This window comes from Candidatus Marivariicella sp. (assembly GCF_983056325.1).
Genome location: NZ_CEZOWA010000003.1, coordinates 1 through 112,998 on the forward strand (window position 1 = coordinate 1; position 112,998 = coordinate 112,998).

General features: G+C 30.6%; 107 protein-coding genes and 1 tRNA gene. 62 read left to right on the forward strand and 46 right to left on the reverse strand.

The features are described from left to right. From AC3ATN_RS01310 to rpmA, 8 genes are all read left to right on the forward strand, one after another. Positions 1-361: glycosyltransferase family protein (locus AC3ATN_RS01310; protein ID WP_487531404.1), on the forward strand; the 361-nt coding region annotated here is incomplete at its 5' end. 31 nt (positions 362-392) lie between these two features. Then, positions 393-1,277: a glucose-1-phosphate thymidylyltransferase RfbA gene (rfbA, locus tag AC3ATN_RS01315; protein WP_487531405.1), complete on the forward strand. Its 885-nt coding sequence runs from the start codon at positions 393-395 to the stop codon at positions 1,275-1,277. Beyond that, the gene (rfbC, locus tag AC3ATN_RS01320) at positions 1,267-1,839 is read left to right on the forward strand and encodes a dTDP-4-dehydrorhamnose 3,5-epimerase (protein WP_487531406.1); all 573 of its coding nucleotides are present in this window, start codon (positions 1,267-1,269) and stop codon (positions 1,837-1,839) included. The genes rfbA and rfbC overlap by 11 nt, the downstream gene beginning before the upstream one ends. Next, on the forward strand, positions 1,832-2,692 hold the full coding sequence (rfbD, locus tag AC3ATN_RS01325; protein ID WP_487531407.1) for a dTDP-4-dehydrorhamnose reductase: 861 nt from the start codon (positions 1,832-1,834) through the stop codon (positions 2,690-2,692). Before rfbC ends, rfbD begins: the two co-directional genes overlap by 8 nt. After that, a complete protein-coding gene (gene rfbB / locus AC3ATN_RS01330) occupies positions 2,685-3,689 on the forward strand; it encodes a dTDP-glucose 4,6-dehydratase (protein WP_487531408.1) in 1,005 nt (334 codons plus the stop codon). The genes rfbD and rfbB overlap by 8 nt, the downstream gene beginning before the upstream one ends. Before the next feature lie 25 nt (positions 3,690-3,714). Beyond that, the gene (locus tag AC3ATN_RS01335) at positions 3,715-4,086 is read left to right on the forward strand and encodes a DoxX family protein (RefSeq protein ID WP_487531409.1); all 372 of its coding nucleotides are present in this window, start codon (positions 3,715-3,717) and stop codon (positions 4,084-4,086) included. A gap of 60 nt (positions 4,087-4,146) precedes the next feature. Then, positions 4,147-4,692: a 50S ribosomal protein L21 gene (rplU, locus tag AC3ATN_RS01340; RefSeq protein ID WP_487531410.1), complete on the forward strand. Its 546-nt coding sequence runs from the start codon at positions 4,147-4,149 to the stop codon at positions 4,690-4,692. 22 nt (positions 4,693-4,714) lie between these two features. Beyond that, on the forward strand, positions 4,715-4,975 hold the full coding sequence (gene rpmA, locus AC3ATN_RS01345) for a 50S ribosomal protein L27 (RefSeq protein WP_487531411.1): 261 nt from the start codon (positions 4,715-4,717) through the stop codon (positions 4,973-4,975). A gap of 56 nt (positions 4,976-5,031) precedes the next feature. Here the strand turns inward: rpmA and ahcY are convergent, their stop codons facing one another. Beyond that, the gene (gene ahcY / locus AC3ATN_RS01350) at positions 5,032-6,354 is read right to left on the reverse strand and encodes an adenosylhomocysteinase (protein WP_487531412.1); all 1,323 of its coding nucleotides are present in this window, start codon (positions 6,352-6,354) and stop codon (positions 5,032-5,034) included. Between the two features lie 55 nt (positions 6,355-6,409). Between ahcY and AC3ATN_RS01355 the strand changes: the two genes are divergently transcribed. The 4 genes from AC3ATN_RS01355 to AC3ATN_RS01370 all read left to right on the forward strand — a co-directional run bounded on the left by AC3ATN_RS01355 (position 6,410) and on the right by AC3ATN_RS01370 (position 10,555). Beyond that, on the forward strand, positions 6,410-7,027 hold the full coding sequence (locus tag AC3ATN_RS01355) for a 4'-phosphopantetheinyl transferase family protein (protein WP_487531413.1): 618 nt from the start codon (positions 6,410-6,412) through the stop codon (positions 7,025-7,027). Between the two features lie 32 nt (positions 7,028-7,059). Next, a complete protein-coding gene (gene pnuC / locus AC3ATN_RS01360) occupies positions 7,060-7,686 on the forward strand; it encodes a nicotinamide riboside transporter PnuC (RefSeq protein WP_487531414.1) in 627 nt (208 codons plus the stop codon). Then, positions 7,673-8,218, forward strand: a complete 546-nt coding sequence (locus AC3ATN_RS01365; RefSeq protein WP_487531415.1) for an AAA family ATPase — start codon at positions 7,673-7,675, stop codon at positions 8,216-8,218. Before pnuC ends, AC3ATN_RS01365 begins: the two co-directional genes overlap by 14 nt. Before the next feature lie 153 nt (positions 8,219-8,371). Next, entirely contained in the window at positions 8,372-10,555 is a 2,184-nt protein-coding gene (locus AC3ATN_RS01370; RefSeq protein WP_487531416.1) for a TonB-dependent receptor, read from the forward strand. Here the strand turns inward: AC3ATN_RS01370 and AC3ATN_RS01375 are convergent. Beyond that, a complete protein-coding gene (locus AC3ATN_RS01375) occupies positions 10,552-11,016 on the reverse strand; it encodes a Rieske (2Fe-2S) protein (protein ID WP_487531417.1) in 465 nt (154 codons plus the stop codon). The genes AC3ATN_RS01370 and AC3ATN_RS01375 overlap by 4 nt on opposite strands. 42 nt (positions 11,017-11,058) lie before the next feature. Here AC3ATN_RS01375 and greA point away from each other — a divergent pair, with 42 nt between their 5' ends. Further along, a complete protein-coding gene (greA, locus tag AC3ATN_RS01380) occupies positions 11,059-11,535 on the forward strand; it encodes a transcription elongation factor GreA (protein ID WP_487531418.1) in 477 nt (158 codons plus the stop codon). Then, positions 11,535-11,933, forward strand: a complete 399-nt coding sequence (locus tag AC3ATN_RS01385; RefSeq protein WP_487531420.1) for an HIT family protein — start codon at positions 11,535-11,537, stop codon at positions 11,931-11,933. Before greA ends, AC3ATN_RS01385 begins: the two co-directional genes overlap by 1 nt. Here the strand turns inward: AC3ATN_RS01385 and AC3ATN_RS01390 are convergent. After that, positions 11,920-13,071 (reverse strand): ATP-binding protein, encoded by a 1,152-nt coding sequence (locus tag AC3ATN_RS01390; RefSeq protein ID WP_487531421.1) that lies wholly within the window; start codon positions 13,069-13,071, stop codon positions 11,920-11,922. The genes AC3ATN_RS01385 and AC3ATN_RS01390 overlap by 14 nt on opposite strands. 94 nt (positions 13,072-13,165) lie before the next feature. Here AC3ATN_RS01390 and AC3ATN_RS01395 point away from each other — a divergent pair, with 94 nt between their 5' ends. Then, on the forward strand, positions 13,166-13,540 hold the full coding sequence (locus tag AC3ATN_RS01395) for a DUF3127 domain-containing protein (RefSeq protein ID WP_487531422.1): 375 nt from the start codon (positions 13,166-13,168) through the stop codon (positions 13,538-13,540). Here AC3ATN_RS01395 and AC3ATN_RS01400 read toward each other — a convergent pair. The 5 genes from AC3ATN_RS01400 to rplM form a co-directional block, all read right to left on the reverse strand. Further along, complete coding sequence (locus AC3ATN_RS01400; protein WP_487531423.1) at positions 13,537-14,094, reverse strand: DNA-3-methyladenine glycosylase I; 558 nt, start codon at positions 14,092-14,094, stop codon at positions 13,537-13,539. The genes AC3ATN_RS01395 and AC3ATN_RS01400 overlap by 4 nt on opposite strands. Before the next feature lie 70 nt (positions 14,095-14,164). Further along, the gene (gene tsf, locus AC3ATN_RS01405) at positions 14,165-14,989 is read right to left on the reverse strand and encodes a translation elongation factor Ts (protein ID WP_487531514.1); all 825 of its coding nucleotides are present in this window, start codon (positions 14,987-14,989) and stop codon (positions 14,165-14,167) included. 30 nt (positions 14,990-15,019) lie between these two features. Next, complete coding sequence (rpsB, locus tag AC3ATN_RS01410) at positions 15,020-15,949, reverse strand: 30S ribosomal protein S2 (RefSeq protein WP_487531424.1); 930 nt, start codon at positions 15,947-15,949, stop codon at positions 15,020-15,022. A 131-nt stretch (positions 15,950-16,080) separates the two neighbouring features. After that, positions 16,081-16,467 carry a 30S ribosomal protein S9 gene (rpsI, locus tag AC3ATN_RS01415; RefSeq protein WP_487531425.1) on the reverse strand — a complete coding sequence of 129 codons (387 nt, stop codon included), beginning with the start codon at positions 16,465-16,467 and terminating at the stop codon, positions 16,081-16,083. Further along, positions 16,467-16,922: a 50S ribosomal protein L13 gene (gene rplM / locus AC3ATN_RS01420; protein ID WP_487531426.1), complete on the reverse strand. Its 456-nt coding sequence runs from the start codon at positions 16,920-16,922 to the stop codon at positions 16,467-16,469. The genes rpsI and rplM overlap by 1 nt, the downstream gene beginning before the upstream one ends. A 244-nt stretch (positions 16,923-17,166) precedes the next feature. On the opposite strand from rplM, the gene AC3ATN_RS01425 reads away from it, so the two are divergent. After that, positions 17,167-19,302 (forward strand): glycoside hydrolase family 97 protein, encoded by a 2,136-nt coding sequence (locus AC3ATN_RS01425; protein ID WP_487531427.1) that lies wholly within the window; start codon positions 17,167-17,169, stop codon positions 19,300-19,302. Here AC3ATN_RS01425 and polA read toward each other — a convergent pair. Both polA and AC3ATN_RS01435 read right to left on the reverse strand, forming a co-directional pair. Then, complete coding sequence (gene polA / locus AC3ATN_RS01430; protein ID WP_487531428.1) at positions 19,299-22,112, reverse strand: DNA polymerase I; 2,814 nt, start codon at positions 22,110-22,112, stop codon at positions 19,299-19,301. The two genes, AC3ATN_RS01425 and polA, sit on opposite strands and share 4 nt — an antisense overlap. Further along, a complete protein-coding gene (locus AC3ATN_RS01435; RefSeq protein WP_487531429.1) occupies positions 22,109-23,887 on the reverse strand; it encodes a 1-deoxy-D-xylulose-5-phosphate synthase in 1,779 nt (592 codons plus the stop codon). The genes polA and AC3ATN_RS01435 overlap by 4 nt, the downstream gene beginning before the upstream one ends. A gap of 53 nt (positions 23,888-23,940) precedes the next feature. Here AC3ATN_RS01435 and AC3ATN_RS01440 point away from each other — a divergent pair, with 53 nt between their 5' ends. After that, on the forward strand, positions 23,941-24,384 hold the full coding sequence (locus AC3ATN_RS01440; protein WP_487531430.1) for a nucleoside deaminase: 444 nt from the start codon (positions 23,941-23,943) through the stop codon (positions 24,382-24,384). A 44-nt stretch (positions 24,385-24,428) separates the two neighbouring features. On the opposite strand, the gene AC3ATN_RS01445 is transcribed toward AC3ATN_RS01440, so the two are convergent. The 7 genes from AC3ATN_RS01445 to AC3ATN_RS01475 all read right to left on the reverse strand — a co-directional run bounded on the left by AC3ATN_RS01445 (position 24,429) and on the right by AC3ATN_RS01475 (position 33,317). Beyond that, entirely contained in the window at positions 24,429-24,620 is a 192-nt protein-coding gene (locus tag AC3ATN_RS01445) for a cold-shock protein (protein WP_487531431.1), read from the reverse strand. A 65-nt stretch (positions 24,621-24,685) separates the two neighbouring features. Continuing rightward, positions 24,686-24,952, reverse strand: a complete 267-nt coding sequence (locus tag AC3ATN_RS01450) for a hypothetical protein (protein ID WP_487531432.1) — start codon at positions 24,950-24,952, stop codon at positions 24,686-24,688. Beyond that, positions 24,949-26,700, reverse strand: a complete 1,752-nt coding sequence (aspS, locus tag AC3ATN_RS01455; protein ID WP_487531433.1) for an aspartate--tRNA ligase — start codon at positions 26,698-26,700, stop codon at positions 24,949-24,951. The genes AC3ATN_RS01450 and aspS overlap by 4 nt, the downstream gene beginning before the upstream one ends. A 33-nt stretch (positions 26,701-26,733) precedes the next feature. Then, the gene (locus tag AC3ATN_RS01460; protein ID WP_487531434.1) at positions 26,734-30,186 is read right to left on the reverse strand and encodes an efflux RND transporter permease subunit; all 3,453 of its coding nucleotides are present in this window, start codon (positions 30,184-30,186) and stop codon (positions 26,734-26,736) included. A gap of 13 nt (positions 30,187-30,199) precedes the next feature. Beyond that, positions 30,200-31,375: an efflux RND transporter periplasmic adaptor subunit gene (locus AC3ATN_RS01465; RefSeq protein WP_487531435.1), complete on the reverse strand. Its 1,176-nt coding sequence runs from the start codon at positions 31,373-31,375 to the stop codon at positions 30,200-30,202. Between the two features lie 2 nt (positions 31,376-31,377). Then, on the reverse strand, positions 31,378-32,715 hold the full coding sequence (locus AC3ATN_RS01470; protein WP_487531436.1) for a TolC family protein: 1,338 nt from the start codon (positions 32,713-32,715) through the stop codon (positions 31,378-31,380). Then, on the reverse strand, positions 32,712-33,317 hold the full coding sequence (locus tag AC3ATN_RS01475) for a TetR/AcrR family transcriptional regulator (protein ID WP_487531437.1): 606 nt from the start codon (positions 33,315-33,317) through the stop codon (positions 32,712-32,714). Before AC3ATN_RS01475 ends, AC3ATN_RS01470 begins: the two co-directional genes overlap by 4 nt. Positions 33,318-33,421: 104 nt before the next feature. On the opposite strand from AC3ATN_RS01475, the gene AC3ATN_RS01480 reads away from it, so the two are divergent. Continuing rightward, entirely contained in the window at positions 33,422-34,396 is a 975-nt protein-coding gene (locus AC3ATN_RS01480) for a polyprenyl synthetase family protein (protein WP_487531438.1), read from the forward strand. Here the strand turns inward: AC3ATN_RS01480 and AC3ATN_RS01485 are convergent. Further along, on the reverse strand, positions 34,393-35,532 hold the full coding sequence (locus AC3ATN_RS01485) for a lycopene cyclase family protein (RefSeq protein WP_487531440.1): 1,140 nt from the start codon (positions 35,530-35,532) through the stop codon (positions 34,393-34,395). The two genes, AC3ATN_RS01480 and AC3ATN_RS01485, sit on opposite strands and share 4 nt — an antisense overlap. A gap of 117 nt (positions 35,533-35,649) precedes the next feature. Here AC3ATN_RS01485 and AC3ATN_RS01490 point away from each other — a divergent pair, with 117 nt between their 5' ends. After that, positions 35,650-36,465 (forward strand): ZIP family metal transporter, encoded by an 816-nt coding sequence (locus AC3ATN_RS01490; protein ID WP_487531441.1) that lies wholly within the window; start codon positions 35,650-35,652, stop codon positions 36,463-36,465. Between the two features lie 8 nt (positions 36,466-36,473). Here the strand turns inward: AC3ATN_RS01490 and thiL are convergent, their stop codons facing one another. After that, entirely contained in the window at positions 36,474-37,514 is a 1,041-nt protein-coding gene (thiL, locus tag AC3ATN_RS01495) for a thiamine-phosphate kinase (protein WP_487531442.1), read from the reverse strand. Between the two features lie 72 nt (positions 37,515-37,586). Between thiL and AC3ATN_RS01500 the strand changes: the two genes are divergently transcribed. The 11 genes from AC3ATN_RS01500 to AC3ATN_RS01550 all read left to right on the forward strand — a co-directional run bounded on the left by AC3ATN_RS01500 (position 37,587) and on the right by AC3ATN_RS01550 (position 47,947). Then, positions 37,587-38,849, forward strand: a complete 1,263-nt coding sequence (locus AC3ATN_RS01500) for a choice-of-anchor B family protein (RefSeq protein ID WP_487531443.1) — start codon at positions 37,587-37,589, stop codon at positions 38,847-38,849. Beyond that, positions 38,850-40,175, forward strand: coding sequence for a hypothetical protein (locus AC3ATN_RS01505; RefSeq protein ID WP_487531444.1), 1,326 nt, complete (start codon positions 38,850-38,852; stop codon positions 40,173-40,175). Positions 40,176-40,269: 94 nt separating this feature from the next. After that, on the forward strand, positions 40,270-40,599 hold the full coding sequence (locus AC3ATN_RS01510) for a HesB/IscA family protein (protein WP_487531445.1): 330 nt from the start codon (positions 40,270-40,272) through the stop codon (positions 40,597-40,599). 13 nt (positions 40,600-40,612) lie between these two features. Then, complete coding sequence (gene sufB / locus AC3ATN_RS01515) at positions 40,613-42,058, forward strand: Fe-S cluster assembly protein SufB (RefSeq protein WP_487531446.1); 1,446 nt, start codon at positions 40,613-40,615, stop codon at positions 42,056-42,058. 13 nt (positions 42,059-42,071) lie between these two features. Beyond that, positions 42,072-42,821, forward strand: coding sequence for a Fe-S cluster assembly ATPase SufC (gene sufC / locus AC3ATN_RS01520; protein ID WP_487531447.1), 750 nt, complete (start codon positions 42,072-42,074; stop codon positions 42,819-42,821). Continuing rightward, positions 42,821-44,137 carry a Fe-S cluster assembly protein SufD gene (gene sufD / locus AC3ATN_RS01525; protein ID WP_487531448.1) on the forward strand — a complete coding sequence of 439 codons (1,317 nt, stop codon included), beginning with the start codon at positions 42,821-42,823 and terminating at the stop codon, positions 44,135-44,137. Before sufC ends, sufD begins: the two co-directional genes overlap by 1 nt. Next, positions 44,137-45,351, forward strand: a complete 1,215-nt coding sequence (locus AC3ATN_RS01530) for an aminotransferase class V-fold PLP-dependent enzyme (RefSeq protein WP_487531449.1) — start codon at positions 44,137-44,139, stop codon at positions 45,349-45,351. The genes sufD and AC3ATN_RS01530 overlap by 1 nt, the downstream gene beginning before the upstream one ends. Positions 45,352-45,366: 15 nt before the next feature. Beyond that, positions 45,367-45,792, forward strand: a complete 426-nt coding sequence (locus AC3ATN_RS01535) for a SufE family protein (protein ID WP_487531450.1) — start codon at positions 45,367-45,369, stop codon at positions 45,790-45,792. Position 45,793: 1 nt separating this feature from the next. Further along, positions 45,794-46,117, forward strand: a complete 324-nt coding sequence (locus AC3ATN_RS01540) for an iron-sulfur cluster assembly protein (protein ID WP_487531451.1) — start codon at positions 45,794-45,796, stop codon at positions 46,115-46,117. A 4-nt stretch (positions 46,118-46,121) separates the two neighbouring features. Then, the gene (locus AC3ATN_RS01545; protein ID WP_487531452.1) at positions 46,122-46,631 is read left to right on the forward strand and encodes a DUF2480 family protein; all 510 of its coding nucleotides are present in this window, start codon (positions 46,122-46,124) and stop codon (positions 46,629-46,631) included. 23 nt (positions 46,632-46,654) lie between these two features. After that, the gene (locus AC3ATN_RS01550) at positions 46,655-47,947 is read left to right on the forward strand and encodes a glycosyltransferase (RefSeq protein WP_487531453.1); all 1,293 of its coding nucleotides are present in this window, start codon (positions 46,655-46,657) and stop codon (positions 47,945-47,947) included. Here the strand turns inward: AC3ATN_RS01550 and nadD are convergent. The 8 genes from nadD to AC3ATN_RS01590 are packed head-to-tail and all read right to left on the reverse strand — an operon-like array spanning position 47,944 to position 55,090. Further along, positions 47,944-48,525 (reverse strand): nicotinate (nicotinamide) nucleotide adenylyltransferase, encoded by a 582-nt coding sequence (gene nadD / locus AC3ATN_RS01555; RefSeq protein WP_487531454.1) that lies wholly within the window; start codon positions 48,523-48,525, stop codon positions 47,944-47,946. The genes AC3ATN_RS01550 and nadD overlap by 4 nt on opposite strands. Beyond that, a complete protein-coding gene (gene gmk / locus AC3ATN_RS01560) occupies positions 48,522-49,097 on the reverse strand; it encodes a guanylate kinase (protein WP_487531455.1) in 576 nt (191 codons plus the stop codon). The genes nadD and gmk overlap by 4 nt, the downstream gene beginning before the upstream one ends. Then, the gene (locus AC3ATN_RS01565) at positions 49,097-49,954 is read right to left on the reverse strand and encodes a YicC/YloC family endoribonuclease (RefSeq protein ID WP_487531456.1); all 858 of its coding nucleotides are present in this window, start codon (positions 49,952-49,954) and stop codon (positions 49,097-49,099) included. The genes gmk and AC3ATN_RS01565 overlap by 1 nt, the downstream gene beginning before the upstream one ends. Before the next feature lie 3 nt (positions 49,955-49,957). Then, entirely contained in the window at positions 49,958-50,710 is a 753-nt protein-coding gene (locus AC3ATN_RS01570; protein WP_487531457.1) for a 3-keto-disaccharide hydrolase, read from the reverse strand. 1 nt (position 50,711) lies between these two features. Further along, positions 50,712-51,764: a sugar phosphate isomerase/epimerase family protein gene (locus AC3ATN_RS01575; RefSeq protein ID WP_487531458.1), complete on the reverse strand. Its 1,053-nt coding sequence runs from the start codon at positions 51,762-51,764 to the stop codon at positions 50,712-50,714. Positions 51,765-51,775: 11 nt separating this feature from the next. Beyond that, entirely contained in the window at positions 51,776-52,906 is a 1,131-nt protein-coding gene (locus AC3ATN_RS01580) for a Gfo/Idh/MocA family protein (protein ID WP_487531459.1), read from the reverse strand. Continuing rightward, positions 52,899-54,104 (reverse strand): nucleoside permease, encoded by a 1,206-nt coding sequence (locus AC3ATN_RS01585; protein ID WP_487531461.1) that lies wholly within the window; start codon positions 54,102-54,104, stop codon positions 52,899-52,901. The genes AC3ATN_RS01580 and AC3ATN_RS01585 overlap by 8 nt, the downstream gene beginning before the upstream one ends. A 17-nt stretch (positions 54,105-54,121) precedes the next feature. Then, the gene (locus AC3ATN_RS01590; RefSeq protein ID WP_487531462.1) at positions 54,122-55,090 is read right to left on the reverse strand and encodes a sugar phosphate isomerase/epimerase family protein; all 969 of its coding nucleotides are present in this window, start codon (positions 55,088-55,090) and stop codon (positions 54,122-54,124) included. A gap of 173 nt (positions 55,091-55,263) precedes the next feature. Here AC3ATN_RS01590 and AC3ATN_RS01595 point away from each other — a divergent pair, with 173 nt between their 5' ends. Next, positions 55,264-56,955 carry a GMC oxidoreductase gene (locus tag AC3ATN_RS01595; RefSeq protein WP_487531463.1) on the forward strand — a complete coding sequence of 564 codons (1,692 nt, stop codon included), beginning with the start codon at positions 55,264-55,266 and terminating at the stop codon, positions 56,953-56,955. Between the two features lie 4 nt (positions 56,956-56,959). Continuing rightward, on the forward strand, positions 56,960-57,601 hold the full coding sequence (locus AC3ATN_RS01600) for a gluconate 2-dehydrogenase subunit 3 family protein (RefSeq protein WP_487531464.1): 642 nt from the start codon (positions 56,960-56,962) through the stop codon (positions 57,599-57,601). 2 nt (positions 57,602-57,603) lie between these two features. Here the strand turns inward: AC3ATN_RS01600 and AC3ATN_RS01605 are convergent, their stop codons facing one another. Both AC3ATN_RS01605 and AC3ATN_RS01610 read right to left on the reverse strand, forming a co-directional pair. Then, positions 57,604-58,506 (reverse strand): DMT family transporter, encoded by a 903-nt coding sequence (locus AC3ATN_RS01605; protein WP_487531465.1) that lies wholly within the window; start codon positions 58,504-58,506, stop codon positions 57,604-57,606. Beyond that, complete coding sequence (locus tag AC3ATN_RS01610) at positions 58,499-58,852, reverse strand: arsenate reductase family protein (protein ID WP_487531466.1); 354 nt, start codon at positions 58,850-58,852, stop codon at positions 58,499-58,501. Before AC3ATN_RS01610 ends, AC3ATN_RS01605 begins: the two co-directional genes overlap by 8 nt. 93 nt (positions 58,853-58,945) lie before the next feature. Here AC3ATN_RS01610 and AC3ATN_RS01615 point away from each other — a divergent pair, with 93 nt between their 5' ends. Genes AC3ATN_RS01615 through hflX form a run of 3 tightly spaced genes read left to right on the forward strand, consistent with a single transcriptional unit; the run spans position 58,946 to position 62,099 of the window. After that, entirely contained in the window at positions 58,946-60,100 is a 1,155-nt protein-coding gene (locus AC3ATN_RS01615) for a cystathionine gamma-synthase (RefSeq protein WP_487531467.1), read from the forward strand. A gap of 21 nt (positions 60,101-60,121) precedes the next feature. Continuing rightward, positions 60,122-60,895, forward strand: coding sequence for a UDP-2,3-diacylglucosamine diphosphatase (locus AC3ATN_RS01620; protein ID WP_487531468.1), 774 nt, complete (start codon positions 60,122-60,124; stop codon positions 60,893-60,895). Then, a complete protein-coding gene (hflX, locus tag AC3ATN_RS01625; RefSeq protein WP_487531469.1) occupies positions 60,888-62,099 on the forward strand; it encodes a GTPase HflX in 1,212 nt (403 codons plus the stop codon). Before AC3ATN_RS01620 ends, hflX begins: the two co-directional genes overlap by 8 nt. Here the strand turns inward: hflX and AC3ATN_RS01630 are convergent. After that, on the reverse strand, positions 62,096-62,848 hold the full coding sequence (locus AC3ATN_RS01630; protein ID WP_487531470.1) for an SDR family NAD(P)-dependent oxidoreductase: 753 nt from the start codon (positions 62,846-62,848) through the stop codon (positions 62,096-62,098). The two genes, hflX and AC3ATN_RS01630, sit on opposite strands and share 4 nt — an antisense overlap. 280 nt (positions 62,849-63,128) lie before the next feature. Here AC3ATN_RS01630 and AC3ATN_RS01635 point away from each other — a divergent pair, with 280 nt between their 5' ends. From AC3ATN_RS01635 to AC3ATN_RS01670, 8 genes are all read left to right on the forward strand, one after another. Further along, on the forward strand, positions 63,129-64,127 hold the full coding sequence (locus tag AC3ATN_RS01635; protein ID WP_487531471.1) for an AAA family ATPase: 999 nt from the start codon (positions 63,129-63,131) through the stop codon (positions 64,125-64,127). Positions 64,128-64,143: 16 nt separating this feature from the next. Continuing rightward, the gene (locus tag AC3ATN_RS01640) at positions 64,144-65,013 is read left to right on the forward strand and encodes a DUF58 domain-containing protein (RefSeq protein ID WP_487531473.1); all 870 of its coding nucleotides are present in this window, start codon (positions 64,144-64,146) and stop codon (positions 65,011-65,013) included. Then, positions 65,014-66,636, forward strand: a complete 1,623-nt coding sequence (locus AC3ATN_RS01645; protein ID WP_487531474.1) for a hypothetical protein — start codon at positions 65,014-65,016, stop codon at positions 66,634-66,636. It abuts the gene before it with no gap. A gap of 4 nt (positions 66,637-66,640) precedes the next feature. Further along, the gene (locus tag AC3ATN_RS01650; RefSeq protein ID WP_487531475.1) at positions 66,641-67,642 is read left to right on the forward strand and encodes a vWA domain-containing protein; all 1,002 of its coding nucleotides are present in this window, start codon (positions 66,641-66,643) and stop codon (positions 67,640-67,642) included. A gap of 234 nt (positions 67,643-67,876) precedes the next feature. Then, positions 67,877-68,683, forward strand: a complete 807-nt coding sequence (locus AC3ATN_RS01655; RefSeq protein ID WP_487531476.1) for a VWA domain-containing protein — start codon at positions 67,877-67,879, stop codon at positions 68,681-68,683. Next, positions 68,670-69,470, forward strand: a complete 801-nt coding sequence (locus AC3ATN_RS01660) for a tetratricopeptide repeat protein (protein ID WP_487531477.1) — start codon at positions 68,670-68,672, stop codon at positions 69,468-69,470. The genes AC3ATN_RS01655 and AC3ATN_RS01660 overlap by 14 nt, the downstream gene beginning before the upstream one ends. A gap of 4 nt (positions 69,471-69,474) precedes the next feature. Then, a complete protein-coding gene (locus tag AC3ATN_RS01665; RefSeq protein WP_487531478.1) occupies positions 69,475-71,229 on the forward strand; it encodes a BatD family protein in 1,755 nt (584 codons plus the stop codon). After that, a complete protein-coding gene (locus AC3ATN_RS01670; RefSeq protein ID WP_487531479.1) occupies positions 71,219-71,980 on the forward strand; it encodes a tetratricopeptide repeat protein in 762 nt (253 codons plus the stop codon). Before AC3ATN_RS01665 ends, AC3ATN_RS01670 begins: the two co-directional genes overlap by 11 nt. Here AC3ATN_RS01670 and AC3ATN_RS01675 read toward each other — a convergent pair. Beyond that, a complete protein-coding gene (locus tag AC3ATN_RS01675) occupies positions 71,975-72,499 on the reverse strand; it encodes a CvpA family protein (protein WP_487531480.1) in 525 nt (174 codons plus the stop codon). The two genes, AC3ATN_RS01670 and AC3ATN_RS01675, sit on opposite strands and share 6 nt — an antisense overlap. 133 nt (positions 72,500-72,632) lie before the next feature. Here AC3ATN_RS01675 and pheS point away from each other — a divergent pair, with 133 nt between their 5' ends. Then, positions 72,633-73,649, forward strand: coding sequence for a phenylalanine--tRNA ligase subunit alpha (pheS, locus tag AC3ATN_RS01680; protein ID WP_487531481.1), 1,017 nt, complete (start codon positions 72,633-72,635; stop codon positions 73,647-73,649). On the opposite strand, the gene AC3ATN_RS01685 is transcribed toward pheS, so the two are convergent. Both AC3ATN_RS01685 and amaB read right to left on the reverse strand, forming a co-directional pair. Further along, a complete protein-coding gene (locus tag AC3ATN_RS01685; protein ID WP_487531482.1) occupies positions 73,646-74,680 on the reverse strand; it encodes an NAD(P)H-dependent glycerol-3-phosphate dehydrogenase in 1,035 nt (344 codons plus the stop codon). The two genes, pheS and AC3ATN_RS01685, sit on opposite strands and share 4 nt — an antisense overlap. A 393-nt stretch (positions 74,681-75,073) precedes the next feature. Next, positions 75,074-76,612 (reverse strand): L-piperidine-6-carboxylate dehydrogenase, encoded by a 1,539-nt coding sequence (gene amaB / locus AC3ATN_RS01690; RefSeq protein WP_487531483.1) that lies wholly within the window; start codon positions 76,610-76,612, stop codon positions 75,074-75,076. A 98-nt stretch (positions 76,613-76,710) separates the two neighbouring features. On the opposite strand from amaB, the gene AC3ATN_RS01695 reads away from it, so the two are divergent. Then, complete coding sequence (locus AC3ATN_RS01695; RefSeq protein ID WP_487531484.1) at positions 76,711-77,721, forward strand: isoaspartyl peptidase/L-asparaginase family protein; 1,011 nt, start codon at positions 76,711-76,713, stop codon at positions 77,719-77,721. 2 nt (positions 77,722-77,723) lie between these two features. Here the strand turns inward: AC3ATN_RS01695 and AC3ATN_RS01700 are convergent, their stop codons facing one another. The 6 genes from AC3ATN_RS01700 to AC3ATN_RS01725 are packed head-to-tail and all read right to left on the reverse strand — an operon-like array spanning position 77,724 to position 82,301. Continuing rightward, the gene (locus AC3ATN_RS01700; protein ID WP_487531485.1) at positions 77,724-78,170 is read right to left on the reverse strand and encodes a CYTH domain-containing protein; all 447 of its coding nucleotides are present in this window, start codon (positions 78,168-78,170) and stop codon (positions 77,724-77,726) included. A gap of 10 nt (positions 78,171-78,180) precedes the next feature. Then, positions 78,181-79,608 carry a pyruvate kinase gene (pyk, locus tag AC3ATN_RS01705; RefSeq protein ID WP_487531486.1) on the reverse strand — a complete coding sequence of 476 codons (1,428 nt, stop codon included), beginning with the start codon at positions 79,606-79,608 and terminating at the stop codon, positions 78,181-78,183. Beyond that, positions 79,608-80,066 (reverse strand): IPExxxVDY family protein, encoded by a 459-nt coding sequence (locus tag AC3ATN_RS01710; protein ID WP_487531487.1) that lies wholly within the window; start codon positions 80,064-80,066, stop codon positions 79,608-79,610. Before AC3ATN_RS01710 ends, pyk begins: the two co-directional genes overlap by 1 nt. Next, entirely contained in the window at positions 80,059-80,799 is a 741-nt protein-coding gene (gene rnc / locus AC3ATN_RS01715; RefSeq protein WP_487531488.1) for a ribonuclease III, read from the reverse strand. The genes AC3ATN_RS01710 and rnc overlap by 8 nt, the downstream gene beginning before the upstream one ends. A gap of 2 nt (positions 80,800-80,801) precedes the next feature. After that, positions 80,802-82,055, reverse strand: coding sequence for a beta-ketoacyl-ACP synthase II (gene fabF / locus AC3ATN_RS01720; RefSeq protein WP_487531489.1), 1,254 nt, complete (start codon positions 82,053-82,055; stop codon positions 80,802-80,804). A gap of 12 nt (positions 82,056-82,067) precedes the next feature. Next, on the reverse strand, positions 82,068-82,301 hold the full coding sequence (locus AC3ATN_RS01725; protein WP_487531490.1) for an acyl carrier protein: 234 nt from the start codon (positions 82,299-82,301) through the stop codon (positions 82,068-82,070). Positions 82,302-82,435: 134 nt separating this feature from the next. Between AC3ATN_RS01725 and purN the strand changes: the two genes are divergently transcribed. From purN to AC3ATN_RS01745, 4 genes are read left to right on the forward strand one after another with little or no spacing between them, the layout of a single operon-like run. Further along, on the forward strand, positions 82,436-83,014 hold the full coding sequence (purN, locus tag AC3ATN_RS01730) for a phosphoribosylglycinamide formyltransferase (protein ID WP_487531491.1): 579 nt from the start codon (positions 82,436-82,438) through the stop codon (positions 83,012-83,014). Then, the gene (gene rnhA / locus AC3ATN_RS01735; RefSeq protein WP_487531492.1) at positions 83,011-83,478 is read left to right on the forward strand and encodes a ribonuclease HI; all 468 of its coding nucleotides are present in this window, start codon (positions 83,011-83,013) and stop codon (positions 83,476-83,478) included. Before purN ends, rnhA begins: the two co-directional genes overlap by 4 nt. Before the next feature lie 40 nt (positions 83,479-83,518). Next, on the forward strand, positions 83,519-84,457 hold the full coding sequence (locus AC3ATN_RS01740; RefSeq protein ID WP_487531493.1) for a PfkB family carbohydrate kinase: 939 nt from the start codon (positions 83,519-83,521) through the stop codon (positions 84,455-84,457). Between the two features lie 3 nt (positions 84,458-84,460). Beyond that, positions 84,461-86,359, forward strand: a complete 1,899-nt coding sequence (locus AC3ATN_RS01745) for an amidophosphoribosyltransferase (protein WP_487531494.1) — start codon at positions 84,461-84,463, stop codon at positions 86,357-86,359. Between the two features lie 10 nt (positions 86,360-86,369). On the opposite strand, the gene AC3ATN_RS01750 is transcribed toward AC3ATN_RS01745, so the two are convergent. Continuing rightward, a complete protein-coding gene (locus AC3ATN_RS01750) occupies positions 86,370-86,978 on the reverse strand; it encodes a superoxide dismutase (protein WP_487531495.1) in 609 nt (202 codons plus the stop codon). Positions 86,979-87,079: 101 nt separating this feature from the next. Between AC3ATN_RS01750 and AC3ATN_RS01755 the strand changes: the two genes are divergently transcribed. From AC3ATN_RS01755 to AC3ATN_RS01765, 3 genes are read left to right on the forward strand one after another with little or no spacing between them, the layout of a single operon-like run. Further along, on the forward strand, positions 87,080-90,193 hold the full coding sequence (locus tag AC3ATN_RS01755; protein WP_487531496.1) for a UvrD-helicase domain-containing protein: 3,114 nt from the start codon (positions 87,080-87,082) through the stop codon (positions 90,191-90,193). A gap of 14 nt (positions 90,194-90,207) precedes the next feature. Next, entirely contained in the window at positions 90,208-92,940 is a 2,733-nt protein-coding gene (locus AC3ATN_RS01760) for a PD-(D/E)XK nuclease family protein (RefSeq protein WP_487531497.1), read from the forward strand. 31 nt (positions 92,941-92,971) lie between these two features. Further along, on the forward strand, positions 92,972-93,877 hold the full coding sequence (locus tag AC3ATN_RS01765; protein WP_487531498.1) for a hypothetical protein: 906 nt from the start codon (positions 92,972-92,974) through the stop codon (positions 93,875-93,877). 12 nt (positions 93,878-93,889) lie between these two features. Here AC3ATN_RS01765 and AC3ATN_RS01770 read toward each other — a convergent pair whose 3' ends face one another. Together AC3ATN_RS01770 and AC3ATN_RS01775 are read right to left on the reverse strand one after the other, a co-directional pair. Continuing rightward, positions 93,890-95,362, reverse strand: a complete 1,473-nt coding sequence (locus AC3ATN_RS01770) for a phytoene desaturase family protein (RefSeq protein WP_487531499.1) — start codon at positions 95,360-95,362, stop codon at positions 93,890-93,892. Positions 95,363-95,411: 49 nt separating this feature from the next. Next, positions 95,412-96,116, reverse strand: a complete 705-nt coding sequence (locus tag AC3ATN_RS01775) for an ion transporter (protein WP_487531500.1) — start codon at positions 96,114-96,116, stop codon at positions 95,412-95,414. Between the two features lie 237 nt (positions 96,117-96,353). Between AC3ATN_RS01775 and AC3ATN_RS01780 the strand changes: the two genes are divergently transcribed. Genes AC3ATN_RS01780 through AC3ATN_RS01795 form a run of 4 tightly spaced genes read left to right on the forward strand, consistent with a single transcriptional unit; the run spans position 96,354 to position 99,705 of the window. After that, positions 96,354-97,085 (forward strand): DUF3291 domain-containing protein, encoded by a 732-nt coding sequence (locus tag AC3ATN_RS01780; RefSeq protein ID WP_487531501.1) that lies wholly within the window; start codon positions 96,354-96,356, stop codon positions 97,083-97,085. Continuing rightward, entirely contained in the window at positions 97,078-98,544 is a 1,467-nt protein-coding gene (crtD, locus tag AC3ATN_RS01785) for a 1-hydroxycarotenoid 3,4-desaturase CrtD (RefSeq protein WP_487531502.1), read from the forward strand. The genes AC3ATN_RS01780 and crtD overlap by 8 nt, the downstream gene beginning before the upstream one ends. 1 nt (position 98,545) lies before the next feature. Beyond that, complete coding sequence (locus AC3ATN_RS01790; protein WP_487531503.1) at positions 98,546-99,193, forward strand: carotenoid biosynthesis protein; 648 nt, start codon at positions 98,546-98,548, stop codon at positions 99,191-99,193. 8 nt (positions 99,194-99,201) lie between these two features. Then, positions 99,202-99,705: a hypothetical protein gene (locus AC3ATN_RS01795; protein WP_487531504.1), complete on the forward strand. Its 504-nt coding sequence runs from the start codon at positions 99,202-99,204 to the stop codon at positions 99,703-99,705. Positions 99,706-99,713: 8 nt separating this feature from the next. On the opposite strand, the gene AC3ATN_RS01800 is transcribed toward AC3ATN_RS01795, so the two are convergent. Then, entirely contained in the window at positions 99,714-100,514 is an 801-nt protein-coding gene (locus tag AC3ATN_RS01800; protein WP_487531505.1) for a Rossmann-fold NAD(P)-binding domain-containing protein, read from the reverse strand. 99 nt (positions 100,515-100,613) lie between these two features. Here AC3ATN_RS01800 and AC3ATN_RS01805 point away from each other — a divergent pair, with 99 nt between their 5' ends. Beyond that, positions 100,614-101,078 (forward strand): CBS domain-containing protein, encoded by a 465-nt coding sequence (locus AC3ATN_RS01805; RefSeq protein WP_487531506.1) that lies wholly within the window; start codon positions 100,614-100,616, stop codon positions 101,076-101,078. Here the strand turns inward: AC3ATN_RS01805 and metG are convergent, their stop codons facing one another. After that, a complete protein-coding gene (metG, locus tag AC3ATN_RS01810; RefSeq protein ID WP_487531507.1) occupies positions 101,079-103,121 on the reverse strand; it encodes a methionine--tRNA ligase in 2,043 nt (680 codons plus the stop codon). 134 nt (positions 103,122-103,255) lie between these two features. Here metG and AC3ATN_RS01815 point away from each other — a divergent pair, with 134 nt between their 5' ends. Beyond that, positions 103,256-103,915 (forward strand): aspartate kinase, encoded by a 660-nt coding sequence (locus tag AC3ATN_RS01815; RefSeq protein WP_487531508.1) that lies wholly within the window; start codon positions 103,256-103,258, stop codon positions 103,913-103,915. Here the strand turns inward: AC3ATN_RS01815 and mfd are convergent. Next, complete coding sequence (mfd, locus tag AC3ATN_RS01820; protein ID WP_487531509.1) at positions 103,890-107,225, reverse strand: transcription-repair coupling factor; 3,336 nt, start codon at positions 107,223-107,225, stop codon at positions 103,890-103,892. The genes AC3ATN_RS01815 and mfd overlap by 26 nt on opposite strands. Positions 107,226-107,386: 161 nt before the next feature. On the opposite strand from mfd, the gene dnaE reads away from it, so the two are divergent. From dnaE to AC3ATN_RS01840, 4 genes are all read left to right on the forward strand, one after another. Continuing rightward, entirely contained in the window at positions 107,387-111,706 is a 4,320-nt protein-coding gene (gene dnaE / locus AC3ATN_RS01825; RefSeq protein ID WP_487531510.1) for a DNA polymerase III subunit alpha, read from the forward strand. Between the two features lie 80 nt (positions 111,707-111,786). Continuing rightward, positions 111,787-111,957 (forward strand): hypothetical protein, encoded by a 171-nt coding sequence (locus tag AC3ATN_RS01830; RefSeq protein ID WP_487531511.1) that lies wholly within the window; start codon positions 111,787-111,789, stop codon positions 111,955-111,957. 23 nt (positions 111,958-111,980) lie between these two features. Then, a complete protein-coding gene (gene trxA / locus AC3ATN_RS01835; RefSeq protein WP_487531512.1) occupies positions 111,981-112,298 on the forward strand; it encodes a thioredoxin in 318 nt (105 codons plus the stop codon). Positions 112,299-112,374: 76 nt separating this feature from the next. Further along, positions 112,375-112,448: transfer RNA gene (locus AC3ATN_RS01840), tRNA-Asp, on the forward strand. 174 nt (positions 112,449-112,622) lie between these two features. On the opposite strand, the gene AC3ATN_RS01845 is transcribed toward AC3ATN_RS01840, so the two are convergent. Continuing rightward, the gene (locus AC3ATN_RS01845; protein WP_487531513.1) at positions 112,623-112,937 is read right to left on the reverse strand and encodes a hypothetical protein; all 315 of its coding nucleotides are present in this window, start codon (positions 112,935-112,937) and stop codon (positions 112,623-112,625) included. Positions 112,938-112,998: the final 61 nt, after the last annotated feature.

Consider the following 112,998-nt stretch of genomic DNA (forward strand, 5'->3'; position numbering starts at 1 on the left):
GAGGAAATGGAGGTCAAAACCCTATGAAAAAGGCGCATTTAAAAATTCATGGATGCCGCCTCACCCAACTTTTTATTGTAAGAAAAAAATTTTTGATCATTATGGGAACTTCAACGATTCATTCAAAATTGCAGGAGATTTTGAACTAATGTTAAGATTTATTCATTGTAATGGAATTAAAACTAAGTTTTTGGATCAAAATTTAATTAAAATGAAGGCTGGAGGGTTAAGTAATTCCGGATTTCGAAGTAAAATAGAGATTTTAAAAGAAGAATTTTATGCTTTCGAGATAAATAAAATTAAATTTAACAAGTTCACTTACATATTAAATAAGGCAGCTAAAATAAAAGAGTTTTTATGATTACGTTATATTTACATAAATATAAACTATAGTGAAAGGTATAATATTAGCAGGAGGAACAGGCTCTAGATTGTTTCCAGTAACAATGGGAGTTTCAAAGCAGTTATTACCTGTATTTGACAAGCCAATGGTTTACTACCCTCTTTCAGTACTTATGCAGGCTGAAATCAAAGAAATATTATTAATAAGTACTCCTCATGATTTAGATCAATATCAGAGATTACTTGGAGATGGAACTCAGTGGGGAATTAATTTAAGTTATTTAAAACAGGAAAAACCAAATGGTTTGGCAGAAGCATTTATTTTAGGAGAGTCTTTCATTATGAATGATCCTGTATGTCTTGTGCTTGGGGATAATATTTTTTATGGATCAAACTTATCTAGTCATTTAAAATCAGCAATTGATCAAACTATCAAATTTAATAATGCTTCAGTATTTGGAGTTAAAGTTAATGACCCTCAAAGATACGGTGTGGTAAGCTTTGACAATAACGGAAACCCAGTTGAAATAATTGAAAAACCAAAGAACCCCAAAAGTGATTATGCTGTTGCTGGGTTGTATTTTTTCCCTAATACAGTAATTAATATTGCTAAAACTATAAAGCCTTCAAACAGAGGGGAGTTAGAAATCACTTCAATTAATCAAATTTATTTAAATGAAAAGAAACTTCATTTAGAAAAACTATGTAGAGGATTTACATGGCTGGATACTGGAACTCATGAATCATTATTGGAAGCGAGTCAATTTATTCAGACAATTGAAAAAAGACAAGGTATAAAAGTTGGTTGTTTGGAAGAAATAGCCCTACAAAAAGGTTGGACCACTGAAGAGAGTGTTGTTAAATATGCTATGACATTAAAGCATACTGGGTACGGAAAATATTTGTTAAAAAAATATAACAAATATGAAAATTGATTTAGGAGAATTTAAAGAAGTTATTATATTCAATAACCACCCCTATAAAGATTTGAGAGGCTCTTTTGAAGAAAGTTTTCGTTTGGATAAAATTAGACAAGCCATAAATAGAGATATATTTTTTTGTCAAGACAATTTAGCACGATCAAAAAAGGGAGTCATAAGAGGAATGCATTATCAAATGCCAGCGTATAGCCAATCAAAATTGGTTTCTGTGATTAGCGGGAGTGTTCTTGATGTAATTCTAGATATTAGAAAAGGTTCTCCAAACTTTGGAAAACATATTTCAATTCAATTGAGTGAGGCTGATAATAAAAGTGTTTTTATTCCTAGAGGATTTGCCCACGGATACATCACACTCAGTGAAAATTCAATTTTTCATTATAAGGTTGATAGCTACTTCGACAAATCAAGTGAGGGAAGTATAGCTTTTGATGATCCAAAACTAGAGATTGACTGGATGTTACCTCAGGCTGAATGGATAGTTTCTGAAAAAGATAAAAAGCATCCGTTATTAGAAGATGCTCTTTTGTTTAATTATAACACCGATCTATATGACTAAGGTTTTAGTTACAGGAGGAAGTGGCCAATTGGCAAAGTGTTTTAATTACATCAAGGCAGAATATCCTGAAATACTTTTTCATTTTTTGGACAGAGATGCATTAGACATTACCGACTATGAATCGACATGGAATTATATTAAAAATAACAGTTTAAATTATATTATTAATTGTGCTGCTTTCACTTTAGTTGATAAAGCAGAAGATGAGCCTGATAAAGCAAAAGCAATTAATGTTTTAGGACTAGGTAACCTGATTAAAATATCAGAATTACAAAAAATTAAACTTATCCACATTTCAACAGACTATGTTTTTAATGGATTGGGTCAAGAAGAATTAAAAGAAGATCATAAACCCGATCCACTAGGAGTTTATGGAAAAACGAAGCTCCAGGGAGAGAATTTGATCATGAATTCAAAAGGGCAAGCAATAGTAATAAGAACTTCATGGCTATTTAGTCCATTTGGAAATAATTTTGTTAAGACAATCTTAAGCCTATCCCGTTCCAACCAAAAAATATCAGTAATAAATGATCAATATGGAAAGCCAACTTATGGTTTAGATTTGGCCGAAGTCATCATTAAATTAATTAATTCTTCAAAGTCATTTAATAATAAAATTTATCATTTTTCAAATGAAGGGGTTACTTCTTGGTATTATTTTGCAAAATCAATAATTGAATTAAGTGATTCTAAAAGTATTTTAGTTCCAATTAAAAGTTTTGAATATTCTTCAAAAGCAATAAGACCAAAAAATTCCGTATTGAATACTGAACTTATTCAAACTACTCTTAACTTAGAAATCTCTGACTGGAAAGATTCTTTAAAGAAGTGCTTAAATATTATAAATGGGTAATTATAAAAACATACTTGTTACCGGAGGAGCTGGATTCATTGGTTCTCACCTAGTGATTCAATTAATAAAAAAATATCCCAACTATAAAATAATTAATGCAGATTCATTAACATATGCCTCCAATCTCAAAAATTTGCAGGAAGTTGAAAACGCATCAAATTACATTTTTGAAAAAATCGACGTTAGAAACAAAAATTCAGTTAATAAAATTTTAATTAAGCATGAGATTGATAACATTATCCATTTAGCTGCTGAATCTCATGTAGACAATTCAATTAATAATCCGCTAGAGTTTGCTGAGACAAATGTATTGGGCACCTTAAATTTGTTGGATTCTGCAAGGAATTATTGGAAAAATAACCTTGAAAATAAATGTTTTTATCATGTATCTACAGATGAAGTTTATGGAAGCTTAGGGGTGGTCGGATCATTTCTTGAAAGCACTCCTTATGATCCCAGATCCCCTTACTCAGCCTCTAAGGCATCCTCAGATCATTTCGTTAAAGCCTATTATCACACATATAAAATGCCAATAGTTATCTCAAATTGCTCAAATAATTATGGTCCTCATCAATTTACTGAAAAACTTATACCATTAATGATAAGTAATATTGTTAATAATCAAAGTTTACCTATTTATGGTGATGGAAAGAACATCAGAGATTGGCTATTTGTAAAAGATCATATCGAAGCAATTGATTTGATTTTTCACAAGGGTAAAAAAGGAGAGACTTATAATATTGGAGGAGACAACGAATTAACTAATATTGATTTAATCAGCCACTTAATTTTAGAAATAGATAAATTGCTTATGAGACCCAGTGGATATTCAAACAAATTAATATCATATGTTACTGACAGAAAAGGTCACGATTTCAGATATTCAATTGACTCCTCAAAATTAAAAAATAATTTAGGCTGGTTTCCAAAAACATCCTTTGACAAAGGGATAAAATTGACTATTGATTGGTATTTGAATAAATTCAAGGAGAAATAATCCATACATTTGTTAAAAAAATGATATGAATAACTTATCTGATTTAGGAAAACTTTTTCTTAGAGTTTCATTTTCGGTTCTAATGTTACCACATGGATGGAGTAAAGTTAATAGACTGTTTGAAGATGATATCAAATTTTCAGATCCAATAGGTATCGGTATAATTCCTTCTCTTATTCTCGTTGCTATTGCAGAATTTGTTGCCCCAATTTTAATTATTTTAGGTTTTAAGACCAGATGGATAGCTTTATTTCCGATAACAGCAATGACAGTTGCCACTTTTGTTTCTAATTTGAATAAGCCTTTTGGGCAGATGGAGAAAGGACTTTTATTTTTAGCAGCATTTGTAGCAATTGCTCTAATTGGACCCGGAAAATATTCTATAGACAAAAGATAGTTGTTTTTGTTTTGATTAATTCTTAAAAAACATATCTTTGCCCTCCGAAATAATATATAAATGTACGCAATAGTAGAGATAGCAGGGCAGCAATTTAAAGTTGCAAAAGACCAAAAGGTTTTCGTACATCGTCTACAAGAAAAAGAAGGTTCAAAAATATCTTTTGATAAAGTTTTACTCTTGGATGATGGTACAGAAATTAAAGTTGGCGCCCCGACTATAGAAGGAGCATCCATTGATGCCAAAATCATAAGTCACTTAAAAGGTGATAAAGTAATTGTATTTAAGAAAAAAAGAAGAAAAGGTTATCGTGTTAAAAATGGACATCGACAATATTTGTCTGAAATACAGATTTCAAACATTCTTTCTTCTGGAAGCAAAGCTCCTAAAAAAGCAGACGACACTAAATCTGTTATAAAAGAAAAATCGGGAACAAAGTCCAAACCTGTTATAAAATCTAAACCAAGTAAAGTCTCTGAAACAAAAAGTAAGGATAAAGATTTATCATCTATGAGTTTGGTAGATCTCAAATCTCTTGCAAAAACAAAGGGAATAGCTGGTATTTCTAAAATGAAAAAAGCCGATTTAATTAAGGTTTTAAGTTAAAATTGTTAAATAATATATAATCATGGCACACAAAAAAGGAGTTGGTAGTTCAAAAAATGGTAGAGAGTCAGAATCAAAACGTCTTGGTGTTAAAATTTTTGGAGGTCAGGCAGCAAGGGCAGGTAATATTATAGTTCGTCAACGAGGAACTGGTCATAATCCTGGAGAAAATGTTTACTTGGGAAAAGATCACACTCTGCATGCACAAGTTGATGGAGTGGTTGAATTTTCTAAGAAAAGAAATAATAAATCGTATGTTTCTATTGTACCTTTCGAGGCATAGAATAACTTAATAGAATAAAAAAACCCCTTCAAACATTTGAAGGGGTTTTTTTATAACTAATATCTATAATAATCTGGCTTGTAAGGTCCTTTTACGGTAACACCTATATATTTAGCTTGATCCTCAGATAAAGACTCTAATTCAACACCTAAATGCTCAAGGTGTAGTTCTGCAACTTTTTCATCTAAGTGTTTAGGGAGCATGTAAACTTTGTTTTCATATTTTTCAGGATTCTGCCATAATTCTAATTGAGCCAATACTTGATTTGTAAATGAATTACTCATCACAAAACTTGGATGTCCGGTTGCACAACCTAAATTAACAAGACGACCCTCAGCAAGAATAATTAACTCATTTCCGTTATCAAGTGTGTAAAGATCAACTTGAGGCTTAATTTCCGTTTTGGTATGCCCATATTCTGCGTTTAACCAATTCATATCAATTTCGTTATCAAAATGCCCAATGTTACAAATTATAGATTTATCCTTCATTCTAAGAAAGGCTTCTTTTCCAATGATGTCTTTGTTTCCTGTTGCAGTAACAAGTATATCAACATTATCAATAACAGACATAATTTTTTTAACTTCAAAGCCGTCCATTGCAGCTTGTAATGCACATATTGGATCAATTTCACTAATTGTCACTATAGATCCAGCACCAGCAAAAGATGCTGCTGTTCCTTTACCTACATCTCCGTAACCAGCTACTAAAACTCTCTTACCTGCCAGCATTATATCTGTAGCTCTTCTAACCGCATCTACTGCACTTTCTTTACACCCATATTTGTTATCAAATTTTGATTTAGTTACAGAATCATTAACGTTAATTGCTGGAAGGGGTAGAGTTCCATTTTTCATTCTTTCATACAAACGATGAACCCCAGTTGTGGTTTCCTCCGAGAGACCTTTTATAGAACTAATTAATTCTGGGTAGTTATCCAAAACCAAATTTGTAAGATCACCACCATCATCTAGGATAAGATTAAGTGGATCCTGATTTTTCCCAAAAAATAATGTTTGTTCAATACACCAATTAAATTCTTCTTCACTCATTCCTTTCCATGCATATACTTGAATTCCAGCAGCAGCAATAGCAGCAGCAGCGTGGTCTTGGGTGGAAAATATGTTACAAGAACTCCAAGTAACTTCAGCTCCCATTTCAACTAATGTTTCAATTAAAACTGCGGTTTGAATTGTCATATGAAGACATCCAGCTATTCTTGCTCCTTTAAGAGGTTTTTCTTTTTTATATTGCTCTCTAAGTGACATAAGGCCGGGCATTTCAGCCTCAGCCAATGTTATTTCTTTTCTTCCCCATTCTGCCAAACTCATATCTTTAACTTTATAAGGAGAATAGTTAACTTTTGCTTTAAATTCCATAGTATATTTGAATAAATATTTTTTGTAAAAGTACATAGAAAACTATCTAAAAACAATGCAATTTCTTTCAAAAATAAATTCAAAAAAATTCAAACTCTACTTATGGAAAATTGAGGAAAGTGAAAGTGAATTAAAGAAGGAAATTATTATAAATGACTCTCTAAGAAAAAGACTTAATAGTTTGAAAAGTTTGGATCACAGAAAGGGGGTTTTATCTATTCAACAGTTAATCAGAATTGCAAATATTAAAGAAAACGAATTGAACTATGATTTGCATGGAGCTCCAATCTTAAAATCTGGAAAACACATATCAATATCTCATTCAAAATACTTTTCAGGAATAATTATAAGTGACTTTAATATTGGCATTGATATTGAATTTTTTCGAGATAAAATATTAAAAATCGGACCCAAGTTCACTAATGAAGATGAGAATTATGCATTAGGAAAAATAGAAGATTTGACTTTTATTTGGACAGCAAAAGAAGCTATTTATAAGGCGTTTAGAACTCCTGGAATTAGTTTTTCTGATCAAATACATGTTGGTCAGTTAAAAAAATATGAAAAAAAACAATTAGCTAGAGTTGATTTCAATAATCAATTTAAATTGTACGATTTGACATCTTTTAAATTAAACTCTAGCATTATAACAATTGCACTTGAAAAAATTTAAAATTTGACAAATCTTATAAAAAATTGGATACTATGATTTCTTTTTTAGATTTTTTATTTGAACCATACAAGGAATATTCAATATTAAATATTTCACTTGAAATTACAGCTACTATATTTGGTTTTTTAAGTGTTTGGTTTTCAAAAAAAAATAGTGTTTTGGTCTATCCAACAGGCATAATTTCATCCGTTATATATATATATCTACTTTTTTACTGGGGATTAATTGGTGATATGCTTATTTACGTATATTTTTTCTCTATGAGTTTTTATGGATGGTATTTTTGGACGCGGTCTAAAAATGGGATAACTATAAATGTAATTTCAAGAACGAATAAAAATGAGAATAAAATCTCTATTATATTATTTATTTTTTCGATAGTTTTTGTCTTTATGATATATAACATTTTTAATATGTGGAATAACATCATTGCCTATGTCGATACATTTACAACAGCAATATTTTTTGTTGGAATGTGGTTGATGGCAAAAAGAAAAATAGAAAATTGGCTGTTCTGGATTCTTGGAGATATCATTTCAATTCCGTTATACCTATACAAGGGCCTAGCTATAACTAGTTTTCAGTATTTTATATTCACTTTTATCGCCTTAGCTGGATATTTTGCTTGGAAAAAAGAAATCACATATGATAAAAAATAAATGTCTTAAAGTTGTTTTGTTTGGTCCCGAATCTACTGGTAAAACCACCCTTGGAAATCAATTAGCACTTCATTATAAAACTAATTTGGTACCTGAGTTTGCAAGAAGCTATCTCCAAGAAAAATGGGATAAAAAAAATGAAATATGCTCTCTAAAAGATTTACCAACTATAGTTAATGGCCAAAAAAATCTAGAGGGTAAAATTTTTAAAAAACTCAATAAAGTTATTTTTTGTGACACCAACGTATTGGTAACTCAAATCTGGTCTCAAACCCATTTTAATGGTTTCTGTTCCCCGGAAATACTGAAAGCAGTTAAGGAATCAAATTATGACTTTTATTTACTTACTGATATTGATGTTCCATGGCAAGCTGATGATTTAAGAGATAGACCAAATGACAGAGAAAAAATGTTAAATACCTTCAAAGAATCACTTGAGTATTATGGATTTCCTTACAAACTAATTTCAGGAGATATTTCAACTCGAATGAAAAGTTCGATTAAAATAATAGACAAACTTCTTTTGGTATAACATCTTTCATTAGTATATTTGCTTTATCTCAAAGGGGTGCCAAATAGGCTGAGATTATACCCATAGAACCTGGGCAGGTAATGCTGCCAAGGAAGTGATATTTAACTTTAATCCATAAATAATTCCCCCTTTTATTTAAATAAATATATTTAAATGAAAACAATAATTAGAGGATTTATATTTTTAACTTTTTTGAATGGTTTTTCACAAAAACTTGAAGACCCAATCGACTCATTGAAAATTTTCATATTAGAGGAAGTAGAAGTTTCTTCAATCAGAGCAAAAGCTTCTGACCCAGTAACACATACTAATATTGACAAAGAGTATCTTAAGTCCAGAAATTTAGGTCAGGATATACCTGTTTTGTTAAATTATTTACCCGGTGTTGTAACAACTAGTGATGCAGGAGCTGGAATCGGTTATACTGGAATACGCGTAAGAGGTAGTGACGCTTCAAGGGTAAATGTAACATTAAACGGCATACCTTTTAATGACTCCGAGTCACAAGGAACCTTCTGGGTAAATCTTCCAGATTTTGCCAGTTCCATTGAAAGCATTCAGCTTCAAAGGGGGGTTGGAACATCTACAAATGGATCAGGCGCCTTTGGAGCAAGTTTAAACATACTAACTGATGCTATGCAAGATAAACCTTCATCATCGTTAAGTACTGGTGTTGGAAGCTTTAATACGGTAAGAAACACACTAAAATTTTCGACAGGACTTTTAAATAATCATTTTGAATTATCTGGACGGTTATCTAAAATCACATCCGATGGATATATTGACAGGGCTACTTCTAATTTAAAATCATATTTTTTGCAAGGAGCTTATAAGGATGATAAAAGGTTAATTAAAGCTATAGTTTTTGGTGGTCATGAGATAACTTATCAATCCTGGTACGGTATTGAAGATTTAACTAATAGAACGTATAATCCTGCCGGAGAAATTTATGATGAAAATGGAATATTAAGTAGTTTTTATGATTCACAAGAAGATAATTATAGACAGGATCATTACCAATTTCATTGGAATGAAAGAATCAATTCAAATTGGAGAGGCTCATTGGGATTAAATTACACACACGGAAGGGGTTATTATGAAGAATATAATGACTCGGGTTCAGATACAAATTTTTCATATTTACAATTAGACACCTTTGAGATTGGTGGTGAAACTATTTCAGAAACAGAAAATGTTACAAGAAAATGGTTAGATAATGATTACTTTGTCTTAACAGCAAGTGCAAATTATAGTAAAGGTAGAACCCTTATAACCACGGGTGTGATGATAAGTAGGTATATAGGAGATCATTTTGGAACAATCTTATGGGCTCAAAATTCCGGTGACGTACTTCCAAGAAAAAGGTTTTATGAAAATCAAGGGGATAAAAAAGAAACAAATATTTATGCTAAAATAGAACAACCCTTAACTAATCAAATAACAGGGTTTATTGATTTACAATATCGAAATGTGAATTACGAAATTGATGGTGTTCTGGCAGGTCCAAACTTGTTTAATGTTGATAGTAACTATAACTTTTTTAATCCAAAAGCAGGTTTAACATTTCAAATCTCAAATAATCAACAGCTTTATTTTTCATATTCAAAAGCCCAAAGAGAGCCAACTAGATCTGATTTTGAAAATGGAAATCCAAAACCAGAAATATTAAATGACTTCGAGTTAGGTTGGAGAATTACTCAAAATTCATTTCAAGTGTATTCTAATATATATTTAATGGCATATAAAGATCAATTAGCATTAACTGGTGCATTGGATGATGTTGGAACTCCCATTAGAGAAAATATCGGAGAAAGTAGTAGGTTAGGTCTAGAAATCGAGGCTAAGATTGATTTATCAGAGAAATGGTTACTTCAGCCAAATATTGCTATTAGTAAAAACACTAATAAAGATTTCTATTTTAAAAGAGATGGAATTTTAAACTCCTTAGGAAACACTCGCTTATCATATTCTCCAGAACTAGTTTTCGGAAATATTTTAACATTTAACCCTAAAAATGATTTCAATATTTCATTATTAACAAAATTTGTAGGAGAACAGTTTATGAGTAATATTGAAGCTGAAGGTTCGAGGTTGGATTCATATTTGGTAAATGATATTAATGTAAGTTATCAATGGAGACCTAAATATGCGATAAGTAATATGCGGTTTAATTTATTAATCAATAATATTCTTGACAAAAAGTATATTTCAAATGGATATTTTTATACATACGATGATAATTGGTCTTCACAAAATCAAATAACAACAATTGAAGGGGCTGGGTATTATCCTCAAGCTGGAGTAAATTTTCTTGCAGGATTAACAATTAGTTTTTAATTAGAAATAATAATTATTTTTCCTGATTTCTGTGCTTTATAGTTTAAAAGGGGGTATTGTGAAGAACTTGTAATATCTCCTTCTAACAATTGTCCGGTTGCAAGACTATATTTAAAACCATCACAACCACAATTTGCGAGAAGACCTTCTATTTCTAGCTTAGAACAAGTTTCTAAGCTATGGTTTGAACAACTTGCTTCCCAAGCAAAAATATCATTTCCGTTTAAGTTAAAGATTAAAAGACCATTTATTCCTCCATAATCAACAAACATACTGCCACCTGCAAAATTTAGATTATCATACTGAGGTAAATTTAAATTAATAGAATGATTAAAGGAAATCTCATACAAAAAAGGGTTTCTTTTAATATTATCAGTAGTGCATGAAAGAAGAGTAAACAAAATAAATAGAAATGAAATTATTTTAAAATTGTGTAAACCTGAAAAGGTGTCAATTTTCATATATTTGTAGTATATCTTAGGTTAAATATTAAGTACAAAGTTATGAGTAAGGTTTCATATTACACAGAAGAAGGTCTAAAAAAACTTAGAGCTGAGTTAAATCAACTTAAAGACAAGGAGAGACCAAAAGCATCTCAGGCAATTGCAGATGCTAGAGACAAAGGAGACTTGAGTGAAAATGCTGAATATGATGCTGCAAAAGAGGCTCAAGGAATGTTGGAGTTACAAATATCAAAAATGGAAGAAATACTTTCTAATGCTCGAATCATAGATGAATCACAATTAGACACGTCAAAAGCTCTTATTTTATCAACTGTTGAGGTGAAAAATAGGAGTACAGGTCAATTAATGAAATTTACTTTAGTTGCTCAGACAGAAGCAGATCTAAAAACCGGTAAAATTTCTGTTGAATCTCCAATAGGAAGAGGATTATTAGGTAAAAGTGCTGGAGAAATTGCACATATTTTAATTCCAAATGGAAAAATAGAATTTGAGATAATTAAAATTAATCGTGATTGATGAAAAGTATCTTTTCAAAGTTAATTTCTGGAGAGTTGCCATGTTATAAAATAGCTGAATCTGATGAGTTTTTAGCATTTTTAGATATAAATCCAAACACTTTAGGTCACACTCTTTGTATTCCTAAAAAAACAGAAGACAAAGTCTTTGATCTTTCTGAACAAGAATACCTTAGGTTAATGAATTTTAGCAGAAAAGTAGCTTTGGCAATAAGAAAGTCAGTTAAATGCAAGAGGGTAGGTATAAGCGTTATTGGATTAGAAGTTCCCCACGTTCACGTTCATTTAATTCCGTTAAATGAAATGGATGATATTACCTTTCAAAAAAAGACAAAAGTTGACTCAAAAATAATGACTCAGTTATCAAAAAGAATAGCTTCTAACTTTAATCTGATCTAAGTAATTCAATTGAAATAGTTGTTCCTTTTTTTGGAATTGTAGTTTTTACAAATATCTTCCCTTTATGATAGTCTACAATTATTCTCTTTGCTAAAGATAGCCCTAAACCCCATCCTCTTTTTTTTGTAGTAAAACCGGGTGAAAATATTTTATTTATATTTTCTGATTTGATACCTTCCCCAGAGTCTTTAAAAAGAAGTATTAGTCTATTATTGCTAAGATAAGAAGTAACAGAAATATCACCTTTACCCCTCATTGAATCTATACTGTTCTTAATCAAATTTTCAATTGTCCAACTTAAGAGTTGAGTATTTATTGGAGCTATTGAAGACTCATTGGTTAAATCTGTTTTTATGTTTATTAAACTGGAGCTTCTTTTTTTAATATACGTAACTGTTTGCTCAATTATTACATTAACATCGTGAAAATCAAGTATAGGATCAGATCCAATATTAGAAAATCTCTCAGTTATTATTTTTAGTCGATCAATATCTTTTTCCATTTCTAAGATACTAACTTCTGGTTTTTGACCTTCTTTGATTAAAGTAGTCCATCCTATAAGGGATGACAGAGGAGTTCCAATTTGGTGCGCAGTTTCTTTTGCCATAGCAGCCCATAGACTGTTTTGTTCGGATATTTTATTTGTTTTGAAAATAAAATATAGTAATAGCCCAAAAAGTATTACAATTAGAAATAGTATTATTGGATAATATTGAAGTTTTTTTAGCAAACTAGAATCACCATAATATAATTTTTGATTCACCAAAAGTTTACCAGAAAGAGAATCGGAGTATTTAATAATTATTGGCTTGTTCTCCTTTTTTATTTTTTCTAAAACATCGTATAAATGAACTGAGTCTGATACTTTAATATTTTTGAAATCAATTATTCTATCATCAGAATTGGTTTGAATAATAGGATTAGCTCCAGCTTGTTGTAAAATTTGAAATGTTAGATTATTGGGTTTTTCATTCTCAATAAAATCTTTTTGAGCCATTGCCCATAATTCCATTTTAAACCTTTCTTCTTTTTTTAATTTTTGAAAAAGAAAATTAGTATTCCAAGCGATGAGAATTATAATTATAAAAGCCAACAAAGGCCATATTTTCTTTAGTGATAAAGATATTTTTCTAACCACGAAAATTATTTATTGCAATATAATTGAATTTAAATAATCTATCACTTTGAGTTTGAAAGGAAGAAAGTTTTATTATTTTTGAAAAAAACCCCTTATGGAAATTATTGGTAAAATTAAATGGATTGATGAAACTAAGGAATATGGCACAAATGGATTCAGAAAGAGAGAAGTTGTCATAACTACTGAAGAGCAATATCCACAAAACATTCTAATAGAATTTGTTCAAGACAAATGTGACCTATTAAATGCCTTTCAAATAGGTAAACAGGCAAAAGTTAGTATCAACCTAAGAGGGAGAGAGTGGACTAACCCTGAAGGTCAAGTTAAGTATTTCAATTCTATTCAAGGATGGAGAATAGAGGAGCTTAGTGAAGATTCAAATAATGAGATGCCCCCCATGCCTCCTCCAACTTCTTTTGAAAGTGCTGAAGGTGAAGATAAAGATGTTGAGGATGACTTACCATTTTAAGAACTAAGTTGTAAATACCTAAAACAATTCTTTTGGTGTCCATTAATTACACCAATAGCCATTAAAAATGAATTAATTATTGTAGGTCCTATAAATTTAAAACCCTTTTGCTTTAAGTCCTTACTTAGTTCAAGTGCTAATTCATAACTACCACTTGCAGATTTTTTGGTAATCGAATATTTTTTTTTATAATTGGATAAATATTTATTAAAACTACCTTGGTTTTTTTGAACCTCCATAAACTTTTTGGCATTTATAATTGTTGAATTAATTTTTAATTTATTTCTAATGATACACTTGTCTATCATCAATTTTTCAATTTTTTTTGAGTCATAAGTAGATATTTTTTCGAAATCAAATTTATCAAAAGCACTTATAAAACTCTCTCTCTTTTTTAGAACAGTATACCAACTCAAGCCAGCTTGAAAAATTTCTAATGTTAAAAATTCAAATAGCTTATATTCGTCAGAGATGGGAACACCCCATTCTTTGTCATGGTAGCTTTTATATAAATCATCATTTGTGCACCACGAACATCTAATTTTTTCATTCATATATAAAATTTAAATATAGTCCATAAAAAAACCTCCAGAAGGAGGTTTCTTTATATTGTTAAAAAATAATTTAAACTAGAGATAATCTGGCAAATCCTGTTACTTCAAGGTTTTTATCAAACGATGATACATAATTTTTAACATTTTGCTTACTGTCTTTTATGTAGTCTTGATTCACAAGGGTATTATCTTTAAAAAATCTTTTAATTTTTCCTTTTGCTATATTGTCTAACATAGATTCTGGCTTGCCTTCTTGACGCAATTGATCTTTAGCAATCTCGATCTCTTTTTCAATGACACTAGAATCGACACCTTCTTCATTTAGAGCAATAGGATTCATTGCAGCAGCCTGCATAGCGACATTTTTTGATATTTCTAAACCATTTTCATTAGCATTAGAGAGTCCGCTTAATGTAGCAATTTTATTTCCAGCGTGAATATAAGACCCAACGAAAGGTGCTTTTAGGATTTTAAACCCTCCAATTTCAATTTTTTCACCTATGATACCAGTTTGTTCGATTAACTTCTCAGAAACAGTCATTCCTGAGAAATCAGACCCTAAAAAAGATTCTAGATTTTCATGATTTAAAGCTTCATCGACTAATTCATTGGCGAGTTTTAAATAAACATCATTTTTAGCAACAAAATCAGTTTCACAATTAATTGAAACTATTACCCCCTTTGTGTTTTGGGAGTTAACTTTTGCCAGGACAGCTCCTTCTGAAGAGACTCTATCAGCCCTGTTTGCAGCTACTTTTTGACCTTTCTTTCTAAGATTTTCAATTGCTTTATCAAAATTTCCTTCGGATTCAACTAAAGCTTTTTTGCAATCCATCATTCCAGCTCCAGTGGACTGACGTAATTTATTTACTTCTGCAGCACTAATTTTCACGATTATTCTTGTATTAAATGATTTTATTTAAACTTATTTTTTCTTAACCTTGGGTTCGGTTTTTTTTCTAATTGTCTTTTTTATAGAACTACCAGACGCTTCTACTTCAGGAGTAGCATCTACTTCAGGAGTAGCATCTACTTCAGGAGCAGTGTCTACTTCAGGAGCAGAATCTACTTCAGGAGCAGAATCTACTTCAGGAGCAGAATCTACTTTAGGAGTAGCATTAGAAGAATTTGTTTCACTTCCACCTTTTTCAAGTGCATCTTTTTCACTTTTCCTTTCAGATAAACCTTCTGAAATAGACTTAGTGACAAGATCAAGAATTTTTTCTATTGATTTTGAAGCATCATCATTGGCTGGAATCACAAAATCAACTTCTCTAGGATCAGAGTTAGTGTCGACCATTGCGAAAATTGGAATATTTAGTTTTTGAGCTTCTTTTATTGCGATATTTTCTCTCTTTATATCAACTACAAATAATGCTCCTGGTAATCGAGTCATATCAGTTATGGAACCTAGATTCTTTTCTAATTTAGCTCTCATACGAGAAACTTGAAGTTTTTCTTTTTTTGAAAGAGTTTCAAAAGTTCCGTCTTTCTTCATTCTGTCGACGGTAGCCATTTTTTTTACTGCTTTACGAATCGTAACAAAATTGGTCAACATACCACCTGGCCATCTCTCAGTTATATAGGGCATATTGATATTTTTCACTTTCTCAGCAACAATATCTTTTGCTTGCTTCTTTGTTGCTACAAAAAGTATTTTTCGTCCTGAAACTGCTATTTTTTTTAATGCTGCCTGTGCTTCTTCAATTTTAGCAGCAGTTTTGTATAAATTTATTATATGAATCCCATTGCGTTCCATATAAATGTATGGAGCCATATTTGGATCCCATTTTCTTGTAAGGTGACCAAAATGAACTCCTGCGTTCAATAGATCTTTAACTTCTGTTTGTGCCATAATTTTTAGTTTACGTTCTCTGGTGTAGTAGCAATAGAAATTATCTATTTAGATGCTAAACTAATTGTCGTTTTTGTAAAAACAATTTTGATTAATGATATGAATGAATTTTCCCCAAAGGATATTTGAATTTATCGTTTTGAGAATTGGAATTTTTTTCTAGCCTTCTTTTGACCGAACTTTTTACGTTCAACCATACGTGGATCACGAGTTAATAATCCTTCTGGCTTTAGAGCTATTCGATGTTCTTCGTCAATTTTACATAAAGCTCTAGATATAGCTAGTCTAACCGCTTCTGTTTGACCAGTTATTCCTCCTCCCTTTACAGTAACTTTTAAATCGTATGATCCTTCGGTTTCAGTAAGAGAAAAAGGTTGAATAATTTTATATTGAAGAGTAGCAGTAGTAAAATAGTCAGTATAATTTTTTTTATTTACCGTAATATTCCCTTTACCTTTAGAGAGAAAAATACGAGCAACTGAGGTTTTACGACGACCAATTGTGTGGATTACTTCCATTATAGTAGATCATTTAGATTAATAGTAGTAGGGCTTTGGCCTTCTTGTTGGTGTTGATCACCTGAATAAACTCTTAAGTTACGGAATAAATCTGCCCCTAATTTATTTTTAGGTAGCATCCCTTTTACCGATTTTTCAACTAATCGAGTGTTATTTTTTTTATGAACTTGTTCTGCTGACAAAGATCTTTGTCCTCCAGGGTAACCTGTGTGACGAATATATTGTTTTTGCTTCCACTTCTGCCCAGTAAGGACAACTTTATCAGCATTTATAACTATTACATTGTCACCACAATCTACATGTGGAGTGAAATTTGGTTTGTGCTTCCCTCTAAGTAGAGAGGCAACTGCAGATGCGGCTCTTCCGAGGGGAGTTCCTTCGGCATCAACTAACAACCATTTTTTATCAACAGTTTTGGAGTTAGCAGAAACAGTTTTGTAGCTTAATGTATTCACTATTTTTTGTTTTTAAGAAAGCATTTATATGCTTTTGGGTTGCAAATGTACTATTTAGTAATCAATATTCAAACTGATTACCAAATTTTAATACCATCAATATCATATCTAAATTCATACCAAAAAATCCTTTCATTCAAAACCAGTATTAAATTATTCATACTTTAAGTATTATAAAATTTCGGAAAAATAGATTCGTTATCGAAATTTGATACCTTAGTTTAAAATCCTTAGAACTTACACAATGAAAAATTTTTTTCTGATAAGTCTTTTATCACTTTATTTAATTTGTTTAAATGCACAAGATTTAAAATCTCCAAATAATGAAATTGAATTAAACTCTAATTTGGATAAGGATGGCAGATTAAACTATTCAGTTAACTATAAAAGTATACCAGTAATTCTTGAAAGTGGTTTGGGCTTTATTTTAAAGAATGAAGATGATTTATTTTCAGGATTCAAAATAAATAAAATTATATATTCATCAAAAGACGATGAATGGAATCCAGTCTGGGGTGAAGAAAGTAAGATTAGAAATAATTACAATGAGATGCTTTTAGAATTAGAACAAGTGACTTCTGAAAGAAAAATGAATATTAGATTTCGAGTTTTTAACAACTCCATTGGATTTAGATATGAATTTCCTGCACAAAACAACTTGGGCTCATTTATTATAACTGATGAAAAAACTGAATTTGCAATGACAGCAGATCACAGTGCTTTATGGATTCCAGGAGATTATGATACCCAAGAATACAACTACATTGAGTCTAAGCTTTCGGAAATAAAAAATAAGTCTATTGATTTTAGGGAGTCAAATGTGTCTTCATATAGATTTTCTGATTGGGGTGTTCAAACTGCCTTGATGATGAAGACAAAAAAAGGATTATATATAAACATTCATGAAGCTGCTTTAATAGAGTATTCGGCGATGCATTTAAAATTCAATCCATCTAATATGGTATTTGAGTCGCAACTTACTCCTGATAGTTATGGAAATATGGCTTATATGAATCCTCCTCATAACACCCCTTGGAGGACAGTAATAGTCAGTGATGATGCTCGTGATATTTTGGCAAATAGAATTACATATAATTTAAATGAACCCTCATTAATTGAGGATACATCTTGGATCAAACCCATTAAATACATTGGAGTTTGGTGGGAGATGATAACTGGTCAAAGTTCTTGGTGGTATACTAATGATTTGTCATCAATAAGAATAAATGAAACTGATTATAGTAAATTAAAGTCAAATAATACCCACGCAGCTAATAATAACAAAGTCATGAGATATATTGATTTTGCTTCAGAGCACGGATTTGACGCATTATTGGTTGAGGGTTGGAATATTGGATGGGAAGATTGGTTTGACAAGAAAAAAGATTATGTTTTTGATTTTCTCACTCCGTATCCAGATTTTGATATTGAAAAATTAAACAAATATGCTATTTCAAAAGGAATAAGTCTTATGATGCACCACGAAACATCTGGAGCAATAAGAAATTACGAAAGACATATTGACGAGGCATATTCTTTAATGAATACTCATGGATACAATTCAGTAAAAAGTGGATATGTTGGAAGAATTATTCCAGCTGGTGAAAGGCACTATGGTCAATATATGGTAAATCATTATTTATATTCAATTAAAAAGGCAGTTGATTATAAAATTATGGTTAATGCACATGAAGCAGTTAGACCAACAGGCGTATCCAGAACCTATCCAAACCACATTGGTAACGAATCAGCAAGAGGCACTGAGTTTAGAGGCTCTAATTTAAATCATACCACAATATTACCATTTACCCGACTCATAGGAGGTCCGATGGATTATACTCCTGGAATATTCGAAATGGATCCACGTAAAAACAGACCTGATTTTCAGCCAAACTTAAATCAAACTCTTGATGCAGGATCTGTATTTACTACACTTGCAAACCAGCTTGGACTATATGTTGTTATGTATAGTCCTCTTCAAATGGCAGCTGACTTACCTAAAAACTATATGCGTTTTCCTGACGCATTCCAATTCATTAAAGATGTTGCACTGGATTGGGATAAATCAATTTATTTAGAGGCAGAGCCAGGGAAATATATTACCGTGGCTAGAAAAGAAAAAGGGACTGAAAATTGGTTTATTGGAAATTCAAATGGATATAATAAAAGGAAGGCTGTAGTAGATTTTAGTTTTTTAGAACCCGGGAAGAATTATTTTGCAACAATTTATAGTGACACTAAATATTCTGATTATGCCACAAACCCTCAATCGTATGAAATTGAAACTAAAAAAGTAACTTCAACAAGTAAATTAAAAATAACAACTGTACCCGCTGGAGGTTTTGCTATTTCAATTTTGCCAGAAGTTGAAAAAAATTAATGAGCATCCAGCCAGTGTTCTCCTTCACCAATATCAACAGTGAGGGGAACCTTTAGTTTAAAAGCATTTTCCATTTCGTTTTTCACCATTACTTTTAATTCTTTAAGTTCTGTTTTTGGAACATCAAAAACCAGTTCGTCATGAACCTGAAGTAACATTTTTGATTTCCAATTATCTTTGACTAGCTCATTATGAATGTTAATCATAGCTACTTTAATTATATCTGCAGCACTTCCTTGAATAGGAGCATTTACAGCATTTCTTTCTGCAGAACTTCTAACTATAGCATTAGCTGAATTTATATCTTTAAGATACCTTCTTCTTCCAAGCACTGTACTAACATACCCGTTTTCTCTTGCAAAATTTACTTGATCTTGCATATAGCTTTTAAGTTTAGGATATGATAAATAATAAGCCTCGATTAGTTCTTTGGATTCAGATCTATTTAAGTTTGTTTGTTGACTTAGGCCAAATGCCGAAACACCATAGATTATCCCAAAATTTATGGTTTTCGCATTACTTCTCTGCTCACGACTTACCTCGATTAATGGGATATTAAAAACCTTTGAAGCAGTAGACTGGTGAATATCTTCACCGTTTTTAAAAGCTGAAATCATGTCCGGGTCTTCACTTAGTGCAGCTATAATTCTAAGTTCTATTTGAGAATAATCTGCTGCCACAATCAAATGGTTATTATCCCTAGGAATAAAAGCTTTTCTGATTTGTTGGCCACGAGTAGTTCTGATAGGTATGTTTTGAAGATTTGGTTTATTACTGCTCAATCTACCTGTTGAAGCTACGGCTTGGTTGTATATTGTGTGAACTCTTTTTGTTTTTGTATTTATTTCTTTTGGTAGCGCATTAATATATGTGTTTAACAGCTTTTGAAATGAACGCCAATTTAAAATATCTCCAATAATTTTATGATCTTTTGACAAAAACGAAAGGATTTCTTCTGATGTTGAATATTGTCCAGTTTTTGTTTTTTTTGGCTTTTCAACTAGTTTTAGTTTTTCAAACAACATCAATCCAAGTTGTTTAGGAGAACCAATATTAAAAGTTTCCCCAGCCTGAATATATATTTCTTTCTCTAAAAGTGTAATTTCAATTTGCATCTCTTTTGAAAGTCCATTTAAAAACGTAGTATTTAAATTTATCCCTTCACATTCCATAGAACTCAATACGGAAACTAGTGGAATTTCAACTTTTTCAAATAAACTTATAGTTTTTGATTTTATTAATTCATTTTCAAAATATTTCTTAAGCTGCAAAACTATATCCGATTCTTCAACTGAATACTCCTTTTGGTGATTTACATCAATATTTCTAAAGCTATCTGGATTTTTAAACTCTCTTTTTATCAGATCAGACATTGATCCTGACTGATAACCTAGATAGGTTTCTGCTAAAACATCAATTCCGTGACGCATGTCAGGATTAATCAAGTAATGAGCTATTAGTGTGTCGAAAATCTCACCTTTTAAATAGACTTTATAGCTATTTAGCACTTTAATACTATTTTTTATGTTGTGACCTATTTTTTGAATTTTTGAATTTTCAAAAAACACTTTTAATTCATCTAAAACATGAGTTGCGTCCTTCTCTTCCTTTGGAATAACTAAATAATATCCTTTCCCAGTTTCCCAAGTAAAAGACATCCCCACTAACTCTTCGTTTAATGTGTCAAGACTAGTTGTTTTGATATTAAATGAGACGGATTCTTGTTTCAAAAGATTTTTGATTAATAAAGATAAACCCAAAGAATCATTGACTATTTGATAAAAATGATTTAGACTAGATAAATTATTTTTTTTAGAAGTTGAACTGACAGAGCCTCCACCTGGAATATTAAATAAATCAAACTGGTGCCCTTCATTTGTCTCATTTTTAACTTCAATTTCAGGTAGTTTTTTATCTAGTTGATTTGAATCAAAAACTTTTTCAAAGCTTTGACGCATTCTTCTAAATTCTAATTCTTCAAATATTCCCTCAATTAACTTCATGTCAGGCTTATCTAGTTCAAAGTCTTTTGAGTTAAATTCTACAGGTACATCAAGTATTATTTTTGCTAATTTTTTTGAAAGAATACCTAGTTGCTTATTTGCCTCAATTTTTTCTTTGAGTTTGCCTTTGAGTTTGTCAGTATTTTCAAGAAGTTTTTCCATAGACCCAAATTCAGCTAGAAATTTTTTTGCAGTTTTATCTCCAACTCCTGGCAGACCTGGGATGTTATCTACAGCATCTCCCATCATTCCTAGGTAATCTATTACTTGTTCTGGCCTTTCTACCTGAAATTTTTCTTTAACCTCTGGAACACCCCAAACTTCAATACCATTCCCCATTCTTGCAGGGCGATATATAAAAATATTCTCTGAAACCAATTGTGCAAAATCCTTATCTGGAGTTACCATAAATGTCTGAAAACCCTCTTTTTCAGCTTTTTTCGCAAGTGTTCCAATTATATCATCAGCTTCATAACCTTCCTTAACAATTATAGGAATATGCATTGCTTTTAGTATATTTTTAATAAATGGTAATGCTAACTTTATAGCTTCTGGAGTTTCGTCTCGATTTGCTTTATAATCTGTATACATTTCTGTCCTTGAATCTGACCCTCCTTTATCAAAACATACTGCCAAATAATTTGGACGTTCTCTTTTTATTACATCAATTAATGAATTGGTAAAACCCATTATTGCTGAGGTGTCAAACCCCTTAGAATTTATTCTTGGATTTTTAATAAAAGCATAATATCCTCTAAAAATTAAAGCATACGCGTCAAGTAAAAAAAGACGTTTATTATTTGTCATATTTTGATATTATTTAAACTTAAAATTTCTTCCATTTTATCAAGAATCCTATTACTACTTATGTTAATAGAGTCATATAAAACTTCTGGATCGCCATGAGAAATAAACTCATGTGGCACACCCATACATTCAATTCGTTTCATGTATTTATATTTTTGAGCAAATTCCATAATTGAAGATCCAAACCCACCTTTAATAGCTCCATCTTCTACCGTGAGAATAAATGAATGATTTTCAAAAACATCATGAAGAATTTCTTTATCTAATGGATTAACAAACTCAAAGGAATAATGGGAAAAATCCTTATAAAAACCACTATTACTAATCGCATCATTAACATTTTTGAACAGGGTTCCCAGGCTTAGAATAGCAATTTTTCTTCCAGCAGATATTTTATGTGCTTTATATAGCGCAATTTTTTCAAAGGACTCATTAACTTTTTCTACTTCAGAATTTCCTCTGGGATACCTTATTGCAATGGGTCCGTCAAGCTGGGATTGAAAAGTAAAAAGATAATCTCGAAGTCTTTCAGCATTTCTAGGTGCTAATATTTTTATATTAGGAATACACCTTAGAAAAGAAATATCATAAACACCATGATGTGTAGGCCCATCATGACCGACAATTCCAGCTCTATCTATGCAGAAAATAACATTTAGGTTTTGAATTGCAACATCATGAATGATTTGGTCATAGGCACGTTGAAGAAATGTGGAATAAATAACACAAAAAGGAACAAGACCTTCACAGGCCATACCTGCTGCAAGTGTAACAGCGTGTTGCTCGGCAATTCCAACATCATAACACCTTTTGGGAAATTGCTTCATCATTTCATTTAACCCACTACCTGTTGGCATAGCAGGGGTAATACATACTATTTTAGAATTTATTTTTGCAAGATCTAAAATAGTTTTTCCAAAAATTTCATGAAATTTGAGCTTTGAACTTTTATTTTTTTTGGAAAGTATACCCGTAAGTTTATCAAATTTTCCAGGAGCATGAAAAAGTATTTGATTTTTTTCTGCTGAAATCAAGCCTTTTCCTTTTACAGTTCTAATGTGCAATAATCTTGGACCTTTTTTTGTTTTTTGAAGGTTAAGTTCGTCTTTCAACAACTTCATATCGTGACCATCTATTGGACCACGATAATCAATATTTAAAGAATTAAAAATATTATTGTTTTCATTTAATTTAGTATTAGATTTTTCAAGGTAGTTCTTAAGTGCCCCAACACTCGGGTCAATTCCCATGGTGTTATCATTTAAAATTATAAGAACATTTGCTGAAGTAGTTCCAAGGTGATTTAGTGCTTCAAAAGCCATTCCAGAAGCAATTGAAGCATCCCCAATAACAGAAATATAATTTATCTCTTTTTCATTTTTAATCTCAGAAGCCAAAGCCATTCCTAGCGCTGCTGAAATGGAAGTTCCCGCATGTCCGGTTCCAAATGAATCGTATTCACTTTCTTCTATTTTTGGAAACCCACTTATACCTTTCCACTTCCGGTTTGACTTAAACTCTTCATATCTTCCTGTTAATATTTTGTGTCCATAGGCTTGATGTCCAACATCCCACAAAATTTTGTCATTAGGGGTGTCAAAAACATAATGAAGCAAAATCGTAAGCTCCACAACACCAAGACTCGCCCCTAAGTGACCTTCATTTGAAGACACGACATCAATCATATACTCCCTAAGTTGTTTTGAAACACTTATTAATTGATCAAACGAACATTGTTTTAGATCCAAAGGAGATTTAATAACTTTGAGTTGCATTTAACAAATATAATATTTCGTTTCAGTAACCCATACATTTTTAAATTTCTATAATGATTAACTTATTTGATGACAAATTTTTTATGGCGGAAGCTCTCAAGGAGGCCAAAAAAGCAGATGAAATTGGTGAAGTTCCTGTTGGAGCTGTTGTGGTAATTAAAAATAAAATAATTGCCAGATCTCATAACCTAACCCAATGTTTAAATGATATTACAGCTCATGCTGAAATGCAAGCAATTACATCAGCTTCAAATTATCTAAACGGTAAATACTTAAAAGGATGTTCAATTTACATAACTCTTGAGCCTTGTGTAATGTGTGCAGGTGCATTATTTTGGAGTCAAATTGATCGAGTTATATATAGTGCCAGTGATATTGAGAGGGGTTTTTCGAGAATGGAGAATTTGTTACATCCAAAAACTAAAATTCAAAGAGGGGACTTTGTTAAAGAGTCTGAAGAGTTATTGAAAAATTTTTTCAAAAATAAAAGGAAATAAAAAAACTTCCAGTAGGGAGGTTTTGTGTTCTTTATTATGAAGAATTATAATTTGGTAAGGTTGGAAGCTTGCTTTCCTTTATTACCATCTTCCTCTACATATTCAACTTTGTCACCCTCTTGGAGTGAAAGTCCATTTAGGGCTGTTATGTGAACAAAAACATCAGCACCAGACTCATCATTTGTAATAAACCCATATCCTTTGGATTCATTGAAAAATTTAACTGTACCAGTCATATTATTTTTATAAAAATTTCGACAAAGTTACACGAACTTTCTTTTCTGAAAACTTTTATATTGATTTATTTTAAAAATTTATTGGATTTTTTCTTTTCATTCATTTTTTTTATCCTGTCGAAATTTTCTTTTGTAAGCATATAATTACGGATATCTTTGTCTTTCCAACGATGATAAAGAAATACTGGTAAAAAAATCATAACAGAAAAAAGAACAGTAATTCCTAATATTTTTTCTCCAAAAATCTCATTTTCCTCAATACTTTTAATGTAATATCCTGTAATTAAGAATAAAAGAATTAATACAAATAAAACACGAAGTATAATTTTCATTCAGATTTTATATCTAATCTTAATTCATCAAGTTGTGACTTGTCAATTTTAGAAGGTGAATCAATCATAATATCTCTACCTGAGTTGTTTTTTGGAAAAGCAATGAAATCTCGAATAGTCTCCTTTCCTCCTAAAATTGAAACAAGTCTGTCTAGCCCAAATGCAATCCCACCGTGAGGAGGAGCTCCAAATTTAAAAGCACCAATTAAAAATCCAAATTGTGATTCAGCTTCAGTATCAGAAAAACCTAAAAGATTAAATATTTGTTTTTGAAGTTTTGAATCATGAATTCGTATTGATCCTCCTCCAATTTCATTTCCGTTTAGAACAAGATCGTATGCATTTGCTTTTACTTTTTCAGGGTAGGTTTCGAGCAATTTTATGTCTTGTATTTTTGGAGAGGTAAAAGGATGATGCATGGCATGATAACGATTTGATTCTTCATCCCACTCTAATAGAGGAAAATCAGTCACCCAAAGAGGAGCAAAAATATTAGGTTTTCTAAGATTTCTACTTTCAGCAACAGCAAGTCTTAATTCTCCTAGTTGTTTTAAAGTTTTTTTAGTTTCTCCAGAAAGAATGAAAATCAAATCACCAGAATTAGCTTTGGTTATTTTAGCCCATTCTAAAAGATCACTTTCAGAATAAAATTTGTCAACTGAAGATTTAAAAGATTTGTCTTCGTTGTATTTTACCCAGACCATCCCTTTTGCTCCAATCTGAGGTTTTTTCACCCAGCCTACCCAGTTATCAATCTCCTTTCTGCTTAGAGAAGCTCCATTTTTTATTGAAAACCCTACAATTATTTGTTCATTATCAAAAACACTAAATCCTTTGCCTTTAGCTTTATCAGTAATGTCTCCGAATTTCATTTCAAATCGAATATCTGGCTTATCGCTTCCGTAACTTTTAATTGCGTCATCAAAAGTAATTCTTGGAAAGGAATCGACTTTGTAATTATTTATCTTCATAATTAAATGAGAAATCAAACTTTCAAATTGACTTAAAATATCTTCTTGGTCTACAAAACTCATTTCACAATCTATTTGAGTGAATTCTGGTTGTCTGTCAGCTCGAAGATCTTCATCTCTAAAACATTTTACTATTTGAAAATATCTATCAATTCCCCCAACCATTAAAAGTTGCTTGAAGGTTTGTGGAGACTGGGGTAATGCATAAAACTCACCTGAATTCATCCTTGATGGAACAATAAAATCTCTAGCTCCTTCGGGAGTAGATTTTATCAAATAAGGAGTTTCAATATCAATAAAACCCTCATTACTCAAATAATTCCTCACCTCCATTGTAACTTTATGTCTAAAAATTAAATTATCTCTAACTTTATTTCTTCTAATGTCAAGGTATCTATACTGCATTCTAATTTCTTCGCCACCATCTGTTTTATCTTCTATTGTAAATGGTGGAGTTTCGGATGCATTTAAAATAGTTAACTGATTAACCAGTAGTTCAATATTTCCAGTATGAAGTTCAGCATTTTTTGATTCTCTCTCAATTACTTTTCCAGTGACTTGAATTACGAATTCCCTGGAAAGTTTCTTTGCACTTTCAAAGACTTTGTTTGTTGATCTTTTTTCGTCAAAAACTAGTTGAGTAATTCCATAACGATCTCTTAAATCTATCCATACAATAAAACCTTTATCTCTAATTTTTTGAACCCATCCAGACAGGGTAACAGTTTTATCTATATCAGTCAAATTTAATTGTCCGCAGGTGTGTGATCTAAGCATATCTATAAAATATAGTATAAAGGTATTAAGTTATTACTTTTTAATCCCTCTCCAATTGTTAATAGTTAATTTAACTTGATATACAATGTAAAAACAACTGGGTACAATAAATAGAGTTAAAAATGTAGCAAAGGTAAGACCAAATATAACTGTCCAAGCAAGTGGCCCCCAGAAAATAACGTTATCTCCTCCAATAAATATTTTTGGATCCCATTCGGTTATTAAGGAAAAGAAATCAATATTTAGTCCTGTAGCTAAAGGTATTAAACCTAAAATTGTTGTTATTGCTGTAAGAAGAACTGGACGAAGTCTAGCAGCACCTCCATAAACAATTGCTTCACGCGCATCTAATTTTGGAAGTAAATTTTTAAAACTAATACCTAAATCTTCTTTTTTCCTGGCAATTAATAGTTGAGTGTAATCAATTAAAACCACTCCATTATTAACAACAATTCCAGACAAGGCTATTATCCCCATCATAGTCATCATAATTACAAACGGCATATTAAATAAACTTATACCATATAGAACTCCTGTAAAGCTTAAGAAAATTGACAACAGAATAATGAGGGGGTTTGATATAGAATTAAATTGAAGAACTAATAAAAACAGTATCATTCCCAAGGCTGCTGCAAGGGCTGATAATAAAAAACGCATATTTTTATCCTGCTCTTCAATTTCTCCAGTAAATTTTAACTCAATATTAGATTTGATTTTATCAAAGTTTGAAACACTTTCTTTAACGTTAGCCACAACTGCATTTCCATTATAACCTGCTAATATTGGAGAATATAGTGTTACAACTCTTTTCAGGTCTCGATGTTTAATCGCATTAAAAGAAACAGAATTTTTATATTTCACAAGAGTACTGAGAGGAATTTTCTTAATCTTTCCACTAGCCTGATCTCTAAAAACAATATACTGGTCTAACAATTGATCAATAAAACTTCTATCCTTTTTGTTAAATCTTACATTTATATCATAATCTTCTCCCTCATTTTTATACACACCAGCCTTTTCTCCAAAAACGGAACCTCTAAGTTGCTGTCCAATTTGACCTGCAGTAACTCCAAGTGATCCTGCTTTTTCTCTATCTATTTCAATTATCATACCGGGTTTACTTTTGTTGACGTCAATTTTCAAACCCTCAACTCCAGGTATGTTTTCAGATACCAAATAACTTTTTAAGCCTTCTGCGGTTTGAATTAGTTCATCATAATTTTCACCAAAAATCTCAATATTTACAGGATATCCTGCAGGAGGGCCTTTTGAGTCTTTTTCAACAGAAACAGAAACTCCAGCATATTTATCTTTTAACTTTTTCTGTAACTCCTTCCTGAGAGTTTCACTCGATAGTCCACGTCTATATTTGAATTGTGAAGTAGTTATGGTAATTTTAGATTTATGTGGCATATCTTGGTCACCTCCATTATCAACTTCAGGATTTTGTGATCCTAAGCCAACAAACGTGACATTAGAGTCTATCATAAAATTATCTCCATTATCAATGTATTTAGCATTATTCAAAACCTTAAGTACATCACCTTCAATTAATTTTGAAACGGAGTTTGTCTTATTTATTGAAGTTCCAACTGGATATTCAATATAAATGAAAATTTGTTGAGGTTGATTTTCTGGAAAAAACTCAACTTTTGGAGCAGATAATCCCAAAATAACAAATGAAGAAAAAAGTAAAGCAATAGTCCCAGTTAACAATAAAAAAGGAGTTTTACCAGACAATGAAAATCGTAAAACTTTGGTATAGATTTTCTCTAAACTCACAAGACTGACAGTTCTAAAATATAGAGCCCATTTTTTTATAAAAAGTTTGTATGCCCATAAAAAAACATTTAGTAATAATAATAAAGTTCCAAGACCCCTGAATTTTCCTGGAAAAAAGATTAAGATAGCCCCCATCCCAGATAAGAAAAAAGTTACTCTTCGAAGTTTTTTTTTGCTAATTATTTTGTCTTTAGTACTCATGAACTTTGAAACAAGCATCGAATTAAAAAAAATGGCAACAATCAAAGAAGATCCCAAGACAATTGAGAGAGTGAATGGGAAATAGATCATAAATTTACCTATTGTTCCAGGCCAAAAACCTAAAGGAATAAATGCAGCAACTGTTGTTGCGGTTGAAACTATTATTGGTGTTGCGATTTCTCCAATTCCTTTTTTGGCAGCCTCTATTTTTGACATCCCTTCTTTCTCCATCAGACGATAAGCGTTTTCAACAACAACAATTCCGTTGTCAACTAACATTCCCATACCCATAATTAAACCAAAAAGAACCATTGTGTTTATTGTACTTCCTAAAAAGTTTAATATCATAAAAGACATAAGCATTGACATTGGGATAGCAAATCCAACAAAAAGCGAATTCCTAAACCCTAAAAAGAACATTAAAACAGTAACGACCAGAATTACACCAAAAATTATATTATTTACTAAATCACTCACTATATTTTTTGTTGTATTGGACTGATCATTTGAAATCTCAATATTAATTGAACTTGGAAAATTTGCAGATTTGACATCTTTAATTGTTGTACGAATTTTTTCAACAGTCTTAATTAAATTTTTTCCACTTCGTTTCTTAACATCCAATACAAGTGCTGTATTTCCATTTGATCTTGCATAAGAATTTTTTTCTTTTTCTTTAAAATTAATTGTAGAAAAATCTTTTAAATACACTACCCCGTTTTGAGTTTTTATAACAAAATTGTTTAAATCTTTTGGAGAATTTATTTCTCCCAAAACTCTTACATTTCTCCTTGTACCGTCACCTTCAATACTACCTGCGGAAACGGTATTATTCTCTCTTTGAATAGTATTTATAACATCTTTAAAAGAAACTGACAATGAAGTCATTTTTAGAAGGTCAATAGCAACTTCAATTTCAAAATCCTGAACACCTCTTAATGCAACTTCTTTAACTTCAGACATTTGCTCAATTTTATCTTGAAGTAGTTCCGCATAAAACTTCATTTCTCTTATTGGAATATCTCCTGTCAATCCAATATTTAGAATTGGTATTTCTTCAGAAATAGTTAAAGCAAAAACATTTGGTTCGACTTTCGCATTATTAAAAGTTGGCCAATCCGATCCAGATGTTATTAAATCAACTTTATCTTTAACCTGAATTTTAGCATTTACATTAGAGATTCCTTCATCAAATTCAACAGTTATTAATGAAACATTTTCTCTTGATGTTGATACAATATCGACAAGATTTTTAACACCCTTTAGCTCTTCTTCAAGAGGATCTGTAATTAGTCTTTCTATGTCTTCAGCAGTATTTCCAGGAAAAACAGAACTTACAAAGATTTGATTTTCTTTTATTTCTGGATAATTTTCTCTAGCCATTGAAAAGTAAGCTGAGACACCTAAGAATAAAAAAACGCCGATGATTACATAAATTACTGTACTCCTATCAATTGCCCAAGAGGATGGCTTAAACTCTTTTAATTCTGATGATTTTTTCATTTGGGAAATATCTTTAGAAGTTTATTGATTTTACTATTTGCCCATCTTTAACTTGTCGAATTCCATCTTCAATAATAAGGTCACCACTTTTAAGTCCCTCTAAAATTTCTATTTTATTTTCTGATGTTTTACCTAATCGAACAAAAGTCTTGACTGCTGTGTACATATTTTGTTCAAGATCTAGTGGATATAACTTTAAAACATAAAATTCATTTTTACTATTTTCAATAATATTTTTTTCAGACACTAAAATTGCTTTGGGGTTTTCATAATCATTGATAAAGATCTTTGCAGTCATATTGGGTTTAAAATCATTATTTTTATTTTTAAGTATAATTTCAATCTTGAAATTTCTATTACTCGGATTTATAACATTTCCAACTGAAGATATTTTGGTTAAAACTGTAGAAGAAATTACCGGAATAAAAACTATAACTTCAGAATTTATTTTTACATTTCCAATATGAGTTTCTGGAATTTCAGCTTTTACCTTAATTTCTTCAAGATTTATAATTCTTAAAACAGGAGTTATTCCGGGATTAACATTACTCCCTAAATCAGAAATTAATTCATCAATTACTCCATCAAAAGGAGCAACTATTTTTGATTTTAGGATTTGATTTTTTATTTGATCTATACTTTTCTTTAAAATTAAATAATTAGTTTCTGATTGTAAAAATTGTATTTCAGACCCTATTTTTTGTTCCCATAATCTAGACTGTCTTTCGTAAGTTGTTTTAGCTAATTTTAACTTTAATTTCATTTGTTCCAGCTGGGCAACTATCCCCTCGTTTTCGAGCTCTACCAGAACACTACCTTTAAAAACTTTTTGCCCTTCTTTAACATTTATGAATTTAATAATTCCTGGAATTTCTGGATAAAGCTTTAAATTTTTGTCTGAATTCAATCCACCTTGAACTTCAATATAATGTTTAAAAGGTTTATTTTCAACCAAGTAATTTGTTACAATTGGAATTTTTTTATTTTCATCTAAATTAATGATTGCCTCATTTAATTTTTTTAATTCCTTTTGAAGAATATTAATTTCTCTACTAATTTCAGTCTTTTCATCTTGAACCAACCTTAGATTATTAGAATTGATAATAGATGTAATATCTTTTTTTTCAATATCGTTACAACTAAATAACATAAGGGTTAAAGAAAAAATGTATATGTTTGATTTCATCATTTTTATTTATTTGTAATATTTAAGAGTGTTTCAAATTCAATTTTTTTGGAAGCTAAGTTCTTTAATGCATTTAAATATTTATTTTGTGCAGCATAAAGCTGCGTTTGAGCTTGTCTGAGATCAAAACTACTTACGATCCCTTGGGAAAACTTTATTTTATTTTTTCTTTCTATACTTTCCGCAAGTTTCATATTACTTTTTGTTGTATAAAAATCATCAAGTCCTAGCTCGTAATTTGCTTTTGCATTTTTCAATGTGACCTTTATCTGTTTTTCTAGTGTTTCAAGTTTAGTTTTGGATTGTTCATAGGATATTTTTGCCATTTGAGAGCTTGCCGACCTTCCAAACGAACTGAATATAGGCACCTTAAGATTCACCCCAAACAAAGCAGATCCAAACCATTTTTGATTTTGTTTATTGAATAAAAAAGAATTGTTGTTTCCAGTATAAGCGCCACTTAAAAAGGTGGATAGTGTTGGGAGAGACTTTGTTTGTTCTAACTTATATTCAAGTCTTTTATATTCAACATTGGTGTTTGCTATTTTTACATCAATATTTGAATTTAAATCCCATGACTCTATTAATGGAATTTCAATGGCCAGGGAATCTATAATGGATTCTATAGAACTTGTAAGAGTAAGTTCATCTTCAATATTATATCCCAAAGATATTTTAAGTATATCTTTTGATAATAAATTAAATTGATAAGCAAATTTTCTTTTTGATTTTAACTCCGATAATGTAATTTTTAATTGTTCGACACTCTGTTGTTCTGAAAAACCATTTTCAAAAATTTTTTTCGCCTCATTAAGAGCATCCTCTAAATTTCTTATGTTTTTATCGAGTATAGTAATGTTTTCAATTGAAAGCAAGGTGTTTAGATATGCGTTATAAACTGATTTCTTTACCTCAATATTTGTTTTTTTTAGTGCATTATCAGAAACTTCTAAATAAGTTTTAGTTGCCTTTACTCCTAAAAGATATGAACCGTCAAAAATTATCTGGGTAATCCTGGCAGACCCAACTAGGCTCTGTTCAGTTCCAAAGCTAACCTCTGCAAAGTCTCCTTCTTTACCTCCGAAAAATTGAGCAGGAATTAATGAAACTGGCATTTCTAAAAAATTGGTATAGTCAAAGTTTGCTTTTACTTGAGGTAGTCCGATTGCGATTGTTTTCCATTTTTCTTTGTAAGCCTTATCAATATCACGCTTTGCATTAATAATCTCTGGATTGTTTTCAAGTGCAAAAATTGTTGCTTCAGAAAGGCTAAGCTCTTTGGGGGAACTTTGTGCATTTAAATTAAGTAGTAAAAAAAACAAAAAACCTACAAATGTTTTCATGATTCCGATTTATTATAAATTCTATTTAAAAGTGTTATACCTTTTTTTGTTGAGATAGCTCTTAGATGGTATTCTATAAAATCCTCAATAACTTTTTCCAATTTAAATTCATCCAAGGGAAAGAGCTTAATATCACGAACACCTCTCATTCCGTTAATATATATTCTTGTGATAAAGTCTGTGTTTATTTCTTTTCTGAAATATCCTAATTTAATACCATTTAGGAGGCTCTTTTGGAAAATGTCTCTAACAAGGTCAAGCTCCCTATCTTTTAGATTTTCATATATTTCAGGATAAAATTTTTGAAGTTGAAATTGAGGAGAAGTTTCAGTACTTCCCATAATTTTCATTGCTTCTTTTTTAATTTGAAAAAGTGAAATTATTGGATTTTTTTCATTTTTTCTTATTTCTTTAAATGTCGCAATAATTTTCCCCTGAATTGATTCAGAACAAGCAATTATAAGCTTATTTTTATTTTCAAAAAATTGGTATATAGTTTTTTTTGAAATGCTCATAGATTGAGCAAGATCGTCCATTGTGACACTCTTGAACCCAATTGACAAGAATAATTCGGAAGCTTTATGTATTATTTTTTCTTTCACAAGTTGCAAATATACAAAAGGAAACTATAAAAACTATAAAAGTTTCCATTGTTTATTTTGAGAGATCTTTAGATTATTTATTTACATTTATAAAAAATTTTTTCATGCCCATTATTGAGGAATATCATCAAATATTTTTAGGATACTTAAAGAAAAACTTACCAAAAAAGTCTCCAGAAAATCTTTATAAACCATCTAGATATATCCTTGAATTAGGGGGTAAGAGAATTCGTCCTATTTTAACACTAATTTCTACCGAAGTTTTTGGTGGACATGTCAAAAATGCATTACCAGCTGCTCTTGCAATAGAAGTTTTTCATAATTTCTCGTTAGTTCATGATGACATAATGGATGAAGCTCCGTTGAGGCGAGGAAAAGATACTGTTCATAAGAAATGGGATATAAATACAGCTATTCTTTCTGGTGATATGATGTTAATATGGTCCTATGAGCTTCTTCAAGAATATCCGTCAGAAATAAGTCATTCATTAACTAAAATATTTTCTCAAATAGCAAGAAAGGTTTGTGAGGGGCAACAATTAGATATGGATTTTCCGACTCAAAAAAATATATCTATTGAAGATTATATGGGAATGATTGAAAATAAAACAGCAGTTTTAATTGGATGTGCACTTGCTGTTGGGGCTATAATATCGAAAGTAAAAAATAAACAGGTAGATGAAATTTTTAATATTGGAGTAGAATTAGGAATAGCTTTTCAATTGCAAGATGATTATTTGGATGTTTTTGCAGATGTCAATAAATTTGGAAAACAATTAGGTGGTGATATAATCGAAAATAAAAAAACCTTTCTTCACTTATACGTTATGGCAAATTCATCTAATGAAGTTAAAAATGAATTTAACAAATGGATTACTATTAATCCAGACAATCCGACTGAAAAAATAATTGCAGTCACTTCAATTTATAAGTCTAGTGGGGCCGAAAAAGCCATCATAGATAAGATCAAATACTTATCACAATCCGTTCTACTTAAAATTGATAAATTAGAATTGAATAGAAGTAAAAAAAATTTATTACTTGGTTTTGTAAATAAATTAGTGGACAGAGATTTTTAAAAAACTCTTTTAATCAAAGCCTGAATAAACCACTTTTTTTTAAAAGTTAGCATTAATTTTAATTCTTCAAAAAACGTAGTCTTATTATCCAAAAACTTAAAAATGATTTTTGGATCATTATTTTCAAACATTATTTTGAATATCGAACTTCCCAAACTATTATACTTATTAAGAACATCTAAAAAAAGCAAATCATAAAACCAAAACCGGTTGGTTTTCTCAAATTCATTTAATGGTCTGTCTTTTTTAAGAAACGAGACTAGTTCTTTGGCTTTAGAAACTGTGTTTAAAAAAGTGTAACCTGTACTTGCCTTGGTCCATCCTCCTGCAGTTCCAATATAAAGTAGAGTTTTAGAATTATTTGATTTAAAGTTATAAGAAGTCATAGGAATATTTCCTTGTTCAGTCTCAAGTACCTTATAAGTGCCAGAATTATGATTTTCAAGATATGTTTTGATTGACTCAGTATACTCTTGTTTTTCTAACAGATTTTCTGAAAAAAGAGTATACTCAACAAGAGCCTTCGTTTTTGAAAATGGTAATACATAAATAAATCTAGTTGAGTTTTTCTGTGGAATATCAAAGTCCATAAATGTAACAACATTTGGATTAAATATTTCATTTTTAGTTTCAACTAATTGACCAATAAAATGTTGTTTTAAAAATGGATATTTATTTTGATTTGAAATTAGGTTAAAATCTAAAATACTTGAAAATATTTTATCACCATAAAAGTTTTCTTCATTTGTAAATACAGTATTTGTATTTTTATCAATCTTAATAATTTCTGCATTTAAATATGTTAAATTATCATATTTTGATTTTAAATCTTTGAAATTATTGTAAAAATCAATTCCTCTAATGAGTTTATACTTGTAAGGTTCGATTTTAAATTTTTTTTTAAAACGATTAGCCTTAAAAAGAGCATAATCCCATTTTTTACTTACCATATTATCTAATTCACCTTCATCTTTTTCCCAAAAACACCAGGATCTATCGTTTACAGACTTAGAGTCTCGTTCTATTAATAAAATTTTTTTATCTGAAAAAAATGGATCTGAAACCAGGTTATTTGCTAATAGCATCCCGGATGCACCACCACCACAAATTATATAATTGAATTTTTTTATTTTCATAAGGAATTATCTCAAAAGTATATAATTAAAATTAATACCCTTATTTATTTATTTATTTTTTTAATAAATGTTTTGTAGTATAAAACTTTATGATAGTTTTGTGTCATATCTTTATATATGGACTATATAATTTCATTTTTTGAATCAATCAATCCTGTTTTAGGAGCGCTTTATGCTACTGTTTTTACATGGGGATTAACCGCATTTGGAGCTTCTTTTGTTTTCTTTTTTAAAACAATGAATAGAGCTGTATTAGATGGAATGCTTGGTTTCACAGGAGGAGTTATGGTCGCGGCAAGCTTTTGGAGTCTTTTATCTCCTGCTATTGAAATGACTCCAGGATCTGGATTTGAAAAGGTCATTCCTGCTGCGATAGGTTTTGGTTTGGGTGCAATTTTTTTATTTTCCCTCGATAAGATACTTCCTCATATTCATATTAATTTTAAAGAAACCGAAGGGATTAAAACACCTTGGAGAAGAACCACTTTAATGGTTTTGGCAATTACTCTTCATAATATTCCTGAAGGATTGGCGGTTGGTGTATTGTTTGGTGGGGTAGCGTCTGGTATTCCAGAAGCTTCCATAGCTGGTGCTGTAACTTTGGCAATAGGGATAGGTATTCAAAATTTTCCCGAAGGAATCGCGGTTGCAATGCCTCTAAGAAGGCAAGGAGTCAGCCGATTTAAAAGTTTTTGGTATGGACAGTTATCAGCTATTGTTGAACCAATTGCTGCAGTTATTGGAGCAATTGCAGTGACTTTTTTCACCCCTATCCTTCCTTACGCATTAGCGTTTGCAGCAGGAGCTATGATTTTTGTAGTGGTGGAAGAAGTGATTCCAGAGACTCAGCAAGATAATAATACTGACATTGCTACCCTTGGTTTTATAGGTGGGTTTATAGTCATGATGATTCTAGATGTATCGCTTGGTTAATTTTATTTTTAAATTGGATTCCAACCTTGGGCTGTTAATTCTATTTGCTGGTTTAAACCATTTATTAGTTTTCCACCGGTTTCATTATCGGTAAAGTGACCAATTATAGTTAAATAAGGATGGTTTTTAATTTTATCATAATTAGATTGTGGGATAGCCATTAACAGTTCATAATCTTCTCCACCATTAAGCGCAGCAGTAGTTGGATTGATTCTAAACTCTTCACATATTTTAATTACTTCAGGATCTATGGGGATTTTTTCTTCATATAGGTGGCATCCTAATCCAGAAGATTTACACAAATGAAGGGTTTCTGAAGAAAGACCATCACTGATATCTATCATAGCATTCGGTGTAATTTTCAAATCATTTAAAAGTTCAATAATATCTTTTCTAGCTTCAGGCTTCAGCTGTCTACCTATACTGTATGTGTAGGAGTCTAGGTCGGGCTGAACCTTGGGGTTAACTTTAAAAACAGCCTTTTCACGCTCTAAAACTTGGAGTCCAGCATAAGCCCCCCCTAGATCACCAGAAACCACTAATAAGTCATTATTTTTAGCCCCACCTCTCTTGGAAATATTTTTTGGCTTGACCTGTCCAATTGCTGTTATTGAAATTACCATCCCTTTAGTTGAGCTGGTTGTATCTCCTCCAACCAAGTCTACTTTGTATTTAGAGCACGCTGCCCTAATTCCGTCGTAAAACTCTTCTAAAGCTTCAACTGTAAAGCGATTTGAAATAGCTAAAGAAACTGTTATTTGACTTGGTTTCGCATTCATTGAATAAATATCAGAAAGATTAACGACTACAGCTTTATATCCAAGATGCTTTAAAGGAACATATGACAAGTCAAAATGAATACCTTCAATAAGCAGGTCGGTACTTATTGCGCTCAAATTACTTTTAAAATCAATTATGCAGGCGTCATCACCAATGCCGATTTTTGAAGAAGGGTTGACGATAGAAAATCTTTTTGTTAAATGATTTATTAACTCAAATTCTCCTAGATTTTCTATGGGTGTTATTTTTGTATTTTTATTTTCTAGCATTCGGTAAAAGTACATAAATAGGTCTATGCTTTCAAATAGGATTTTTTAGATATGAATTCATTAAATTGCGATATGAAAAAAAAGTTCCTGTTATTCATTTTTTTAGCAACATTTATTTCTTGTAACAAATATGAATATGAGATAATAAAGGAATCAATTATTAATCCAGATGATGGTGACGAATCACTAATATCAGCTGACGTCGCAAGTAATAAAATTACATTATGTGAAAATGGATTTGCTAATGGATACCCTTGCAGTGGCATGAATCTTTTTAGTCAGGTTACATTAACCGAATTTAAAAGTGACTTTGCTAATGATAATTGGGGTTGGACTGATCGTGAAACAAGAAAGGAATATGTTATTCAGGGGCTAAATGACGGAACTGCTTTTGTTGACATAAGTGATCCACTTAATCCTATTTATCTTGCTAAGATATCTGTATCTACTCCAAGTACTTGGAGGGATATCAAAGTTTTTAAAAATCATGCTTTTATTGTTTCTGAAGCAAATGATCATGGACTCCAAATATTTGACTTAAAAAGGTTAAGAGATATCAGCACATTTCAAAATTTGATCCCAGATAAAAGATTGAATTCTTTTGGAAGTGCTCATAATATTGCGATTAACGAAAATACGGGTTTTGCTTATATTATTGGAAGCCAGAGATATTCTGGTGGTCCGTTATTTATTGACATAAATGACCCAAAAAACCCTGAAGAGGTTGGTGGATATAGAAATATGGGATATTCTCATGATGCACAAGTTGTAATATACCATGGTCCAGATGAAAGATATGTTGGTAAAGAAATATATATTGGGAGCAATAGTGATGGGGGGTCAAATAATAAAGTTGTTATTGTTGATGTAACAGATAAAAGTAATCCAGAATTAATAACTACTAAATCCTACGGAGGCTCAGGTTATGCTCATCAGAGCTGGTTATCAATGGATCATAAATATTTATTTTTTGGAGACGAATTAGATGAATATTATTATGGCGGAAATACAAAAACATATGTTTTTGATATGACTCGTTTAACGGATCCAGAGCTATCATTTACATACAATGGAACAACGACAGCGATCGATCATAACGGGTATGTTGTTGGAGGCTTATATTATTTGTCAAATTATACTGCTGGACTTCGAGTAATGGATATTTCACAAATTCAAAACAACAGTATGGATGAGGTCATGTATTTTGATACTTATCCCGAAAGTGATTTAGGAAGTTTTAATGGTGTTTGGAATATTTACCCTTTTTTTCAAAGTGGAATCATTGCTATAAGCGACAGTAATAGCGGTCTTTTTCTTGTAAAAGCATCTGATTAAATGAGAAAAAAATTAATAGTTGTATTTCTTTTAATTTTTTCATGTTCGCCTGATTTTTCGGAAATAGGTCTGTACGATTTAATATTTATTGAAAATAATTTAAAGGTTACTCAAATTATTGGTGGCAGCGATGAAGATGTTGTTAAAAAAGTTGTTTCAACACAGGATGGAGGTTTTGTTATCGTTGGCCAAACCAAGAGTAAGGATGGTCATTTTAAAAACAAAAATAGAGAAGGAAATGATATTTTTTTAACCAAATTTGATTATGATGGTAAAATAGTTTGGACCAACACTTACGGGGGGTCGGATGATGATATTGGAAACGATGTAATCGAGTCTTATGATGGAAGTTTCTATATAATTGGCTATAGTAAAAGTGATGATGGTGATGCTAGCATCAACATGGGTCAACATGATAATTGGCTTTTAAAAACAGATTCTTTTGGAAAACTACTTTGGGAAAAAAGTTATGGTTTTGCTGGACATGATCATGCATATAATATTATTAAAACAAGCGATGGCGGATTATTTTTCAATGGATTCCTCGACGTTACAGCCTCTGAAGGTCAGGGTAGCACACTCAGGCACGGGGTTGGAGAGTTTTGGTGTCATAAAGTAAACATGAATGGAGATTTGGTTTGGAGAAGATACTTTGGAGGATCAAACAATGATAGATCATACGATTCAATCGAAACAGAGGATGGAGGCTTTATTTTAGTTGGCACATCGGAAAGTCAAGATGTTGAGATTTCAAATTCATTTGGCAGTTATGATGTGTGGATAATAAAACTTTCCTCAAATGGAGAACTGATGTGGGAAAAATCGTATGGAGGATCTGCAATTGACGAGGGGGTAATTATAATTAAAAATCAAGATAATAATTACACGATTTTAGGAAACACAAATAGTCCAAAAATCAAAGAACTTAAAACCAAAGGATTAAATGATTTTATGTTTATTAACATTGATTCTTCGGGAAATATATTGAGTAAAATGAGGTATGGTAGTCCTCAATTTGATTATGCAAAAGACGTAGTACAAACTTTAGATGGAAGTTATTTTGTAATAGGTTATTCAAGAAACCCATTGAATACTGAAGGAGTAAGTCTTCCAAATAATGCTGTTTTTTTAACTCAAATTCAGCCAAGCGGTATTGTACAAAACTCCTGGAAAATTATGGGTGATGGTGAGGACCTGGGTAGTTCAATTTCTCAGCTTAAAAACGGCTCGTTAGTTTTGGTTGGGACTACGGAAAGTGATAATGGAGATTTTAGTGTAAAAAAGTCAATTGATACTGATGTTTTTGTTGCTATTTTGAATGAATAAATATTAGTTTTTTTATTATCAATATTTTCAGATCAAAACCTTTATAAACTAAGTATTGCTTATATTTGTGGTCAATTGATCAATTTTTGAAAAGATGATTAAAGTTTCCGCTTCGGCAAAAAATAAAGTTAGAACTTTAATGAGGGAAGAAGGTTTTGATCCCAACGAAGCTTATGTTAGGGTTGGAGTAAAAAGTGGTGGCTGTTCAGGATTGTCATATGATCTTAACTTTGACAACGAAGCCAACATTAAAGATAAGCTTTATGAAGATAATGATGTTAAAATTATAGTTGACAAAAAAAGTCTTCTTTATTTAATCGGAACGACATTGGAGTATTCTGGGGGACTTAACGGAAAAGGGTTTGTGTTTAATAATCCAAATGCACAAAGAACTTGTGGATGTGGAGAGAGTTTTTCTCTTTAAAAAAAAATATTTTATGGCTTACACTGAAGATGAATTAAAAAAAGAGCTTGAGACAAAGGAATACGAATATGGCTTCTATACTGATATAGAGTCAGAAACTTTTCCTATTGGACTCAACGAAAAAGTTGTTTGTGCAATTTCAAAAAAGAAAAACGAACCCCAGTGGATGACTGACTGGAGAATTGATGCATATAGAGCTTGGCTGAACATGGACGAACCTGATTGGGCAAATGTAAACTATAATAAGCCAGATTTTCAAGCAATATCATATTATTCAGCTCCTAAAGAAAAGACTCAATACAAAAGTCTTGATGAAGTTGATCCAGAGTTATTAGAAACTTTTAATAAACTAGGGATTTCTATTGACGAGCAAAAAAAGCTTTCTGGAGTAGCTATGGATATTGTTGTTGATTCAGTTTCAGTAGCAACAACATTCAGAGATACTTTAGCGAAAAAAGGAATTATTTTTTGTCCAATTTCTGAGGCAATAAAAAACCACCCGAAATTAGTTAAAAAATATATTGGAACTATAATCCCACCAAAAGATAATTATTACGCAGCATTAAATTCAGCAGTTTTCTCGGATGGGTCGTTTTGCTATATACCAAAAGGCATTAAATGTCCGATGGAATTATCTACATATTTTAGAATAAATCAAGGAGGAACAGGTCAGTTTGAGAGAACACTGGTTATTGCTGATGAAGGAAGTTTTGTAAGTTATCTGGAAGGCTGCACTGCTCCTTCAAGAGATGAAAATCAATTACATGCTGCGGTTGTTGAATTAATAGCTCATGATGATGCTGAAATTAAATATTCAACTGTCCAAAACTGGTTTCCTGGAAATAAAGAAGGCAAAGGAGGAGTTTACAATTTTGTAACTAAAAGAGGTATTTGCCACAAAAATTCAAAAATTTCATGGACCCAAGTCGAAACTGGTTCTGCAGTAACTTGGAAATATCCTTCGTGTATTTTAAAAGGAGATAATTCAATAGGGGAATTTTATTCTATTGCTGTAACAAATAATTATCAACAAGCAGATACAGGAACAAAGATGATTCACATCGGTAAAAACACAAGAAGTACAATAATCTCAAAAGGAATTTCAGCAGGAAAATCACAAAATAGCTACAGGGGTTTAGTTCAAGTAAATTCTAGAGCTGACAATGCAAGAAATTTTTCACAATGTGATTCTTTATTAATGGGGAATGAATGTGGAGCTCATACTTTTCCTTATATAGAGGCTAGAAATAATTCTGCACAAATAGAACACGAAGCAACAACCAGTAAAATAGGTGAAGACCAAATATTTTATTGTAATCAAAGAGGTATTGATACTGAAAAAGCAATAGCTCTTATTGTTAATGGGTTCAGTAAAGAAGTTTTAAATAAACTACCAATGGAGTTCGCAGTTGAAGCTCAAAAACTATTAGAAATCTCCCTCGAAGGATCGGTGGGATAAATACTACATTAATATGCTAACTATAGAAAATCTACATGCTTCCGTTGATGGTAAGTCCATACTTAAAGGTATTGACTTGGATGTTAAGGCGGGAGAAATTCATGCAATAATGGGTCCAAACGGGTCAGGAAAAAGTACTTTATCATCAGTTATTGCTGGAAATGAGACCTATCAAATAACAAAAGGTAATATTCTTTTAAATGGTGAAGACATAAACGAACTAGATGCTGAGGAGAGAGCTCATAAAGGAGTTTTTATGTCTTTTCAGTACCCTGTTGAGATACCAGGAGTTAGTGTTACAAATTTTATTAAAACAGCAATCAATTCGTCAAGAAAAGCTCGGGGTTTAGAAGATATGCCGGCAAGTGAAATGTTAAAAAAAATAAGACAAAAAGCTGCACTTCTAGAAATTGATACTAAGTTCCTTTCTCGTTCTTTAAATGAAGGTTTCTCTGGAGGAGAAAAAAAACGAAATGAAATTTTTCAAATGGCAATGTTAGAACCAAAATTATCAATACTTGATGAAACTGATTCTGGACTGGATATAGATGCTCTTAAAATTGTATCCAATGGGGTTAATAAATTAAGAAATAAAAATAATGCGGTAATTATCATCACTCATTATCAAAGACTCTTAAATTACATTGCTCCTGATTTTGTTCATGTTTTACATGATGGAAAAATTGTTAAATCAGGAACAAAAGACTTGGCTCATGAATTGGAAGCTAAGGGGTATGATTGGATTAAAAAAGAATCAGTTTAATGGAGTTAAAAGAAAAATTACTAGACTCTCACCTTGCTTTTGAAGAAGATTCAGAAGTCAATGAAACCATTCAGAATTTTAGAACCAAAGCTTTGAGAGTTTTTGAAAAAAAAGGATTTCCAACTAAAAAAGTAGAAGCATGGAAATATACTTCTTTAGCTCCCATAGTAAATAAAGATTATGCTTTGTTTCCTAAAACGGATTCAGGGGTCGAGCTTAAAGATGTTAAGCCTTTTTTTCTATATGATATAGATACTTATAAAGTTATTTTTATTGATGGCGTTTATAGTCCTTTTCTTTCAGAAACGACTCATGACGGATTGGATGTATGTCTTTTGTCAGCTGCACTTAGTAAACAAAAATACAAATCAATCATCGATAGGTATTTTAATAAAATTGCGATTAAAGACGAAAGTTTAACTGCCCTAAATACAGCATTTGCTAGGGAAGGTGCTTATGTATATATTCCAAAAAGTAAAGTTTCGGAAAAACCAATTGAGATTATTCATTTTTCCACTGGCAAACAAAAAGCTTTATGGCTTCAACCTAGAAATCTTATTGTAGTTGAAGAAAACGCTCAAGTTCAAATAATTGAAAGGCATCAAAGTTTGAGTACTCATGATGTAGTAACTAATTCTGTTACTGAAATATATGCTCATAAAGACTCTTTTGTTGATTATTATAAAATTCAAAACGACTTGGACTCAGCAAGTTTAATTGATAATACTTACATAGCCCAAGAAAAAAATAGTCACGCTAGTGTTCACACATTTTCTTTTGGGGGAAAACTAATTAGAAATAATTTAAATTATTTCCATAGGAGCCAAAATATAATGTCAACTTTAAAAGGATTAACAATATTAAAAGGAAAACAACACGTTGACCATAACACTTTGGTTAATCACTCAAAACCAAATTGTGAGAGTCATCAGGACTACAAGGGAATTTATTCGGAACAATCTAAAGGAGTTTTTAACGGAAAGATATTTGTAGATAAAATAGCCCAAAAAACGAATGCTTTTCAACAAAGTAATAATATACTTATTGATGATAAAGCTACAATAAATTCAAAACCACAACTTGAAATTTTTGCTGATGATGTTAAATGTTCCCATGGATGCACAATTGGTCAACTTGATGAAGACACTCTTTTTTATTTGAGGTCTAGAGGTATACCTAGGAAAGAAGCAAAAGCGTTATTAACATATGCATTTGCAAATAATATTTTGCAAAGCGTTAAGATTAATGTTTTGAAAAAAGAAATAAATGGGCAAATTGCAGAAAAGTTAGGAGTTAATTTAGGTTTTGACTTATAATGATAGATGTAAAAAAAATACGTAGCGATTTTCCGATTCTGAAAAGACAGATTAATGGAAAACAATTGGTATATTTTGATAATGCTGCAACATCTCAAACCCCTCAGATTGTCATAGATGAAATTTCAAACTATTATTCAAATTATAATTCTAATATACATAGGGGAGTACATAAATTAAGTCAAGAAGCAACAGATGCCTACGAAAATTCTAGAAAAATAATTCAACTTCACTTTAATGCTAAGCAGCCTCATGAAATCATATTTACTTCTGGCGCAACTCACAGTATAAATTTAGTTGCATCAGGATATTCAGAAATCCTAAAAAAAGGAGATGAAATTATTTTATCAGCAATGGAACATCATTCAAATATTGTTCCCTGGCAGATGATCTGTGAAAAAACTGGTGCAATATTAAAAGTTGCGCCAATGGATAAAAACGGGGTTTTGATTTTGGAGAAATTTAAAGCATTATGTAACGAAAAAACACGACTTGTTGTTATTTCCCATGTATCAAATGCCTTAGGAACTATTAATCCGATTAAATCAATTTTATCAATAGCTCATTCTTTTAATGCCGAAGTTTTAATTGATGGAGCACAAGCTGCTCCTCATATTAAGATTGATGTCCAAAAATTAGATATTGATTATTATGTAGTTTCAGGACACAAATTAATGGGGCCAACGGGAGTTGGAGTGCTTTATGGAAAAGAAAAACTTTTAAAGATGCTACCTCCATATCAAGGCGGTGGAGAAATGATTGATGAAGTTACTTTTGAAAAAACCACTTATGCCGATCTACCTCATAAATTTGAAGCAGGGACTCCCAATATATCAGGAGGCATAGCTTTGGGTACTGCGATCAATTATCTTCATAAAATAGGTTATGATTTTATTTCAAAATATGAAAAAGAATTACTCGATTATGCAACCTCTGAACTTCTTAAGATAAAAGATTTAAAAATATATGGAGAGTCTGATGAAAAAACAGCAGTAGTTTCTTTTAATATAAAATCAATTCATCCTTATGACCTTGGCACTATATTAGATAAATTAGGAATTGCGGTAAGAACAGGACACCACTGCGCTCAACCAATTATGGATTTTTTTCAAATCCCAGGAACTATTAGAGCTTCCTTTTCATTTTATAATACCAAAGATGAGATTGATATTATGATTGATGCAATAAAACGTGCAAAAAGTATGTTAGTTTAATTAGTAAATTTAATTATGAAATCAATAAGCCAAATACAACAAGAAATAATTGATGAATTTGAATTATTTGATGATTGGATGCAACGCTATGAATATATGATTGAACTCGGAAAATTATTACCAATTATTGATCAAAAAAATAAAACGGATAATAATGTTATTAAAGGTTGTCAGAGTAAGGTTTGGGTTTATGCGGAGTTAAAACAAGATAAAATTATTTACACAGCTGATAGTGATGCCATTATTACTAAAGGAATCATAGCTTTGCTTTTAAGGGTTTTTTCTAAACAACATCCTTCAGATATTCTTGCTGCTGACACTAGCTTTGTGGATAAAATAGGTTTAAAAGAACATCTTTCTCCAACCAGAGCAAATGGACTCTTGTCCATGATTAAACAGTTAAAAATGTATGCGATCGTATATCAAACACAATTGAATTAATATGGATACACAAATTAATGTTAACGAATTGGGGGAAAAAATTGTTGGTGTAATAAAAACAATTTTTGACCCTGAAATCCCAGTTGATATCTATGAATTGGGGTTGATATATGATGTGTTTGTTAATGAAGATTTAGAGGTTAAAATCCTAATGACCTTGACAACACCAAACTGTCCTGTTGCTGAAACTCTTCCCGTTGAAGTAGAAGAAAAAGTGATGTCAATTGATGAAGTTAAAAGTGCCTCTGTTGAAATCACTTTTGACCCTCCCTGGTCTAAAGATTTAATGAGCGATGAGGCAAAACTTGAATTAGGACTACTTTAAATTTATGGAAGAGTCTATTATCAACCGAGTAGCAAAAAGTCCTTTAATCACTATCAATCTTGAGGAAATTCGTTTAGAAGGAATTAGATATTTTTTTGACATGAAAGACGTTTTGGATGAAGGGAATATTCTTCGAGAGAATAAAATAAGAGATTATATAAAAAATCATAATTGGTCTCAGTATTCCAATCAATTTGTTGCAGTTGGTTGCAGTTCAGAAGCTATACTTCCATCTTGGGCTAAACTTCTTATTGCAACATCGTTACAACCCTATGCGAAAAAAATTGTCATAGGTGATTTAAAACAATTAGAAACAGTCCTTTTTGAATCAGTTATAAAAGATTTAGATGTAGAAAAATATACGGGTATGCCAGTTATAATTAAAGGATGTAGTGATACGTTAATCCCTGAATCTGCCTACGGGTTTTTAATTAATAAACTTCAAGGAATTGCCAAAAAGATATCATATGGAGAAGCTTGTTCATCTGTGCCTATTTGGAAGTCAGATAAATAAATTTCTTATTTATATTAGAAATCATGCAGTCTAAATCAATACTCATCATTACATATTACTGGCCTCCATCTGGAGGGTCAGGAGTGCAAAGATGGTTGTATTTTTCAAAATACCTTAAAAGATATGGGTACTCCCCAATTATCTTAACTATTGATTTAGAATCTGCTTCGTACCCTAACTTAGACAATTCATTATTAAAAGAAGTAGAAGAAATACCAATTCATTATGTTAAAGCATTTAATTGGATTAAAATCTATTCCAAGTTGAAATATGGAGTTAAAGATTTAATTAAATCTCCACAGGGTGAGTTTTCTAAAAAAGGAATTTTTGATCACATTGCTGGGTTCATAAGGGGTAACTTTTTTATTCCTGATGCAAGAATTAGTTGGGTTGATCCAGCAATTAAAAAGGCTTTTAAAATAATAAGAGAGAATAAGATAAATTTAATTATTACTACTGGCCCACCTCATTCAACACATTTGATTGGATTAAATTTAAAAGCCAAGTTGAAAATAAAATGGATTGCTGATTTTAGAGATCCATGGAGTGACTTGTTTTACCTTAAATCCTTTTATCGTTTTCCTTTTGCCGTGAAGCAGGATTTAAAACTAGAAACTAGTGTTTTAAATAAAGCAGATTCAATTTTAACAACAGCATCCGAAAATTTTCACAAAGAGCTGCAGTCTAGAATTACTAAAAAGCAAAATTTCTATAAAATATACAATGGCTTTGATTCAGAATTGTTTGATAAAAACATAAAACGAATTAGTGAAAGTTTTAAAATTGTTTTTACCGGTCTTTTATCTGAAAACCATCCATACAAGTCAATTGTTATGGCATTCTTAGAACTAGAAAAAAAGGAGCCTAAACTGAATTTTGAAATAATTTTTGCAGGTTCAATCTCAGATAAAATTTTAGAAGAGTTTGAGCTTTTTCCTAACTTTAAGTATTATGGATACGTTGAGCACCATAAAGCAGTTGATTTAATGTGTCAAGCTAATATTTTATTAAACTTTTTATTTAATCAAAATAAAAAGTCTTCAATGATCTCCGGAAAACTTATTGAATATATGGCGACTGGAAATCCTATTTTAATGATAGGCGACTCTAAGGGTGAAGCATCAAGACTACTCTCAAAGCAAAGCTATAATCTAACTATAGAACCTACTGATATTGATTCAATTACATCATTTATTAAAAATAAGTATGATAATTGGGTAAATGGAACAAAACATAAGGCTGAGTATAGTCCTGTTTTACCATTTTCGAGAGAAGAAAACACAAAAAGTTTAATAAAAATAATTGAAGGACTTTAACTAATATATAGATCGTTATTTCTTATAAAATCATATACAACAGAAGGAACTAAATTTTTGATAGATTCTCCATTTTTGTATTTTTCACGGATATAAGTGCTTGAAATTTCCATAAAAGGAGCTTTGAAAAACTTAATTTTTTCGTGAACTTTAAACTTTTCAGGAATTGATTCTCCATTTTTTCTAGGATATATAAATAGAGTATGATTCTCTAAAATATTCTGATAATTTTTCCATTTTTCAAAATCAATTAATAGGTCACTGCCCATTAAAAATACATATTCATTTTCAGGATGATTAGTTCTTAAAAATTTTAAAGTATCACACGTATAGTTGGGAGCCGGAAGTTTTAATTCAATATCTGATAATTTTATTTTTGGAATGTCTGAAACTGCTAGCTCAGCAGCCTTATATCGTTTGTCAAAATCATAGTCTTTTCTTTGAGACTTAAATGGGCTTTGAGGAGTAATAATAAATACTATTTCACTTAAAAATTTGTTGTTAATAAAATAACGTGCAACTTCCAAATGTCCATTATGAATCGGATCAAAAGAACCAAAAAAAAGACCTTTTTTCATTGTTTGTTAGATAAAAATTTACCAATAATCCTGGTAATTTTTAATTTAGCAATTTCTAAATCATCGTTGACCACAATTTGATCAAATTTATTAGATAATTTCAATTCTTCTTCAGCTTTTGAGAGTCGAACTTTTATTTTTTCTAAATTATCAGTTCTTCTTTTAAATAGTCTTTTTTTAAGAGTATCGAAGTCAGGGGGTTTAATAAAAATCGTTAAAGTATTTTCAGGAAATTGTTTTTTTATATTTAATCCTCCAACAACATCTAAATCAAAAATTACTATTTTATTATTATTCCATATTTTTTCAAGTTCAGAATTAAGAGTTCCGTAATAGGTTCCAGGATAGACTTCTTCGTGCTCTATAAATTTATTATTAGTAATTTTCTTTTTAAATAATTTAGTATCTAAAAAATGATAATCTTTTCCATTTATTTCTTTTCCTCGGGGAGGTCTAGAAGTTGCGGATATTGAAAACTCTAAATCAGGAAAAGTTTGTAATAAATGACTTATTAGAGTAGTTTTTCCAGAGCCTGAAGGAGCGGAAAAAACAATCATTTTCCCACTTTTCATTATAATACGTTTAAAAGTTGTTCTTTTATTTTTTCTAACTCATCTTTCATCTCGACAACTATTTTTTGAAGTTCAAAATCGTTAGCTTTTGAACCGATTGTATTAATCTCGCGCCCCATTTCTTGTGAAATGAAGCCAAGCTTTTTCCCGTTTGATTCTTTTAAATTTAAAGTATCCTTAAAATATTTAATGTGGCTATTCAGACGCACTTTTTCTTCATTAATATCGTATTTTTCAATGTAATAGACTAATTCTTGTTCATATCTATTCTCATCAATATTAATTTTTAGATCATTTAAAGTTTTTTTTAATCTCTTTTTCAAAGAAATAATTCTGCCTTGATCAACTTTTATAATTTTTTTAAGACAATTCTCAATTGCTATTAGTCTATCATTGAAATCATTAAACATTGTTTTTCCTTCCTGAGCCCTAAAGTCATTGACTTTTTCTAAAGTTTCATTAAATAATGATAGAATTTTGTCCTTTTCATCATTATTAATATCATGATTTTCAACCGAAGTAGTATTTGGAAGTTTCATGGCTATTGACAATAGGCTCACTTCGTTTTTTGATGATACATCCTTTAACTGATTGATATAATCTTTGACTACTTCTTTATTTATTTTTAAAGCTGACTCATCCTTTATTGATGTTTCATTTATGATTATATCAATTTTACCTCTTTTAAGTATTTTAGTGGTCTCTTTTCTAAAACTTGATTCTAGTTCTTTATAAACAAATGATGTTTTTAAATTAATATCAAGATTTTTACTATTTAAAGTCCTAATTTCTGTTGAAATAGTTTTGTTTTTGAAGGAAGACTCACTCTTTCCAAAACCAGTCATTGAATAAATCATACCCTATTCGATTTCTCTAATTTTAATATTCCTGTAAGAAACCATATTTCCGTGATCCTGAAGTCCGATCTTACCTGTTTTAAACTTACCAAAATCTTTAAAATATTCATTATCAAACTTAGAACCACTCACTAATTTCTCCCACTCTCTTCCATTTACTGGAAAAATAGCAATTTCGTTTCCATTGAGATTTACACTTCCTGTATTTAAAACATGATTAATTTTTAAAACCGTAAGGTTCCAGTTTCCTGCAGGATTACAGACATCCATGCTAGGTTGGACCAAATCATAAAGTGCACCTGCTTGATGATATTTTGGATTGTTTTTTGCGTCTGGATGTCTTTCATTGTCAAGTACTTGAATCTCTGGTCCTGTTATGTAGGCTTCATTGTATTTTAGATCTTCTTTTACTCCCCAAAAAATACCACTATTTCCACCCTCAGAAATTTTCCATTCAATTGATAGCTCAAAATTTGTGTACTCAGCATCAGTGACAATATTATGGCCTGTGCTTTTGTTTTCTTCAATTGGATTAAAGACCATTGCCCCATCATCAATAGTCCAAGCTGGACTCATTTCAGTTTTATTGAATTGGTGCCATCCTTTAAATGTTTTACCATCAAATATATTGACCCAGTTTGTTGAATTTGATTCACTGAATTCAGTTTTTACTGAATATTCACCAGTTGTTTTTTTCTTTGGTTGGTCTTGACAAGACAAGATAAAAATTCCAGTTAGTAAAATTATATTTTTCATATTATAAGTTTAAAATTTGTTTTAAATGATTTTTGTTAACTTCTCCACCAGCAAAATCATCAAAAGTTTTTTTAGTTGCTTCAATAATGTGTTGCTGAATAAATTTAGCTCCTTCTCTGGCTCCTTGTTCAGGACTTTTAATACAGCATTCCCATTCCATAACAGCCCACAAGTCACACCCATATTCAGTTAATTTACTAAAAATTTGTTTAAAATCGATTTGTCCATCTCCAGGAGACCTATATCTCCCTGCCCTATCTTTCCAACCACTATACCCTCCAAAAAGTCCTTTTTTTCCATTAGGCCTGAATTCAGAATCTTTTACATGAAAAGATTTTATAAACTCATGATAATGATCAATGTATTTAATGTAATCAAGTTGCTGAAGAATAAAGTGACTTGGATCATATAATATCTTTACTCGATTATGATTATTTGTGGCTTTCAAAAATCGTTCAAATGTAATTCCATCATGGAGGTCTTCACCTGGATGAATTTCGTAGCAAACATCTACACCCTCTTTATCAAAGTGATTTAATATTGGAAGCCAACGTTTTGCTAGTTCAGAAAAACCCATTTCAACAAGTCCATCTGGTCTTTGGGGCCATGGATGCCATGTGTGCCATAAAAGAGCACCTGAAAATGTAGCATGTGTTTTTAAACCGAGTCTTCTGCTTGCAGTTGCAGCTTTTTTAACTGTTGAAATAGCCCATTCGGTTCGGGCTTTAGGATTTTTTTTATATTTTTCAGGAGCAAAGTTATCAAACATTAAATCGTATGATTGATGAACGGCAACAAGCTGGCCTTGAAGATGCGTGGAAAGTTCCGTTATTTCTAGGCCATAACTGTTAATTTTTCCTTTTAAATCATCACAGTAAGTTTGACTTTCAGCAGCTTTATCAAGATCAATTAAAAAAGATTCCCAAGTAGGAATTTGAATTCCCTTATAACCTAGGTCAGATGCCCATTTGCACATACCGTCCAGTGAGTTAAATGGAGATTTTTTATCCACAAACTGAGCTAAAAAAATCGCAGGTCCTTTAATTGTTTTCAATTTTATAATTTTTAAAGTTTTACCCAAATATTTCCTTCATCATTTGAAGTTATGACTTTTTCAATAAATAGCATTCCACGAACTCCATCAGATAGTCGAGGATACTCACCAGGAAAAGATTTCTCATTATTTATGGCTTTTGCTACTCCTTTATAAATATTACCCATTGCATCAAAAATCCCTTCAGGATGACCAGAGGGTATTTTCACACCGTCCTCTGCAAAATTTGAATTATAGACGTTACCTCTTTTGAGAATTTGAAATGGCTTATTTTCATTAAGGTGGTTAAGATAATTTGGATTTTCTTGTTCCCATTTTAAAGCTCCTTTCTCCCCATAAATTGCAACCGTAAAATTATTTTCTTCGCCAGTAGCAATTTGACTGGCTCTTATTACTCCTTTACTACCATTATTCATCCTTATTAATATTGTACCATCAACATCCATGGGATTATCAGCATAAATATAATTTAGATCAGATAATAATTCTGAAACTTTTAAATCAGTAACATATTCTAACATATCGAAAGCGTGAGTTCCAATGTCACTAATACAACAGCTAATTCCAGATTTTACCGGATTCAACCTCCAGGTATTACTTCTTTTTTCACTATCATGAATTATAGGATTTATCCAACCTTGGTAATATTGTAAATCCACCTTCTGTATTTTACCTAAAACACCATCTGAAATCATTTGTTTCATCTGTCTTACCATTGGATATCCTGTGTAAGTATAAGTAACAGCAAAAATAGCTTGTTTTTCATTTTGAATTTTTTCCAATTCTAGGGCTTCTGCATAAATGGTAGTGAGCGGTTTTTCGCAAATCACATTAAAGCCGCTTTCAAGCAGTTTTTTTGCCATTGGGAAATGTAAAAAGTTTGGAGTTAAAACGGAGACTACTTGCATTCTTTGATGCTGTGGTAACTTTAACTCTTTGTCTATTAAATTTTCAAAATCTTTATAAACCCTGTTTTTTGACAAACCAATTTTTTTGGCAAAATCATAATTTTCATCCCAATTGGGGTTAAAAACTCCACCAACTATTTCATATCTATCAAACATTTGAGATGCAACGCGATGAACTATTCCGATAAGAGAATCTCCGCCACCCCCTAAAATACCTAAACGAATTTTACTCATCTTTTAATTTAATTTTTTCATTTTTAAAAGTCAGTATAAAAAAGAGAAGAACAAAAAGAGCAAAACCAGAAGGGATAATCCAAATTTGAGTCCAGTCATGTCCAGAGCTAATTATAAACTGATCCGTAATGTATCCAGCTAATCTAAAACCTACCAACATCCCTAATCCATAAGTAGCTAAAGTTATAAGTCCTTGAGCAGAGCTTTTAAACTTATCACCAGCCTTGTAATCAGTATAAATTTGTCCAGAAACAAAGAAGAAATCATAACAAATCCCATGTAAAATCACACCAAAAATCAACATCCAAGCGTTTTCACCTATATCTCCATATGCAAACAGAATATATCTGACAACCCACGCTAACATCCCTACAATTAAAGTTGTTTTAATGCCGTAGCGTTTTAAAAATACTGGAAGTAGTAAGATGAATAAAGCCTCAGATATTTGACCTAACGTCATTACAGCAGCTGCTTTTTGCATTCCAAGTTCATTTAAAAATTGATTTGCGTGCTGATAGTAAAATGCCAATGGAATACATATAAGAATAGATGATATAAAAAATATTAAATATTTAGTGTCTTTTAAAAGAGACAATGCGTCAAGACCTAATATTTCACTAATACTATAATTTCCTTTTTCTGCTGACGGAGGAGTATCTGGAAGAGTAAAGCTGAAGACACCAAGGATTGCTGAAGCAGAGGCAGTAAGATAAAATGTATTTGATAATAATTTTTGAGATTCCCATCCCAAGTAACCAATTGTTAAGCCAGCAACTATCCAACCAACAGTTCCAAAGACTCTAATAGGAGGGAATTCTTTAGAAGGATCTTTCATTTGACGAAAAGCTACAGAGTTCACTAATGCCAAAGTTGGCATATAGAGAATCATGTAAATCAAAACAAAAGGATAAAAGGATATAAAGTCCTCAGATGTGCCTGCTAAATATAAAATCATAGCACCAAGTATGTGCAAAAAACCAAGGATTTTCTGAGCTGAAAAATAACGATCAGCTATCAAGCCAATAATAAAAGGGGCTATTATTGCACCTATTGATTGAGTTTCATAGGCCTGCGCAAGCTGAGATCCACTTGCGTTAAATGACTGAGATAAAAATGTCCCCATAGTCACAAACCATCCTCCCCAAATAAAGAATTCGAGAAACATCATAAATGATAATTGTATTTTAATTTTACTCATATTACTTCATATAATATTTATCCGTGTTTTAATAAAAGATCTCTGGTAGCAATAGTCCCAAGTTCTTGACTCAAGTCAGTACCTTCATATTCCACCCCAATATAACCTGAATACCCAGCCTGTTTTACAATATTCATCATTTTTTTATAATCTATTGTGTTTTCATTTCCGTTTGAGTCAAAGTCATATGATTTTGCACTTACAGCAAAGGCTTTGGACATAAGTTTTTTAACACCCAAGTACCTGTCATACTCTTTGTCACAATCCTGGTTAGAAGCCCCCCATTTTTTTGATATACAAAAATTCCCAAAGTCAGGTAATGTTCCACAATTCACTTTATTAACATCATTTATAACATCCATCAAAAGATCTGCGTCGGATGAAAATCCACCATGATTTTCTACAATTATGTTTATATTGTAATTAGAAGCATAATCTGATAAAGTGCTCAAGCTTTCTTTTGAAACTGTTTTCCATGACTCAATATCATCAGCAATACCATGCAGATTGACTCTTATTGAATGGCAATCCATTTGACTTGCTGCTTCCACCCATGGTTTGTGATTTTCTATTGCTTTTAACCTTGAAGTCTTATTTTTAGTAGACAGATCTCCAATATCGTCTATCATTATTAACAAGTTTTTTAAATCATATTGATTAGCAAGCTGATTATTTCTTTTTACAAATTGGTTTACAGCAAAATTTGAACTGGAAGCATCTGATACATCTTTATATAAACTAATCACATACTCCAAGCCCTCAAAACCCCATTTTTTTGCAAGCTCAGCGAACATGTAAGGGGAAATATCCCCATTTTTAATCATTATATTAAGGGACCATTGGGCAAGTGATAATTTAAAAAAAGGATTTCCAGAATCAGACAAAGGAATACTTTTTTTTAGCTGGTTATTGAAGGCTGTGACTCCAAAAGAACTGATTCCCATTCCAGCAAAAGCAAGGTTAGATACAAACTTTTTTCGATTCATTTTCTTGATTTCAAATTATAACACTTGTTTAAAGGTGTATAAATATAACTTTTATAAAAATACATGATATCTAAACCACAAAAAAAATTATTCATTTAAAAAACAATCTACAGTTATTTTATTTATATTTAATAAGATGCGATAAACAACCAAGAGTTAAAAAATATTATTGAATGATTAAAAGCAATTATGATGCTATTGTAGTAGGAACTGGAGTAAGTGGAGGCTGGGCAGCAAAAGAATTATGTGAAAAAGGATTAAAAACTCTTGTGCTTGAAAGAGGCCCTATGTTAAAACACGTAGAGGATTATAAGACAATGAATAATCAGAATTGGGATTATCCTGCAGGCGACATAATTACTGAAGAAATTAAAAAACGTCAGCCAAAACAAAGCAGAACCAATTATGTAAATACCGAATCTACAAAACATCTTTTTGTTGACGATATTGAAAACCCTTACAGCGAAACAAAACCATTTAACTGGATTAGAGGTTACCATGTTGGAGGAAGGTCTCTTACCTGGGGTCGTCAAGTTTATAGGTTAGGAGATATTGATTTTAACGCAAACTTAAAAGATGGTATTGCTGTTGACTGGCCAATCAGGTACAAAGATATTGCTCCATGGTATGACTATGTTGAGGAATACATTGGTATAAGTGGTGAAAAATTAGGATTACCCCAACTTCCTGACGGAAAGTTTCTCAAGCCAATGGAAATGTTCTGTGTTGAGAAGGATTTAAAAAAATCACTAGCAGAGAATTACGATGATCGTTTACTTACAATTGGAAGAACTGCTCATATTACTGAAGGAACAAAACCAGGTCTTGGAAGGGTATCATGTCAATACAGAAATAAATGTAGAAGAGGTTGTCCTTACGGAGCATATTTTAGCAGTAACTCTTCAACGCTTCCAGCAGCTTCTGAAACTGGAAATATGACCCTGAGACCAAACTCTATTGTCACTGAAGTTATTTATGATGAGAACTCAAAACGTGCTTCAGGAGTAAGAATTATAGATTCAGAAACAAATGAACAGATAGAATATTCTGCAAAAGTCATTTTTTTATGTGCTTCAACTGTTCCAACCACATCAATTTTAATGCAATCAAAATCAAATCGATTTCCAAATGGTATGGGAAATGATTCTGGAGAATTAGGACACAACCTAATGGATCATCATTTTCAAATTGGAGCAAGAGGAACTTCGGATGCCCACAGAGATAAATTTTATGTAGGATCAAGACCTAATGGGCATTATGTGCCAAGATTTAGAAATCTTGGTGGTAAAACAGACCAAAAAGATTTTATTAGAGGTTATGGTTACCAGGGAGGAGGAAGTAGAAATTCATGGAATGTTGTGCCAGAAAGTGCGTATGGTGCTAATTTTAAAAAAGAAATTATAACCCCTGGAGATTGGGGAATTTCATTAAGTGGATTTGGTGAAACTCTTCCTTATCATGATAATCTACTATCACTCGATTACGAAAAGACAGATAAATGGGGGTTGCCCACAGTAAACTTTGATTGTGAAATCAAGGAAAACGAGATAAATATGAGAAAAGATATGCAGCAACAAGCTATCGAAATGCTTGATAAATCTGGTTTTAAAAATGTAACTGGATTCAATGATAAATATAATTTCGGTAATGGTATACATGAGATGGGAACTGCGCGAATGGGTCATGATCCAAAAACTTCTGTACTAAACAAAAACAACCAGTTACATAATGTTCCAAATGTTTATGTCACCGATGGTTCTGCAATGACATCAGCAGGTTGCACAAATCCATCAATCACTTATATGGCACTTACCGCAAGAGCTGCTAATCATGCTGTAAGAGAACTAAAAAAAATGAATATTTAAAAAAATGAATAGAAGAAATGCACTTAAGAATATTGGGTTTTCAGTTGGATCCATGACGGTAACTCCTGCTCTTGTTAGTTTATTCCAAAGTTGTCAATCGCAAACAGATTGGAAACCTAGATTTTTCTCGCCAGATCAAAATGAAATTGTGTCTAAATTTCTTGAGTTGATTATTCCTGAATCTGATGGAATTCCAGGAGCATCAGAACTCAAGCTTATCAGATATATTGATTCATATGCAAGTTTAGCTAAAAAAGAAGACACTTACGGTATTCAAAATCTAAACTCTCTTATTAATAGCACATTAAAATCTACCTCTAGATCTAGTGTTTATGAATTAACTTCAAACGATTGTGAGGATCAACTAAAAAAGTATCTTTTAGCTGAAGAAAATCAAAAAGATGAATGGACACGTTTATATGAAAATTATTTGTTAGTTAAACCATCTGGCAACGAATTGATTCCTGAAGAGGCAATGGCGTTTTTTTCAATTCTAACTATTAGAACCTGGAGCGTTACAGCCTACCGATGGAACAACGAGTTTATAGCAAAAAATATTCTTGATTTTAGACCCATACCAGGAGAACAAAAGGGATGTGTTGATCTTCAAGAGACAACGGGTGGTTTGGTTTGGGCTATCCAATAAAATCAGGTTGATGTCTCCTTATTATATTTAGTAGTAGCAAAATAAACTCCTATAAACACTAAAACCATTGCAATTATTTTTATAAAGTCCAAATCATCATTCCCCGTTACTATAGCATAAACTATTGCAATTGGGGGTTGTAAGTATATAAAAGCACCTATTGTTGTGGCTGGAAGACTTTTAAGGGCATACATGTTTAACATATAAGTTAAAAAGGTTGTTCCAATAACAACAAAAGCCATTCGCCATACAGCTTCAAAAGGTAGTGAAGTCCATCGAACTAGGCTGAATTCATAATATGTAACTGGAAAAGACAAAATAAACCCAATAAAAAACATCCATTTCATCAAAATTAAAGTATGATATTTTTGAATAAGTGGTTTGGATAGAACTAAATATCCAGCAAACGCGGATGCATTAATTAAAAACATGATATTTCCTAACATTGCATTTGGTGCGTTTTCACTAATTTTTTTCCCATAAAAAATTAATATTAGTGTTCCTGCAAAACCGATTATAATTCCTGCTAGTTTTGTAAGTCCAATTTTTTCTTTGAGAAAAATATAAGATAAAATCAAAACCATTACGGGAGTTAACGTAATTATTACACCACTATTAATGGGGGTGGATAGTTCTAATCCTTTTAAAAACATTAACATATTAATACATGTACCAAGTAATGCAGCGAAAAACAACCTTAAATAATCAGCGGTATCAATTTTCTGTTTTGGAGCTAAAAAACTTATAATAAAAAAAATAAAACCGGCACCCATAAGTCTCAATTGAACTAATCCGAAGGCTCCGATATATTGAGGCATTATAACTTTAGCAATAGTATGATTTAACCCATATATAGTAGTTGCAATTAGAGCGGCAATAAGAGCTAAAATTTTATCTTTATCCATTAATAATACTTTTTGCCTGTTTAATAACCCCTGGAGAGTTTCCAATAAAAATTTTATCATCAATTACTAATACTGGACGTTTCAAAAAGGTGTAGTGTTCTAAAATAAGTTTTTTAAAGTCAATTTCATCAAGATTAATATCCTTTAATTTCCTTTGTTTATATAACTGAGATTTTTTGCTAAACAATGATTCATAACTTCCCGAAAGAGACTTTAAAAAATCAAGTTCACTTTCAGTAATCCCTTTTTTTTTAATGTCTATTAAGTTCTCGGACTCCACTAAGTCCAATTCTCTAATAATTCTTTTACAAGTTGAACAGTTTTTTAAATAGTAAAAAGATAACATTTAAACTCATTTTTTCTTTTACAAAGAAAATGTATTTTAATTATATTTATGATAAAATCAAATACATTTGTTTAAAAATTAAGGCTAAATTTTATGAAGAAAAAATTGCATTTTAACTCCAGAGTTATACACGGAGGTCAAAAACTTGATAAATCCTTTGGGGCAGTTATGCCCCCTATTTATCAAACTTCTACCTATGCTCAAACCACACCTGGAGGCCATAAAGGTTATGAGTACAGTAGGACCCATAACCCAACTAGAACTGCTCTTGAAAATTCTTTAGCTAGTATCGAAACAGGTAAACATGGACTAGCTTTTGGTTCGGGTCTTGCCGCTATGGATGCAGTTCTTAAACTATTAAAGCCTGGTGATGAAATAATTGCTACCCATGATTTGTATGGAGGATCCTATAGACTCTTCACTAAAATTTTTGAAATTTTTGATTTAAAATTTTATTTTGTTGATCTTCAAAACATAAATGAAATAAAGTCTAAAATTAATAAAAAAACAAAATTAATTTGGGTTGAGACCCCTACCAATCCAATGATGAATATTGTTGATCTTCAAGTGGTTAGTAATATTTCAAAATCAAATAACATATTGTTAGCTGTTGACAATACATTTGCATCTCCATACTTACAAAACCCACTTTCGTTAGGAGCCGACATTGTTATGCATTCTGCAACTAAATATATTGCCGGACATAGTGATGTTATTTTGGGTGCATTAGTTGTAAATTCTGATGATTTGGAGCAACGCCTTCGTTTTATTCAAAATGCAAGTGGTGCAATTCCTGGGCCAATGGATTGCTTTCTGACTTTAAGAGGTATTAAAACTTTAGGAGTAAGAATGGACCGTCATTGTAGCAACGGTAGAAAAGTTGCAGAGTTCTTAAATAAAAATCCTTTAATTGAAAAAGTTTACTGGCCTGGACTGATAGATCATCCCAATCATTTAATTGCAAAAAAACAAATGAAAGATTTTGGTGGAATGATTTCGTTCATCCCTAAAGGCTCTAATTATGATAATGCTGTTAAAATTATTGAAAATCTCAAAATATTTACTTTGGCAGAGTCTCTTGGTGGTGTTGAAAGTCTATCTGGACATCCAGCAAGTATGACTCATGCTTCTATCCCGAAAAATATAAGAGAAAAAAGCGGGGTTTTAGATTCTTTGATTAGACTCAGTGTTGGCATTGAAGACCATAGAGATCTTATAGATGATTTAGACCAGGCACTTAATGTTTAAGCTTCACTATCTTTGTGTCAAATGAAAACTTTATCTTTTCCTAAAACCAAAAAAATCTACTTTGCATCAGATCAACATCTTGGTGCTCCATCAATAGCTTCTAGTAAAATTAGAGAAGAAAAATTTTTAAAATGGCTCAATTATATTGAAAAAGATGTTGGTGCTTTATTTTTATTAGGAGATCTTTTTGATTTTTGGTTTGAGTATAAATCTGTTGTTCCAAAAGGATTTGTTAGAGTTCTTGGAAAGTTAGGTAATCTCTCTGATAAGGGTATTCCAATATATTTTTTCGTAGGAAACCACGATTTGTGGATGGAGAACTATTTTATTGATGAATTAGGGATACAAGTTTTTTTTAAACCTCAAGAATTTAGTTTAAACGGGAAGTCATTCCTAATAGGACACGGTGACGGTCTTGGTCCTGGTGATTATGGCTATAAAAGAATGAAAAAACTCTTTACTAACCCGATATCAAAATTTTTATTTAGATGGATTCATCCTGATATTGGAGTAAAATTTGCCCAGTACCTTTCAATAAATAATAAATTGATTTCTGGAGATGAGGATGTAAAATACAACGGACCTGAAAACGAAATTATTTATCAATATGTTTTAAGAAAACAAAAAGAAAAATTTATGAATTTTTATATTTTTGGTCATAGACATCTTCCGTTAGATCTACCAATTGAAAAATCTCGTTATATTAACCTTGGAGACTGGATCAATCACTTTACATTTGCTGAATTTAGTAATGATAAACTAATATTAAAACCATGGAAAATAAATAATGATTGAAGAAAAATCATTGGTCTATGAAAATACAGTCTTGGTTGGAGTTATAACTTCTGATCAAAATGAGGAAAAATCATCCGAATATATAGATGAGCTCGAGTTCTTATCATATACAGCTGGTGGCAAGGTAATAAAGAGGTTTACTCAAAAAATAAATTTACCTAATCCAAAAACTTTTATAGGAAGCGGCAAATTAAATGAAGTTGAGGTTTTTGTTACAGAAAATGATGTAAGCACTGTTATTTTTGATGATGAATTATCTCCTGCTCAACAAAATAATATTGAAAAAGTTCTTCGATGTAAAATACTAGATCGTACAGGTTTAATACTTGATATATTTGCACAACGAGCGAAAACAAGTTATGCTCGAACCCAAGTAGAATTAGCTCAATACAAGTATTTGCTCCCACGACTTAAGGGTTTATGGACTCATCTCGAAAGACAAAAAGGAGGTATAGGGATGAGAGGCCCTGGAGAAACTGAAATTGAAACAGATAGAAGAATTGTAAGAGATAAAATAGCTCTTTTAAGAAAAAAGTTATTATTGATTGATAAGCAAATGGCTACTCAAAGAGGAAATAGAGGAGAACTTGTCAGGGTAGCTTTGGTTGGTTATACAAATGTTGGTAAATCAACAATAATGAATGTGATTTCAAAAAGTGATGTTTTTGCAGAGAACAAGCTTTTTGCTACATTGGATACAACCGTTAGAAAAGTAGTGATTGGTAATCTTCCTTTTTTACTAAGTGATACAGTAGGCTTCATTAGAAAGCTTCCAACACAATTAATCGAGTCATTTAAAAGTACACTTGACGAGGTTCAAGAAGCTGATTTACTATTACATGTTGTAGATATATCTCATCCTAATTTCGAAGATCACATTGAATCTGTAAATAAAATATTACTTGAAATAAAAAGTATAAATAAACCCACTTTAATGATATTTAACAAGATTGATGCCTACAACCCTGAACCCTGGGATCCAGACGATTTAATCAATACAAGAACAAAAAAGAATTATACTTTAGAGGAGTTAGAAACTTCGTGGGTAAGCCAAAGTAATGGTAAGAGTTTATTTATATCGGCTTTACAGAAAGACAATTTCAAAAAGTTTAGAATAGATACTTATAAAACGATAAGAGATATTCATATTACAAGATTTCCATATAATCATTTTTTATATCCAGAGGGTCTAGATGAGTATTAAGTTGATTTATTTAAAACATATGCACCAGCTTGATCAGTAGGTAGAATTGTTAAATCTGCTATGTTAACGTGTTTTGGAGCATCTATCATATAGCATATTCCGTCTGCGACATCCTCTGATGAAAGAGGAGTATAACCTTCATATACTTTTCTAGCTCTTTCTGTATCTCCTTTGAATCTAATATTTGAAAAATTTGTTTCTACTAATCCTGGGTTTATTGCTCCAACTCTTATTCCAAAAGGATTTAAGTCTAAACGAAGGCCTTCTGTAAACTTTTCTACGGCAGCTTTACTTGCACAATAAACATTTCCCTTTGGATAAGATTCCTTGCCAGCAATCGATCCAATATTAATTATCTGACCTGACTTCTTTCTAACCATGCCATTTAAAATTGCTTTTGTAACATACAGAAGACCTTTTACGTTTCCATCGATCATTGACTCCCAGTCGGAGATATTGGATTCGTGTGCCAAAGCTAGTCCATGAGCGTTTCCGGCATTATTAATTAATACATCTATATCTTTGAATTTTTTTGGAATTGAGGATATGGATTTGAAAACATCGTCTTTATTTCTAATATCAAAAGTTAAAATAAGTGTATCTGTTTTCAAAGTATTTGATAATTCTTCTAGTTTATCTTTATTTCTTCCACACAGCACTAAAATATGTTCTTTTTCTGCTAATTTTTCTGCTGTGGACCAGCCAATTCCACTACTTGCACCTGTTATTAAAATTACTTTTTTTTTCATAGACTCTATAGTACTAGTTTTTATATGTGATAAAACCTTTTTTCAACAGTATTCATTTAGATTAGATATTCTTGATTAGGCTTAACTCTATTTATATTAAAAGAGAGTTTACATTATTTGAAAGCTATATCTTATTTTAAGATCAGCTATTTTCTTCTAAAATAGCAATACTTTATTCCTATATAATTTTAGCTCCAACTATTTTTTAACCAATTATTAACAACATTTTCTGAAATTAATCTTCATTTTTGTTTCATAAATTATAAATATTATAAATATCATGGAAAATAATAACATGGATATTAATTCGATTAATGAAATCATTGAAAAAGAAAGTGCATTTGTCGATATTCTTACTTTGGAAATGAATAAGGTTATTGTTGGTCAAAAAACTATGATTGAAAGACTTTTAATTGGCCTTTTAGGTAGAGGGCATGTTTTATTAGAAGGAGTTCCAGGTTTAGCAAAAACTTTAGCAATAAACACTCTTAGCCAAGCGGTTAAAGGCAGTTTTAGTCGTATTCAATTTACACCAGACCTTCTTCCAGCTGACGTTGTAGGGACAATGATATTTAACATGAAAGAAAATGATTTTTCAATAAAAAAAGGTCCTGTATTTGCAAACTTTGTTTTGGCTGATGAAATAAACCGTGCTCCAGCAAAAGTTCAATCAGCACTTTTGGAAGCGATGCAAGAAAAACAAGTAACAATTGGAGATACGACGTTTAAACTAACTGAGCCATTTTTAGTAATGGCAACTCAAAATCCAGTTGAACAGGAAGGAACATATCCACTTCCTGAAGCTCAGGTTGATAGATTTATGCTAAAAACAATAATTGATTATCCAGAAATCGAAGATGAAAGATTAATTGTTCGTTCAAATTTAAAAGGATCATTCGAAAAAATAAAGCCTGTTGTTACAACAAAACAAATTCTTAGTGCTCAAAAATCTGTCAGATTAGTTTACATGGACGAAAAAATCGAAAAATACATACTTGATTTAATTTTCTGTACTCGATACCCTGAGAATTATAATTTAAGTAAACTTAAACCACTTATCAGTTTTGGATCATCCCCCAGGGGAAGTATTAATTTAGCAACAGCTGCAAAATGTCACGCATTTTTAAAACATCGAGGTTATGTTATTCCTGAGGATATTAGGGCTGTGATTTATGATGTTCTTCGACATAGAATAGGATTAACATATGAAGCTGAGGCCGAAAATATTAGCACTGAAGAAATAATTAGTCAAATAGTAAATGAAGTAGAGGTTCCCTAAGGGATAATTTAATTTTATGGATACCAAAGCACTTTTAAAAAAAGTTCGTAAAATCGAGATAAAAACTCGAAGATTAAGCAACCATTTATTTGGTGGAGAATATCATAGTACTTTTAAAGGAAGGGGCATGACCTTTAGTGAAGTAAGGCAGTATGAGTTTGGAGATGATGTCAGGGCAATTGATTGGAACGTAACAGCTCGATATAATAGTCCTTTTATTAAGGTTTTTGAAGAAGAAAGAGAGCTCACTTTAATGCTTTTGATAGACATTAGTGGATCTGAATCTTTTGGTTCACAAACTCAAACAAAACGCGAGGTAATAACTGAGGTTGCTGCAACTTTAGCGTTTTCTGCACTTCAAAATAATGATAAAGTAGGAGTAATTATGTTCTCTGGTAAAATTGAATTATACATACCACCAAAAAAAGGACGTTCTCATGTTTTAAGAATTATTAGGGAATTACTTGAATTTCAGCCCACTAATAATTTAACAAATATTGGAGATGCATTAGCGTTTTTATCAAGTATTTTAAAGAAAAAAGCAATTGTATTTCTTTTATCAGATTTTATAGATTCTAATTACGAAAAGAATTTAAAGATAGCTGCAAAAAAACACGACTTAACAGGGATTAGAATTTATGACAAATTAGAAACTTATATACCCAAAATGGGTCTGATTCCAATGATGGATTCAGAAACAAAAGATCTTACATGGGTAGATACTGATTCTAGATCAATTCGTGAATCTTACTCGGTTGGATATTCCCAGAATGCTGAGAACTTCTCAACTTTATTTAATAAAAATGGAGCTGGGTCTATTAGTTTTGGATTATCAGAAAGCTATGTTAAAAAACTATTAGGCTATTTTAAAAAAAGAACTAAATAGATGATTTTCATTAGATTCTTTATGTTTTTTTCAGTATTTGGATTAGTTAATTCTCAAAATATTCCAAAAGTCAATTCTGGAGTAGTCTCCAATACAATCAACATTGGAGAGCAAATTAATTTTTTTTTAAATATAGAAGTTGACTCAGTCAAAAGAATTGAATTTCCGGAGAAATTACAAATAGCTCCAATGGAACTTTTAGAAATTTTCCCAACTGATACTCAAAAAATTCAAAACAGATATTTATTAACTAAAAGATACGCCCTAATTCAATTTGATTCGGGCTATTATCATATTCCACCCCAGCGAGTTTTGATTAATGGTTTTTCAAAACTTACAGACTCTATAATGATTCAAGTAAAAGATATAGCTATTGACACCCTTAAGCAGAATCTTTTTCAGATTAAACCAATTAACATAGTTAAAAAAAACTATGATAATTTAATACAAAGAATAGTTTATGCATTTCTAATCACTACTATTTTTATTAGTATTATTTATTTATTTATAATATATCAAAGACAAATATCGGAAAGAAAAAAAACGATTCCTCCTTTTGAAAAGGCTATAAAAGCTCTAAAAGAGTTAGAGAAAAAAAATCCCAAAACCCGCGTGGACTTTAAAAAATATTACTCTAAATTAACTGACGTTGTTAGGAGATACCTAGAGGAAGAGGTAAACATTGATGCCCTTGAAAGTACTTCAGATCAACTTCTGCTAAAATTAGAATTATACAAGAAAAGAGGAAAATTAGATTTGGAACAAACAACGATTAAAAATTTAAAAACTGTTCTTGAAACCGCCGATTTAGTAAAATTTGCTCGAGCTATTCCCGAATCTGAATCTTTTAAGTTAGATACAAAATTAGCAGAAGAGATGGTTGTCGAGACTAAAGAAGCTTTACCCGAGCCAACAAATGAAGAGCTAAAAGCTAAAAAAGTTTATGAGGATATCTTAAGAAAAAGAAAATATAAAAATATACTTAAATGGGTTTCAATCTCAATATTTACTCTTGTTTTAGTTTCGATTATTTCGTTAGTATCAATTTATGGATACTTTCCAGTTCGTGACACATTACTAGGATATCCAACTAAAAAGCTAATTAGCAATAAATGGTACAATTCTCAGTATGGATCACCTCCAATAAAACTTTTAACTCCAAAAATTTTAGAAAGAAAAATAATTACCCCAAAAACATCTACTCTTTTTATAATGGATAGTATTCAATCAAGATATTATATTGAATTACTTTTTGAAAAAAAGAAAAATAATAATATATCCGAAAACTTAGATGAAAATAAAGATACAAGTGGAGAGGAACAAACTCAAAAAATTTTGGATCAAACAATTAGTAGATATAAAAGTCAAGGAGCTGTAAATATATTGATGGATGCAGATAACTTTGAGACACCCTCTGGCATGCCTACTCTAAAAATATCAGGAACTCTTGATTTTACAGAAACTAAAAATGATAAAATGATTAGGCGATATTTTACAACTTTAATTGTTGATTATAAGGAAGGGAAAGTTAGTTTAACTTTAATTCATGATAAAGAGGATCGTTATGGAGAGGAAATAAGTGAAAAAATAATTAATAGTATTGAATTAATTAAAAAACTTTAGAAAAATGTTTGATAATATATCCTTTTTGAATTTGGACTTTTTCTGGCTATTTAGTTTATTCCCAGGCTTAGTTATTTGGGAAATATATTCTCATAAAAACAAACAGGTTCATCTTCAATTGTCAACTTTAAATGCTATTAAGAAAAAAACATTTAGAGTATACTTAAGGCCAATACTTTTTATTTTAAGGCTATTGTCACTATCATTACTCATAGTTGCCTTAGCTAGGCCACAAACAACCGAAACATCATTTAAAAGTAAAACAAATAAAGGAATAGATATTGTTATGGCGATTGATGTTTCGTCTAGTATGCTGGCTCAAGACTTAAAGCCGAATCGTCTTAATGCTTTAAAAAAGGTAGCTTCAGATTTCATTGACGACAGGATATCAGATCGAATAGGATTGGTAGTATATGCCGGAGAAAGTTACACCCTTACGCCTATAACAAGTGATAAGATCATAGTTAAAAATAGCTTGTCTAGCATTCAATATCAGGGATTAATTGAGGATGGTACTGCAATTGGAATGGGATTAGCTACTTCTGTCAACAGGCTAAAGGATAGTAGAGCTAAAAGTAAGGTGATTATACTTTTGACAGATGGAGTTAATAATTCAGGTTTTATCGATCCCAAAATCGCGTCCGAACTTGCTGCAGAATATGAAATTAAAACATATACGATTGGACTTGGAAGTAATGGGATGGCTAAGGCACCAATAGGTATTTTGCCTAATGGTAGATTTCAATATGGTATGACTAAAGTTGAAATTGATGAAAAGTTACTACAATCTATTGCTGATATGACAGGCGGTCAATATTTTAGAGCAACAGATAATAAAAAATTAAAACAGATTTACTCCATAATTAATAAGCTTGAAAAAACAGAAATAGAAGAATTCAAGTACACTAATTTTAATGAGAAGTATCGCCCTTTTCTTTTTTTAGCTTTAACATTTATTATATTGGAGTTTATACTACGTAACACAATTTTTAGAAGTTTTATATAGATTATGTATTTACTAGATGAACCCTCTTACATATACCTTTTTATTATAATCCCAATTCTTCTAGTTCTCTATTTATGGATTGTAAGATGGAAATCAAATACCCAAAAAAAATTTATTGGTATAAAAATGATAAATTATTTAAGTCCTAATCGCTCAAAGTTTAAGTATTTTTTTAAGTTTTTTCTTTTAATTTTTTCTTTAATTTTTTTAATTATAGCATTAATCAATCCGAAAATGGGAACAGAACTAGAAACTGTAAAAAGGGAAGGTGTAGATTTAGTTTTTGCAGTAGATGTGTCAAAAAGTATGCTAGCCGAGGATGTTGCTCCAAATCGAATTGAAAAAGCCAAAAGGCTTGTTTCAGAAATTATAAATAACTTGGTTGGTGATAGAATAGGAATTATAGCATATGCAAACCAAGCAATACCACAATTACCAATAACCACAGATTATAATGCCGGTAAGATTTTCCTGAGAAGCTTAAACACAGATATGCTATCGTCTCAAGGAACTGCTCTTAATTCGGCTTTAGACCTTTCTTCTACATATTTTAATGACAATGATCAGACAAATAGGGTTGTCTTTATTTTTTCTGATGGAGAAGATCATTCTGAAGAAGCAGGAAGTGCATCAATTAAAGCTGCTTCTGAAGGAATTAAAATTTTTACTTTTGGAATTGGGACTGAATCGGGAAGTCCAATTCCAATTAAAATAAATGGAGTATTGGAAAGCTATAAAAAAGACGAAAACAATGAAGTTGTTATAACAAAAAGAAACAGTAAAATATTAAAAGAAATTTCGGAAAACGCTAATGGAAAATATATTGATGCAAACAATACAAAAGAGGTTATAGAATTTGTTTCGGAGGTTTTAAAAAATTTAGAGAAAAAAGAATTTGAAGCCAAAAATTTTGTTAGTTATAAAGATCAGTTTCAGCCATTTATTTTTGCAGCATTTATTCTACTTTTAATGGAGTTGTTCGTTTTTGAAAAAGAGACTATGTGGTTAAAAAAATTAAATCTTTTTAATGAAAAAAAATGATATGAAGATATTATACATAATATTATTACTCGTTAGCTGTTCTTTGTTTTCTCAAAAAAATTTAATTGAGAATGATTTATATGAAGGGAACGAAAAAGTTAAAAAAGAAGACTATTTAGGAGCAGAAATGAACTATCGTCTTGCTCTTACGAGAGCCCCCAAATCTCCAAAAGCTCTATTTAACTTAGGAAATACTCAATATCAGGCAAATGCATATGATGAAGCCGCTCAACAATTTTTTATAACACAAAAATTTTCTAGTAATAAAAGTGAAAAGCATGCTGCACTTCATAACATGGGTAATGTTTACATGAAAAAAAAGGAATATGAAAAAGCAGTAGAATCTTATAAAAGTGCATTAAGAAATAACCCCTCAGACGACGAAACCAGATATAATTATGCTCTTGCAAAATCTCTTTTAGAAAAAGAAAATAAAGAGAAAGATAATGATTCTAACAAAAAAAATGATGAAAAGAAGAATGATGAAAAAAAAGAAAAGGGAGATAATAAAAATCCATCTGGTGAAGATGAAAACAAAGGGGAAGAAAAAGATGATAAAGACGATAAGTCCGATAAAGAAAATAAAGATTCAAACCAGTCTGATGATAAAAACAATAATTCTTCTGATAAGTCCGATCAAAACAAAAAAAGAAAACCAGGTCAACTATCTCCGGAGCAAGTTAAAAGTCTTCTTGAAGCTATGAATAATCTAGAGAACAAAGTACAAGATAAAATCAATGCTAAAAAAGTAAAAGGTAAGCCTATAAAAACTAAAAAAGATTGGTAGCAAAATGCGAAAAATAATATTCATATACTTATTATTATCGGGTCTATATATTAATGCTCAGATTGATTTTGATCTAAGAGTTAGTAAGAAAAAGCTAGCAGTGAATGAAAGACTCAGACTTGATTTTGTGATGAATCAAAACGGAGATAATTTCACTCCCCCTTCATTTGAAGATTTTAATCTTGTGGGAGGTCCAAATCAATCCGTTAGTAACTCATGGATTAATGGTAAAAGATCTTTTTCAAAAACTTTTACATATTTTCTAGCTCCCAAAAAAAAAGGAATATATAAAATTGGAGCTGCACAGATTAGCTTTGAAGGCAGTAAATATGAGACAGATCCTGTTTCAGTTGAGGTATCATCTTCTGTCGCTAAGCCATCAGGCTCATCAAGTGTTGAATATTTAGCAGATGAAAACATGCATCTTGTTGCGGAAATATCCAAAATTGACCCTTATCTAAATGAGGCAATTACAGTTGTTTACAAGTTATATTTTAGAGATCCAATTAAAATTTCTGATGCCCGTGAAATCCAGAGTCCTAAATTTAGTGACTTTTGGAGTAGTTCAATTAAAATACCACAGTTAAAAGTTGAATCTGGATCATATAAGGGAGAATCCTATAATCAAGTAGTGTGGAAAAAATCTATTTTATATTCTCAAAAAACAGGAAAGCTGGTTATAGAACCTCTTGCTTTGAGTTTAGTTATTGAAATCCCCACAAAGCGTAGAGATTTCTTTGGAAATACCATTTATAAACAAGTTTCAAGATCTGTTAATGCAGGAAAACGTATTTTAAATGTTAAAGAACTGCCTGATGAAAATAAGCCAAGTGAATTTTCAGGAGCAGTAGGAGATTTTAAACTAGATTTTTTGATCAATAAAAAATCTCTCAAAGCACAAGAATCGTTTCAATCAGTAGTTAAAGTTTCAGGAAAAGGAAATTTAAAGCTTTTCAAACTTCCAAAAATAAAGGCTCCAAGCTCTATAGAACTTTTTGAGCCAGAGTATAAAGAAGAAATAAAGACAACACTTTCTGGTATGGAAGGAACAATTCAAAACACATATACAATGGTTCCTCAAGTTCAAGGGAAATACCCAATTCCTCAAATTGAATTCACCTATTTTGACCCAAATAAAGAGTCGTACGTAACTCTAAATTCAATTGACTATGTAGTCGATGTTTACGGAAATAGCTCTCTCTCTAATTCAATTAAATCTCAAGAAAAAATCGATCAAGATTTAAAAATAAGTACTGATGGTGCTTTTGGTTTTATAAAATTGAAATCAAAATTTACTCCAATAAATAAAGTAGAATTTTGGAATAAATCAATTTTTTGGTTCATAGTTTTTTCCCCTCTAGTTCTTCTACCAATTATTATTTTAATCAGAAAATTGTTGAAATCTAGAACTTTTGATGAAAATGATCTAAAGTTAAAAAGAAGAAGTAAGCTTGCAATAAAGTTTTTGGGAAATGCAAAAAAACATATTAATAATAAACCAGAATTTTATGATTCTTTAGAAAAAGCATTTCACAACTATTTAAAAGCAAAACTCAGAATCGAAACTGTTGATATTCAAAGAGATATAGTGGTAAATTCACTAGTTAAAAAAGGGGCAAATACTTCAACTATAGATTCTTTTATGATTATTCTGGATAACTGTGATATGGCCAGATATTCTAAAATAACCAATGTTAAAATGAAACAAGACTACTATTCTGCAATTGATATTATTGAAAAACTAGATAATGAAATATAATGTAATGAATTCTTTTTATACGATTTTTTTTATGTGTCATATTGGATTGTCACAATCCCCTGAATTATTATTTGAAAGGGGAAATCAATTATACAATGATGGAGAATTTGAGTTAGCCATAATGGAATTCAATAAAATATTAGAAAATAATTTACATAGCTCGGAATTATATTTTAATATGGGAAATTCATACTATAAATTAAATGATATAGCCAACAGTAATTTCTATTTCGAAAAATCACTTCTCCTTTCTCCAAATGACATTGGAATACTTAAAAATTTATCATTTGCAAAAAACATGATATTAGATGATATTGAAGAGCTTCCAAAAACACAATTTCAAAATAACATAAACTATCTTGTTTCTTTATTCTCAATTAGAGTTTGGTCATTTATTTTAATTAGTTTAATGTTATCATTTTTTATTTCGTCTATTTTATACTTATTTTCTAACAATCCAATCTACAAAAGAGCTTATTTTTCATTATCATTTTTTCTTATTATTATTTCATTTTTAACTTCTAATTTGATTTGGAAGGAATCAAAAAAAATAAATGAGCAGAAAAATGGAATTATTTTTTCTAAAGAGTTGTCTGTTTTTTCTGAACCTAATATTAGAGATGAAGAAATATTTACTTTACATGAGGGAACTAAGGTTGAATTAATGGACAAATTGAAGGGGTGGAATAAAATAAGATTAAGAAATGGATCTGAAGGCTGGGTTGTTGAAAATAATATCAAACCCTTATAAATATTTCCATTCCTCTTCAATAGAGGTGCTATTTATTTTGCTAAAAATAAATGAGCCTATTCCTGAAAGAGGTTCAAGTATTAGTGAATTTTCCATTAAATCAATTTTTAATTGCTTGCTAATCTCATTAGAGAAAAATATTTTGATTGTTATAAAGATTAAACAGGATGAAATAACCACCCATTTAGATAAACCAAATATGAATCCAGCTATTCGATTTATTATACCTATTGGAGCTACATTAACAGCCTTGGTTATTAATTTTGCAAAATAAGAAACCAAATAGATGGTTGTAAGGAAAATTATTAGACACGAAATTACATATGCAACACCTGTCGAAATATTTAAAATATTTTCAATTAATATGGATAATTGATTTGAAAAATAATACACACTAATTATACTTATAAATAAACTAGCTAAACTGGCAACTTCTCTAATTAGACCTTTTTTAAAGCCTGAAAATGATCCATAAATAAACAGGCATAAAAACACAAGGTCAATCCAGTTAACATTCATATTGATTTTTTTTAAATTTAAGAATTGATTGAATAGAAAACTAAATTTGTTTTATAAATTAAATATATGATGTAAAAATAATTACTATGCTAAATAAGGTTGTTATAATTAATAGAATCTGTACTTTTATAAAATGATAGAAGAGGTAAAAAAACATTTAAAAAAAGTAAATGATTTTGAAACAGAAAACCTATCTGATCTTGAATTATTTAGAATAGAATATTTAGGAAAAAAGGGAGTTTTAAATAAATTCTTTACCTCTTTTAGAAATGTGTCAATAGATGATAAGAAGGAGTTTGGAAAAGAATTAAACATTCTTAAAAATGCTGTAACTGAAAAAATAAAACACCTTAAAGGGGTGTTAAATTCAAATAATGAAGAGGGAGTAAATGGGGATTTATTTCGTCCAGGATTAGACTTTGATTCAGGGTCAAGACACCCTTTGTCAATTGTTAAGAATCGAATTATTTCAATCTTTTCACAAATTGGTTTTAATTTGTCAGATGGACCGGAAATTGAAGATGACTGGCATAACTTTTCGGCACTAAACCTTCCAGAACACCATCCTGCTAGAGATATGCAGGACACCTTTTTTATTAAAACTAATCCAGATATATTACTTCGAACACACACTTCATCTGTTCAGGTAAGATATATGGAAAATAACGAGCCTCCAATTCGTATACTATCGCCGGGTCGTGTTTTTAGAAATGAAGCAATATCATCAAGATCTCATTGTATATTTCATCAAGTTGAGGGTTTGTATATTAACAAAGAAGTTTCATTTGCTGACCTAAAGCAAACTCTTGAATATTTTACTAAAGCATTGTTTGGTAAATCAATTATTAGATTACGTCCATCTTATTTCCCTTTCACTGAACCAAGTGCTGAGGTTGACATTTATTGGGGTTTGGAAACAGAGATTGATAGAAGAATTACAAAAGGTACCGGTTGGTTAGAAATTATGGGATGTGGAATGGTCGATCCAAATGTATTGATCAATTGTGGTATTGATCCCGAAAAGTATTCTGGGTATGCTTTTGGAATGGGAATTGAAAGAATTGCAATGCTTTTATATCAGATAAATGATATTAGAATGTTTTTTGAGAATGATTTAAGATTTTTGAAACAATTTAAGTCATCTATTTAATCTAGTTTAGACTCCAACTTTTTAAAAACTTTTTTGGGATTTGAATTCTCGTAAAGTATTGAATATACTGCATTTAATATAGGAATTTTAGTTCTAAATTTTTTATTCATCTGAAATGCAGATTTTGATCCATAATATCCTTCTGCAATCATATTCATTTCTATCAAAATGTCATTTATTTTATATCCTTTACCAAGCATAACTCCTAGTTTTCTATTTCGACTAAAGGAAGAATAGCCTGTTACTAACAAATCTCCTAGATACGCCGAGTTATTAATATTTCTTTTCATTTTATAAACATTCTTAATAAATTTTTTCATTTCTCTTATTGAATTACTCATAAGAATACTTGTAAAATTATCTCCATAACCTAGTCCATGTGAAATTCCTGCGGCTATTGCATAACAATTTTTTAACATTGCTGCATACTCAGTTCCGATAATATCGTCTGAAATCGAAACTCTTACATATTTGCATTTGAGCCACCTAGATATAACTTTAGCAGTTATATTATTAATACATGAAAAAGTTAAATATGAAAGTTTTTCCATTGCTATTTCTTCAGCATGACATGGTCCTGATATAACACCAATTTGATCATATGAAATTTTAAAATGATCATGCAAAAAAGTCCCTAAAATTTTCATTTTTTCAGGTATAACACCCTTTATAGCTGACACAAAAATTTTTCTACTAACATCAATATTTATTTTATTTAGTTCTTCAAAAGCATAAACTGAAGGAATAGCGACTATTATAACTTCCGACTCTTGAACTATTTCATTTATATTAGAGCTAATATTTAGCCTACGAACTTTAAGTTTTGTAGAATCTAAATATTTAGGATTAAGACCATTTTTTTTTATTTTTGAAATATCCTCACTATTTCTAACATACCAGTTTACTTTTCTTTTGTTTTCTGTGAGAATTTTAATTAAAGCAGTTGCCCAACTTCCACTTCCTAAAACTCCCACTTTCCAGCTCAGATTATAATTAATGACCTCTATTCCATTTTCAATTTTTTTTAACATATAAATAAGTTTTGACTAATTTATTAGACATACTAAAAGTCCAAGTCCGTAAAAAATAATTATTCTTAGAAATTTCTTTCTGCTATCTCCGCTGTTATTGTGATATTTCCAACCTAAAAATATCAGAAAAACTGAGCCAAAATAAATAATTTGTTTTTTAAAATTTAACAAACCAAAATCCTTTGAAAATAGCAATAATAGTGAAAGAAACAACTGTATTAATGAAGCTACTAACCCAAATGTAAAATATCTTAAATGATTGTGGTTATAAATTTTTTTAAAAAAAAAACCAAAAATTGAGATAACAAATATTAAGGTTAAAATAATTTTGACAAAATTTGACCAAAAATTAATTATATATTCAAACATTGATTGTTAATATTTGATTTTACTTTATAAGTCAAATTTGATACCCTGAGCAAGAGGAAGTTCCGAGGAATAATTAATTGTATTTGTTTGTCTTCTCATATAAACCTTCCATGCGTCTGAACCGCTCTCTCTTCCACCTCCTGTATCTTTTTCACCTCCAAAAGCCCCTCCAATTTCAGCTCCCGAAGTCCCGATATTTACATTTGCAATACCACAATCACTTCCCCAGTGGGATAAGAAAGTTTCTGCCTCAAGAAGATTTTGAGTCATTATAGCAGAAGATAAACCTTGTTTAACATTGTTTTGAATGTCAATTGCGTTTTGAACATTTCCAGAGTATTTAATTACATATAAAAGTGGTGCAAATGTTTCTGTTTGAACTACCGATGCATCAGCACTTATTTCAGCTATCGATGGAGAAACATAACAACCACTTTCGTAACCTACCCCAGAAAGTGGACCTCCTTTAATTATCCAATTAGCTCCATCTTTTTCAGCAAGATGAATTGCATTAATATATTGATTGACAGATTTTTTATCAATTAGTGGTCCCATGTGATTTTTTGTATCTAACGGATCCCCTATTTTGATTTGTTCATAAGCTTTTTTTAGAGCTTCTATCATAGAATCGTAAATATCTTCATGTAAAATTAAACGACGAGTTGAGGTACATCTTTGTCCACAGGTTCCGATTGCTCCAAATACAGCACCAATTATCGTCATTTTAATATCGGCATTTGGAGTTATTATAATAGCATTATTGCCTCCAAGTTCTAGTAAAGTTTTACCTAAGCGTCTTCCAACAGTTTCACTTACTTTTCTTCCCATCTCAGTTGAGCCAGTAGCTGAAATAAGTGGAATTCTATTATCAGAAGACAACCATTCCCCAATTTTAGCATCTCCATTTACTAAACATGATATTCCTTCTGGCATTTGATTCTCTCTTAAAACTCTTTCAATAATTTTTTGGCATGCAATACTGCAAAGCGGTGTCTTTTCACTTGGTTTCCAAAGACAAACATCTCCACATATCCATGCTAAAGCCACATTCCAGCTCCAAACTGCAACAGGAAAATTAAAAGCTGAAATAATCCCAACTACCCCTATTGGGTGGTATTGTTCATACATCCTGTGTAAAGGTCTCTCAGAGTGCATAGTAAGACCATGGAGCTGCCTAGATAGGCCTACGGCGAACTCACAGATATCAATCATTTCCTGAACCTCTCCAAGACCTTCCTGATATGATTTTCCCATTTCATATGAAACTAACTTTCCTAAGTTTTCTTTTTGAATTCTTAATGCATCTCCAAACTGCCTTACCAAATCTCCACGTTTTGGTGCTGGTATTTTTTTAAAGATTTGAAATGCATTTTCCGCACTTTCTATTATCTTTTCATAGTCTTCAACACTCGCGCCTGCAACTTCAGGCATCGACAACCCATCAACAGGTGAGTTAGTGTAAATAATTTCTCCCGATCCAATCCAATTGGTGCCAGTACTGCAACCTAGTTGGCTATTTTCAATTCCCAAGGATGCCAAAACTTTTAAGATATTTTTATTCATAATGATTAACTTAAATGAGATTCAAAGTTAGTACTATTTAAAAAAAGTTAGTATTAAAAAAATATTTATTACGTTTGAATAATAAACATATTAAAGTCATGAACTATAAGCTATTACTTCTTTTACTTTCATTTTATTCGTGTAACTCTTCTAAAAACGACACAAATACCCAGATATATTCAATTGTTATTCATGGAGGAGCTGGAACTATTTTGAAAAAAAATATGTCTCAAGAAATGGAAATTAAATATCTAAATAAGTTAGAAGAAGCAATTGGTGTTGGGTATAAAATTTTAGAAGCTGGAGGATCAAGTCAAGAAGCTGTTGAGAAAACAATAAATATAATGGAGAACTCTATACTCTTTAATGCAGGAAAAGGAGCAGTTTTAAATTTTGATGGAAATGTGGAGCTTGATGCTTCATTTATGAATGGGTTAACTCTAAACGCTGGTGCTGTTTCAGGAGCTTCAAAAATAAAAAATCCTATTTCTGCTGCAATAGCAGTTATGGAGAACTCCCCTCATGTCATGTTGTCTGGGGACGGAGCCGATGAATTTGCCTTAAGTCAAAAACTGGAGTTAGAACCAAATAGTTATTTTATAACAGAGCGCAGACTTAAGTCTTTAAAAAAAGTTAAATCTAGACAAACTTCAGCTTCGATAGATGATAAAGAATATTTGTTATCTCAAAAATATGGAACTGTAGGATGTGTTGCACTTGATCAAAATGGAAATATTTCATCAGGAACATCTACTGGAGGTATGACAAACAAAAAATGGAATCGAATTGGAGATGCCCCTATAATTGGAGCAGGAACATATGCGAATAATAAAACTTGTGGTGTTTCTGCCACTGGTTGGGGAGAGTTTTTTATTCGTTCAGTAGTTGCATATGACATCTCAGCTTTAATGGAATATAAGGGTATTTCAGTTGAAGAGTCGGCAAGAATTGTTATACATGAAAAAGTAGCAAAATTGGGGGGTAATGGAGGAGTTATCGCGCTTGATAATCAAGGAAACGTAGCTATGGAAATGAATACTGAAGGAATGTATAGAGCTCATATGGATTCAAAAGGGAACAAGACAATCAAAATTTATGCAGAAAAATAATTTTATAATTGGGAATTATAGTATTTTATTTCACCTGTAACTTCTCTACCTAACCATTTTGGTTTTGGGAAGATTGAATTAATTGAATTTAATTCAATCTCTGCAACTATGAGTCCTTTGTGCTTTCCTTTAAAAACATCAACTTCATAAATAAATCCTTTTTTCGGTATTATATATCTAGTTTTTTTTATGGGGTCAGCAATACACATATTCATAAGTTGAGCTGCATCTTTAAATGAAATTTCATTTTCGACCTCTATTCTGCTGGTCCCATTATCAAAAGTTTCACCTTTAATTGTTAAAAAAGCTTTATTGTTTATAATTCTTACCCTAACTGTTCTTTGAGGATCTATAGATAAATAACCTTGCTCGATTGATTCCTCATTAACACTCTCTTTTATGAAATTGAGATTTTTAACTAAAAATTTACGTTCAATTTCAATAGCCATAATTAAAAAATTATATTTCTGTAACTCTCAATGTATTTACCATTCCTTTAGTTTTAACTGGCATTGCAGTTAAGTTAATTAAGAAATCACCTTTAGATACGTATTTGAATTTTTGTGCCACTTTATTTATTTCTTCAACTGTATTATCGGTACTGTCATAATTATCATAGAAAAAAGATTTGACTCCCCAGAGCAAACTTAGCTGACTTAAAATCCTTCTATTTGAAGTAAAAACTAATATGTTAGACATAGGTCTCCAGGCTGATATTTGAAAGGCAGTGTATCCACTATTTGTTAATGTACATATTGCCTTTGCCTTAATTTCATTTGCCATAACAGCTGCATGATAGCAGATCGATTTAGTTACATACCTATTTGTTTTAATTTTAGGTGGAAGACTTGGCACACGAATAAGATCAGACCCTTCAACACTAAGAAGTATTGAACTCATTGATTTAATTACTTCTACTGGAAACTTCCCAACTGAAGTCTCACCGGAGAGCATTACGGCATCTGCACCATCCATTACAGAATTAGCCACGTCATTTACCTCAGCTCTAGTGGCAGTTCTACTCTCTATCATTGTCTCCATCATTTGAGTCGCAATAATAACTGGAATTCTTGCTTTTTTAGCTTCTAATACAAGTTTTTTTTGAATTAATGGAACCTGGGCAGCAGGAATTTCTACCCCTAAATCACCTCTAGCAACCATAAGTCCATCACTATTATTAATTATTTCAGAAATATTTTTTATTGCTTCAGGTTTTTCAATTTTTGAAATAATTGGAATTTTATAGTCAGAATACTTTTCAATTAATTTCTTTAGCTCAATTATGTCTTCTTTTTTTCTAACGAATGATAAAGCAATCCAGTCAACATTTTGTTTTATGGCAAAAATTGCATCTTCAATATCTTTTTTTGTTAGTGCTGGAAGTGAAATTAAAGTGTTGGGTAAGTTTACACCTTTATTCGATTTAAGTTGCCCACCCTGAATAACTTTAGCAGTTACTAGATTTGTATTATCGGTACTTAGTATTTTAAAAATCAACTTTCCATCATCTAATAAAATAATATCTCCAATATTTACATCAGAGGCAAAATATTTGTAGGCCATGTAAACTTTAGTGGAATTACCTTTAAAAGGTTTTGAGCTAGAAAAGTTAATTATTTGACCTTCTTTAACCACAGAGTTATTTTCAATTTCACCGATTCGTAGTTTCGGTCCTTGGAGATCTGCTAAAACAGAAACATGTATTTGAAGTTCCTCACTAATCTCTCTTATTAAAGAAATACTTTTTGAAGCACCTATATAATCAGAATGAGAAAAATTAATTCTAAAAACATCAACGCCCTCTTCAATCATTTTTTTCATTGTTTCTGGAGAATCTGATGCGGGACCTAACGTAGCAACTATCTTAGTTTTTTTTGATTTTAACATTAATCAAGTATTAAATTAAAATTTGATTTAACAATAGTGTTGTCAACAATATAAGACAAGACTAACTGAGGCAATTTGTTTAATGTCTTAATTGTATGATTTATATCTAGACCGTGTTTTATCTTTATAAGATAATCAACATCTGGAAGAGAGTCCAACAAAGATACTTTTTTTGTTTCTGACAGATTAAATAAAGAATTAGTTTTAATGTCACTCCTAAAATCAATAAATTTTTTATTTGAAATTAAACTACAATTAATCCCTTTAATTAAATTCTCCCATTGAAATATTTCAAAAGTTGCATTTTTGTATAAAATGATTTTTTCATCTCTTGTAAAGTTAGCTCTCAGATTTTTATTTAAAATAAAAGCCATTGAATAATCGGGTAAACTTGTATGTACAGCTATTAAGAAATACTCTTCAACTATTTCATCAATAAGAAAGTATTTTTTATTCATTACTTCTGAACTTATATTTCAAAGCATTGTATGCTCTTTTTGAGGCTTTTTCCTCAGATTTTTTTTTTGATACTCCTCCTGCCTTAGAAACTTGCTTATTATCCAAAAAAAGAATTGAAGAAAAATTTATTTTGGGATTTAACCCTTCATCTTTTGTTGTTTTAAAAATAAGTTTTGTTTTATTTTTTTGAGACCATTCAATAAGTGTTCCTTTATAACTTATTATTGATGAATCTATGGTATCAAAATTTATATAATAGTCAATAATTTTATTTAAAATAAAATTTTTACATTTCTCAAAACCTCTATCTAAATAAATTGCCCCAATTAATGATTCTAACATGTTACCATGAATATCATCCTTTGAATCTTTTATGAAATGATTGCTGTCAATAAATCTATGGAGTCCAAGAGAATATCCAATTTTATTTAAGCTTTCCCTGTTTACAATTTTAGAACGAAGTTTTGTAAGGTCTCCCTCTTGGGAATTTGGAAAATTAATATATAAATGATCAGAGATAATAGTCCCTAGGATCGAGTCTCCCAGGAATTCAAGTCTTTCATAATTAATATTCAAACCATCCTTATCTCGAATATTTTTCGATTTATGAGTAAATGCAATTTTAAAAATTGATATATTTTTTGGACTAAAGCCAAGAATAATTTTTAATTCAGAAGAAAGAGTACATTTAGGATCTTTGTTTTTATTAAAAATTCGATCCAGGTTAAACACGATTATGAATTCAATTTTTTAAATAAAAGACAAGCATTGTGACCACCAAATCCAAAAGTATTTGACATTGCATTATCAATATTTCTTTTTTGTGATTTTCCAAAAGTAAAATTTAATTTTGAATCAATTTTTTCGTCAAAATTTTCGTGATTTATTGTAGGAGGCACAATATTTTCTTTAATTGACATAATGCAAGCAATTGCTTCAATAGCTCCTGCTGCTCCAAGAAGATGACCTGTCATCGATTTAGTTGAATTAATATTAATATCATAAGCATGATCGCCAAAAACCTCTTTTACGGCTTTGATCTCGGCAATATCTCCAAGTTGGGTTGATGTTCCGTGTACATTAATCAAGTCTAGATCTTGTGGCTCACAATTTGAATCTTTAAGACAATTTCTCATAACCTTTATTGCACCTAGACCTTCTGGATGAGGTGCTGTTATATGGTGAGCATCTGCTGAAAGACCTCCACCAGCAAGTTCAGCATATATCTTTGCACCCCTAGCAATAGCGTGTTCGTATTCTTCAAGAACCAATGATCCTGCACCTTCTCCCAAAACAAAACCATCTCTATTTTTATCAAAAGGACGTGAAGCTTTGGCAGGTTCATCATTTTGTTTAGACAGGGCATGTAAAGCATTAAATCCACCAATTCCAGCTATAGTAACGCCCGCTTCAGAACCCCCCGCAATCATTATATCTGCATAACCTAATCTGATGTAATTAAGAGCGTCAATAATAGCGTTGGAAGAAGATGCACAAGCTGATACTGTAGCAAAATTAGGTCCCATGAAACCATATTTGATAGAAATCATACCTGAAGCGATATCTGGAATGAATTTAGGGATAAAGTAAGGATTAAAGCGAGGAGTTCCGTCGCCTTTCTGAAATTCAATTACCTCGTTTTGAAAGGTCTCAAGACCGCCTATTCCTGAACCCCAAATTACTCCTATTTGATCCTTATCTTCTTTATTTAGATCCAAACCTGAATCAATAACTGCTTCTTCAGTCGAAACTAGGGCATATTGAGTAAATCTATCGTATTTTCTAATATCTTTTTTCTCAAAAAAATTGAGAGGATCGAAACCCTTTAGCTCACATGCAAATTTGGTTTTAAATTTTGAAGCATCAAAATAAGTTATGGGCGCAGCACCACTTTGTCCTGTTATTAAACCATTCCAATAATCATCAAGGGTATTTCCAATAGGAGTAAGTGCACCCAATCCAGTAACAACTACACGTCTTGACTTCATTAAAATATGGATTTATTTTGCCTGCTCTATAAATTGAATTGCTTGACCAACGGTTGCGATATTTTCTGCTTGGTCGTCTGGAATTTGAATATCAAATTCTTTTTCGAACTCCATAATTAGTTCAACTGTGTCCAAGGAATCAGCCCCTAGATCGTTTGTAAAATTTGCTTCAGCTACAACTTCGTTTTCATCAACACCTAATTTGTCAACTATTATAGCTTTAACCCTTGAAGAAATGTCAGACATAATTTTTATTTTAAATTTGTAACAGCAAAAATAAAAAACTTTAGTCTAATACTTGGGTTTCTTTAATAAAATGTCAAGTTTGTGTAATAATATGGGAAAATTTAATGCTCGTTGCACCAAAATGTTTAAAATTTATGAATTCAAAAATCAAAAAAATTACTCTTTTAGCGTCAGGAAATGGATCAAATGTTGAAAACATTATAAAATTCTTTGATAAAAACCCTATGATTGAGGTAGTTTTAGTTGCAGGAAACAAAAGGGATGCAAAAGTATTTGAAAGAGTTAAGCAATATAAAATTGACACCTTTATTTTTAATAAATACAATTTCAACGAAAATTTTATTGATATTTTAGACAAATATGAAACAGATCTAATAGTTTTAGCAGGTTTTTTATGGAAAATTCCAAAATCTTTAATTAATAGATATAAGAATAAGATTATTAATATTCACCCTTCTCTACTCCCTCTTTATGGAGGAAAGGGAATGTATGGCATGAATGTTCACAAAGCTGTTATAAGTAATAAAGAAAAGAAAACTGGAATATCAATACATGAAGTTAATGAAGATTATGACAAAGGAAAAATAATTTTTCAAGCTAAAATTTTAGTTTTACCTGAGGACACAATAGAAAGTTTAGCGTCAAGAGTCCAAGATCTTGAAAAAAAACATTTTCCTAATATTATCAAGGAATTTTTGTTAAAAATTAAATGAAAGAAATTCAAATTTATACAGACGGATCTTCAAGAGGTAACCCGGGCCCCGGTGGATATGGCGTTATTTTACAATCCACTGAACTTACTAAGGAACTTTCAGGTGGATTTAAAAAAACGACGAATAATAGAATGGAGCTTCTGGGTGTAATTACTGGTCTTGAAGCATTAAAAAACAAACCATCTAATGTTGTTGTGTTTTCTGATTCAAAGTATGTTATCGATCCCGTTATTAAAAAGTGGTTGTTTAATTGGGAGAAAAAAAATTTTAAGGATAAGAAAAATAAAGATTTGTGGAAAAGATTTCTTGACGTTTACAGAAAACATAATGTAAAATTTACCTGGGTTAAGGGCCATAGTAATCATTTGCAAAATGAGAGATGTGATTACTTAGCAGTTAAAGCAGCTTTGGGAAAAAAACTCAAAGTTGATGAGTTTTATGAAAATTTACAAAATGCTAAATAAACTTCGTTACGAACTGAACTAAGTTTTCTACTTTTGTTCAATGAGAAGTAAATTATTAGTTGTAGGAACAATGGCATATGATGCTATTGAGACTCCTTTTGGAAAAGTTGACAATATTTTGGGAGGAGCAGCAACATATATTGCTTTCGCTGCATCAAATTTTAAAATTAAAATTGGCCTTGTATCTGTTGTTGGAGACGATTTTAATTCTAATGATTTAAAATTATTAACTGAAAGAAATATTGATTTATCTGGGGTTGAAGTTGTTAAAGGTGGAAAAACTTTCTTTTGGAAGGGTAAATATCATAATGACATTAATAAAAGAGACACCTTAGATACACAATTAAACGTTTTAGAAAACTTCAAACCTAAAGTCCCAAAAACTTGGAAAAAGTCAAATATTCTTCTCCTAGGCAATCTTCATCCAGCAGTTCAATTATCAGCTTTAAACCAAATGAATATAAAGCCTGATTTGATTATCCTTGATTCAATGAATTTTTGGATGGATAACTTTCGTTCAGCTTTAGATGATGTAATTAGTAAAATTGATTTATTGTGTATTAATGACGAGGAGGCTCTTCAATTAACTGGAAAAACTTCTATCAAAAATGCAGCTGATGCAATTCAAATTTTGGGTCCAAAATATGTTATTGTCAAAAAAGGTGAACACGGTGCAATGCTGTTTCATAAAGAAGAGGTTTTTATTGTTCCAGCATTTCCATTAAAAGAAGTCAAAGATCCTACCGGTGCCGGAGATAGTTTTGCAGGAGGCTTTGCAGGATATATTGCACAAAATTCAAATACATCTTTTGAAAGCATGAAAAAAGCATTAGTATATGCTTCTGCGATGGCATCTTTTACTGTTGAAGAATTTGGAACAGAAAACTTACAAAATGTCAATAAACTAAATTTGGAAAAACGATTTAAAAGAATCGTAAACCTAACAAAACTAGATTCAGAATCTATAAATTCAGACTAACTTATGAGTGATGCTATAAAACACGAATGTGGAATCGCCTTAATTCATTTAAAAAAACCATTAAGTTATTTTAAGGAAAAACATGGTACAGCTTTATATGGAATAAATAAGATGTATCTGATGATGGAAAAACAGCATAATAGAGGGCAGGATGGTGCTGGTTTTGCTAGTATAAAATTAGATCTTCCTCCAGGACAGAGATATATAAGCCGTGTAAGATCAAATGACAACGAACCCATTCAAGATATCTTTAAGAAGATTAATGAGAGAATTATTACAGAATTAAAGTTGTATCCAGATTTGTTAGATAAGCCTGAAGAGTTAAAGCAGAGAGTTCCATATCTTGGGGAAATAATGCTAGGTCATGTTAGGTATGGTACTTTTGGAAACAATACACTCGAGAGTGTACATCCTTTTTTAAGACAAAATAACTGGAAACACAGGAATTTAATTATTGCTGGGAATTTCAATATGACAAATGTTTCTGAATTATTTGACAACCTAGTTGAGCTTGGTCAGCACCCAAAAGAGAGAGCAGATACGATTACAGTAATGGAAAAAATTGGGCATTTTCTAGATTATGCAGTTGCAAAAATATATAAGAAATTAAAAAAAGATGGTTATTCTAAAGCGGAAGCAACTCCGCAAATTGCATCCAAGCTAGATATGTCTAAAGTATTAACTAAAGCTTCAAAGAATTGGGACGGTGGATATGCGATAGCAGGAATGTTAGGTCATGGAGACACTTTTGTTCTTAGAGACCCTGCAGGTATTAGACCAGCATTTTTCTACGAAGATGATGAAATTGTAGCTGTTGCATCTGAGAGACCTGTGATTCAAACTGTTTTCAATGTTCCTTTTGAGAAGGTTAGGGAGTTAAAACCAGGACATGCTATAATTACTAAGAAAGGTGAGGATTCAAAAATCATAAAAATACTAAACGAATTACCAAAAAAATCGTGTTCATTTGAAAGAATCTATTTCTCAAGAGGTAGCGATGCTGAAATTTATAGAGAAAGAAAAACATTGGGTAGAAAAATATTTCCAGATGTTTTAAAAATTATTAATAGTGATTTTATAAACACAGTGTTTTCCTTTATTCCAAATACTGCTGAAACCTCTTTTTACGGAATGATAGATGCTGCTCAAGAGCACATAAAGAATATGCTTTTGGATGCAATTTCAGATGAATCAAGTAGAAATATTAAGTTTTTAAAACCGCTTGTTTCGCTTAAACCAAGAATTGAAAAAATTGCCATCAAAGATGCTAAATTAAGAACATTTATAACTGAAGATTCAAGTAGAGACGATTTAGTAGCTCATGTTTATGATATAACCTATGGAATTGTTAAGCCAACGGATAACCTAGTTATTATTGATGACAGCATTGTTAGAGGAACAACTCTTGAGAAAAGTATACTTAGAATGCTAGATCGACTAGAGCCAAAAAAAATAGTTATAGTTTCGAGTGCCCCCCAAATTCGATATCCAGATTGCTATGGGATAGACATGGCGAAATTAGAGGACTTCATTGCTTTTAAGGCTGCAGTTGCACTTCATGAAGACAATGGGTCAAAGGATAGTGTTTTAGATGCAATATATAAAAAGTGTAAAAATGCAGTAGAGAATAATTCCCAGGAATCAAAAAACTTTGTTAAAGAACTATACAAACCATTTAGTGCAGATCAAATTTCTAATAAAATTGCGAAATTGCTTTCAGCTAGTGGTATAAAGTCAGAGCTTAAAATTATTTTTCAATCAATTGAGAACCTTCATTTAGCTTGCCCAGATCATCTAGGTGACTGGTATTTCTCAGGAGACTATCCTACCCCCGGAGGAAATAAGGTTGTAAACAAGGCTTTTATTAACTTCTATGAAGGCAAATCTAGAAGAGCGTATTAAAATTGCAGTATTACGACTTTAGCTCATACAATTTTGAAACATTTTTCCAATTAACAACATTAAAAAAAGCGTTAATATAATCTGGTCTCCTGTTTTGATAATTTAAATAGTACGCATGCTCCCATACGTCAAGACCTAAAATAGGATAACCTCCACATCCAACACCCGGCATTAAAGGGTTATCTTGATTGGGTGATGAGCAAATTTCAACTTTTCCACCAGGATGGACACATAACCAAGCCCAACCAGATCCAAAACGAGTAGCTGCAGCTTTTGAAAATCTTTCTTTAAGTGAGTCAAATGAACCAAAACTGGAAACAATAGCATCTAATAATTTTCCTTTAGGCAAACCACCTCCACTTGGACTCATACTTTCCCAAAATAAACAGTGGTTATAATATCCACCTCCATTGTTTCTGAGAGCAGCATTATTCATATCAATATTTTGAAGAATTTCTTCAATAGATTTATTCTCAAGATCACTTCCTAAAACTGAATTATTAAGATTTGTAGTATATCCATTGTGATGTTTACCGTGATGTATTTCCATTGTTTTTTTATCAATGTTTGGTTCTAAAGCATCATATGAATATGGTAAATTTGGGAGTGTAAAAGACATTGTTTTAATTTTTAATTATTCACAAAAATATGTTTTCTTTTTCTTATTTGCATTTTTTTGACCTAAATAAACACTTACATTTATATGTTATTTAATAATAAATGGTAAAACCAACCTTTAATTTAATAAATGCCTCTGCTGGATCAGGAAAAACATATTCTCTTGTTTTTAACTATCTACTACAATTACTCTCAAATTCAAAAGATGATCATTTTAGAAGTCTTTTAGCTTTAACCTTTACGAATAAAGCAGTCAATGAAATGAAAACCAGAATTGTTAAAACTTTATTTGACTTCACCAAAGAAGATCATTCCGAAATGAGATATGAAATTTCTAAAAAATTGAATATTGAGGAATCACAACTTCGTAAAAAGTCAGACAGAGTTTTAAAAAATATATTATACGATTATGCAGGTTTTGACATTCTAACTCTTGATACTTTTACACATAGAATAGTTAGAACATTTGCATTAGATCTTAAATTGCCCAAATCTTTTGAGGTCATTATTGATCAAGATGAAATATTGAAAGAATTGGTACAAATTATTATTGATCAAGTTGGAGTTGAAGAAGAAATAACAAAGTCGCTAGTTGATTTTGTTCATTATAAAATTGATAACGGCAATAAGGAATCTATAAATGAAGGTTTACTTGGAGTAGCTAGACTTATTTTGAATGAAAATGATAGAGATTTTCTAAAAAAGATAAAAAATACTTCACTAAAAGATTTTAGAGAAACTCAAAAAATATTAAAAAAAATAAAACATAAAGAATCTGAAAAAGCAAACCTAATTGCTGTTGATATACTAGAAAAAATTTTTGCACAAGGACTTGATAAATCTATTTTTTCTCGAGGTTCTGTAATTAGACATTTTTCTTCAATATCTAAAAATGAGTTTCAAGGAATTTATTCAAATAATTTAGAAAAAAATCTTTCCGAAGGAACTAAAGTTGTTAAGACTACTGGTAATCCTAAGGAATTAATTAGCAAAGCAGAAAATATGATTCCTGAAATTCATCAATCATATTTATTAGCTAAAAAACACATTTTAATGTATAATTTGATCCATGAACTTAGTTTACAATGGACTCCTCTTTCACTTATGTCTGAATTGGAAAAGCTTTTAACCAGATATCAGATTGAAGAAAAAAAAATGTTAATTGGTCAGTTTAACGAAAAAATATCTGAAGTAGTAAAGGGTCATGATGCTCCTTTCATATATGAGCGAATTGGGGAAAAGTATAAGCATTTTTTTATTGATGAATTTCAAGACACATCAAGACTTCAGTGGGAAAATTTAAAACCGCTACTTAAACATGCTTTGGATAGTCAAGATTCTAAAGGTGATTTCGGTTCAGTTTTTGTAGTTGGTGATCCTAAACAGGCAATTTATAGATGGCGTGGTGGAGATGTTCATATGTTTTTAGAGTTATTGGGTTCAGAAAATTTTAACCAAACTCCTGTTAAGACTAATTTATTACCAACAAATTATAGAAGTCAAGACAACATAGTTGAATTTAATAACTTTTTTATTAAAGGGGCACTAAACTCAATTTCTGACTTGAACTATCGTTCGTTTTATGAAAAGTCATTTCATCAAAAAAAGAATAATTTTCCTGGAGGAAAAGTAGAAATTAATTTTGCTGAGAATAAAAATGATTTAGTTCATATTGAAAAAACTATAGCTGGTCTTTTTCAAGCCAAAGAGATTGGTTTTTCTTGGGGTTCAATGGCAATCTTAGTTAGAAAGAAAAAGCAAGCAATAACAATTTTTGAATCAATTTCAAAGACTGAAATTCCAATTGTTTCAACTGAATCGCTCTTGCTTAAAAATTCATCCTCAATAAAGCTTATTATTTCTGTTTTAAACTTAAATATTCAACCTGAGAACTCAATCGAAAGAATTAATATATGTAGATATTTTATTATAAAAAACAACGATGATGAGAATTCTCATGAAATTTTTAAAGAAGCCCTAAAAGGATCTTTAATTGATTTTTCAAGTTTTTTATCACTAAGATTCAAATATTCATTCGATGTAAAAGCAATCATAAACCTAAATTTTTATGAATTAATTGAAACTCTGATTTCCAGTTTAGGCTTATTAAATAATTTTGACACTTACCTTGAATTCTTTTTGGATTATTGTATGGATTTCTCTAAAAAATCGAAAAGTAATATTTATAATTTTTTAAATAAATGGGAAAAGGATTCTGAAAAACTAACTATACCACTCCCTGAAGACAATCATGCTGTTAGTATTATGACCATTCATGTTGCCAAAGGTTTAGAATTTCCTTTTGTAATATTACCCTTTTTTTATTCAGATTTTCAACCTGATTCTAGACTTAAAAGACAAGCATGGTATCCGATTAAATTTAAAGATACTAAGTTAGATTATGGTAGAATTAATTTTTCTTCAAGACTAGAAAGTTATGGTATAGAAGGTAAAGAGATTTCAGACAATGACAAGAGAGAAAATGAGCTGGATGCCTTTAACACCCTTTACGTTGCTTTAACCAGAGCATCAAGAAAAATGTTGATAATAACAACACTACTTGAAAAACCAAAAATTAATAAAAATTATGCACAACTATTTATTGATTTTGTAGAAAATCAAAATTTCATTCCTAGTACTGACAAGCCTTTTGTTTTTGGATCAGAAACTATAAAGTATCAAGAAAGTAATTATAACAATTTACAATATCAAATCCTTAAACCCAAAATAGACTATAATTGGAAGAACCTTATAAAAAATCGAACTGATTGTAAAATAACGGAGAGTTCTTTAAAGGGTATTTCAATTCATAAAGTTTTATCAAAAGTTAGATTTGAGTCTGACATAGAAAATGCAATTGAAGCATCCTTTCAAGAGGGAGTTTTTAACACTATTGATAAAGGCTTTTATATTGAATTATTGAAAAAAATTGTATATCATAAAGATTTAAATTTCATATTTAAACAAGGTAATATTGTCCATAATGAAAAAGAAATTCTCATACCTAAGTCTTTAAGTGTAAGAATTGATAAAATAGTTTTAACTGAAACATGCTGTTTTATAATTGATTATAAGTCAGGCGAACCCAAAAAGGAAGACAAAAAACAGGTATTAAATTATTCGAAACTCATAAGTTCAATGGTAAATTTACCAATAGAAATATTACTCGTTTATATCAAAGACGAAGTCAAAGTTGAAAAAATTACAAATGATTAAAATCAAGTCCTTAAATGATTAACTTTTTAGATTTTGTATCCGAAAATATTATAAACGAGAATCGAGATTTCCATGATATAAAGATAATTGTGCCAAGTAACAGAGCTTCTTTATTTTTAAGAAATAATTTAATTCAAAAAATAAAAAAGCCAGTAATTTCCCCCCAAATTATTAGTATATCTGAATTCATTAATGAGCTTTCTTCGGTAGTTAAAATAGAAAATACATCGGTTGTATTTGAAATGTACATAATTTACACAAAAATAATACCTAAAAATGATCAACAAAGTTTTGATGAGTTTATGGGGTGGGCTCAAGTTTTGATTAATGATTTTAATTTAATAGACAGCTACTTAGTTGATGCAAAGGCCATTTTCTCAACATTAGAGTCTGCTCAGAAGATAAATGAATGGGCTCAATCAGATTATTTAGATTCAGCAAAGAGTAAAAATATTAATTTTTGGAAAAACAACTCCTCCCTATACTATTCTTTATATAAAAAACTTATTAAAAAAGGAGTCGGAACAATTGGAATGCAGTTTAGAGAAGCAATTAAAAATCTGGAGGTATACATATCACAAAATAAAAAATTTCATTATTTTATTGGTTTTAATATGTTGAATACCGCTGAAAGCAACATTATACAAGAATTTATATCTCAAAAAAAAGGTAAGGTTTTATGGGACTTGGATAAAGAGTTTTTTGAAGACAAAAATCATCCAGCTGGAAAATTTATCAGATCATATTATAAAGAATGGAGGTGTTTAATAAATCAATATCCTGAGGGATTATCATCTAATTTCCAAAAGGATAAAAAATTCAATTTTGTTGAAACGTCAAATAAAATTGCTCAGGCAAAATATGTTGGTCAAATAATTAACAAAGACAAAGATTTTAATCCTACTATAAAAAAAGGGATAGTCTTGGGAGATGATGAGATTCTTTCTCCTGTTTTGTCTGGAATAAGTATTGACAAAAGTAAATGGAATGTTACGATGGGATTATCTATTCAAAACTTTTCTTCAATTTCTTTTTTGGATATGATTTTTCAAATGCATATAAATGCTGTTGAAGGAAATTATTTTTTTGAAGATGTTTTTTCAATACTGAAAGACAACATAGTAATACACGAACTTAATAAGGAAAAATTTGATTTAGTAGGGTTGATTAAAAATCTTGAAAATTCTAATCATACTATTTTCTCTTGTCAAAACCTCTATTCAGATCAAACATCCTTTCAATATATTTTATTCCGACCTATAGTCTCGTCCTTTGATTTACTTGAAAAAATAAAAACTTTAATTATATATCTCGAGGAAGAAAACAATGTTATCAATGGTCAATCAACTATGGGGTTATTTAACATAATTAAAATAATTATCTCGAAAATTTTAGAGTATTCAGATCGTATTACAGACATTCCACTTAAGGTTTTATTTTTATTGTATCAGGAATCTTTAAAAGAACAAAAATTAAATTTTTCTGGCGACTCAGGCTCACAAATACAGATAATGACGCTTCCTGAAACAAGATTAATTGACTTTGACTCGGTAATATTAACAAACGTTAACGAAGGTATATTGCCTAAAGGAAAAAATAATGATAGTTTTTTGCCTTTTGATTTAAAAAAATATTTTAAACTCCCAACTTTTTTAGAACAAGATGCTAAATATGCTTATCAATTTTACAGGCTAATTCAAAATAGCACCAATGTCTACCTGTTATATAGTATAAGTGATAAAGGGCTTGGTGGATCAGAGAAAAGTAGATTTATTTATCAATTAGAATATTTTGCAAAGTTAAATCACGAATTAAAATTCATTAAGGTTAAATCATTTTTTAAAAACACCCCTTCATTTAAAGTTGAAAAATCTAACGATATAATAAATATTTTAAAGACAATAGTAAAAAAAGGACTTTCTCCATCAGTCATAACTAGTTTCATGATAAATCCTTTAAACTTTTATTATAACCGTATACTAAAGATTAAAGAGGGAGGCAAATTATCTCCAGTAATAGAACCGAGGGACAAGGGGAATATAGTTCACGAAACATTGGAAGATCTATACAAACCATACCTATCCAAAGAGCTTACAGTTAAAAACTATCAGGAAATTCTAATTAATCTACCAACTGTTTTAGATAAAAAGTGTAAATTAATTTATGGTGGAAATCCAGAAAGAAAAGGGCATAACTTTTTAATTTATGAAGAATTAAAAAAACAATGTGAAGAATTTTTGAAAACTGAAAAATCATTAGTAAAAAAAGGGAATAAATTAAAGATTTTATCATTAGAGAAAAAAATTGAATATTTATTAGAGTTCAAAGAATTAAAATTTCCAGTCAAAATAATCGGAACAATAGACCGGGTTGATGAATGGAATGGAGAATTAAGAATTTCAGATTATAAGACTGGTTCAGTTAAAAAAGACAAGTTAAAATTTTATTCAAATTTTACTTTTGAAGATCTTAATTTCGAAAAAAGTTTAGATTACGCCCCCCTTTTTCAGTTATTACTTTACTCATATGTATACTTTAAACAGAATTCTTGTAAGACAATTAGGGCCGGAATAATTCCAATAAAAAATCCAAATGATTATTTTTATTTGGTTACTACATCCGCTATTAAAGAAAATAAAAATTTATTAAGCTTTGACACTTTTAAACAATTTGAAATTGAATTAATAGCTGTAATAAAAAAATTATTCAACGAAAAGACACCATTCATGGCCAATGATTCAAAATAATTTTTTATAATAGCGTTATATTCCATTAATTATGGCTGAAAAAGAAGATTTTGATAAAATAGACTCCAATAAAGACGGAGTTATCTCAGAGGATGAATTTGCAAACGCATCAAAATCTGCTGGAGTAGAAAAACAAAAGCTTAATTGGTTTTTGCGTCTATTAACTCTTGGTGATCGTTTTTCATTGGGGGATTTTTTTGATCGAGCAAAAAAAGGATTTGTAGAATTTTTAATAGTATTTTTTGGTGTTTTAGTTTCTTTTGGAGTAGAACAAAAAGGAGATGATTTTGAGGATCGTGAATGGAATATTGAAAACTTACATAATCTCAAAGCGGAAATGGATTCCATAAAGGTATATACAACTGGTTTTCAGGATCAATATGATTATATAATAGGTGAGTATCAAGACCTTTATGATAATTGGGATAGAGATAAGAAAACTAATTTTATATGGATTTACGGAAAAAATGATTATGAATTTCCTTTAAAACTATACACGAACCGAAATCCTTTTAATCCCCCAAGAGTAGTATATGACGCAATAAAACTAGATGGAACATTTCGTTTTTTGGGATCTGAAATCGGCCAATCAGTTTATAAAACTTATGAAGGATTGGAACTTAAATATTTAAAAATAAATACTGACAAAGAAGAGGAGGTTTTTACCAAAAAATTTAATGATAGGGTTGACAGTAAGTGGGTATTTGATTTAGATTATATTGACTTTGATTCACCCCAATTTTGGATTAAATACAGAGAATACATTAAAAATGATCAATATATAAAGTATAATCTTTTTAAAAGACTTGAACTTTGGCGGCAAACCGCAGGACAGTTTAAAGACTATTTACAAGTCATTGATTCAAGTATTGAGTTAGTAACTAAAGAAATTGAAAAAAAAGATAGTGAGATCACAATTGTCTATTGGGTATTTTAGATGCAACTAAATTTAACGATTTGGAAAATCTTTTACAACAATGCTTGAAACAATTTTTCCGGAAATTAAAGAAGGAGGAACTCCAGGACCAGGAACAGTTAATTGTCCTGTAAAATACAGACCTTTTATCTTTTTACTCTTGATTTTTGGCTTAAAGATTGAAGTCTGAAATAATGTATTAGCAAGTCCATAAGCGTTGCCTTTATAAGAATTATAGTCTTTCATAAAATCTTTAACACAAAACGATTTTTTATAGATTATATGATTACTAATTTTCTCTCCAGCAATCTCTTCAATTCTTTTAAGCACAATCTGTAAATATTTGTTTCTAATATTTTCTTCATCTTTCAAGTCTGGGGCAATTGGAATCAAAATAAAACAATTTTCACAATCTTTTGGAGCCATACTTTGATCACTTAATGAAGGAAAATTTAAATAAAAAAGTGGAGATTCAGGCCACTTGGGATTATCGTAAATTTCAGAAGCATGTTCACTAAAATTACCATCAAAAAAAAGATTATGATGACTCATTTTTTCTATTTTCTTATCTAAACCAATATAAAAAAGTAGTGAGGACGGAGCAAAAACTTTTTTATCCCAATAGGAATCTGAATAATTTTTAAGATGATTTGGAATAAGTTTTTCCGTATGATTATAATCTGCACCACTTATTATAATATCACACAAAAAAGTGTTTCCATTTGCAACAACTCCTTTGACTTTTTTATTATCAACTAATATTTCATCAACTTGATGATCGGATTCAAATTTCACTCCTTTTTCTAATGCAAGTTCAATCATTGATTCAACTACTCTATGCATCCCACCTTTCTCAGGGAACCAAGTTCCTAAACCAAAATCTGCATGATTCATTATATTATAAAATGCTGGAGTGTTTTCTGGTTTTGCGCCCAGGAATAGAGCTGGAAACTCAAGAATCTGTCTCAGCTTATTGTTTTTAAAGTATTTAGCCACTTCGGATTTAATATTAGTAGCAAAATATCGTAATCGTCTAATTGTTTCTAATGTGATTAATTCTAAAATGGACTCTCCAGGTTTGTAGACAACTTTCTCCATAGCAATGGAATAATTTTTTTTTGCCTCAGCCATAAATTTCATCAACTTTTTTGATGATCCTTTTTCATGTTTTTCAAAAGTATGACTGATTTTTTCAAGATTATCTCCAATTTCTATAAAGTCATTTTTGGCAAAGTATACTCGATAAGCTGGATCAAGTTTTTTTAGAGTGTAATAATCATCAACTTTTTTATTAAAATCATTAAAGTACTTTTCAAAGACATCAGGCATCCAATACCATGACGGACCCATATCAAAGGTGAAGCCCTCAGCTTTGAATTTTCTGGCTCTTCCACCAAAAGATTTATTTTTCTCAAGTATAGTTACATTATAACCTTTATCTGCAAGATATGTTGCAGCGGAAATAGAAGAAAATCCAGATCCTATTACAATAACTTTTTGTTTCATGTTGGTTTAAATATATTTAATGAAAAACTAATTACAACTACTCTAAGTGTTATTTTTCTTTTCTATCTCTAGTTTTTATAATTTCTTCAACAAAAGATGCACTTATAACCCCTGTGGGAATAGCAACGATACCTATGCCAACAAGAGATATAATTGATGCGAAAATTTTACCTCCAACCGTTATAGGATAAACATCACCATAACCAACAGTTGCCAATGATACCGTTGCCCACCAAATAGATTCTGATATACTTGAGAACTTTTCAGGTTGAGCAGTATTTTCTAAATAATAAATTGCTGAGGCTGAAAATAAAATAGTAAGAATTGATAAAAAAAGTGTGAATTTTAATTCACTTCTTACAGCAGATAATGCTTTGACAAAAAGCTTGAGTGATTCTGAATCTCTACCCAATTTAAAAATTCGAGTCAGTCTAAACAATCTTAAAATCCTTAAAAATCTCCCATCTATTTTTGTGAATTGGTTTAAGAAAAATGGAATGATTGAAATTAAATCAATTATTCCAAAAATGCTTGTGATATAACCTATTGCCCCTTTCATTTTTGATTTCTTATAAGCATGGAATATGCGGTATGTGTATTCAATAGAAAAAATACAAATGGAAAGGGCTTCAAAAATATAAAATTCTTTAAAATAAATTTCACGAATTGAAATATGAGACTCTGCTATCATCGCAATAATATTTGCAATAATTAAAATATAAATGAACTTATCTATAGATTTTGGAATCTTCATAAAGTTTATTTTTTCCTCATATCTACCACTATTCCAATCAAAACAATGATGGTTGTGATAATAACAGTAACTGCAACAAATTTGGGACTTATCATGATAAAATTTATCACTAAATTAATTAAAACTTATAAGAATAAACTAAAAAAATAAAGTTATGCTTCTGAAGTATGTTTTTTAACTATCGAAACCGCAATTTTTAATTAAAGAAATAGATTAAAAAATATAAATAGACGATATTTGTTTTATAAAATTCAAATTATTTCAAAGCATATCAAATTAAATAATGAATCTTTCACAACTCTAACACTTTTTAATTTTGGTAGTAATTGGTACTGGCCTTTTAAAGAAATGGCTTTTGCAAAAAATAATTTTTCCAAAATTGAAGGTTTAGAATTCAACAAAGTTATGGGTACAGGAGGGGGCTCTGGTTTTAGTTTAAAGCCTGATTTTAGTACTTATGCTATTTTGTGTGTCTGGAAAAACAAGGATTCTTCTGAATCATTTTTTAACAATCATAAAAAATTTAATCAGTACATTGAAAAATCAATTTCAACAAGACACCTTGAGCTTAAAGCAGTAAAAAGTAACGGTTACTGGAGTGGTTACCAGCCATTTAAGCATCAAGAAATCAAGCATTTTGAAAGCAATAATCCAGTAGCAATAATAACTAGAGCTACTCTTAATTGGAATAGATTGATTTCGTTTTGGAGATCTGTTCCCTTAGCAAGTAAAGCCATTGAAAAAGCAAAGGGTGTAATCTATTATAAAGGAATTGGTGAATGGCCTTTTTTTCAGCAAGCAACAATTAGTATTTGGGAAAATTTTAATTTTGTTAATGAATTTGCTTATAAGCAAAAAGAACACACTGAAATTGTAAAAAAAACAAGAAAAAATAATTGGTATAAGGAGGACCTTTTTTCAAGGTTTACAGTAATCTCAAATACAATAAATAAATTTAAAATTGAATAAAGCTATTATTGTTGGTTCAGGAATAGCAGGAATAGCATCCAGTATTCGCCTTGCCAAGAAAGGGTATTCGGTTAAGGTGTTTGAGGCAAATTCATTTCCAGGGGGAAAAATCCATTCATTTGAAAAATCAGGTTATAGATTTGATGGTGGCCCTTCATTATTTACAATGCCTCAATTTGTTGATGAACTTTTTGAACTTTGTGGAGAGAATCCCAAAGACCACTTTTCTTACATAAAAAAAGAAATTGCCTGTAACTATTTTTGGGAGGATGGAAAAAAATTAGTTGCATATGGAAATAAACAAGACTTTATTAATGAAGTCCAGGAAAAGCTTGGTGTTCCCAAAAAAAAACTAATTAATTACTTTGATCGTTCAAAGAAAAAATATGATTTAACAGCTCCAATTTTTTTAGAAAAATCATTACATAAATTGAAAACATTTATTTCTAAGGAAACTGTTAACGCAATGTTCCATCTTGGTAAATATGATATTTTCAAGTCGCTTCACGAATTAAATAAAGAGACTTTAGAAGAGCCTCATTTAATTCAGCTTTTTGACCGTTTTGCAACTTATAACGGTTCAAATCCATACAAGACTTCTGGAATGATGAGTGTAATAAATCATCTTGAACAACATTATGGAACTTTTTTGCCTAAAAAGGGAATGGTGAGTATAGCAAGATCATTAGTAGAATTAGCCAAAAGGCAAGGAGTTGAATTTGTTTACAATACTTGTGTTGATGAAATTGTCGTAAAAAATAATAAAGTTTTAGGTGTTAAGTCTGAACGACATTTTTATTCTTCTGATGTTGTGATAAGTAATATGGATATAAATCCGACATATAATCTTTTATTAAAAAATGAAATAAAGCCAAACAAAATATTAAACTCTGAACCCTCAAGTTCCGCAGTAATTTTTTATTGGGGAATATCTAGAAAATTCAAAGAATTGGATCTCCATAATATATTTTTTTCAGACAATTATTCCGCTGAATTCGATTCTATTTTTAATCAAAATAAAGTTTATGAAGATCCAACTTTATATATAAATATAACTTCAAAGGATATTCCAAAAGATGCTCCTAAAAATTCAGAAAATTGGTTTGTTATGATAAACACTCCGCCTGATAAAGGTCAAGATTGGAATTCAATAGTAAAGCAAATTCGTAAAAATGTAGAAAAAAAAATATCTCGTAACCTAGGAGTGGACATTTCTAAATATATTGAGGCAGAGGAAGTGTTAACTCCCGAAATTATACAACAAAAAACTCAATCGCATTTAGGTTCTTTATATGGACCATCCAGTAATGACCGGTTGTCTGCATTTTTTAGACATCCAAATTTTTCAAGTAAAATAAAAAATTTATTTTTCTGTGGAGGAAGTGTTCATCCAGGAGGAGGAATACCTCTATGTTTATTATCAGCAAAAATAACTACTGATTTAATAAAAAAAACATGAGATGTTAAAAAAAACATATTTTTCGTTTTCTTCAATTTCTATTTTAGTTATTTGGATATTTCACTTTTCAGGTGTTTTAGGCATTTATTATGGAGACAGTGAGTGGTTTATTTCAGCAACACCCTTAAATTTGATCATATCTCTGGTTTTATTGTTGCTTAACTCTAAGGAATCTAATAAAACAATTATGGTTGCAGGTATAGCATTCATTATTGGAATGTTTACCGAAGTTTTAGGCGTGAACTACGGACTTATTTTTGGTAATTATATTTATGGTAACGTGCTAGGTCCCAAGTTATTTGGGGTTCCCATTTTAATCGGTTATAACTGGGCAATGGTTTTAATCATAACTGCCAGCGTAGCTCAAAAATTTACCAATAACTTCTATCCTAGAATATTTCTAGGAGTAATATTGATGTTGTTTTTAGACATACTGATGGAACCAGTTGCTCCAAATTTAGATTTTTGGACTTTTGACCAAGGAAAGGCTCCGATTCAGAATTATTTAGGCTGGGCATTTGTAGCATTTCCATTACACTACATTTATCAAAAATTAGAAATTAAAAAAAACAATCATTTCTCGAGTCATCTATATTTTCTTCAAATCCTATTCTTTATATTAATTTTGATTAAGTTTAAGTTTAATTAATAATTAAAATGAGGAAACTCAGAATACTTTTTATTTTAATTTTTTTCCTGGCTATTTCGTGTCAAGAAACAAATAAAGCCTTGGTTAATCAGGATATTAAAATTAAAGATTTTGAATTTTCTCCACCAGTCAAATTAGTTTCGATTTCTACAAAATATAGAATTAGAAATAATATTTTTAACTGGCCAGAATTTACAGCTTTTACTAATAGCTTTGAGAATTTAACAAAACTTAATCCAGAGGGTATTTTAGTATTTATTGAAGAGTTAGAATTGAAATTAAAAGTGTTATCTAAGTCAAATTTTCCAAAAAAACTTGACTTACCAGATATTAAAAGTAGGCTTAAGGTAGTTCAAACGATGTTGTTGCAATCTAAATATCACTCGAAAAACAAAGATTGGAAGAGTTTAGATGAAAGTCTTAGGTCTTTATATACAAGTTATAATTCGTTCATAGACAGGATAAAATCTATTAATGAAGAAATTAATTTGTTTAGTTCAGAAAATAATTAGAGTTTTAATTAACTACCATACAAATCTGTTATTTTGAAAACATAATTTAATTCTTCAAATATTTTATCTGAATTAATAATCTTTTTTTCGTTCAAACTGTTTGTGAAAATGGGTGGTAATAGATTTTTTGTAAAAGCAATTTTTGAATAATATTCTTTTTTAGAAGGATGGAATGGAGTTACTGCATTATAAACTATATTTTTTGTATTTAAATTTTCTATTACTATTAATATAATTCCCAATGCGTCATCTTGGTGAATAAGATTAATTAGTTCATCCCCTTTATTAAATTTTTTCCCACTCAATGAATGTATTGGATGACGATTTTCCCCAATCAGCCCACCTAACCTTATTATAGTAGTTATAAATTTGCCTTTATTAAAAAGATTCTCGATTTTCAAAGTGTTAATTCCAGATGATGATTTAGGGTTGCAATTAGCAGATTCATATATAGTTCCTTTTTGAGAATCATAAACACTTATACTGCTTAAGTAAATTACATTTTGAATTGATTCATGTTCAATTACTTCAATTAGTTTCTTAATAGAATTCTCTAAATTCTCTAGACTCTCCCCCCTTTTAATAAAAGGAATAGTAATGATCAAAGTGTCAATTGATTTGAAAAAAGAAGTATTTGATGGTTTTTTATTTTCTAATAAATAATGATACGAATTCACCCCTAGTATTTCCAATTTTTTTACTTTTTCTATGGAAGTTGATGTTCCTTTTACATCGTAATCTTTCTTGATTAAAACCTTAGCCAAGGGGAAACCCAGCCAGCCGCACCCGAGTATTCCTAGTTTAGTCATATTTAAAATTATATATTTTCATTAATCACTTGTTTTTTTTATTGACGTGGAGTTCTTTAAATTAAATTAACTACCTTATAATGAATTAATTACTATTAAATGGCAATTAAAAGTTTTCAGGGAGCTAGAGTTTTATCCACTAGAAAAGTAGTGAAAAACATTTTAGTTAAAGATATAATGTCAAAGAGTTTAGTACTTTTTAGACCCAAACAAACTATTCATGATGTAATGAAATCTTTTATCAAATATAGAATATCAGGAGGCCCAGTTGTTGACAAATACGGAGAATTAATGGGAATTATTTCCGAGGCTGATTGCATGAAAGAGATTTCTGAAAGTAGATATTTTAATATGCCAATACTTGATAAAACAGTCTACCACTTTATGACCAAAAATGTCGAAACAATAGATGCGTCAACAAGTATTTTTGACGCAGCATCACATTTTTCTAAAACAAAAAGAAGGCGTTTTCCTGTTCTTGATAATGGTAGATTAGTCGGGCAGGTGAGTAGAAAAGATATTGTAATTGCTGCAATTAATTTAAAAAGTCAAACCTGGTATTAACTAATGAATTTCAGATCCATTTGAAACTTCTGATGAATCAGGGCTTATAAAGAATAATTCCCCAGACATACCTTTACCCATTAAAATCATTCCCTGACTTTCAATTCCTTGAATTATTCTTGGACTTAGATTTGTTAAAACACTTACTTTTTTTCCTATTATATCTTCTGGACTATACTGAGCAGCAATTCCTGACACAATAGTTAAATCTTTATATCCGATGTTAACTTTTAGTTTTAATAGAGTTTTTGTTTTTGGTATTTTTTCTGCAATTAAAATTTCTCCAATTTTAATTTTAAGATTTTTAAATTTTTCGAACTCAACATTAGATTTTATTGGTGGAACAGATTCTAAATTAATTTTCTTTTTAGCTTCCAGTTTATTTAGTTGTTTTTCAATTTCAGAATCTTCGATTTTGGAAAATAATAATTCTTGACTATTTATAACGTGTCCTTCTTCAATGGTAATTTTACCTTTTATGTTATTCCAATCAGCAACTTTCAAGTTTAACATTTTTAAAAGTTTTTTGGAAGAAAAAGGAAGAAATGGCTCGCTTAAATAAGCTAAGTGTCCACTCACCTGAAGACAAACATATAATATAGTACAAACTCTTTCAGGTTTTTCTTTTATTAATTTCCAAGGCTCTTGATCAGCTAGATATTTATTTCCTAATCTTGCTAAAGCTATTAATTCTTTTAAAGCTTCTCTAAACTTAAATCTCTCAATAGAATCAGATATTTTATTTTGAGAGCAAACTATTGAATCTATAACCTCATTGTCTTCACTAGTAAAGTTATTTGGTTTTGGTGTTTTTCCATTAAAATACTTGTGAGTTAAAACTACTACTCTGTTTATAAAGTTTCCATAAATAGCAACCAATTCGTTATTATTTCTGGCTTGAAAATCTTTCCATGTGAAATCATTATCTTTTGACTCAGGTGCATTTGCTGTTAAAACATACCTCAATACGTCCTGTTTTTCAGGGAAATCAACTAAATACTCATGTAACCAAACTGCCCAATTTTTTGATGTAGAAATTTTATTTCCTTCAAGATTTAAAAATTCATTAGCAGGAACGTTTTTTGGTAAAATATATCTGTCGGATGCTTTAAGCATAGAAGGAAAAATTATACAATGAAAAACTATATTGTCTTTTCCGATAAAGTGAATTAATTCTGTATCAATATCTTCCCAATAAGGTTTCCAGTCAACACCTTTTTTCTTAGCCCATTCCTTCGTAGAGGAAATATATCCAATAGGTGCATCGAACCATACATATAGAACTTTCCCATTATTATTATCTATTGGAACTGGTATACCCCAGTCTAGATCTCTAGTTACCGCTCTTGGTTGAAGCCCATTTTCTACCCAGGATTTAACTTGACCGTAAACATTAGTTTTCCAATCTTTTTTATGACCATCTAGTATCCATTCTTTTATAAATTTTTCATAATGGTTAAGTGGAAGATACCAATGTTTTGTTCTCTTTTTTATAGGAAAGGAACCTGAAAGGGTTGATTTGGGATTTATAAGATCAGACGTATTTAAGCTACTGCCACAACTTTCACATTGATCGCCATATGCTTCTATATTTTTACATATCGGACATGTTCCAGTCACAAATCTGTCGGCTAGAAACTGTTGAGCTTCCTCGTCATATAATTGATCAGATGTTTTTTCTATAAAAATATTTTTAGCATGAAGATCTCTGAAAAATTCTTGAGCAGTTTCATGGTGTATTTTCGCAGAAGTTCTGGAGTAATTATCAAATGAAATTCCAAACTCGTTAAATGAATCCCGAATCATCTTATCGTATTTATCAATTACTTGTTTTGGAGTTATCCCCTCATTTCTCGCTTTTATTGAGATAGCAACACCATGTTCGTCACTTCCACAAATAAAGATAACATCGCACTTTTTATTTCTAAGATATCTAGCGTATATATCAGCAGGTATATATACTCCAGCCAAATGACCAATATGTATTGGACCATTTGTATAAGGTAAAGCAGCGGTTAGAGTATGTCTTTTAGTTTTACTCATGGAGAATTTTAAATCAAAAATACAATGAAAACCAATATCATTAAGTAAACAAATAATATATTGTTAAATTGATTTTTAAACAAGTTGTTGTATAAATAACAACATACATATATTTGTAACAAAATCTATCATAGATGAAGACAATAGCCTCTGAAGTTTCAAAGTATATTAAAACAAAACCCTTTTTATCAAGTGCTCTTTCTCAAGGTATAATAAACTTGACTTCATTAGCAAGAAAAATTCAGCCAGAGATTGAAAAATCTCTTAGAAAGCCAGCCAAATGTGGAGCAATAGTTATGGCTTTGAAAAGAATTTCTGATACTCAAGAATTTATAACAACTCACAAAATTGTAAGAGTTTTAAAAAACATGGGTGATATAACTGTTAGATCATCCTTAGTTGACTATTGTTTTAAAATATCTGAAACACTTTTACCTGCTCAGGCTAAATTTTTAAACCAAATCGAAACATCCAAAAACACTTTTTTCACCACATCAAGGGGGGTTGAAGAATCTAATATTATTGTAAGTCAAGAATTATCCCCAATCATAGAGTCGGCCTTTTCTAATGAAGTTTGTATAGAAAAAACCTCTGATTTGTCAGCAATTTCAATCAAGTTGCCAACTGAAAATATTACAATTCCAGGGATATACTACTTTATATTTCAAAGATTATCCTGGGAGGGAGTTAACATTAACGAAGTTATTTCAACCTCTAATGAGTTTATTTTTATATTGGACGAAGATTCTGTAAATATTGCTTTTCAGGTTATAAAGGATTTGAAGAATCTGTAGTCAACAACTTTAAAGTCTGATATAGTTTGTCAATTCGTTTAATATTTTCAATTACTAAGACTAATTTTAATCCATTCTTAGTACTCTTTTTTTTGATAATAATATTTGATTTTTCTTTTTGAACATTTGTAAGAAAAACACCAAAAGTATTTGTTTTGAAAACATCATTTTGTTCATCTTCAATGAAGTATGCAAGACATTTATCTTGTTTAATAACGTATCGTTCTATGCCTATCTTTACGGCTAACCATTTTAACATAACACTATTCAATAATTCATTTCCTTGATCAGGAATCTGACCAAAACGATCAATTAGATTTTTTCTAAACTCTGAAAGCTTGCCCTTGTCTGTTATAGTACTTAATTCATTGTATAATGACAACCTTTCACTAATTATATTGATATATGTTTCAGGAAAAAGAATTTCTAAATCAGTATCAATTTGAACTTGTTTAATATTGTTTTTTAAAGAATTGGGTTCAATATTTTTATAAAGCTCTTTAAATTCAGTGTTTTTAAGCTCTTCAACTGCTTCCTCTAAAATCTTCTGATAAGTATCATACCCGATTTCATTAATAAATCCACTTTGCTCCCCACCTAATAAGTCTCCAGCCCCTCTAATTTCAAGATCTTTCATTGCTATTTGCATTCCTGAACCAAGTTCTGAATATTGTTGAATTGCATTTATTCTTTTTTGAGCTTCAGAGGATATTGAGCTGTAAGGTGGGGTTATAAAATAACAAAATGCTTTTTTATTACTTCTACCAACCCTTCCTCTCATTTGATGCAAATCACTTAAACCAAAGTTATTTGCATTATTAATAAAAATTGTATTTGCATTAGGAACATCAAGTCCATTTTCTATTATAGTGGTAGCAACTAAAATATCAAACTCCCCCTCCATAAAACCAATAAGTGTTTTTTCAAGTCTTTTTCCATCCATTTGTCCATGACCAATAACAATTCTAGCATCTGGAATTAAGCGTTGAAGCATTCCCGATACTTCTGAAATATTTTCCACACGATTATGGATAAAAAATATTTGTCCAGATCGCTTTAGCTCATACATTATAGCGTCTCGAATCACATTCTCATTAAACCTGACAACCTCCGTTTCAATAGGATACCTATTTGGAGGAGCAGTTGCTATTATAGATAAGTCTCTGGCAGACATCAAACTAAATTGCAATGTTCTTGGAATAGGTGTTGCCGTGAGACTCAATACATCAATATTTGTTTTTAAAGATCGGATTTGTTCTTTGACTGAAACTCCAAATTTTTGTTCTTCATCAACTATTAAAAGCCCGAGATCCTTGAATATAACAGATTTATTTGCCAATTGATGCGTACCAATTAAAATATCTATTTTTCCAGATGCAAGATCTTCTAAAACTTGTTTTTTTTCTTTGGGACTTCTAAATCTGTTTATATAATCCACTGTGACTGGCAACTCTTTTAGTCGATTGGAAAATGTTTTGAAGTGTTGAAATGTAAGTATTGTAGTTGGAACTAAAATCGCTACTTGTTTTGAATTATCCACAGCCTTGAAAGCAGCTCTAATCGCAACTTCTGTTTTGCCAAAACCAACATCTCCACAAATTAACCTATCCATAGCTCTTTCACTTTCCATATCAGATTTTACTTCCTGAGTTGCTTTACTTTGATCAGGAGTATCTTCAAATAAAAAAGAAGCTTCTAATTCCCATTGTAAATAGCTGTCAGGCGAACACGCATAGCCAATTTTCTCTCTTCTTTTAGCATAAAGTTTAATCAAGTCAAAGGCTATCGACTTAACTTTACTTTTAGTTTTTTGCTTTAGTACTTTCCAGGATTTAGAACCAAGTTTATATATTCTTGGAACATGTCCATCTTTGCCATTGAACTTTGATATTTTATACAAGGAATGAATACTTAAATAAAGAATATCTCCTTCAGCATAAACTATCTTTATTACTTCTTGATTTGAGTTTTCAATAAGAATTCGTTGAAGTCCACCGAATCGTCCAACTCCATGATCTATGTGGGTTACAAAATCTCCAACTTGCATTGATGTGAGCTCTTTAAGACTCAAAGCACTTTTTCTTGCGTTTTCAGATTTAAGTTTGTACTTGTGGTATCTTCCAAATATTTGATGGTCAGTAAAACAGGATATTTTTGAGTCAAAATCTTCAAAACCTTTATGAATAGCGCATTCTGAAATTTTATAATGAACAGTATGTTCCATTTCCTGAAAAATATCATTTAATCTTTTTACTTGCTGAGTATTAGTGCAAAGAATATAATTTATAATTCCGTTCTTATGATTTTGATTAAGATGATCAACAAGAAGATTAAACTGTTTATTAAAAACTGGATGAGGTGATTGTTTAAAAACAAGTGAATCAGAGACTTTGACGAAATCACTTTTATTTAATAATAAATTAGAATAACTATCCAGGCTTTTAATTAGCTCTTTTGAATTGACAAATAATTTTTCAGGGGGATATTTTAAAATGGAATCTGATTTAATATAAATATCTTTTGCTTTTTTAAATAAAACATCCAATCTGTTCAGGATGGCATCCATGTTTGAACTTATAACACAACTTGATTCAGGAAGAAGGTCAATTAAGGTCTTTCTTTTGTCTGTGAATGAAATAATTGATGTGTTTGGCAACAAATCAATTATTTCAAGACTAGAAATGGAGAGCTGAGTTTTAATATCAAAGGTTCTTAGACTTTGAACTTCATCTCCAAAAAACTCAATTCTATATGGATGATGATTCGAAAAAGAAAAGACATCTATAATACCCCCCCTAAGAGCAAACTCTCCAGGAGAACTAACAAAATCTACTCTTTCAAATCCATATTCAAATAAACTTTCATTGATAAAATCTAGAGATACACTCATCCCCTTTTTTACGGTCAATGTATTTTTCTTCAATGTACTTTCAGAGATTATTTTTTCTGAAACAGCATCGGAATAAGTAACTACTATTCTGGAAATTTTACGATTAAGTTGTTTTAAAACTGAAGATCTTAAAAGTACATTTGAATTATCAGTGTCTTCTGTTGAGTAAGCCTTTCGATAGCTTGCCGGGAAAAACAATACATTTTTTTCACCAACTAAATATTCTAAGTCATTCAAATAATATGCTGCTTCCTCTGACTCTGAAAAAATTAATAAAAAAGTCCTAGGTGATCTTTTAAATTCATTTGCTAATCGAAAACTTAATCCCGAACCTACAAGACCCTTAGTTAGAAAATTTTGCTTTTGTTTAAGCAGATTGCCAAGTAAAACTTGATTATCATCATTAAAAGAAATATTCAACAAACTAATTTTAAAAATTTATCAAATATAGCTTGTTTTCGATTTTTCTTCAGTAATATCCTCTCTATTCTTTAAATATTAATTATTAGTTAATAAATGATTAGGAAAATCTCAATTTCACTTGATATAATGATTTATTTTTAGGATAATAAACCTTACATATGTATCTAATTTTTGACACAGAAACTACTGGACTTCCTAAAAAGTGGAAAGCTCCTTTATCTGACAGTGATAACTGGCCAAGATGTGTTCAAATTGCATGGCAACTCCATGATATTAACGGGGATTGTATTTCCCATGAAAATTTTATAGTTAAACCAAATGAGTATGACATACCTTACGATTCTGAGAAAATTCATGGTATATCAACAGCATTAGCTGAAAATATAGGAATTGATTTAGAAGATGTTCTGAAAAGTTTTGAGGAAGTCTTAAAAAAAGCAAAATTTATTTGTGGTCATAATCTTGGTTTTGATATCAATATTATAGGAGCAGAGTTTTTAAGATTAGGATTTAATAATTTATTTGAGGGAATTCCAATAATAGATACCTGTACAGAGCAAACAGCAAGTTTGTGTAAAATTTCTGGAGGTAGAGGTGGAAAATATAAACTACCAACGCTAATTGAGTTAAATAAATTTTTGTTTAACGAAAGTTTTAATGAAGCTCATAACGCAACTGCCGATGTTGAGGCAACAGCCAGATGTCTTTTTGAGTTAATTAGAAATGAATCAATTGCTCTAGACACATTTAACGGTAATAATATTTATTTCAAATCAGTTCAGGAAAATTTCAAGTCAACTGTTAAGTCAATAGGGATAGAACATCTGAATTTAAAAAAAGCTTCAAAAGAATTAACCAGTGATGAAGAATCACAGGTTCAGATTATTTCAAATGACATTAAAGATGAGTTATTAAAAGCCAGTTTTGTCCATTTACACGTTCATTCCCAATTTTCAGTACTTCAGTCAACTTCTAAAATCCCATTGTTGGTTGAAGCTGCCCAAAAAAATAATATGCCAGCATTAGCTTTAACAGATAAAGCAAACCTCATGGGTGCTTTCCACTTTATTAAAGCAATCAAAAATCACAATAACCTTTTGGAGGATAAAACAAAAGAAATCAAACCAATTATAGGTTGTGAGTTTTATGTGTGTGAAGATCATAAAGATAAAACCAGAAGGGATGACGGTTATCAGGTAGTTTTTCTTGCTAAAAATAAAAAAGGATACTATAACTTATCCAAGATGAGTTCTTTAGCATATACATCAGGGTTTTATTATGTCCCAAGAATCGACAAGAAGATAGTTGAGCAATACAAAGAAAATTTGATTGTTTTGACTGGAAATTTATATGGAGAGGTTCCTTCAAAAATACTAAATATCGGAGAACGTCAAGCGGAAGAAGCGCTTTTATGGTGGAAAAAAATATTTAAAAATGATCTATATATTGAATTAACACGCCACGATCAAGAAGATGAAAAAAGAGTAAATAAGGGACTTTTGGAGTTGTCCCGAAAGCATAAAGTTTCTATTGTTGCTAGTAATAACACATATTATACTAACAAAGAGGATGCAAACGCACATGATATTTTATTATGTTTAAAAGATGGGGAAAAACAAGCAACACCAATAGGGAGGGGAAGAGGGTTTCGTTATGGTCTTCCAAATCAAGAGTATTATTTTAAGTCTCAAGAACAAATGAAAGAGATTTTTAAAGATATCCCTGAAGCAATAATAAGTTGTTCAGAAATCATCGATAAAATATCTTCTTTTGATCTAGCAAATCAGGTGCTACTTCCAAAATTTGAAATTCCTACTGAATTTAAATCCATTACTAATGTGGGTATTGAAGGAGAGAATGCTTATTTAAGACATTTAACATATAAAGGTGCGGAAAAAAGATACGTAGAAATTACCAAGGAAATTACAGAGCGATTGGACTTTGAACTAGAGGTGATTTCAAATACAGGTTACCCTGGATACTTTCTTATTGTTCAAGATTTTATTTCAGCTGCAAGAAAAATGGACGTTTCAGTTGGTCCCGGAAGGGGATCGGCAGCAGGTTCTGCTGTTGCATTCTGTTTGGGAATTACAAATTTGGATCCAATTAAATACAATCTGCTTTTTGAAAGATTCCTCAACCCTGATAGGGTAAGTCTTCCTGATATTGATATAGATTTTGATGATGAAGGTAGATCAAAAGTAATTGATTATGTAATTAATAAATACGGCTCGAAACAAGTTGCTCAAATTATTACATATGGTAAAATGGCAGCAAAATCTTCTATAAGAGACACTGCAAGAGTTTTAGATTTACCCTTAGGTGAGGCTGATCGAATTTCAAAATTAGTTCCCAATATAAAATTGGGTCAAATTTTTGGAGGATCAGATAGTTATATCAAAGAACAAGTTAGAAGTGGAGATGAGTTTGCAAAAGTAAAGGAACTACAATCCTTATTTAAGGGAGATGATTTAGCAGCAAGAACTTTACAGCAAGCAAAAATATTAGAAGGTTCTCTAAGAAATACAGGAGTTCATGCGTGTGGGGTAATAATAACACCGGATGATATAACTCAGTTTGTTCCAGTTGCTACTGCTAAAGATTCTGATTTAGTTGTAACTCAATTTGATAATTCAGTGGTTGAGGACGCTGGATTATTAAAAATGGACTTCCTTGGATTGAAAACACTTACCTTAATCAAAGACACTGTTAAGCTTGTAAAATATAAGCATAATATTGATCTCAATCCTGATGAGTTTCCGTTAGATGATCAAGATACATACTCTCTTTTCCAAAGAGGAGATACTGTTGGTATTTTTCAATATGAGTCTGCGGGAATGAAAAAATATTTAAGAGATCTAAAACCAACGGTTTTTGCAGATTTAATAGCTATGAATGCTCTCTACAGACCTGGACCTCTTGAGTACATCCCTAGCTTCGTTGCAAGAAAAAATGGAACTGAGCAAATTAGTTTTGATCTTCCTGAAATGGCTGAATATCTTGAAGAAACATATGGAATAACAGTTTATCAAGAACAGGTAATGCTATTATCTCAAAAATTGGCAGGTTTTACCAAAGGTGAAGCTGATTTATTGAGAAAAGCAATGGGAAAAAAGATTTTTTCATTGTTAGAAAAATTAAAACCAAAATTTTTGTTAGGAGGTAAGGAGAGAAATCATTCCGAAGATATTTTAGAAAAGATATGGAAAGATTGGGAAGCTTTTGCTTCATATGCATTTAATAAATCTCACTCAACTTGTTACGCATGGATCGGTTTCCAAACAGCCTATCTTAAAGCACATTATCCAGCTGAATATATGGCGGCTGTGCTATCTAATAACATGAATGATATTAAACAAGTTTCTTTTTTCATGGAAGAATGTAAACATATGGGTTTAGAGGTTTTAGGTCCTGATGTAAATGAGTCTTTTTATAAGTTTACTGTTAATGATCGTCAGGCAATTCGATTCGGAATGGGGGCAATTAAAGGTGTGGGAAAGGGAGCTGTTGAGACAATAATTCAAAATCGAGAAAAAGGACACTATGAGTCAATTTTTGATATGTCTAAGAGAATAGATTTACGTTCTGCAAATAAAAAAACATTTGAAAACTTGGCTTTAGCTGGTGGATTTGATGGCTTTTCTTCTCATAGAGCTCAATATTTTAATCCTGATGGAGATGGTATTATGTTTTTTGAAAAAGCAATGCGATTTGGAGCTAAATATCAACAAAACCTCAACTCAGCTCAAATAAATTTATTTGGAGATGAAGACGATTCGACGTACAAAGAATTAATTATTCCGGAATGTGATGAATGGGAGAAATTAGATTTACTTAAAAAAGAAAAAGAAGTTGTAGGCATATATATCTCTGCCCATCCATTAGATGAGCATGTAAGAGCGATAAAACTCTTTTCTTCTTCCCCATTAAGTGTTTTAAATAATATAGATTCTTTGATGAATAAAGATTTATATTTTACAGGGATTATTAATGATTTTGAAAAGTTAACTTCAAAAAACGGAAATGGGTGGGGTAAATTTATTCTAGAGGATTTTGAAGACCAGCATGAATTTAGAATTTTTGGAGAGGAGTATCTAAAATTTTCTCATTTTTTAGATTTTAATTCAATTATAAGATTTAGAGTATCAATAAGAGAGGGTTGGCGAAATAGAGAGACTGGAAAATTAGGTCCTCCAAGAATGAAATTTTTGCACTTTGAATTATTAGGAGAGACAATTAAAAATAATTCAAAAAAACTTATTTTAAGCTCCAGTTTAAATTCATTAAATGATGATAGTATTGATCATATTAAAAATATTTTAAATAAATATAAAGGAGAAAAACCGATTGGATTTGATATTTACCATCCAGAGGATAAAATAAAAATAACATTAAATAGTCGTAAACAAAAGGTAGATGTGTGTAATGATCTTTTAGATGAATTGGATTTAGCTTCAATAAAATATAGGATAAGCTAATTTTAAAAAACGAATACTAAAACAAGTAAATATTGAGGTTATTCGAAATAATTTTTGTTAATTTTGTTAAGATCTATGTTATGAAAAAAAACTTTATCTTTTCTTTAATAGTAGGAACTTGTATTGGTTCAGGAATTATTTTTGGAGATAAATATGACATTTTGGTTCTTACTCTTCCTATGGCAATAATATTAAGTTCAGTGATATGGGTAATTGCTTATTTTGAAGATTTAAAGAACTACAATAAATAAACACATATAAAAAACATTAAATTATGGCGTTAGAAATTACAGATTTGACATTTGAAGAGATAGTTTTAAAATCCGATAAGCCAGTTATGGTTGATTTTTGGGCTGAATGGTGTGGACCGTGTAGAATGGTTGGACCAATTATTGATGAAATAAGCACTGATTTTGAGGGTAAAGCAGTAGTTGGAAAATTAGATGTTGATTCTAATCAGGAATTTGCTGCTAAATATGGAGTTAGAAATATTCCCACAGTTTTAGTTTTTAAAAACGGTGAAGTAGTTGGTAGACAGGTTGGTGTAGCCCCTAAAGCTAAGTATACTGAGGAGCTAAATGCAGCTATGTAAATTAATTACAAATACAATTTTGTATTATAGACTTGGGTAATTCAAAATCCAGTGTATATTTGCAAACTCTAACATTGGTCTGGTAGTTCAGCTGGTTAGAATACCTGCCTGTCACGCAGGGGGTCGCGGGTTCGAGTCCCGTCCAGACCGCAACCACTTCGAAATTTATAACTCCTTGATTTTCAAGGAGTTATTTTTTTAGGTGGTTCGAGTCACTCCCTTTTTTTAATAATATCATGTAATTATTTAGAAATCAGTGGATTATACTGATTTACGAAAAGAGAAGAAATTGAAGTGTGTTATAAATTAACAACAGTTTATATGTTATTTACCTAAAATATAATTTTCAGACTCTAACATAATTTTATCAGTGGTTTCTTCATCTAACATTTCACCAAGAGTATCATGACCATTATCCCAAATTTCATGGATAATATCATAAACATCGTTACCACTCATACCAAGTCTTTCCTTAAGAAAGTCAGTAAAATTATTAATATCCTCTGTTTTATCAACAAATAAAATCACATTCCACTCATCTTCCTCGTCATAAATTTCATATTTATCAGATTCATATTTATGAATCTCATTAATTATTGATTTTTTATCGGTATAAAAGTCTACAAAAGGTTTGTCCATAATTCAATTTTTTATAACTCTAATTTACAAAATTATAACACAGGTAAAATCGTATAACACA

Coding starts and splice junctions, on each gene's coding strand:
- AC3ATN_RS01580 (WP_487531459.1), bottom strand. CDS start 52,906: ATGAGTAAAATTCGTTTAGGTATTTTAGGGGGTGGCGGAGATTCTCTT.
- AC3ATN_RS01685 (WP_487531482.1), bottom strand. CDS start 74,680: ATGTTAAAAAAAATTGAAAATGGAATAGAGGTCATTAATTATAATCTG.
- trxA (WP_487531512.1), top strand. CDS start 111,981: ATGGCGTTAGAAATTACAGATTTGACATTTGAAGAGATAGTTTTAAAA.
- AC3ATN_RS01425 (WP_487531427.1), top strand. CDS start 17,167: ATGAAAAATTTTTTTCTGATAAGTCTTTTATCACTTTATTTAATTTGT.
- rfbC (WP_487531406.1), top strand. CDS start 1,267: ATGAAAATTGATTTAGGAGAATTTAAAGAAGTTATTATATTCAATAAC.
- AC3ATN_RS01535 (WP_487531450.1), top strand. CDS start 45,367: ATGAAATCAATAAGCCAAATACAACAAGAAATAATTGATGAATTTGAA.
- pyk (WP_487531486.1), bottom strand. CDS start 79,608: ATGTTAAAATCAAAAAAAACTAAGATAGTTGCTACGTTAGGTCCCGCA.
- pnuC (WP_487531414.1), top strand. CDS start 7,060: ATGATTTCTTTTTTAGATTTTTTATTTGAACCATACAAGGAATATTCA.
- AC3ATN_RS01645 (WP_487531474.1), top strand. CDS start 65,014: ATGATTTTCATTAGATTCTTTATGTTTTTTTCAGTATTTGGATTAGTT.
- AC3ATN_RS01635 (WP_487531471.1), top strand. CDS start 63,129: ATGGAAAATAATAACATGGATATTAATTCGATTAATGAAATCATTGAA.
- AC3ATN_RS01725 (WP_487531490.1), bottom strand. CDS start 82,301: ATGTCTGACATTTCTTCAAGGGTTAAAGCTATAATAGTTGACAAATTA.
- AC3ATN_RS01385 (WP_487531420.1), top strand. CDS start 11,535: ATGAAAAGTATCTTTTCAAAGTTAATTTCTGGAGAGTTGCCATGTTAT.
- aspS (WP_487531433.1), bottom strand. CDS start 26,700: ATGCTTAGATCACACACCTGCGGACAATTAAATTTGACTGATATAGAT.
- AC3ATN_RS01490 (WP_487531441.1), top strand. CDS start 35,650: ATGGACTATATAATTTCATTTTTTGAATCAATCAATCCTGTTTTAGGA.
- AC3ATN_RS01585 (WP_487531461.1), bottom strand. CDS start 54,104: ATGAGTAAAATTAAAATACAATTATCATTTATGATGTTTCTCGAATTC.
- AC3ATN_RS01505 (WP_487531444.1), top strand. CDS start 38,850: ATGAGAAAAAAATTAATAGTTGTATTTCTTTTAATTTTTTCATGTTCG.
- AC3ATN_RS01795 (WP_487531504.1), top strand. CDS start 99,202: ATGAGGAAACTCAGAATACTTTTTATTTTAATTTTTTTCCTGGCTATT.
- AC3ATN_RS01630 (WP_487531470.1), bottom strand. CDS start 62,848: ATGAAAAAAAAAGTAATTTTAATAACAGGTGCAAGTAGTGGAATTGGC.
- fabF (WP_487531489.1), bottom strand. CDS start 82,055: ATGAAGTCAAGACGTGTAGTTGTTACTGGATTGGGTGCACTTACTCCT.
- AC3ATN_RS01395 (WP_487531422.1), top strand. CDS start 13,166: ATGGAAATTATTGGTAAAATTAAATGGATTGATGAAACTAAGGAATAT.
- AC3ATN_RS01760 (WP_487531497.1), top strand. CDS start 90,208: ATGATTAACTTTTTAGATTTTGTATCCGAAAATATTATAAACGAGAAT.
- AC3ATN_RS01480 (WP_487531438.1), top strand. CDS start 33,422: ATGCCCATTATTGAGGAATATCATCAAATATTTTTAGGATACTTAAAG.
- AC3ATN_RS01615 (WP_487531467.1), top strand. CDS start 58,946: ATGAAGAAAAAATTGCATTTTAACTCCAGAGTTATACACGGAGGTCAA.
- rpsB (WP_487531424.1), bottom strand. CDS start 15,949: ATGGCACAAACAGAAGTTAAAGATCTATTGAACGCAGGAGTTCATTTT.
- AC3ATN_RS01590 (WP_487531462.1), bottom strand. CDS start 55,090: ATGAATCGAAAAAAGTTTGTATCTAACCTTGCTTTTGCTGGAATGGGA.
- AC3ATN_RS01565 (WP_487531456.1), bottom strand. CDS start 49,954: ATGATTTATTCAATGACTGGTTTTGGAAAGAGTGAGTCTTCCTTCAAA.
- hflX (WP_487531469.1), top strand. CDS start 60,888: ATGATTGAAGAAAAATCATTGGTCTATGAAAATACAGTCTTGGTTGGA.
- AC3ATN_RS01530 (WP_487531449.1), top strand. CDS start 44,137: ATGATAGATGTAAAAAAAATACGTAGCGATTTTCCGATTCTGAAAAGA.
- AC3ATN_RS01845 (WP_487531513.1), bottom strand. CDS start 112,937: ATGGACAAACCTTTTGTAGACTTTTATACCGATAAAAAATCAATAATT.
- AC3ATN_RS01815 (WP_487531508.1), top strand. CDS start 103,256: ATGAAGACAATAGCCTCTGAAGTTTCAAAGTATATTAAAACAAAACCC.
- AC3ATN_RS01640 (WP_487531473.1), top strand. CDS start 64,144: ATGGATACCAAAGCACTTTTAAAAAAAGTTCGTAAAATCGAGATAAAA.
- rplU (WP_487531410.1), top strand. CDS start 4,147: ATGTACGCAATAGTAGAGATAGCAGGGCAGCAATTTAAAGTTGCAAAA.
- AC3ATN_RS01550 (WP_487531453.1), top strand. CDS start 46,655: ATGCAGTCTAAATCAATACTCATCATTACATATTACTGGCCTCCATCT.
- AC3ATN_RS01570 (WP_487531457.1), bottom strand. CDS start 50,710: ATGAAAAATATAATTTTACTAACTGGAATTTTTATCTTGTCTTGTCAA.
- AC3ATN_RS01675 (WP_487531480.1), bottom strand. CDS start 72,499: ATGAATGTTAACTGGATTGACCTTGTGTTTTTATGCCTGTTTATTTAT.
- AC3ATN_RS01510 (WP_487531445.1), top strand. CDS start 40,270: ATGATTAAAGTTTCCGCTTCGGCAAAAAATAAAGTTAGAACTTTAATG.
- sufB (WP_487531446.1), top strand. CDS start 40,613: ATGGCTTACACTGAAGATGAATTAAAAAAAGAGCTTGAGACAAAGGAA.
- AC3ATN_RS01460 (WP_487531434.1), bottom strand. CDS start 30,186: ATGAAAAAATCATCAGAATTAAAAGAGTTTAAGCCATCCTCTTGGGCA.
- AC3ATN_RS01485 (WP_487531440.1), bottom strand. CDS start 35,532: ATGAAAATAAAAAAATTCAATTATATAATTTGTGGTGGTGGTGCATCC.
- AC3ATN_RS01665 (WP_487531478.1), top strand. CDS start 69,475: ATGCGAAAAATAATATTCATATACTTATTATTATCGGGTCTATATATT.
- metG (WP_487531507.1), bottom strand. CDS start 103,121: ATGAGTAAAACTAAAAGACATACTCTAACCGCTGCTTTACCTTATACA.
- sufC (WP_487531447.1), top strand. CDS start 42,072: ATGCTAACTATAGAAAATCTACATGCTTCCGTTGATGGTAAGTCCATA.
- AC3ATN_RS01745 (WP_487531494.1), top strand. CDS start 84,461: ATGAGTGATGCTATAAAACACGAATGTGGAATCGCCTTAATTCATTTA.
- AC3ATN_RS01695 (WP_487531484.1), top strand. CDS start 76,711: ATGAACTATAAGCTATTACTTCTTTTACTTTCATTTTATTCGTGTAAC.
- AC3ATN_RS01355 (WP_487531413.1), top strand. CDS start 6,410: ATGCAATTTCTTTCAAAAATAAATTCAAAAAAATTCAAACTCTACTTA.
- AC3ATN_RS01440 (WP_487531430.1), top strand. CDS start 23,941: ATGATTAACTTATTTGATGACAAATTTTTTATGGCGGAAGCTCTCAAG.
- AC3ATN_RS01465 (WP_487531435.1), bottom strand. CDS start 31,375: ATGATGAAATCAAACATATACATTTTTTCTTTAACCCTTATGTTATTT.
- AC3ATN_RS01470 (WP_487531436.1), bottom strand. CDS start 32,715: ATGAAAACATTTGTAGGTTTTTTGTTTTTTTTACTACTTAATTTAAAT.
- AC3ATN_RS01805 (WP_487531506.1), top strand. CDS start 100,614: ATGGCAATTAAAAGTTTTCAGGGAGCTAGAGTTTTATCCACTAGAAAA.
- rfbB (WP_487531408.1), top strand. CDS start 2,685: ATGGGTAATTATAAAAACATACTTGTTACCGGAGGAGCTGGATTCATT.
- AC3ATN_RS01790 (WP_487531503.1), top strand. CDS start 98,546: ATGTTAAAAAAAACATATTTTTCGTTTTCTTCAATTTCTATTTTAGTT.
- AC3ATN_RS01335 (WP_487531409.1), top strand. CDS start 3,715: ATGAATAACTTATCTGATTTAGGAAAACTTTTTCTTAGAGTTTCATTT.
- AC3ATN_RS01650 (WP_487531475.1), top strand. CDS start 66,641: ATGTTTGATAATATATCCTTTTTGAATTTGGACTTTTTCTGGCTATTT.
- polA (WP_487531428.1), bottom strand. CDS start 22,112: ATGACAAATAATAAACGTCTTTTTTTACTTGACGCGTATGCTTTAATT.
- AC3ATN_RS01620 (WP_487531468.1), top strand. CDS start 60,122: ATGAAAACTTTATCTTTTCCTAAAACCAAAAAAATCTACTTTGCATCA.
- AC3ATN_RS01500 (WP_487531443.1), top strand. CDS start 37,587: ATGAAAAAAAAGTTCCTGTTATTCATTTTTTTAGCAACATTTATTTCT.
- thiL (WP_487531442.1), bottom strand. CDS start 37,514: ATGCTAGAAAATAAAAATACAAAAATAACACCCATAGAAAATCTAGGA.
- AC3ATN_RS01660 (WP_487531477.1), top strand. CDS start 68,670: ATGAAAAAAAATGATATGAAGATATTATACATAATATTATTACTCGTT.
- AC3ATN_RS01375 (WP_487531417.1), bottom strand. CDS start 11,016: ATGAAAATTGACACCTTTTCAGGTTTACACAATTTTAAAATAATTTCA.
- AC3ATN_RS01595 (WP_487531463.1), top strand. CDS start 55,264: ATGATTAAAAGCAATTATGATGCTATTGTAGTAGGAACTGGAGTAAGT.
- AC3ATN_RS01400 (WP_487531423.1), bottom strand. CDS start 14,094: ATGAATGAAAAAATTAGATGTTCGTGGTGCACAAATGATGATTTATAT.
- AC3ATN_RS01740 (WP_487531493.1), top strand. CDS start 83,519: ATGAGAAGTAAATTATTAGTTGTAGGAACAATGGCATATGATGCTATT.
- nadD (WP_487531454.1), bottom strand. CDS start 48,525: ATGAAAAAAGGTCTTTTTTTTGGTTCTTTTGATCCGATTCATAATGGA.
- greA (WP_487531418.1), top strand. CDS start 11,059: ATGAGTAAGGTTTCATATTACACAGAAGAAGGTCTAAAAAAACTTAGA.
- AC3ATN_RS01670 (WP_487531479.1), top strand. CDS start 71,219: ATGAAATATAATGTAATGAATTCTTTTTATACGATTTTTTTTATGTGT.
- dnaE (WP_487531510.1), top strand. CDS start 107,387: ATGTATCTAATTTTTGACACAGAAACTACTGGACTTCCTAAAAAGTGG.
- AC3ATN_RS01445 (WP_487531431.1), bottom strand. CDS start 24,620: ATGACTGGTACAGTTAAATTTTTCAATGAATCCAAAGGATATGGGTTT.
- rpsI (WP_487531425.1), bottom strand. CDS start 16,467: ATGGAAGTAATCCACACAATTGGTCGTCGTAAAACCTCAGTTGCTCGT.
- ahcY (WP_487531412.1), bottom strand. CDS start 6,354: ATGGAATTTAAAGCAAAAGTTAACTATTCTCCTTATAAAGTTAAAGAT.
- AC3ATN_RS01450 (WP_487531432.1), bottom strand. CDS start 24,952: ATGAAAATTATACTTCGTGTTTTATTTGTATTAATTCTTTTATTCTTA.
- AC3ATN_RS01435 (WP_487531429.1), bottom strand. CDS start 23,887: ATGCAACTCAAAGTTATTAAATCTCCTTTGGATCTAAAACAATGTTCG.
- AC3ATN_RS01770 (WP_487531499.1), bottom strand. CDS start 95,362: ATGAAACAAAAAGTTATTGTAATAGGATCTGGATTTTCTTCTATTTCC.
- pheS (WP_487531481.1), top strand. CDS start 72,633: ATGATAGAAGAGGTAAAAAAACATTTAAAAAAAGTAAATGATTTTGAA.
- rpmA (WP_487531411.1), top strand. CDS start 4,715: ATGGCACACAAAAAAGGAGTTGGTAGTTCAAAAAATGGTAGAGAGTCA.
- AC3ATN_RS01540 (WP_487531451.1), top strand. CDS start 45,794: ATGGATACACAAATTAATGTTAACGAATTGGGGGAAAAAATTGTTGGT.
- AC3ATN_RS01800 (WP_487531505.1), bottom strand. CDS start 100,514: ATGACTAAACTAGGAATACTCGGGTGCGGCTGGCTGGGTTTCCCCTTG.
- rnhA (WP_487531492.1), top strand. CDS start 83,011: ATGAAAGAAATTCAAATTTATACAGACGGATCTTCAAGAGGTAACCCG.
- AC3ATN_RS01700 (WP_487531485.1), bottom strand. CDS start 78,170: ATGGCTATTGAAATTGAACGTAAATTTTTAGTTAAAAATCTCAATTTC.
- AC3ATN_RS01830 (WP_487531511.1), top strand. CDS start 111,787: ATGAAAAAAAACTTTATCTTTTCTTTAATAGTAGGAACTTGTATTGGT.
- AC3ATN_RS01750 (WP_487531495.1), bottom strand. CDS start 86,978: ATGTCTTTTACACTCCCAAATTTACCATATTCATATGATGCTTTAGAA.
- gmk (WP_487531455.1), bottom strand. CDS start 49,097: ATGAAAAGTGGGAAAATGATTGTTTTTTCCGCTCCTTCAGGCTCTGGA.
- AC3ATN_RS01600 (WP_487531464.1), top strand. CDS start 56,960: ATGAATAGAAGAAATGCACTTAAGAATATTGGGTTTTCAGTTGGATCC.
- AC3ATN_RS01775 (WP_487531500.1), bottom strand. CDS start 96,116: ATGAAGATTCCAAAATCTATAGATAAGTTCATTTATATTTTAATTATT.
- amaB (WP_487531483.1), bottom strand. CDS start 76,612: ATGAATAAAAATATCTTAAAAGTTTTGGCATCCTTGGGAATTGAAAAT.
- purN (WP_487531491.1), top strand. CDS start 82,436: ATGAATTCAAAAATCAAAAAAATTACTCTTTTAGCGTCAGGAAATGGA.
- AC3ATN_RS01755 (WP_487531496.1), top strand. CDS start 87,080: ATGGTAAAACCAACCTTTAATTTAATAAATGCCTCTGCTGGATCAGGA.
- AC3ATN_RS01765 (WP_487531498.1), top strand. CDS start 92,972: ATGGCTGAAAAAGAAGATTTTGATAAAATAGACTCCAATAAAGACGGA.
- AC3ATN_RS01365 (WP_487531415.1), top strand. CDS start 7,673: ATGATAAAAAATAAATGTCTTAAAGTTGTTTTGTTTGGTCCCGAATCT.
- AC3ATN_RS01610 (WP_487531466.1), bottom strand. CDS start 58,852: ATGTTATCTTTTTACTATTTAAAAAACTGTTCAACTTGTAAAAGAATT.
- AC3ATN_RS01710 (WP_487531487.1), bottom strand. CDS start 80,066: ATGAATAAAAAATACTTTCTTATTGATGAAATAGTTGAAGAGTATTTC.
- rfbD (WP_487531407.1), top strand. CDS start 1,832: ATGACTAAGGTTTTAGTTACAGGAGGAAGTGGCCAATTGGCAAAGTGT.
- AC3ATN_RS01655 (WP_487531476.1), top strand. CDS start 67,877: ATGGGAACAGAACTAGAAACTGTAAAAAGGGAAGGTGTAGATTTAGTT.
- AC3ATN_RS01545 (WP_487531452.1), top strand. CDS start 46,122: ATGGAAGAGTCTATTATCAACCGAGTAGCAAAAAGTCCTTTAATCACT.
- AC3ATN_RS01605 (WP_487531465.1), bottom strand. CDS start 58,506: ATGGATAAAGATAAAATTTTAGCTCTTATTGCCGCTCTAATTGCAACT.
- AC3ATN_RS01370 (WP_487531416.1), top strand. CDS start 8,372: ATGAAAACAATAATTAGAGGATTTATATTTTTAACTTTTTTGAATGGT.
- sufD (WP_487531448.1), top strand. CDS start 42,821: ATGGAGTTAAAAGAAAAATTACTAGACTCTCACCTTGCTTTTGAAGAA.